Below are 115,343 nucleotides of genomic sequence, written 5' to 3' on the forward strand. Positions count from 1 at the left end.
TATGCTTTTATGTACTTTGTTTTTTTCCTTGTGGTGCCATTTGTTTTAGTGATGTTTACGCTTACTTGTATAAAGTTTTTTAAACCAACCGATACGGAATCTATTTGGGAGGACATAAAATTTAGCCGTCACCCAATGGAACCTAAAGCGGCCTGCTTCATTAATAATTTAAATACCATAGTTAAAGACAAATACAATATTTTATATGGAACCTGTCTCGATAGCATTCTAGATATTGATAAAGCGGAAACGTCAACCGATGTCCATTCCTATCTAAGAGGATGTCATCTGGATTATGTGCTGGTCGATAGTCAATCCTCATCAGTAAAACTAGTGATCACCGATCCTGAGCATAACTCCCCCGAGCAATCTAAATTTATTGATAATTCATTAGCCGAAGTCGGGGTTAAAGTCATTCACCTGGCCAAGAATCAAAAGTGGGATGAAAGTCTTATCAGAAATGGCTTAGCCGCATAGTCGAACTGAGTGCCGTAGCATCGACTGCGGCATCACCTTTTCTATTTTATTATAAATCAGTATCACTCGTTATGTGAGGGCTCATTATGTCCAGAATTGATAGATTTTCCGTCCCATTACTGGTATCCGTGCTAGTGCTGGGATCCTACTCTGCTGTAGTGACTGCAGCGACAGCGGAGTTAAAAATAAACCAGAATAAACAATGCATCATGTGCCACAAGCGCAACGGGAAAATGTTTGGGCTTCATGCTAATGATGCATTGGATCTAACTTGCCAAAATTGCCACGGAGAAAAGACAGGCCATCCTCGAAAAGCATCCGAGCTTATTGGGTTTGGCACTAAATCTGTCGCCAAAAGTGCAGTTCAAACTGCGGTATGTCTTCAATGTCATGATGTAGAAACGCTGAGTCAGGCCGATTGGACCCACGATGTGCATTCCAACAAGGTTAATTGTGCCAGTTGCCATCAGCTACACCCTGAAGTCGACCCTATCATAGGCGTGACAGCGCCTGAACGTAGCGAAATGTGCAGCGGCTGCCATAGTGCCAAATAACCAGGAGGATACCCAATGAAAAACTCAAGAAGACTCTTCCTTAAGAGCGCGTGTGCTGTCGTCGTTGCCGCATCGGGTTATACGATTGCTAAGAGTTCCACTGAGTCTGTGGAAATGGATGGGAAAAAATATGCCTTGGTGCATGATGAAACGAAATGTATTGGTTGTGATGCCTGCTCCATTGCCTGCCGAGAGGTGAATCAGGTTCCCGAGGGGGTCAGTCGTTTGGAGATTGAGCGTGAAGGGCCTTATGGGGAATATCCAGAGCAATATTTTCGTTTTACGCGTAAATCTTGCCAGCAATGTGAAGATGCCCCATGTGTCAAAGTTTGCCCCACCGGGGCCGCTTATAAAGATCCTGAAACGGGCATAGTCAGTGTCAATTCCTGGAAGTGTGTTGGTTGCCAATATTGTATCGCCGCCTGTCCCTATCAGGTGCGCTTTATTAATCCTGTAACCCATGCCGCTGATAAATGTGATTTCTGCAAAGAGACGCGCTTAAAAGAGGGGAGACAGCCCGCATGCGTGTCAGCATGTCCGACCCAGGCACTAACCTTTGGGGATTTGAAAGATCCTGACTCAAATCTTGTCAAAGTACTTAAGACCGCTCCCAATTATCGCAGTAAGACTGAGCTTGGCACTCGGCCTAAAGTTTTCCGTATTGCATCACAAGAAGGGGATATAACGCTATGAGTCCATTCCATTTTGATGGCCTAGTCTGGCATTGGCCAATCGCCATTTATCTGTTTCTGGCTGGAGTATCCGCCGGAGCAATATCCTTTGCCATATTACTCAAACATTTTAAGTTGGGTAAAGACGCGTATAAATCCGGTTTCATTCAGGCCGCTTGTCTCATCGCTCCCCTAGCCGTCTTCGCAGGGCTCGGGATTTTGGTGCTAGATCTTACCAAGCCATTCGATTTTTGGAAGATCTTGGTTTTTTACAATAGTACTTCCGTGATGTCTGTTGGTGTTGCCGTACTTATGATCTATCAACTGATCCTCTTTGCCTGGTTAATCTGTGTATTTAAAGCGCCGGTACTGAATTGGTGTAATGGCCGTTGGCCTCTAGTGATCAGGTTACTGAATACTCTGGTTAAGCATGAGCCAAGCATTACGGGATTTTTAGCCATATTCGCGATTTCTCTGGGGGCTTACACCGGCTTCCTGCTTTCTGCGCTGACCACGTATCCTATGTTGAATAATCCGGTATTGCCCTTGCTATTTTTGATCTCTGGCTTGTCTTCTGGTGCTGCTGGAACCTTGCTCGGTGGTGTGTTGCTTAAAGGAGATCCAGACGGCAAAGAAGTGCATTTCATACACAATATAGAGATCCCGATCATTTTGGTGGAGATGGTGCTGTTGTTTACCTTCTTCATCGGACTCATCCTCTCGGGGGGGCAGAGCAAAATCGCTGCCATGAGAGCCATCGGAGAAGGTTTTTGGGGCTGGGTATTCTGGGGGGGAATAGTCGTGTTGGGTCTAAGTTTACCACTGGCGTTTAATCTCTTCATGAAAGCGTCTTCGAAGCGAAAATTCTCCTATGTCGCTATCACCGCCAGTTGCAGCCTGATTGGAGTATTACTGCTGCGTAATTTTATTCTCTATACCGGACAAATGACTGTCGCTTAACTATCAAATTTGGAGTTCACCATGTTTAAAGCCTTAGTATTATCAATACTACTAAGTTTCTCTGGAGCAGTATTTGCGGGGGGAATTGCTGATTCCCATACCAAAATGTCAGGGTGTGAAGCCTGCCACGAAGATGGGGTCCCCTCGGACGATGGGGCCTTTGAAAATGAGGCTTGTGCCTCTTGCCACGGGCCCTTGAAGGAGTTGGACAGTGATGTTCATAAGAATCATGAAGGCGCCATGTTGTGTAATGACTGTCATCTGGTGCATGAGGAAGCATTGGCTAAGGACTCCTGCAGTCGTTGTCACTAATTCGATCGTGGACAAGTCTGATTAAGTTGAAGCCAGCCACCAATAAGAGCTGACTGACGAACACTGGTCCAAGCAGGCTTGCTTTAGCCATTTATTTTACCGTACGACAAGGATGTACTTGGGCAGGACGCCATTTTATTTGCCTCACTCTTAAACTTTAGAGTCGCACCCAACCTCCAAATGGGTTTGGCCACTCCCTCACGAGGGTGGTCTTTCTTTTTTAGACGTTGCTCTAACTGACCATAATGACCTTGGTCTGGCCTGATTGATCATTCACTAAAGCTCAGCGGCTGCAAGTGTCGATTCTGCACCTTTCCAAGATTTCTATCCTAAACACAGGGACATGCTCCCTATCACTTTTCGATAGCTTTGTTCTGTACTACGCTTTGCTTAGATTAACTCTGTCAGAGTGCCTAAACGCGTATAGTTCGAGATAAACTCTATGACTGCGAAACCACCTGTAGCTTGATATTAAACGTAGTGCCTTTTCCTGGCTGACTGCTAATTTCAATATCACACTGCAAGATCTCCAGTAACTGCCGCACGATGGCCAGTCCTACGCCTAATTGCGGTAATGCGGTTTGTTTTGCCATCATTGCGAGTGGTTTTTGCGTCATTCGCTTTAATGCTGTTAGCTCATGTTTATGCATACCTGAACCATTGTCGCTAACTTGTAGCCAAACTTTATTTGTGGCCAGATCCCGGATGGTTTGGATCTTAATCATTCCCTGTTCTGGGGTGTAGCGTATGGCGTTATCAATTAAGTTGTTGAGGATCCGCAACAATAGTTGTCGATCGGTGCGAACGGTTAAGTTGTGGCTGTCTACAAAGTTCAACATTACTTTTTTGCTGTTTGCTCTAGGCGCAAACGTTAACTGCAGCTCTTCCAGTAAATCGACCAGATGGAGCTCATTCCAATTTGGGGTTACTTGGCCATTTTCTAGCGCCTCTAACTCAAGCATTTGCCCTAAGAGTTGCTGCAGATGTTGGCTGGCATTGGCTGCCACTTCGATTAAGTCGCTGCTACGTTCATGTGGTGGTAATAATAGCCAAGTGTCGATATAACCTTGCAGTGATGTGAGCGGGGTCTTTAAGTCGTGCGACAGGTGCAACATAAACTCATGCCGTTCTTCTTGCTGGCGGTTAATCGCTTGATGTTGCTGACTCAATGCTTCAAGTAAGGTATTTATATGGCTGCTGAGTTTATTGATTTCACTGCTGCCGGTGTATTGCCTTGGTAATACAACGCCAGCGTTTAACTGCTGGCTAGCGACTAAACGCAAGTCGTTTTCTAGGCGGCTGAGTGGGGCGGTAAATAACTTGAGCAGCAACACGAACAGTACCAAAGCGAAACCTATGGCGATTAAAATCGCAGTGGTCCAAAACTGTGGTGCTTGGTGCTCGCTGACAATTGACTGCCAAGCATCAAAGTCTTCTCCACCAATAATGACATAGAGATAACCCGTCTGTTGTCCGTCTGGTGCGAGTAATCTTGCGGCGGAGAAAATCTTATCTTTACTGGAAGATCTCGGATCGGTGCCGAGTAACGGCAAGTTTGCTCCCTGAATAAAATCATCAATGATGTTGGTGTCAATTTGCGATTGCTTAATTTTTTCCTCTTTGGCGTCGTAGGCAATAACCTTGCCTTGGCGATCTAAGGTATAGATCTCAAAGCTCGGCCCCAATAACATAAAGTCGTGAAAGGCTTCTTTTAAGGCTGCGTCAGAGGTGATCCCTTGCGAGAGGAGTGGATTGATATGCGCCATATGTTCAGCAAGATCTCGGTGTAATGATTGCTGAATTTGATTGCGGCTAAAGTCTTGGCTGAATTGTAACCACTGCCACAGTGCGATAAAGAGGATAAAAATAACTAAGGTGGCAGCCAATAATATGCGGCCAAATAAACTCTTCATTGGTTTTTCTCCGTCGCTAGCCGTGATGAACAGCGATTTCCATTTTGATGTTAGGTGATGCCGCTTCGATACTACTAGGCGTTATCATTTTCCGTTTAGGCTAGCCTTTACGATCATCTATGACGACTTTTTACCTCAAGCTAGGCAGTGGCTTGATTGGCTGGTGGGGTAAATTTATAGCCAACCCCCCAAACCGTTTTGACTAAATCGGCGGTGGATGAACTCTGCGCTAATTTGTTACGTAAGCGATTGATATGAGTATTAACGGTATGTTCATAGCCAGAGTAGGAATAACCCCAAACGGCATCTAAAAGCTGCATGCGACTGAAAACCTGCTTAGGGTGCTGAGCAAGATAAAGTAATAGGTCAAACTCTCGAGCTGTGAGTGCTAAGGTTTCATTAAAGGCGATGACTTCGCGGGTACTACAATTAATGGTGATGCCATTGAACTCTAATGAGTCATCTTGATGTTCAATCTGTTTACCTCGCCTCAGTAATGCTTTGACTCGAGCTCTGAGCTCTAACACGCTAAAAGGTTTTACAAGATAATCATCGGCACCGGACTCTAGACCCAATACCACATCAGCTTCTGAGTCTCTCGCTGTTAGTAACATACAGGGGATCTCATTACCGGCTTCACGGATCTGTTGGCAAAGGGTAATGCCATCGCCGTCTGGTAACATTCTGTCCATTAAAATCAGATCGATCTGCTTGGTCGCTATCACTTGGCTAGCTTGCTGCAGAGTGGTGCAATGGGTGACTGTATGATTCATGCTTTTAAGGTTCAGCATGACCAGTTTTGCTAAGTCTTGTTCATCTTCAATCAATAATATTTTCTTGCTTGAAACAGAGGTGAAAGTGGTATTCGATCTGTTCATGACGAGCTCCCAAAGGCGATCCCTTTTAACAAGACCTACCTTTAAGAACTTTTATTTCGATAATTTTTTAATCAATTAAGCATTGGCGACTATTTAGTGCGCGTGATCTTAATCATCATAACGGGATTATCGAAGCGATGAGAAGCTGACAATACCGAATCAGTGAGTCCATCATCAGCACTTATTACACCGGGATGACCATGGACTTTGTCGTTATCATCGCGGGCTGCATTAAAACCTTCACCGCCATCAGCAGGCCCAGGTATTGTCCCTTTTTCTTCAGAGTTAGCCTCAGTGCCAGCATCGTATGCAATGACTCGCAATGTGGTTGTGTCATCAACAGCTAATGTTGAAAGATTAAAACCTGTAGTGCCTGCGAAAGCATCATTAGTGTTAACGAGCATAGTGACGATAGACAGGTCTGCTACGCTTGATTGCTCTAGGCTCATTGTTATTGATTGAGTGGCGCCTGGCACTAAGACTCCGTCGCCGCTAAAGAGCTCATTGACACCCGTTTCGCCTGCGAGTTCACTACTATCACCCGATTCAGCTAGGGTCTCGAGTGCAACACTGGCGGCCATACCAGTACTCCAAAGTCGACTACCGCTCTCTTGAGCCACGACAGCGACCGGAGACATTGGCTGGTTAGCCGTTAAGTTGGTTATCATCACACTGTAGTCTTGCATCACAGGTGCCACGACGGGCGGCTCGACGGGTGCAGATGAATCATTGTCGTTATCAGAGCAGCCCGCTAAGCTCATGGCTGCAACAGCGATGATTGCCGTGGCACTGTATTTAAAGTTCAGTTTAGGATAGTTCATAGTTTGATCTCCTATTTCACGACAACAGTCACTCGAGCTACAGGGTTTAACCAGCGATGAACACGGCTGTCTAAATCACTTGTGCCAGCATTTACGTCAGTATCACCTAACACACCAGGGTGAATATGCACTTTATCATTGCTACTGCTATCCATTACGCCAGTGGCGTTCATGCCGCCATCGCCACCAGGTGCTGCTGGGATCCCAGGCGTTCCTGCTGCTCCGCCACCATTAATGATCTCATCATTGGCTTCGGTACCAGCATCATAGGCATTAAGGGTAAAAGTATAAGTGCCAGCTTCCGTTGGGATCTTCCAAGCATCTAAGCCGACAAATGCATCGTTAGTCGGCAATACCATCGCGGTAATCGATAAGTGCGTCATTTCACCACTATCGAGCATAATGCTTGCAACTTTAGCACTCGGCGCCAGTAGTCCCATCGCAGGGTTGGCTATCGTCACACCGCCAGCACCTGTAACAGCAGCATCTAGATCGCCAATATCACCCCCTTCAGCCATTTTTTGTAGCGCAGGCGTTGCCATCTCACCGGCCTGAAATAGATGGCTATCCATATCATGTGCAGCAATGAGTAACGGGGTAAAATAGTTACCGTGGGTTAGATTTGTCACACTGATCTCAAGCTCTGCAGCGGTTGCAGGCAGGCTCATTAAACTTCCTAGTATGAGGGCTTTGGTTACGTGGTTAACATTCATGGTATATCTCCGTTGTCTGAATAGTTAAAGCATGACGACGGGATATCACCTGAGTATCTCCAAATAATCACAAAAGTATAACAATGGTAAGTAAATCACTGCTTAATCATTTTTTCAGCGTTTTATTGTCATGGATAACGAGACCGTGGCGGAGTTTATTGAAACCCAAGAGATTATTGTTAAGCTCAAGCTAATTGGGGTCAACTACGCCAAGGGCTATGCTATCGGTCGGCCACAGGCTCTAGATTCTTACCAGCCAATTAATGCGCTGCTGCAACGGTCGGCATAGCGATAGTTGCGGTTTAACGCTTTATATGTGAATTTGGGGTTATCGCGATAAATGTGGGTTAAATATGAATAGCTTCAAAGACAAAGTCATTATTGTTACGGGGGCCTCAGAAGGTATTGGGCGTGCCTTAGCCATTGCACTTGCGCCCTTAGGTTGTCAATTAGTGATTAGTGCTCGTAATCAACAGCGATTAGCGTCCTTAGCATCAGAGCTCACAATATTAGGATTGCCGCCTTTGGTGTGTGCAGCCGATTTAGCGCAACCGTCACAGTGCAAAAGTTTAATTGAAGCATGTATAGCGCGTTTTGGGCGTTTAGATATTCTAATCAATAATGCCGGCATGACAATGTGGTCACGCTTTGATGAACTGACAGACTTAAGCGTGTTATCTCAAATAATGCAGGTAAACTACTTGGCCCCAGCCTATCTTAGTCATGCCGCGATCCCCTATCTTAAACAGACTGAAGGTCAGATTGTTGCCGTGGCTTCGATTACTGGAATGACAGGAGTACCCGCTCGTAGCGGTTATGCCGCTTCTAAACATGCGGTGATTGGCTTCTTTGATTCGTTGAGAATTGAGTTAAGCGACGATAATGTTGCGGTGACAGTGATCTGCCCAGATTTTGTTGTGACTCAAACCCATAAAAGAGCTCTAGATGGTCAAGGAAACCCTTTGGGGACCACGCCAATGCAAGAGTCTAAAATCATGACGGCTGACCGATGTGCACAGCTAATGCTACCCGCAATAGCGCAGCGTAAACGATTGTTGATCACCTCATTTAGAGGTCTATAGGACGATTTTTTAAAATAATCGCCCCCGGCCTGATCGACAAAATCACTCGTAATGCCATAGCATCAGGCCGTTAGCGAATCAATTAATCACGGTTACTTATTAAGATGCTTAACGATAGCGGCTGCCGCATCCTCTTTAGTCGTTGCACTTTTGGTTGGTTCAATGGTTATTGCTGGCGTATGGCCAGTCATATTTTCTGCAATATGTAACCAATCAGGATGCCAATAAAATGAGGTGCCCGCTAAGGTATCCCAATTATGGACGCCAGATGTTTCGCCTTGATAGACAAGATCGCCAAGTGAATATTTCATAAGTAACCCCTATTTAGTGATTTGTTTGTTTCAATATTATTTTTTAGAATAAATATAGTGCGCTTTGAGTGTAGAACTTTTTGTTATCTTGATCACAAAAGTGCTATTTTTTAGAGGTTGGCAATCTAACGAGGTAAGGATAAGTATCTGACAACATGGGATAAAAATAAAACTGTCAAAAGTCATAATGTATGACTCGGCGGTTGTTGTTTTTAGGCTATAGGGAAACGTTAGCTATTTTCTCTCGCGATAGTGGCATGGTACTAGAGTGGCATATTCGGTGCTGAAATACCCAGTATCCCAATAACTCAGCTTATACAGCAATGTATATCCACTCCTCTCTAGCGTTAAATAGATATAAAAAAGCCCAGTTTTCACTGGGCTTTTAATTGAGATTAAATGCTTAGCGATTTAGCTTTTACCATTCTCACGAGCGATAGCACGGTAGGCGATATCGGTACGAAAATACACGTCATCCCAATGGATAGCGTCAACCAATTGGTAAGCAGATGCCTGTGCTTCAGTCACTGTATTGCCCAAAGCGGTAGCGCATAGCACACGGCCACCATTGGTCACGACTTTACCATCTTGCATGCTGGTGCCAGCATGAAACACTTTCGCATCGTTATTGCCTAAGTCTAAACCCTCAATCACATCGTGCTTTCGATATGCATCTGGGTAACCGCCAGCGGCTAATACCACGCCGACAGCGGCACGTGAATCAAACTCTGCGGTCACTTGATCTAGCTCGCCACGAGTTGAGGCTAAACACAGTTCTACTAGATCAGATTTAAGACGCATCATGATCGGCTGAGTTTCTGGATCACCAAAGCGGCAGTTGTACTCAAGCACTTTTGCGCTGCCATCGGGTGAAATCATCAAACCAGCATATAGGAAACCAGTGTAAACATTACCTTCAGCGGCCATGCCATCAACCGTTGGGCGAATTACGTGATCAATGGTCCAATCATGTACGGCTTGAGTCACAACAGGGGCGGGGGAGTATGCACCCATACCGCCAGTGTTGGGACCATGATCGCCATTGTCTCGTGCTTTATGGTCTTGGCTGGTGGCCATCGCCAGAATGTTCTTGCCATCAACCATCACGATAAAGCTGGCTTCTTCGCCTTTTAGGAACTCTTCGATAACAACCCGAGAACCCGCTTCACCAAAGAGGTTACCGGCCAGCATATCGTCAATTGCCGCATTCGCTTCAGTTTGGTCAGCGGCAATAATCACGCCTTTACCTGCCGCTAAACCATCAGCCTTAATCACGACCGGGTAACCCGTTGTCGCCGTTAATTCTGTTACATAAGCCTTAGCGGGCGCAATGTCGGTAAAGTTTGAGTAAGCCGCGGTTGGAATATTGTGGCGTGCTAAAAAGTCTTTAGTGAAAGCTTTGGAAGATTCTAGCTGCGCAGCACCTTGAGTTGGGCCAAAAATGGGCAAGCCGGCTTCATTGAAAGCATCTACAAGCCCCAATGCGAGTGGGACTTCAGGGCCTACAATGGTAATAGCCACTTTTTGCTCTGCTGCGAAAGCCACCAATGCAGTGATCTCTTCAACGTTAATCGCCACGTTTTCTAACTTTGGCTCTAAAGAGGTGCCAGCATTACCGGGTGCAACAAAAACAGTTTCAACTTGTGCTGATTGCGCCGCTTTCCATGCCAATGCATGTTCGCGACCGCCTCCACCAATAACTAATACTTTCATTTTTTTATCCTTTATCGCTTCTTCATCAATCCTTGTTTGGCATCAAACATACTCATGTATTGGCATACATTGCGTGTGTTTTCTTTACCCAAGAATCGATGACTTTGCGCTAAACCCTAAAATTAATTTTGTTGGAAACTCTAAATCCTAAAATCTAGGATCTAGAATCTGCTTATAAATTAATGACGGAAGTGACGCATGCCAGTAAACACCATTGCCATGCCGTGCTCATCTGCCGCATTGATAATCTCTTGGTCACGAATAGAGCCACCAGGTTGGATGATACAGCTAATGCCAGCAGCGGCAGCAGCATCAATACCGTCACGGAATGGGAAGAACGCATCAGATGCCATCACTGAGTCTTGAACGACTAGCCCTTCGTCAGCCGCTTTAATACCTGCCACTTTAGCGCTATACACTCGGCTCATTTGGCCTGCGCCAACACCGATTGTCATGCTGTTTTTAGCGTAAACAATCGCGTTTGATTTGACAAACTTAGCCACTTTCCAGCAGAACATAAGATCTTTCATTTCGCTAGCTGTCGGTTGGCGTTTAGAGACGACTTTAACATCATCCAATCCAACCATGCCTTGGTCGCGATCTTGCAGCAATAAGCCACCGTTAACACGTTTGTAATCAAGGCTCTTAGTCTTGCTAGCCCATTGTCCACATTCAAGTACGCGTACGTTAACCTTTGCTGCAACAATGTCGCGTGCTGCTTGGCTAACAGACGGGGCAATGATCACTTCAACAAATTGACGCTCAACAATCGCTGCTGCGGTGGCTGCATCTAACTCGCGGTTAAAGGCGATAATGCCACCAAACGCTGACGTTGGGTCGGTTTGGAATGCACGGTTATAGGCTTCTAACAGGTTTTTACCAATAGCCACACCACAAGGGTTAGCATGTTTCACGATGACACATGCTGGCTCATTAAACTCTTTAACACATTCAAGTGCTGAGTCCGTATCGGCGATATTGTTATAAGACAATGCTTTGCCTTGCAACTGAACGGCAGTTGCAACAGAGGCTTCATCGATATGGATATCAACGTAAAAAGCGGCTGTTTGATGGCTATTTTCGCCATAACGCAGATCTTGCTTTTTAACTAATTGAGTATTGTAAGTGCGTGGGAACTTAGAGTCTTCATGACACTCGTCTTTGCTATGTGCAGGGACCTTAGTGCCGAAGTAGTTAGCGATCATGCCATCATATGCAGCAGTGTGCTCAAACGCCGCAATCGCGAGATCAAAACGTGTTTCCAGCGTAGTACTGCCGTTATTTGCGTTCATTTCTGCAATAACACGGCCGTAGTCGTTAGCGTTAACCACTATGGTAGTATCTTTATGGTTTTTAGCGGTTGAGCGAACCATCGTTGGGCCGCCAATATCGATATTCTCGATAGCGTCCGCAAGGGTGCAACCTTCTTTTGCGACGGTTTCTGCAAATGGATATAAGTTAACAGCAACCAAATCGATAGGGTTGATGTTGTTTTGCTCCATTACAAGCTCGTCTATACCACGGCGTGCCAAAATTCCACCATGCACTTTCGGGTGCAAAGTTTTGACACGGCCATCCATTATTTCTGGGTGGCCAGTATAATCCGATACTTCAATGACTGGCACACCATTATCTGCCAACAGGCGGGCAGTGCCACCAGTAGATAGTAGCTCAACACCTTGAGCATGCAGCGCTTGTGCAAACTCTAAGATTCCGGTTTTATCTGAAACGCTTAACAGCGCGCGACGAATAGGTCTGGCATTATTCATTGTAGGTATAGGGTCCAGTAGTTATTTTAAGGATCTTTCGGAAAACAGAACAGTATTGCGTTTGCGAACGCCTACACTGCTTTCCAAAAGTCCCTCAATTTACTCTCCCGTCACGGCGCGTATATTTTAACGCAGTTTTATCCTTGACGGTGTTTTTTTCTGCGCGATTTCACAATACGGTAAACAGAACAAGCATTGATCCAGTTTTTTGTTCAAGATAGCCTTGACCTTGGATACAACTCCAAGGTTTATACTTTGAACATTGATAAATATCGCATCGGCAATATTTGGCAGTCTATCGCGGTGAGATTAGGAGAGAATGATGTATCGAATTGGTGAGCTGGCACAGTTGTGTGAGGTCAGAACGGATACGTTAAGGTTCTACGAGAAACATGGTCTGTTATCACCTTCATCGAGAACAGATTCGGGTTATCGTATCTATACCCAAGCTGATGCTGAACGCTTACGCTTTATTTTGCGTGCTAAAGCGGTCGGTTTTACACTAGCAGAAATAGCGGAACTGCTGTCGATTGAGTTAGACAAGTCCAATTGGGCCTGTGCTGATGTTAAAGGATTAGTTGACGATAAGCTGGCTAATGTTGAGGCCAAGATTGCCGAACTGAACCATTTTCAACTCTCTTTGCAACGACTATCTCAAGCGTGTTGCGGTGGGCCTGAAAGCGCAGAACATTGCTCCATTTTAGAAGCGTTAGAGTCGAGTACTGAGAACATTCGCTGTGAAAATCATAGCCATACTCACGACGATGCCCAGTTTACTAAAACGTGCCAAGACAAATCAGCGGTTAAGAATTCACAAGAGAAATAGTTATGTTATTAAACAACTTTATCGACCTTTTTTTAGACTCGGCGCCTTGGCTGTTATTGGGCTTAGTGTTGGCGGGCATGCTCAAAATGTTTGTGCCTATGGCTTGGATGCAAAAACAACTTGGCGGCCACGGTTTTAAAACCGTAGTTAAAGCGGCCGTACTGGGTGCGCCTTTACCTTTATGTTCATGTGGTGTTATTCCTGCGGCAGTCGGCTTGCGCCGTAGCGGAGCATCAAAGGCTGCCACTACCTCCTTTTTAGTCTCTACGCCAGAAACTGGGGTTGACTCAGTGACGGTGTCTTACGTGTTGCTCGGCCCATTCATGGCGATTGTTAGGCCAATAGCAGCTGTTATCAGTGCAATTGTGGCAGGCCTATTAGTCGGACGTGACGACGATGACGGCAAACCCGCAGCCGATCAAGCTAAGCAAGCCGAGACATCATCATGCTGTAGTAGTAAGAAAGCGGAACCTAAAGTGGCCACTAGCTCATGCTGTGCAAGTGAAAAGAAAGCACCGCTGAGTATGAAACCGGTTGCAGATAGCAGCGTAATGTCAATGCCAGTCAATGCTGCACCACTGAATTTAAACCAAGCAGCAGGGGCTAAGCAATCAAGTTGCTGTAGCAGTAAAAAAACAGCGCCAATTCAGACTGAAGCTGCCACTTCGTCATGTTGCAGTTCAAAGTCGTCAGACACTACCGCTGAAACTGAAAGCTGCTGCGAGTCGACGAAAGATATCGCTACCGAGTTAAAAGGCACTTCGGTTATTAGTCGTATCGGTAAAGGCTTACATTTTGCGGCGACAGATTTAGTGCGTGATACTACAGTGTGGTTATTGGTCGGTTTATTTTTTGCCGCCTTAGTACAAACTTATGTCCCCGCTGACTTTATGGCAAAATGGGGCGATGGCATTTTAGCGATGTTGGTAATGGTCGTAATTTCTGTCCCTATGTATATCTGCGCGACAGCATCAACGCCTATTGCGGCGGGTTTACTACTGGCTGGCGTTTCACCTGGTGCAGTATTGGTGTTTATGTTGGCGGGCCCTGCGACGAATATAGCCACCTTAGGCGTGGTGACTAAAGAACTAGGCAAGCGCGCGCTATTTGGTTATTTAGGCGGTGTATTGGGCGTGGCATTAGTCTCGGGCATTATCGTCAACTACCTTGTCGAAACCTTTGGTTTTGTGGTTATGCCGCAGATTGGTGAGCAACATAACTTGTTGCCAGCGGCGATTGTCTACACTTCAGGTATTGTGCTTGCCATACTTATGGCTAAAGTCTTTTTAGACATGCTACCTAAAAACTGGTGGCGTCGAGATTGCTGCTCATAGTGTTACCCATCGTATAGGCTTATGCATTAAATTGATGGGTGTATAGATTGGCAGCAGAAAAAAGGCACTCATTGAGTGTCTTTTTTTATATTCATTAAAGCTGTCTGTTGAGACTGTGAGGTGACGAGAGTGCTTAAACTATCGACCATTTAGTCCGCCGCGGTTTGCTGTGGATCAACAAACACTCATCACTATTGAACATAGTAGCAGTCATATTATGTTCATTTTCGATATCAATATTTCATCATCTTCATCCAAACATGGTGCTAAAAACAGCATGTCCCTCGTTCAATGCTGCAAATATCATCTCTTCGACCTAGAGCTGTGCAAATTACGGCAACGGCAATTTGGCCCTATTTCCAGTTAAATCTAAATTAGTCGCTGCCACAGTGACGTTATAGGTGCGCCATATTGTCTCGATATAAATAAATAGCCTTCTGAAAAATTGAATAGCCTTTGTTATTTATAATCGATATCGGCATGTTGCAGGCTTATATTCCCTTGCAAGCCTGATATGGAGGCCTTTTCTAACGGAATTACGTTTTTATCATAGTCTCTATTTATCTTTTTACGTCGACACCTTTAGGGACATATTGTCGTTTTGAGTGGGTTAAATTGTCCTCTCTCGTTATTTGTGAGTTGAAGGGTGTTTAATGCTATACCTCTTGATCTCTGATTGCATTATTAGGCATAAATGCTGAGTTTCTATTATTTTTTGGCATTTAATTCTGTTGGTGTTTTGTTGTGATCTCGATCGTGCGTTAGTAATTGTCGGTATAGGTGACTTTAGGGATAATCCGTTGGCGTTGACGCGTCTTCGTTTAGCGTGCGGCTTAGCAAGACAAGTTAACGACAAAAACCAAACTACAGTGTCGAGATGAGAACCTCGGCCTGGGTAGAAAGAAAACTAATTGTGTGAGGGTAATATGAACAGACGTCAGTTTTTTAAACTGTGCGCGAGTAGTACTGCAACCTCAGCGATCTCTGCACTTGGGCTGTTGCCCAGTAAAGCGTTTGCTGCGGTTCGTGAGTTTAAACTACTAAGAGCGAAAGAGACCCGCAATAACTGTTGTTATTGTTCAGTGGGTTGTGGCTTATTGATGTACAGCCATGGCAGTAACGGCAAAAATGCCGAAAAATCTATTTTCCACATTGAAGGCGATGCGGACCATCCGGTTAACCGCGGCTCACTTTGCCCTAAAGGTGCAGGCCTGGTGGACTATGTGAACAGTCCGAACCGTAACCACTTTCCTGAAGTACGTGAACCAGGTACTAATGAATGGAAACGCATTAGCTGGAATGAGGCATTCGGTCGTATTGCTCGCTTGATGAAAGATGACCGTGATGCAAACTTTATCGAAAAGAACAGCGATGGAACCACGGTAAACCGCTGGTTGAGCACGGGGATGATGACCTCCTCTGCACAGCCAAACGAAGGCGCTTATATTACCCATAAATTTGCCCGTTCTCTTGGCCTCGTTGCCATCGATACTATTGCACGTAACTGACACTCCCCAACGGTAGCAAGTCTTGCTCCAACATTTGGGCGCGGTGCCATGACCAACCACTGGATCGATATTAAGAACTCCAATGTCGTGGTGATCATGGGCGGTAATGCCGCCGAAGCACACCCTGTCGGTTTCGGCTGGGTAACAGAAGCCATGGAACACAATAACGCCAAACTGGTTGTTGTCGACCCTCGTTATAACCGCAGTGCTGCACTGTCGGATTGCTACGCGCCTTTGCGCAGTGGTACAGATATCGCCTTTTTGCTCGGCTTAAGCCGGTACCTGATTGAAACTAAACAAGTTAACTATGACTATGTGAAGGCTTATACCAATGCCTCTTATATCGTCCGTGAAGATTTCGAATTTAATGAAGGTCTGTTCAGTGGTTTCGATGAGAAGAGTCGCACCTATGACAAAGAGACTTGGTACTACGAGCTTGATGAAGACGGTTATGCCAAAGTCGACGAAAGTTTTGAACATCCTCGCTGTGTATGGAACCTGCTGAAACAGCATGTGGAACGCTACGATTTTGACACCGTCAGCAACATCACAGGTACCCCTGTTGAGGATTATGAAAAAGTGTGTGCCATCATCGGCAGCACCTACACCCATGACAAAGCAGCAACCTTCATGTACGCCTTAGGTTGGACTCACCACACTAAGGGCACGCAAAATATCCGTTCTATGGCCATGGTTCAGCTATTACTGGGCAATATTGGCGTACTCGGTGGTGGTGTGAACGCACTTCGTGGTCACTCAAATGTGCAGGGCGCAACGGATATGGGGCTACTGTGTCAGGCACTGCCTGGTTACCTCAAATTACCGAGTGATAAAGATACGAGTTTACACACCTATCTCGAACACCATACGCCAAAACCACTGCGTCCGGGTCAGACCAACTATTGGTCAAACTACCCTAAGTTTTTCATCTCTCAGATGAAGAGTTTCTGGGGCGAGAACGCCACCAAAGAAAACAGTTTCGGTTATGACTGGTTACCGAAGTGGGATCAGCAATATGACTTCACTAAACACATCGACATGATGTACCACGGCGAGGTTAATGGCTATTTTATTCAAGGGGTTAACGCGATTAACTCTATGCCGAACCGTAACAAGACGTTAGCGGCATTTAGCAAGCTGAAGTTCATGGTGGTGATGGATCCACTCGCGACAGAAACATCCGTCTTCTGGAAAAAAGACGACAAGTTTAATGATGTCGATCCAAGCCAGATCCAGACACAGGTTTTCCGTCTGCCGACAACCCTGTTTGCCGAAGAGGAAGGCTGTATTGTCAACTCGGGTCGCTGGATGCAGTGGCACTGGAAAGGCGCGAATGCACCAGGTGAGTCTAAGCCTGATGCTGCGATCTTATCCGGTATCTTGATGAAGCTCCGAGCGCTTTATAAAGAGGAAGGCGGCGTATTGCCTGAGCCGATAAATGCGATTAACTGGGCTGGCTATCACGACTCTCATTTCCCGCATGGGTCGGAAGTGGCAAAAGAGCTCAACGGTATTGATCTTAAAACGGGTAAGCAGCTGGATAGTTTCAGTCAGCTTAAAGATGACGGTAGTACTGCCTGTGGCTGCTGGATCTACTCGGGTTCTTGGACCGAAGAGGGCAACTTGATGGCCCGCCGTGATAACTCGGATCCGTCCGGCAAAGGTATCACTCCGGGTTGGTCATTCGCGTGGCCTTCTAATCGTAGAGTGCTCTACAACCGCGCGTCATGTGACGTTAATGGCAAGCCTTGGGATCCAAAGCGAACCATTGTGGAGTGGAAGCATGATAAATGGCATGGCATCGATGTAGGTGACTTCAATATGAAGCTGACACCACAAGAATCGGCTCATCCGTTTATTATGCAACAAGAAGGTGTTGGACGTTTCTTTGCCCTTAAACACCTGGCTGAAGGACCTTTCCCTGAGCATTATGAGCCCATGGAATCGCCTATTGGCACCAATCCATTGCATCCAAAAGTTGTTAGTAATCCTGCGGTACGTATGCTCGATGGTGTAGCAGAAACCTTAGGTTCGCATAAGGAATATCCGTATGTGTGTACCACATACTGTGTGACTGAACACTTTAACTTCTGGACTGCGCATTGTCGTTTAGCGGCTATCTCGATGCCTGAGACGTTTGTTGAAATTGACGAAGTATTGGCGGCAGCTAAAGGGATTAACAGCGGCGATTGGGTCACCGTGAGTTCTAAACGTGGGGAGTTGCAGACCAAGGCATTAGTGACTAAGCGCCTACAACCGCTCAAGGTTCATGGACAGCTAGTGCACACCGTGGGATTACCGCGTCATGGCGGTTATAACGCGCTAACTCGCAAGAGCAGCAGTTGTAATGTTCTGACCACAGAAGTCGGTGATGCAAATACTCAGGTGCCTGAATTTAAGGCATTCCTGGTAAATGTTACTAAGGTGGAGGCGATCTAATTATGTCTACTCAAGATATTATTTTAAGCTCCGGCACCTCTAGGCTCAGCCCCGCGGCGCAGGTAAGAAAGAAACTGAGCAAGGTGGCCAAGTTATTTGATGCCACCAAGTGTAACGGCTGTAAGGCTTGTCAGGTTTCCTGCTCTGAGTGGAACGATCTGCGGGCACCCATAGGTGAGTTTACTGGTAGCTACCAAAACCCGGCGGACCTTTCCTCCGAGTGCTGGACTCTGATGAAGTTTAACGAGGTTACCGATGAGAAAGACAAGCTACTACGTTGGCAGTTTACTCATACAGCCTGCATGCATTGTGATGATCCAGCTTGCTTGACCGCTTGTTCGACCAAAGATGCCATTGTTCAACATGCCAACGGTATTGTGGACTTTGACTCTGACAAATGTATCGGCTGTGGATATTGCGTAACCGCTTGTCCATTTGATGTCCCTAAGCTCGACTCTGTGGATCAAAAAGCCTACAAATGCACCATGTGTTCTGACCGATTGCAAGTGGGTCAGGAACCCTCATGTGTGAAGTCATGTACCACTGGCGCGCTGAAGTTTGGTACTCGTGAAGACATGCTTTTTATCGCAGATATGCGTATTAAGCAACTTCACGAAAAGGGCTTTACTAAGGCTGGATTGTATAACCCAAAAGGGGTTGGCGGTACCGGTATGATGATGATTTTGCATGATATCGATGACCCACAAAGTTATGGTTTACCCGCTGATCCAAAGACCAGCTTGTCGATCAAACTATGGCAAGACCTAGTCAAACCTTTGGGAGCTGCAGGGATTATCGCCACTGTGGCGGTGGCTTGTCTGCACCGTATCACTGTGGGCCGCAATATCGTCGAAGAAGATGAACCTGCTGCGTTCGATCACTCTCACCCAAGCAAGTCAGATAAGGAGTAACGCTCATGCATAAGCAGAATAAGATTTTGCGCCATAAGTTGTTCGATCGGATCTGCCACTGGTTTGTGGTGGCGGTGGGCTTGGTGACTTTTCTTACCGGCTTTGGTTTCTTTTTCCCATCTTTTCAATGGTTGGGAGCCATTGCAGGTACGCCGCAGATGGCGCGCTTTGTTCATCCTATCGCCGGCTTGATGATGTGTCTGCCGTTGATGTTGATACTCGTGCGTTATTACCACCATAACAAGTGGGAAAAGAACGACCTTAAATGGATGCTAGCTATCAAGGATGTGATGTTTGAAAACGAGGACAAAATCCCCGCTATCGGCCATTACAATCCGGGGCAAAAAGTGCTGTTTCGCACCTTTGTGGTGACCTCTGTCGTGTTGACAGTGACTGGCATCATGATGTGGCAGCCCTACTTTGCGCCTTACTTTGCCTCCGCCGCTATCGAGTGGGCCATCTTGTTGCACGCCATTTGTGCGGTGATCATGTTGATCTTCGTCATCGTGCATTTCTGGATGGCTACCTGGGTAGAAGGGTCGGTTGCAGGCATGTTGTATGGCTCTGTTTCAAGAGCCTGGTGTAAGAAGCACCATCCCAACATGCTTAATGATCCAAAACTAAAGACTATAAAGCAGGAAAAACACTAATTATGAGCACAGCAATACTCGACGCTGAAAAAATCCCGGCCCAGAAATTGGAGATCAAAACCTTGATCCCTGCAGATCCTCAAGCGATCTACCAATTCCGGGCTGCAAGGCTCGCAGAGCTCGCTGAAGAGTCAGGTTTGCCTGATTACTTTCGCTTGCTGAAGCTGTTGGTCAGCGCACAAGCCCGGGTAGCCGGCGTTGCCACACCGACAGATTTATCTGAGCTGAGCTGCTTTGGCCCCAAGCCTGAGTTTGATTTCGAGCAAAGTCAGCCTATGGCACAGGGTCATTTTGAGTGGGGAAACTATTGGCAGTCGGTATTGCTGGAGCTCATAAGTGATCTCTTGCCTAAGCTCTTGTCCAAGCCTTCGTCTGAATCTTCGCCTGAAAGTGCGGCGGATCTAACGGCAGTACTAAAGGCGTTAGCGAGTACTGAACCGGAAACCTTACAGCAATATGCCGAGGCGATGTTACTCGGTCACTTTGCAGAGGTTCCGGCTGAGTACACCCTGTTTATCTGGGCAGCGCTATCAGTCTATTGGTCTCACTGGGCGACGGATGTAGCAACAGCTTTAGCAACAACGGGACAAGGCTATAAAACCCTATGCCCGGTGTGTGGCTGTCATCCGGTGGCGAGTGTTATCAAGGAGAAACCACGCACAGGTTTACGTTATCTACATTGCAGCTTATGTGAAACTGAGTGGCATCAGATCCGTGCCGAGTGCACCTCTTGTGGTGAAGACAAAGGGGTTTTTCTTTGGGCTGAAACAGAAACTAAGGCCGCTGTGCGGATCGAAAGCTGTGACACCTGTAAGGGGTACACCAAGATGTTGTTTACTGACATCAACCCCAAATTCGAGGTCGCAGTGGATGATCTAGCAACGCTACTTATGGATAAATATGTGGTAGAGCAAGGCTATTTGGCCACAACGGTTAATCCGCTATTGCTGGCTCACGAGCAGTAAAGTAAGTCCCGTCAGGGCGGCTGATTCCAGATAACGGAGTCAGTCGCACTGATTTTTATTCCAGTAAGTTCAGTGACAACTGAATAGAAATTTATAGACATTATCAGATGACCTCAGCAATCGACACTACCGCCGCACTTTACCGTTCACTGCCAGCCATGGACAGCCTATTGCTGCATAAGGCCGTGCTAAAACTCAGGCTAGAGTATGGCGATACTTGGGTTAAGAGCCAACTCAACAGCTTGCTTAATCAGGCAAGAGAGCTTATCGCTCAGCAGAGTAAACTCCCGGACTACTGCGGGGCACCTGAGGCGATCATAAAAGAGTTAACCCATAAATTATTAGACGGTCAACGCCACAGTCTACAAGCGGTATGGAACCTGACGGGGACCATATTGCACACCAACCTCGGACGTTCGCAACTGAGTGAAGCGGCAATTTCTGCCGTCACTAAGGTGATGCGTTACCCGACGCCCTTAGAGTTTGAACTGGAGGCTGGCAAGCGTGGTCACCGTGATCAAGCGATAGGCAAGATATTGCAGCAGTTAACCGGTTCTCAGAGTTGCTGTCTGGTGAATAACAACGCCGCAGCCGTACTTTTGATGCTTTCAGGGGTTGCGGCGGGTAAAGAGGTTATTGTCTCACGTGGCGAGCTAGTGGAAATTGGTGGTGCCTTTCGCATCCCTGATATTATGCGTCAAGCTGGTTGCACTTTAATTGAAGTTGGCAGTACTAACCGCACGCATCTACGCGACTACGAAGCGGCGATCACTGAAAACACCGCCGCCATAATGAAAGTTCACACTAGTAACTATCATATCCAAGGTTTTACTGCGGCGGTGGATGAAAAACGCTTGGCCACGCTCTGCCAGCAACACCGGATCCCACTGATCTCAGATCTGGGAAGTGGTGCGCTGACCGATCTGAGTCAGTTTGGCTTAGGCGATGAACCCACGCCGCAAAACATGCTCACTGATGGCGTCAACTTGGTCAGTTTTTCTGGTGATAAATTACTCGGTGGTCCACAGGCTGGGCTCATCGTTGGCGACAAAAAACTCATCGATAAACTGCAGCAACATCCATTAAAACGCGCACTGCGTTGCGACAAGATGACGCTAGCTGCTCTCGAAGCGACTCTATTGCTCTACCGAAACCCTAAGCGGCTCAATGAAGAGTTGCCTATGCTGAGAAAAATGTCTCGTTCACTGGCCGAACTGGAGCAAGTGGGCCAGCAGATGATGGCTGAATTACCTGAATATTTTGCCTCGCACTTCACCTTGGCGATCACCGCAAGCCAAACTCAGGTCGGCAGTGGCTCCCAGCCAGAGACTCTACTGGAATCTTTGGCACTGACCTTCACACCGACGACTAATAGCCAATACCGTATTCATCAGTTAGAGCAAAAGTTTAAGCAGCAAGATAAACCTATCATAGGTCGAATGGCCAATAACCAATATTGGTTGGATCTTCGCGGTGTCGAACAGGAAACTAGCTTAATCAATGCCCTAAGACAGGTTGGACAAAGCTTATGATCATCGTGACTGCGGGTCATGTTGATCACGGCAAGACGAGTCTTATTCAAGCCCTTACGGGGACCGATGCCGATAGACTGCCTGAAGAGAAGAAACGCGGCATGACCATCGAACTCGGTTACGCCTTTATGAAGGTGATTGATGATCAACGTCTGGCTTTTGTTGATGTTCCTGGGCATGAAAAGTTTATCAATACCATGCTGGCGGGGGTGAGTTGTGCTAAGCATGCCTTGCTAATCATCGCTTGCGATGACGGAGTCATGCCTCAAACAACTGAACATTTAGCAATTTTACAGCTGCTGGATCTTGAAAACCTAATCGTGGTGCTGACTAAGCAAGATCGAGTCGATAGCGCAAGAGTTGAAGCCGTTAAGGTGCAAGTGGGTGAACTGCTGGAGCAATACCGAAGGCAGAGCCCTATTTATGTAGTATCGGCGTTGACTGGCGCGGGTATTCCCGCACTCAGTCAGGCAATCAAACAGCTTGCGCTCACTCAGGTCAATGCGCTTAGTCAGCTAAGCCTACAAACCAGCTTTCGCATGGCTATTGATCGGGTTTTTACGGTCAAAGGTGCAGGTCTGGTGGCTACCGGTACAGTGATAAGCGGTCAGGTGAGTGAAGGCCAAAGCCTCTACCTTTCAAAACAGAGTAAGGCTGTTAAAGTCAGAACTCTGCATAGCCAAGGTCAGGTTAGTCGCCTTGCCCACTGTGGCCAGCGTGTCGCAGTTAACTTAACCGGTGTTAATCAACATAGTGGTGCTCAACGTGGTGACTGGCTAACAGCATTAGCCCCAATGGCAGCGCCCAAGGTCATTTGCGGCGTACTCGATAGCTGTCTGCCGTTCAAACATTGGCAAAGCGTGCAAATTCACTTAGCTAATAGCCATACCACGGCGCGCATCGGCTTATTAAAAATACTGCCCAACAATCAGGCATTGATCGAGCTCCAGTGCGAGCAGGCGCTACCTTGTGTGGAACAAGATAGGATCATCGTGCGCGACGCTGCAGCGAAAATCACACTTGGGGCGATGCGAGTACTCGACCTTTCTCCGCTAAAACGAGGCAAGCGTAGTCCTGAACGGCTGAGTTACTTAAGTAAACTTAAAGACTGCACCACAATCACTGCCAGTTTACAGGCGCAAATCGCCGAGCATTGTATAGCAAAGTCAGATTTTATGTGGGCCAATCAGTTGACTGGGCAACACGATGTCTTATTGCATAATAAAGAGGTGGTTGAAGTTGCAGGCTACTTATTATCAGCACAGCTTAATAGCCACATAGAGGCGCAACTATTAGCGCAGATAAGTGACTATCATCACGCATCGCCCGAATTATTGGGACTAACCATCAATCGTTTACAACGCATGACCCATGGCCAATATCCATTGGCCGTTTTGAGCTATATCAGCGATAGCCTCTGCCTGCAAAAACGTCTGCATTGCACTAGGGGCTTATTACACCTGCCACGGCATAACTTAGCGCTATCGGATAATGAGCAGCAACTATGGCTGCTGATAAAGCAGCAGATGCTAATGGCTAGGGGGCCGTTATGGTCATCAGAGCTTGCAGCTGGGCACCACTTGGACTTGAGCATCGTGCGTCAGCTTTGTCGCAAGCTCATTCAATTGGGGTACATTTCTGCAATTATTAAAGATCGTTATGTGCTAACTGAAAACCTTTATTTTTATGCCAATGTTATTCGTGAACAGATCAATATACATGGAGAAATAAAAACCGCTGATTTTAATTCCATCATTAAATTAGGCAGAAAAGTCAGCATTCAACTTTTAGAGTTTTATGATCGCAGTGGATTAACTTGGAGAAAGCAAAAGGATAATTCTAGAGTCATAAAAGATAGCAGTGTTTTTATATTAAGTGATTTGGCGGAAGAACATAGGAGTTGAACCTACCCGGGACTGCTGGCAGCCCCACCTGGATTTGAAATCCAGACGTTTCACCGGAAACGACGTTCTTCCTTAACACTTGCGAGAATAATAGATAATTGTTTGTAATTAAACAATATCAGTAGTTTCTATATTTAATAAATGTGAGTCCAACAATCATTTATCGATATGAATGATGAACAGTGGGACATTATTTACCAGAACAAATGGAAAATTGCTATGACGGAACTTGTGTGTGGGCTCAATAATATTACTGAACAGACTAAAGTGACTTGTTTTCGAAATGATAGAGAGCAATCATTAATAGAAACCGTCGCAAAAGAGGTGAGGGTTGCGTTGATCTATAATGGTATCTCTCATGTAGTAATGATGGCCAGCCCAACTGCATTAAAAGAGTTTGCCATTGGTTTTAGTTTGTCTGAATCCATTATTGATGACATTAAAGATATTCGTTCAATCGACATCGAGACCATAGAAACGGGTATTTTGGTGCATATAGCGATTAGCCCACGCAGCTTTCTACATCTTAAAGCTCATAGGCGTAGCCTTGCGGGTCGAACGGGCTGCGGACTTTGTGGTGTAGAACAGATAGAGCAAACGGTTAAACCGATTGTAAAAGTCACAGGCACTGAAAAGTTTAATTTAAACAGTCTAAAAAAGGCCTTATCTAGTTTACATCAGCATCAAACTGCATTTAATTTGACCGGAGCCACACATGCTGCTGCCATGTTGTCTGCAGAAGGTGATATTATATCTTGCTTCGAAGATGTGGGACGTCATGTCGCGTTAGATAAATTAATTGGTCATATATCTTCTGATAATAAATATCGCCAGTCGGCATTATTATTAACCAGTCGAGCCAGTTTTGAAATGGTACAAAAAGCCGCCATTTCAAACATTAGCATTGTATTTGCAATTTCTTCCGCAACTTCGTTAGCAATAGAGATAGCTCAAAAATCTAATATTACCTTAGTCGGATTCTGTCGTGAAAACAGAGTGACAATATATACCCATCCAGAAAGGTTATATCTGTGTAATGAAACGCTAAGTAATGTTAACAATAATAACTTGGCTGTAATGTAAAATAAGTTTTGGTAATTTAAATATGTGGTTAACGTTTAAAAATAAGTTCTTTATTCAATTTTGGTCTCCTTTTGCTGCAGTGATTGCTGCCGGTATTTTGTCGACCTATTTTTTTGGCCTAACGGGTTCCCTCTGGGCGGTGACCGGCGAGTTTACGCGCTGGGGTGGGCATATAATGCAATGGTTTGGCGCCGAGCCAGAGACATGGCAGTACTTTAAAATTATAGGCCTCGAAGGGACACCATTAGATCGGGTTGGTGGGGTAATGATTATTGGCATGTTCGGCGGGTGTTTAGCCGCGGTATTGTGGGCGAACAACATGAAACTGCGTATGCCAAGCAGTAAAAAGCGTATCGGGCAAGCGCTGATCGGCGGCATGATTGCTGGTTTTGGCGCGCGTTTGGCCATGGGGTGTAATCTGGCGGCGTTCTTCACTGGTATTCCACAGTTTACCTTGCATGCATGGCTATTTGCGTTTGCGGCGGCGGCAGGCACCTATATTGGTGCCAAGATTACTCTATTACCCTTTTTCCGCTCAAGCGCAATCGTTAAACCGGGTGGCTTGAAGAAAGTGATAAAGCCTAATCCTAATCAAGTGCAGAATCGTTTTCGATTAGGTTGGGTGGTGTTTGCTGCGATAGTCGCTGGCTCATTTTATATTATGAGTAGCTCTACCAAGCTGGGTTTCGCGATGTTGATGGGGATTGTGTTTGGTTTGTTAATTGAACGGGCACAGATCTGTTTTACGTCTGCTTTCAGAGATATGTGGATAACAGGTCGTACTCACATGGCGAAAGCGATCATCTTGGGCATGGCTGTCAGTGTTATCGGGATCTATAGCTATGTGCAGCTTGGAATGACACCAAAAACCCTTTGGGCGGGTCCAAATGCGCTGATAGGCGGCTTATTGTTTGGTATCGGGATCGTTATCGCAGGTGGCTGTGAAACGGGCTGGATGTACCGCGCATTGGAAGGGCAAATTCATTTTTGGTGGGTGGGTATTGGCAATATTATTGGTGCGACCATTTTAGCTTATTACTGGGATGTCTTTTCGGCACCGTTGGCAACGAATTGGGATAAGGTGAATTTGCTGGATGTCTTCGGTCCATTAGGTGGGTTAGGCGTGACGTATTTGCTACTGGCGCTCTCTTTCGGATTGATTTTATTGTGGGAAAGGCACTTTTTTAAAAAGCAGCGAAGTTTGAAAAATGAAAACTTCTCACCCGTGGTGTCACAACCTGATGTGGTTATTGCAATGGCAAAAACACTGTAGCTACATACCCGTTATAAACAAATTTACTTTATTATCAGCTCAAGGTGACTTGAGCTGACTTTTGCTGAGGAGCAAAGTATGACCGAGTCTGTTGTGGCCGATTACAATTTAGAAATCTATGGTGAACCTTGCCCTTATCCTGCGGTTGCTACGCTTGAGGCTATGGCGTCATTAAAGCCTGGAGAAGTGTTAGAAGTGCTCACTGATTGCTCGCAATCGATCAATAATATCCCTAGTGATGCACGCAATCATGGCTATGAAGTACTTGATATTAGCCAGCAAGGTGTGATGCTGCGTTTTTTGATAAGACGATAATAGTCACAACGTTGTCATGTTGCTGCGCTTGATAAAGCGGCTGATACAAGGGCATCGACTTTCTTCGGCTTGTGCGTCGTCTAGGTAAAAACTTCTGCCGTAGATAACGGTAGGGCGGAGTGGCGATAGCAATGCTGCAGTCCGGCGAGCAACATCTTGTTGCTCGACGCTATGTTTTTAACTGCTAGTCATAAAGCATTATTATTAAAGGCACTCATTGAGTGCCTTTTTTATGCTAATTTATAAGGTAATAGCTTACAAATTAGCATGGAAAATCTGCAATTATAGACTCTTGCTAGCTTTCAATTATCACATCGTAAGGATACATATGAATAAACTACTCACACTATTGCTACTGACCTTTATGGTTGCAGGTTGCGGTGACAATAAGGTTGTCGATACTGCTTCAGGTTACATTGAAGGTGTTAATTATCGGACACTTGCTACGCCAATTGCGACGGACAGTGAACAAATAGAAGTGATGGAGTTTTTCTGGTACGGCTGCCCGCATTGCGAGTCATTTGAAAAACCATTACACCAATGGCAAAAGGTGATGCCTGAGGGCGTTGAGCTCGTTCAATCTCCGGCGATATGGAATGAACCGATGAAGCTGCACGCGAAGGTGTTTTTCATTGTACAGAATATGCCAAATAATCAGCCGATCCATGCTGCACTATTCGCTGAGATTATGGACTTACGTGAGGTTCGAGATCTTAAGCTTCAAACCGAAGAGTTGGCTGTTTTCCTAAAAGGCTATGGTCTTAGCGAGGCGGATTTTAAGCAACAACTGTCATCGGTTGAAATCAACAAAAAACTGCAGCGCGCAATCGAGCTTATGTCGCAGTCTAAAATTGAAGGTACACCGTCTATTTTGGTTAATGGTCGGTATTTAGTACTCAATGAGTCGGCGAAAACGGTTGAACAGATAATGGATATTACCAGTTTCCTCGTCGAGAAAGAGAAGGTGCGTTTAGCTGCGCAATAGCGCAAAAGCAGTATAAGAGAGGAGAGTGTCGTGCAATCACAGTCAGAAGTAATCATATTCGATGGCGTTTGTAACTTGTGCCACGCTGCGGTTAATTTTGTGATTAAACACGATAGTGCGGAACGCTTTGTGTTTGCACCACTGCAATCGAATACCGCCAAAAGATACTTGTCTAAGCATGGTGTTACTGACGATGCCTTAGATAGCGTGATATTGATTAAGGCTGATCAATGTTTTTTAAGAAGTGATGCCGCGATAGAAATTGCAAAGTCACTTGATGCGCCTTGGCCGCTATTGCGTTTTATCCGTTTTGTGCCTAAAGTGATTCGTGATGGGCTTTATAATGCCGTGGCTAAACGTCGTTACTCATTATTTGGCACCAGAGCCATATGTATTCTGCCAACGGAAGAGATAAAGCAGCGCTTTATTGAGGATTAATCCCCGTTGCTCTAAACAAAAAAGGCACTCAATGAGTGCCTTTCAATTGCGTAAAATGCCGTTGCATGGCATTAGCGCTAATTTATGCTTCTTCTGGTAACTCGGCATTGTGGTAAACGTTCTGTACGTCATCACAATCTTCAAGTGCAGCAAGGAACCTCTCAAACAGCTCTATCTCTTCAGTATCGGTAACTTGAGTCATCGTTTGCGGAACAAATGTAATCTCTTCCATAACAAAGTCAGTATCAGCCGGCAATTCAGCCGCTAATGCCGTTTTAACTTTAAAGAATTCAGTGTGAGGTGCGTAAACGCTGATCATACCGTCTTCAAGTTCAACGTCGGTTACATCAACGTCTGCCATGATCAACATTTCAAGAATGGCGTCTTCGTCTTCACCCGCAAATACAAATACTGCCTGATGATCGAACATGTGGCCGGCAGTGCCTGGACCACCGAGCTTGGCGCCGTTCTTAACGAATGCTTGGCGGACTTGGGTAAAGGTACGCTTACCGTTGTCGGTTAGGCAATCTGCAATGACCATACAGCCACCAGGACCAAAACCTTCGTAACGAGCACTTTCATAGTCCTCACCACCACCACCACGGGCTTTCTCAATCGCACGCTCAATAACATGAGCGGGTACTTGATCTTTTTTAGCCTTGGAAATCATTTGACGTAACGCTAAGTTACCTTCAGGATCGAAACCACCATTTTTGGCACAAACGTAAAGCTCTTTTCCGTATCGAGAATAGATTTTTGTTTTCTGCCCAGCGGTTTTCGCCATGGATTCTTTCTTGTTTTGGTATGCTCTGCCCATCTTGACCTTTCTCACTAAGCTTTAAAAATTGCAAACGATGTTAGCAGCTTTATTTGTACAAATCAGGGGGCAGGCCTTTAAAAATACAAAAATCTGCTAATTAATATCACTTTCGCGCGTGGTTTTAGCTGCAGAGGTGAGGCATTCTTTAAACCTAATTAAAGTAGATGGTGATTAAAATTCACCTGACGGCTGGCTAACACTGCTGCGGTTATGCGCATCGCCTGATCTATCGCAGTATCGCTTTGTCCTAATGTCTTTAAACTCATGGTATGACTTTGAAAACAGGCGTAGCCGCCATTAACCATCGACACCGCAATACATGCATAGTGATAATCGACTTCATTTTCGACGGCAATATCCGTAAAGGGCCTCAATTGAAGCGACTCTAGATTGCCTCCCGCGTGAATATCAACAAACTGCCGGCTAAAGAAGTAAGGGTTAGTCACAGACATGCGGCTAACGGCATACTGCATTTCACGCTTGGCTTCTGCGCTCAGGTCTCCAACGATGAATTGCACTTGCTTAACAACATCCTCGTCTCTACAGGCTAGCGCTGCAGCCCATGCGACCATTTTGATCGCCGAAGAGGGAAGGTGATTCTCGCTAATTAATACCGATTTAAGCAGTAGACGTTGATCTTCTGACTCATCGGGAAATTGAACAAAGGTAGACATAATGAGCTTCCTCAGGTTTGATAAGTCGTGGATTGATTTTAGTGTATTAATAACCAATATGTTGCGTGATTAAGCATCCATAGGCTTTTTTTTCCTTGTGTTCGGACCTAAATTTGCTCTATATAAAGTGCCTCATAACGGCTTCGATGGTATGGGTTACCAGTAATGGTGGCTTACGACCAAAATCATGTACGGCGTACACCGCATTCATCGGGCATTGGTAATCAGGGAGCAACATGGCTAGTAGTCCCTGTTGTTCTGCTTGTTTAAACACAAATTCAGGCAGCAATGAAATACCTAAACCCGCTTTGGCTAGTGCACCAACAGCAGAGGAGTTGTCGGTGAACCTGTTGGCAACAAAGTTGAGTTGTTTCAGTGCTTCCGCCTTTCTAATCTTACCATCAGGTAACGGTTCCACTGAATGAGTGACAGTTGCTTTCTGCCAAGAGTTGGCGATGTAATCTAACGATTGCCACTGCTCAGCATCAATCTTCGTTTGATGCTTGTCGATATAGTCAGGGCTGGCGCATATTACATCTCTGAAATGACCTAGCTGGCGTTGCATTAAGTTGCTGGATGGCAGTTTTCCCACTCTAATCACCAGATCGATATCATCACTGAGTAGATCGATACGCTGATCTGCAACTGTGATGGTTGGGCGAATGAGCGGATTATCATTGCAGAGTTGGCTAATCGCTGGGGCGACGATAGAGTCAATTAATGCATGCGGCGCACTGATCCTGATAGGCCCTGCAAGCATCCCCCCGGTATCGCGAGCTTCACGCCAGGCAACCTGAGATATGTCAGCCATCTGCTTGCAGTGTTGATAGAAGTCAGTTCCCGCCGGCGTCAGTTGTTGCTTACGAGTGGTGCGATGCAGCAATTGCACGCCGATCGCAACTTCGAGGCTTTTCAAATGATGGCTCACAACTGATTTCGATAGCGCTAGATTGTCGGCTGCTGCGCTAATAGAGCCAGCATCAACGATCTGTTTGAATATTGCCATATGGCGTAAATGATCCATAGCCCCTCTATATTGTTCTATTTAATCGAACAGTGATTGCGAGATTGCCTAGGTTATCAATGCAAATGTTAACTGTAAACTAACGCTCTATATTATTTATGTGCAGATCCGGGAGCGAGACTATGTCAGCCACATTATTAAACGCAGTTAAGTTAGCAAGTGAAACGTGGAAAAATGGTTTTAATACTCAAGACGCGCAGCAGTGTGCTGCTCAATACGAGGCTAATGCGACTATGAATGCTAGGCCTTTCGGTGAGTTTGTTGGTAGAGATGCGATTGAAGCATTTTGGCAGAACCTCATCAATGAAGGGTTTAACAGTGTTGAATACATTGAGCCACAATTCAGCGTCGTTGATAACAGCACGGTATTGCTAACCTCAGCTTGGAAAATGAATAAAGCCCATGGGGTTATCCATAAAGAACTGTGGGTGCTACAAGATGATGGTTCAGCAAAATTGTCTGATGATGATTTTGAAGTGTTAGGTTAACGCGATTGAGCATGACTTAAACCCAATCAGTGCTTTACTACTAATGTTTATGCACCCTTATCGGGCTCTATTTTGAGCCCTTTTTTTAGTTAGCAATAAACCTGCATGTTACTCTGGTTCGCCAGGTCGTTGAATATAGTCGGGTACCTCAATGATTAAGTCCCGCCACTTTTCAAACAAGTTTTGATATAGAAATTCAGTAAATACGCGGTATTTTCTCGGTAGATAAACGCGCTGCGGCATGCTCATGGTAACGACGCTTTGCTTCATAGGATAGTCTTGAAGAACGGCGACTAATGAGCCATTCTTTATCGCTTCACTGCCTATCACCATAGGAACAGTTGCAATGCCTAACCCCTCAATTGCGGCTTCACGCACCAAGGTAATGTTATTGGTCTCAAGCCTTGATTTGGGTTCAACGGTTAACCATTTTTCACCATTAAACAGGGACCAGCTGTTATCAACGTATGGTGTTGAAAGTCTAATACATTGATGTTGGTTGAGGTCTTCAGGGATCTGTGGGGTACCATTTTGGCTAAGATATTCAGGGCTTGCCATCAGTACTTTAGGTGTGTTTAGCAGAACATAGGTTTGCAGTGCCTGATTCGGTTTTTCAGTGATCTGAAATAAAATATCAATACCTTCGGCTATCACATCGACTTTACGATTTGTCAGTTCAGCTTCAATAGTGATGTGCGGATAGGCGGTGAGAAATTTTGCCAGTACTCGCCCAAAGTACAGCTGGCCTAATTCGATAGGACAGATAATTTTTAGATGACCTTTAATTGACTCCTGGCTGGCACTTAGCTGATCTTCGGCATTTTGCAGATCGGCGAGAATACCATGCACTCTGTGGTAGTAGTTTGCACCGGCCTCAGTGAGTTTTAGCGCTCTTGTGGTTCTAAATAATAGTTGTACTCCTGCGTCTGCTTCTAACTCTGCAATTTTTCGGCTCACTGTTGCCTTGGTGATCCCTAAGGCTTTAGCGGCTTTGGTGAAGCTGCCTTGCTCAACGACTTGAGCAAACATCTGCACTCTATTTAAATCCATTGGTTTAAACTCATGATTGTTACACCTGTGAAACAGTGGGTAATATTTTAACTATCTAATAAATATGTTGTGACAGTAGTAAAATGTACTTCATTAATCAAGGATCCAATGATTGGGGAGTCATATATGTCCAAAAATAGAATGTTTATCGTAATTCCACTGCTGTTTTTGACGGTATTGGCTGGAGGCTACTACTGGTGGAATCATGTGCGTAATTTTGAATCAACAGATAACGCCTATGTCGACGCTGATATCTCTAATATCAGCGTTAAAGTCCCAGGTTATGTTACGGCCACTTTTGTTACAGACAATCAGCATGTCGAGCAAGGGCAGTTATTGGCACAACTTGAAGATAACCAGTACAAGGCTAAAGTGGCGCAAAATGACGCCATACTTGCAAGTGCAAAGGCTGATCTACAAACCTTAGCGGCGCAAGTGGATCTGCAGCGCGCGCTTATTACCCAAGCTCAAGCGGGGGTTGCAGCTGCTGACGCTGAAAAATTGCGTTCATCGCAGCAGCTTAATCGCGCAACGCAGTTAAAAGTCAAAAACTATAGCTCACAAGATACCGTTGATGAAGCCCAAGCGGGTTTTCAGTCAGCGGAGGCACATTTAGATGAAGCCGCAGCCGCTTTGGTCGCTAAGCAACGAGAGCTTGCCGTTTTTAACTCGCAGCTGATTGAGGCGGACTCTAGTGTCGAGCAAGCTAAAGCTGGATTAGCACTGGCAAAAATTCAGTTGGTAGATACGCAGATAACGGCGCCCTTTAGCGGTGTTATTGGTAAGCGTGGCGCGCTGCAGGGCCAATATGTACAACCAGGACAAGCTATCTATAGTTTAGTGCCAGACAATGCGGTGTGGATTACTGCAAATTTCAAAGAAACACAGATAGCACATATGCTGCCGGGGCAAAGCGTATCAGTGGAGTTGGATGCTTTTTCGGGTGAGTCGTTCATTGGTGTTATCGACAGTCTATCGCCAGCATCAGGGGCTAAGTTCAGCTTATTACCTGCTGAAAATGCGACCGGTAATTTCACTAAAATTGTACAGCGTATTCCGGTGAGAATTCGCCTTGAAGGGGCGTCATCTGCAGATCTACAGCAGGTTAGAATCGTTCCAGGACTGAGTGCATTTGTTAAAGTCGACACATCAAATGAAAGCCTAAGTACTGCCGTGGCCTTAAACAAGGCGAGTCAATAATGCCCACTCTGGAGGCGACTCCTTTGGGCGCAAATACAAATATTGAGCAGGTGGAACGTGGTAGTCGTCGTGCCTGGATAGCGGTGTTTGGCGGGCTTATTGGTGCGTTCATGGCCATTTTGGATATTCAAATTACCAATGCGTCAATGAAGGAGATCCAAGGCGGGTTAGGGGCGACATTAGAGGAAGGTTCATGGATTGCGACAGCCTACCTAGTCGCTGAGATGATCGCAATTCCGCTGTCTGGTTGGCTGAGTAAAGGCCTCGATATTAGACGTTATATGCTGTGGAACAGTGCTATTTTTATTGTCGCTTCTCTACTGTGTTCAATCTCATGGAATTTAGAATCGATGATCGCCTTTAGGGCGATGCAAGGGTTCTTTGGCGGGGCGCTCATTCCAATGGCGTTCAGGTTAATTCTTGAATACCTGCCTGATGATAAGCGGGCTGTGGGGATGGCGTTGTTCGGCGTGACGGCTACTTTTGCTCCTTCAATTGGACCGACTCTCGGAGGTTGGTTAACCGCGCAGTTTAGTTGGCATTATCTTTTTTATATCAATGTGCCACCAGGGCTGGTTGTGATGTCGATGTTGGCCTACGGTTTAGTTAAAAAACCGATAAACTGGCCAGAACTTAAAAATGTCGATGTGAGCAGTATTATCACTATGGCGCTGGGGATGGGATGTTTAGAAGTGGTGCTGGAAGAGGGCAATCGTAAAGATTGGTTGGGCTCTGATTTTATCCGCAATCTAGCCATTATATCAGCGGTCAATATTGTTATATTTGTTTATCTTCAACTTAAAAAAACCAATCCGTTAGTGAATCTAAGATTGCTTGCACAGCGAGATTTTGCGCTGTCGACGGTTGCTTATTTTCTGCTGGGCTTGGCACTGTTTTCATCCATCTATATGGTTCCGCTGTATCTATCACAAATCCAAGATTATAACTCTATGGAGATTGGCGAGGTCTTGATGTGGATGGGATTTCCACAGCTACTGATTTTACCTTTTATGCCGAAATTGATGTTGCGATTTGATAACCGTTACCTTGCAGGGTTTGGCTTCTTCATGTTTGGGGTTAGTTATTATATGAACTGCCACATGACGGCTGATTTTGCTGGCCCACAAATGATAGCCTCTATGGTCGTTAGGGCGATTGGTCAGCCTTTTATTATGGTGCCCATCGGTATGTTGGCGACTGCACATATACGCAAAGATGAAAATGCATCAGCCTCAACGGTGCTTAATGTTATGCGTAATCTTGGTGGCGCGGTTGGAATAGCCTTAGTCGCGACCTTAACTGATAATTTGAGCCGTGGTCATTTAGCCCATATTAAAGAGACGTTACCTGCGGTAAGTTCAATGGCTAATGACTATTTGACAGCATCGGCAAATATGCTGCAAGCAGCAGGCTCCGACCCTATAACAGCAGGTCTGCAGGCATCTGCATTGCTGGGGCAAACAATGGCCAAGCAGGCGTCGATTCAAGCTTACAATGATGTGTTTTTTATCATGTCAGGGTTGCTCATGGTGGCAGTTGTTGCAGTGTTGTCGATACGCAAGCCGGTTGCCGTTGCAGCGCATTAATTTGCCCTCGGTCTATGCATGATTAATGCTTATAACGTCGGGCTAGGTGTCTATTTTATAGTGTTAGCGTTTTATAATCAGAATCAAAGTCGCGGCGCTTCGCCCACACGCGAGCCAAGGGGTAAAGCGCTTGTCCCCCTTGGCGAACCCTCAGCGGCCCGTGAGTAAGCGCGTATTAATTAAATCTGCTCTCCAAAGCGGACCTAAACTATGACCTCCAAATCAAAGGCTAAAATTAGATATTTATCTTCACAATAGCCAACCCTTCTTGCTGAAAATTATCTACCTGTATTTGTTGATTTGAAGTGCTAGACTGCAGCACTGACTCGTTGCTATGGAGAGAGACTTTTGTTGTGGAAATCGCTAGCTTTTTCAGAGCTCACGCTGAATGAATTATATGAGCTACTCAAGTTAAGAGTAGATGTATTTGTGGTGGAACAAAACTGTCCGTATCCGGAGCTGGATAATAAAGACAGGCAAAGCCAGACCCAACATTTACTGGGGGTTGACGAGCAAGGTACGATCCAAGCTTATGCGAGAGTGCTTGCTCCAGGGGTGAGTTATCCTGACGCCAGTATTGGCCGAGTGATCGTGTCGGAGGCAGCAAGAGGTGGTGGGATTGCCCATATCTTAATGCAAAAAGCGATCTCTATTTCGCTGAGAAAATGGCCGAAGCATAATATTCAGTTAGGTGGGCAGGAGCACTTAAAAGGTTTTTATCAAAAGCTGGGATTTGAGCCTGTATCTGAAATGTATTTGGAAGATGGGATCCCACATCTCGATATGTTGTTAACCTTGAAGAGTGAAGGAAAAAAATGTCAGATTACAAAGTGAATACTCAGCAGTTAGTATGTGTGGCGACGTTTACCGCCAAGCCTGGGAAAATAGCTGGGTTAGTTGAAGCTTTGTCAGCGCTTATCGCCGATACTCGCCGTGAGAATGGTTGTATTCGTTATGAGCTTAATCTTAGCCGTGATAATGCCGATAAAGTGACTTTTGTGGAAAAATTTGTCGATGAAGCGGCATTTAATAGTCATTGTGAGAAAGAGGCTATTCAACATTACTTTCATCACATCATGCCTGAGCTGGTTGCATCTCACCATGTTGAGACCTATCACCAAGTTATCGTTTAACTTACTTATGTTTTAAAGGTGCACTAGGTGCACCTTTAAGGTTATAACCGCATTAACGAGTCTGTTTTTACTGCACTTCAATATAGGTTTAACACCTCTCCAAGATCATGGTGTCCAACCCACGATTAGCTCCCCTCTAAGCATGTTACACGGCTAATAAAGGTAGTTTTTTAGCGATAAAAGTGTTCAACTTTATACAGCCATTATTTAATCAGCAAAGGTTTACAGTGCTAAATTATATTGAACCTGTATTTCGTCCACCATCGGAGTGGAAATCATTAATTCTGCAAGTGACCAATGGCTGCAGTTGGAACCAATGCAGTTTTTGCGATATGTACACCGCTAACCAAAAACGCTTTCGGGCGCAAAAAATAGATAAAGTCGAACAAGATATTGTTGCTGTGTCCAGCTCAAAGGCACATATATCTCGGGTGTTTTTAGCCGATGGTGATGCGATGACACTTCCTTTCTCCAGGCTGGAAGAGATTTGTTTGTTGATAAAAAAACATCTCCCCGCAGTGACTCGGATCAGTAGCTATTGTCTGCCTCGAAACATCAATAATAAAACACCGGAGCAGTTACAGCGGTTAAAGGAGCTGGGGTTAAGCTTACTCTATATCGGTTGCGAAAGTGGTGATGACGAAGTTTTGCGACGAATCAAAAAGGGTGAAACATTTGCCTCTTCATTGGCTGCTTTACAGAAGATAAAAGCGGCTGGTATAAAATCGTCGGTAATGATCTTAAATGGATTAGGTGGGGTGTCGCTGTCAGTGCAGCACGCGCAGCAATCTGCCAAATTAATGAATGAAGCACAGCCAGAATTTCTGTCAACGTTAGTGGTGACTTTACCACTAGGAACAGAGCGGATGGATGAGGCGTTTGACGGGCATTTTCAGCTGCCGAATCAATTACAGTTATTTGAAGAGATGCGAGTACTACTCAGTAATTTAGAGCTAAACAAAACAATTTTCCGCTCAGATCATGCCTCCAATTACTTGGTGCTGAAAGGTGTTCTTGGCAAAGATAAGCTAGCGTTATTAAGCCAAGTCGAGGCGGCGGTGAATACACCTGAACGCATTCAATTACGGCAAGAGTGGCAGAGAGGTTTGTAACCGCGGCGCAGCCAATGCTACGCCGATGACAAAGTATGTTAAGGCTGTTGAATATGGATCTCTCTCACTGGGCACGGGATCTCTATTTTGGCCTGTTTTAGCGCCTTTATTAAGCTGGAATTTGTTTGGTACTTATCTTGAAAGTAACTCTCGGTGGCGACCCAATAACGGATGCCAATTTCAATGCCGATGCTATTAAAATCATTTATCCCAACTTGTGCATGTTCGCCATTACTGACATGAGGGCTATCCGTCAGTACTTTCGATAGTATGGCGACGACGGCGTCGGGATCTGATTGATAACTAATATTGAGTTCTGTTTCGACTAATTTATTGGCAAAGGAGTTGTGCAGTACTTCTCCAACAATATGCTTATTAGGAACGTTAATCTGTTCTCCCTCTTCGTTAGTTAACACGGTCATGCCTAAGTGGATATCTTTAACTAAGCCACTAACCCCTTTAACTTCAATGGTGTTTCCTACAATGAAAGGGCGAGTCACAATAATCGTAATACCCGCGGCATAGTTGGCTAGCATGCCTTGTAATGCGAGACCTGCACCTAAGGATGCGGCACCAATGGCGGCGACCATCGGGGTCACGCTAATACCGAGCTTCCCTAGCGCGATAACACCCACCAATAAGATCACTAGAATGCGCACAAAATTGCTGGTGAAATTGCTGAGGGTAACGTCTATGTTATGCTTTTCGAAAAGACGGGTGACAAGATTAGAGGCTTTAGCTGCAATCCATAAGCCGACGAGAAAAATCAGCGCGGCACCTAAGAGACTAAAGCTATATTGCACGATAAACTCAGTGATCATGCCATAGGCATTTTGCAATTGAGCTATCTCTTGATCTAAACCGGGTTCGTTCATTGATTTGTCCTTTAATACAACATTTTCACTTGGCAGCTTACTGAAGTTAAACTGTTTTGTAACTTGCTATTTACGTTGAAGATACTATCTTTGCAACTTTCAAATAGCTATTTTACGATCCGTGAAGACGATCATGGTTTGCAGTGAACGTTCTGTGACATCAACAAGAATAGGTTATTCTCAAGGCTAATTCTAATTAATGAGATCAACAATGAAAGCAATTATTCTGATTCTATGTAGTTTGCTTGTCACGCCAGTATGGGCAAATACGTATGTTGTTGGTGACCCAATGGAAACCTTAAAACTTCAAGACCAATATGAAGCTGACTATGCGATTGATAGCACTATCAAGCACGTTCTATTCAGTCGTAGCATGGATGGTGGCACACTCATTCAAACAGCGTTAGAGGAGCAACCTGAGCTGTATAAAAAGGGTGATTTGGCTTATGTTGCCGATATTAGTGGTATGCCTTCGCTTATTGCCCGCTTTGTTGCGATCCCACAGTTTAAGCAATTTGCTTATCGAGTGGCGCTCGATCGAGACGGTGAGATCACCAAAGCCTTACCTGCTCAGAAAGATCAAGTGACTCTGATTCAAATTAGCGATAACAAAATTACTCAAATAAGCTATTTTGACTCCGCAGAGTCATTGTTAGAGGCGTTAAAATAAACGTATTAAAAAAGGCGCTATAAGCGCCTTTTTTTAGTTTGCTAATGGTTAAGCAGAATGTCCCTTCAAAATATCGTATATCTCCTCTTTTAAATGCAACTTCTTGAGTTTTAGCTCATGCACTTCAGGGGTGAAATCGCTAGCATCGTGTAACTCCAGATTTTTAATCTCTTCATCGAGTTGATTGTGTTTGTTAAACTTTTTCTGGAAATGAGTATCTGAAGTCTTAAGTTGACTGATTAATTCTCTATATTCTGGAAACATGCAGGCTGTCCTTTTTCTGATATATTTTTCTGATATATTTTTCTGGTTCAACTTTAAACTAGCGCGTTTATTTTGAGCAAGTTGTGAGCTAGATCTCGTTCTGTAATTTTGTATTTAGATCTTGAGTTGAAATTTGTTAAGTGATTGTTTTTAATTGTTTTACTGGCTGGTTTTTACGCCGAGAGTTTGCGGGTGGATATCAACTGGCACTCTGTAGTGCAGCTGCTATATTTCTATCACTTCTATAAATATTGTTTTGGTAACTAGATTACGACAATTCATTTACTCTTGGCAGAAAAAGTGTGATCGGGTTAACCTTATCGCGGCCGATACTAGGTTAAAGTCGATTTATTAAGAATTTTATAATCAAAATTGAAAGGGGTTTTCACAATGTCTGATGTATTTCATTTAGGCTTAACCAAAGAAATGTTGGATGGTGCTAGCTTGGCGATTGTGCCTGGTGATCCTGAGCGCGTTAAGCGTATTGCCGAGTTAATGGACAATGCGACATTTCTAGCGAGTCATCGCGAGTACACAAGTTATCTAGCATATATTGACGGTAAGCCAGTTGTTGTATGTTCAACAGGAATTGGCGGGCCTTCAACTTCTATTGCGGTTGAAGAACTTGCTCAGTTGGGCGTTCGTACCTTCTTACGTGTAGGTACTACTGGCGCTATTCAACCACAGGTCAATGTTGGTGATGTTATTGTCACTCAAGCGTCTGTTCGCTTAGATGGTGCAAGTTTACATTTTGCACCTATGGAGTTCCCTGCCGTTGCAAACTTTGAATGTACAACGGCTATGGTTGAAGCATGTCGCGATGCAGGTCTAGAACCTCATATCGGGATCACAGCTTCATCAGATACTTTTTACCCAGGACAAGAGCGTTACGATACGGTTTCAGGCCGCATTACGCGTCAGTTCAAAGGGTCTATGCAAGAGTGGCAAGATCTTGGTGTGCTGAACTACGAAATGGAGTCTTCTACTCTGTTTACTATGTGTGCTTCGCAAGGCTGGCGCGCAGCTTGTGTTGCAGGTGTTATTGTTAACCGTACACAACAAGAGATCCCAGATGAAGTTACAATGAAGAAAACAGAAGTTAGTGCTGTTTCTATCGTTGTTGCAGCAGCGAAAAAACTGCTGGCATAATGGGAAAGTATTCCCTATAAGAGGGGTCTATTAGGGAATAAAAAAGGCGCATAATGCGCCTTTTTTTTATGCCATGAACTGGCGTTAAAGCTTGCTTAGAAGTGGTACTTAGCGATCACAGAGTAAGTGTTCTGATCGATACCATCAACGCCATACTTGTTTTTCCAGTAATCATATTCGATACCGACAAACAGCTTATTCTTCTTATGTTCACCGAGAACAACGGCGCCCAGATCATACTTTAGCTGTGGGTTGAAGTGGAAGTTAGTCTCATATGCATCTTCATCTGTGGCAAACACCCAGTCAAAGAAACCATCAAATACGATATTAGAGTCACCGACGGGGAAGTCCATTCTAAATACTGGGGTTAACTGCCAGCCATCACTAATATTGCCACTACCCGTGGCATGTCTGCGATAAGTATTGAGTTGGAAATAACTAAAGTAGGGAACATTAAGATCCATACCAACACCATATAAAAAGCTCTTTACTGGGCCTTCACCCTCTTCGAAGGTAAATGCAGCAGATAGGTCGGTAATCGGGCCCATTGCCACTTTTTTACCTAGGATCTTGCTCGCACTCAAGCGCGTAGATATCTCGCCATAGGTGGTGCTGTCTTTGCCAGCATTTGAGCCGTTAAAGTAGATAACATCTTGGAAAGCAAACCAGTCACCATACTTCCAGTCACCCGCGGTCTCAAAGGTAAATGTTGTTTGTGACTCAGAGGGTGCTAAATCATAATTATCACCGTAAAGCGCGGTTACACTCGCGTCCCACCAGTTAATCATGCTGTCAGCCATTGCAGTTGGACTCACTAATAGCGCTAGGCATAGCCATTTCTTGTTCATCTTAAAACCTTTTTTTAATGCAGCTAACGCTGCTTATTATGTATGCAATATTTACACTCTATGGTGTATTCAATATATAAGGGCAAAAGCTAAGTTGAAACGCGCGTTATTTAGTCGTTTCAATGGCGAGGAATATAGGCTGAAAGTTAGTAATGTTCAAAGGGTTTGTTACGCTTTCTTGCACTAGATTGTAAATATTTTGCTGTAAAAGCCTATGGTGCTTAAAGTTGTGTTGGGCGATGGTGTAACGCAATCGCGCTGACGTTCCATATTAACATGTTTTTATTCAAGTGTTTACTGTTACACTCAAGCGTTGAAGTTACAAATTATCATCGCCTATACTGAATCTCTCTGTTAATGACGGTGACATATTATGTCGCAATAGAAACAGACAGCTGATATAGTCGATATAAGGACTCTTTCATTTCAGGGGGAAATATGGAGTTATCAAATCCTATTTTGATCTGGGCCTGTATAGGCTTATTTCTGATGTTAGCGGAGATTATTTTACCCGGTGGTATTGTTATTCTCCTAGGTGCAGCGTGTTTAGTGGTTGCTGGAGGATTAGCGACTGGGTTGGTTGAAGGTATTGTTCAAAGTCTTACACTTTGGTTCATTACATCTATGGTGTTTATGCTGCTGTTTAGACAAGTCACGCAAAAGCTTGTGGGTGGCGATGCACATGTCGATAATACAGATGAAGAACTCGATCTCTACAATCAACTTGCTACCGTTAAGCAGACCATTGGGCCAGCACAGAAAACGGGCCGTATTGAATTTCAAGGAAGTGAATGGCCCGCATTGGGAGATGGCAGTGAAATTGTTGCTGGTTCTCAAGTTCGGGTGATCTGTAGAGACAATATCGCGTTAGTCGTCGAACCTCTAGCAGACAAAAATGAAGATTTAGCGAAATAAATTAGTCGTTACACTGTCAATATTAGGGAAGGGATCTATACATGTTTATATTTACACTGTTTGTTTTGTTTGTTTTTTTCATTCTTTATAAGTTGTTACTCATTGTCCCTATGCGCGAAGTCAATGTTATTGAGCGCTTAGGTAAATTCCGTGCTGTATTACAGCCGGGTTTTCATTTTTTAATCCCATTTTTTGACCGCGTTGCTTATAAACATGAGATCCGCGAGCAGGTACTCGATGTACCGCCGCAAAGCTGTATCTCAAAAGATAATACTCAGCTTGAAGTTGATGGTCTGGTCTACCTAAAAGTGATGGACGGTAAGCTTGCTAGCTACGGCATTGAGGATTATCGCCGTGCTGCGGTCAATTTAGCGCAAACCACAATGCGATCTGAAATCGGTAAATTGAGCTTAAGCCAGACATTCTCAGAGCGAGATAGTCTTAACGAATCTATTGTACGCGAAATTGATAAAGCCTCTGACCCTTGGGGGATAAAAGTACTTCGTTATGAAATTAAGAATATCACTCCGTCTCGAAAAGTGATCCATACGCTAGAAAAACAGATGGAGGCTGAGCGTCGTAAGCGCGCTGAAATCACTTTGGCTAACGCCGAAAAGGCCGCGATGATAAACCTATCTCAAGGTGAGCGTCAGGAGGCGATTAATTTCTCAGAAGGTGAAAAACAGCGTCGTATTAACGAAGCAAAAGGCATGGGGCAAGAGATCACTATTATTGCTAAAGCGAAAACAGAAGGGATGGAACTTGTTTCGGCTGCACTAGCACTAGATGGCGGTAATGAAGCGATGAATATGCAGTTGAAAGAACAGTTCATCAACCAAATTGGCAAGGTGTTGCATGAGGCCGATGTCTCAATTGTACCAGCGGAATTGGCTAAGCTAGAAGGGTTTTTCGAGGGTATGGAGCAAGTGACTCATGCCGTGTCTGCCAATTCAGTAAAAGGAGCACGCTAATGATTGCTGGAATTAATACTGATTTGATTGTTATGGCAATTTGGGGACTTATTTTTGCGGTCTTCGTGATTAAGTTATTTCAATCTATTCGATTGGTGCCAACTAAATCAGCTTACATTGTCGAACGCCTCGGCAAATATCATTTGACGCTAGATGCAGGTTTCCATGCATTGGTGCCGTTTGTTGATAAAGTGTCTTACATCCATGACCTTAAAGAAGAAACTATTGATGTTCCACCGCAGGAGTGTTTTTCATGTGATGAGGTCAATGTTGAAGTCGATGGTGTTATCTATATTTCGGTTATCGATCCGGTAAAGGCGAGTTATGGCGTAGTAGATTATCGATTTGCGGCAATTCAGTTGGCACAAACCACGACTCGCTCGGTGATTGGTACGCTTGATCTTGACCGTACATTTGAAGAGCGCGATGTGATTAGCGCCAAAGTGGTTGAGGTGCTTGATCAGGCGGGTGCCATGTGGGGGATCCGTGTTCACCGTTACGAAATTAAAAACATCACTCCGCCTGAAACAGTAAAAAATGCGATGGAGATGCAGGTTAATGCCGAACGTGAGAAGCGTGCACTGCTAGCAAAGAGTGAAGGTGATAAGCAAAGTAAGATTAATCGCTCTGAAGGTGTAAAGGCCGAGACAATTAACCACTCAGAAGGTGAGATGCAGCGCCGGATCAATGAAGCGGAAGGTAAAGGTGAAGAGATCCTAACTATTGCCCGCGCTACAGCCGAATCGATTGAACGCATGGCGGCGGTAATCTCTGCTCCCGGTGGTAAGAATGTGGTGCGGATGCAGCTAGGGGCACAATACCTAAAGCAGATGGATGGGCTTAGCTCTAGTAAGAGTAAGGTTGTTTTACCAGGTAATCTGATGGATTTTGATCACTGGATGAACAGTATAGGCTTAGAGGAGTCGAAGACGGAAAACTAATAATTTTCGTTTATTCAAGCTTTAAGCTATCCACTAAAGATGCTAGTTTCCCCAATGGAATCTAGCATTTTTTTGTCTGATATTTACGCTTAATTGAGTGGGCCAAATGTAGATGGCTAAATATTTAATGCCATGGGGATAGCATGTCACGCCGTAAGTTGAGCTTAGCGTCTATATCTATATCTGTCTTTGCTCGGAGTAAAATGGCGGTCAACACACCTTTAAAATCGGGTAGATTGTATGGCTTTTGAAGATAAGTTTAGGCTAAGTTGCCACGCTGTTATATTACGAGAAGGCCCTCATGAGGCTGAAGTCTTATTGCTAAAGGCAACGTATGGAGCACTGTCATGGGGCTTGCCTGGTGGGGCGTTAGAGCCCGCAGAGACAATTCATCAAGCGCTTATTCGAGAATGTCATGAGGAGCTAGGGTTCACCGTCAACATTAGTTGTTTGACGGGGGTTTATTATCACAGTGCCTATAATTCCCAAGCTTTTCTGTTTAAATGTGAGATGAATGAATTTGATGAAATAAAATTGAGTGATGAACATTCAGAATATGAATTCATGCCCATCTCTTCGCTTTCTGCAGTACAGAGAACGAGAGTAGTTGATTGCATAGAATTTAACGGAATAGTGATTAGCCGTAAGTTTTAATGGGTTTATCTTCTACTCTTTCGATATGGGGTTTAAACTCAATTTGAGCACTCCTTTTATAATGTTCGCCTATCTTCAGTAAATCATCAAACACCACGGGCTTACTGATTAAAAATCCTTGAGCATAATCGCACATCATAAAGCTCAACTCGTCGAGTTGTTCTTGAGTTTCTACACCTTCGGCAATCACTCTGATCCCAAGCGCGTGCGCCATCTCAATAGTCGCAATAATTAACTCTTTGCTAGTGTCATCAGTGTTCATATCTTTGATAAAGCTACGATCAATTTTGAGGATTTGGAATGGATACGTACGCAGATAGCTGAGTGAAGAGTAGCCAGTACCAAAATCATCCATAGAGATACAAAAACCGGCTTTGCTTAGTGCCATTAATGCATCAAGGGTATAAGCATGACCACTTAACAACACCCCTTCAGTGATCTCCAGCTCTAAGTCTTCAGGGCGCATACCTAGCTGGTTTACACTATCAGTAATGATCTGCACCAAGTTTGGATTTCTAAACTGTCTGGGTGACAGATTAATCGCGATCCTGAAATGGTCATTAAAGGTTTTCTGCCATGTTTGCGCTGCCCTCAAGGCGCGATGAAGAATAAACTCTCCCATCGGTTCTATGACCCCCGTTTGTTCGGCAATCGGGATGAATTCGGCGGGAGATACGCTGCCCAGAACCGGGTTGTCCCATCTGAGTAAGGCCTCTGCACCCATGATGCTGCCGTCTCTGATGTCGAGCTGAATTTGGTAATGAACCTGCAGTTCTCCTCGTTCTAGTGCACCGTGGATCTGCTCCTCAATGGCTAATCGACGAGAAACCTCTTTGTTCATCGCATGAGTGAAGTATGAATATGTATTACGACCAATACTCTTGGTATGGTACATCGCAGAATCTGCATTTCTGAGCAGCTCTGATGGCGTTTCGCCATCATTTGGGTAGATAGCAATGCCGATACTGGCAGTCAGAATAAGTTGACGATTAGCGATATAGAAAGGCTTTCGAAAGCCGCCAATCAGATTTTCGGCTAGAGGCTGAGCGTCATCTGCACTGGATAGCCCATCGAGTAAAATAATGAATTCGTCTCCACCTAAACGGCCAACGGTATCTTCTTTTCGTGTTGCTTTCGTCAATCGTTCGGCGGCAGTAATAAGTAATTGATCGCCCGCCTCATGGCCTAATGAATCATTAATTTTTTTGAAATCATCTAAATCAAGAAAAATAACTGCTAGCATCTTTCCGCTGTGTTCCGTTGATTCTACCAATTGCTCTAAACGTCTAAGGGCGAGGAATCGGTTGGGCAGGTCGGTTAACGCGTCATAATGTGCTTGATGGCGAATTAAGGCTTCGGCTTCTAGGCGTTCACTATTGTCATGGAAGGAGATGACCGCACCCATCTTGTCGTTGTTAAACGTCATTGGGTGAGACCAGTATTCGACGGGAAAGCTACTGCCATCGGCTCGCCAAAAGTGGTCTTCTTTTAGGTGGATATCACGATTCTCTTGTTCTGAAATTGAACTCATTATTACTCGCTCATCATCAGGGTTTTGATGAACTAGGCTGCGCATATTGCAGGCTATTAACTGCTCTTCACTGCGATAACCCAGTAGCTTTACGCATTGAGGATTGGCAAATATACAACGACCATTCTCATCGACGCCATAAATAGCCGCAGCGGCTGAATTTAAAATGGCAGAGAGAAGATAATTTTTACTGAGTATGGATTTTTGATTTTCTTCTGCTAGTGCGGAACTCTCTTGTAAGCGGCTAAACATGTGGTTGAGTTCGGCTTCTAACTCTCCTAATTCGCCACGTTCACCCATCTTATTTCGAGTATTCAGATCCCCATTTGACCAACGTTGCACACAACGAGTCAGATGGCGTATTCGTGGAGTGATTGCCGATAACTGAAATAGACTCACGCTGAGTATTGAGATGTTAGCGAGGCTGAATAGCGTCACCGTAAATAAAAGAGTCTGATCTTGTGTTGGCCTAGTGAGAAAGATAAGAACAGCCAAACAGAGTGACATTACGGTGGTGACCAATAAGGCTACCTGCCAAGGTTTTAGTGTGTTTTGTTTCATTGTTAGCATACGCACTTCCTAACTTGAGTTGTAAAAACGGCATTTTGCTTGAAAGATAATCAAGGAGAATGCTGGAGTTTTACCGCCGCTTTTTTAAGAGCTGCTGAATATTGAGGAAATCAACGCGATCACCAAACCAACCTAAAATGCCTTGGAGGGGAGGCTTTTGGGGGGAGGGAGTTAATAAAGTATTTTGAATATCACCAAGCACAACTAAACACCGAATTAAGTGAGTCAGCATGAGCGTGAGGGAAGTATTATTAGCGTTAGCTGCAGAGGTCATTTTAGTCCTTTAAAATATAAGAAATCAGTCCGTGATCACTTGTCTTACTCGGTTAAGTATAGGATCGAATTAGTGAAACAGGAAATAAGCAATTGTTCAATGAAATATCTATATGAAAAACAAGTGTTTTTTACTAGTAAATTTACATTAGTTCGCTAGAATATTGTCTATGATTTGAACATAAGCTATTTAACTGGAGTTGAGCTGAATATGAGTATTGAAAGAATTGAAACCGGTAGTCGCATGAGCCGAATTGTTAAGCATAACGGTACTATTTATCTATGTGGTCAGGTCTGTAAGGATGCTGAGCAAGGGATCACGGAGCAAACCAGCTCAATGTTAGATAAAGTGGATGCATTGTTAGCGCAAGCGGGTAGTGACAAAGAACATATCTTGTCAGCGACCATTTACGTTAAAGACATGCAGTACTTTGCCGAAATGAATGCGGTTTGGGATGCTTGGGTGCCGGCAGGCCAAGCGCCAGCTCGCGCTTGTGTCGCCGCTAAAATGGCACGCGAAGCCTTATTGGTGGAAATATCGATAGTGGCTGCTGAAAGGGCCTAATATCAATTGCATTAAAAGTTTGATCATTCAGCGGGAATTCAAAGCCCTGTAGGTAAGATGGGGGATTGAAGCTAATAGTTATTCTCGGCTCTGGCATCCTCGGTAATTGCTCCATGCATGACTCTCGATAATTGCTCCTACATTATTCTACCTTCGTCCATCCGTGGACTCGTACCTCCTGAATCTGACCGCCAAGGAGGGTGGGAATGTCTTATGTTGTATGAAACAAAATAGACCATTTAGTCGTATATCCAAAGCCCACAACGAAGCTTAAAGGGCTTTGCCATTTGCTTTAAACGTCGGCCGCACTACGTGAGCTACTCAGACTTTCCACTTCTGCTTTGCATTGGCTCAAAAGGGAATAACCATTTCTTCACTAATGCGCCTTGAATTGAAAAGTCTGAGGCGCTCTGAATGGGTCAAATACTTAATGCAATTGGTATAATACTCCCGCGTTGAGATGACCAGGATTAAGTCTGGTTTTATTTACCATCTCGATGACACGTCTAAGCTTTCACTCGTTAATGGGATCGAGGTTCTGTTATACTGCCAGCTTGATTTTTTGGAGGCAATAATGGACGTATCTTCTTTACTCGACGGCCTAAATGACAAGCAGCGTGATGCCGTAGGCGCTCCGCAATCCAGTATGTTAGTTTTGGCTGGCGCCGGTAGCGGTAAAACTCGTGTGTTAACACACAGAATCGCTTGGTTAATGCAGGTTGAACAGCAAAGCCCTTATGCAATTTTAGCGGTGACCTTTACCAACAAGGCAGCCAAGGAGATGCGTGAACGAGTAGAAAAAGTGGCTGGTGGTAATATGAGCCGCATGTGGATTGGTACATTCCACGGGTTAGCCCATCGCCTACTGCGTACACATTATAAAGACGCCAATTTACCGCAGAGTTTCCAAATTTTAGATTCTGACGATCAACTGCGGCTAATCAAACGTATTCTAAAAAGTCTTCACTTGGATGAGAAACAATATCCCCCAAGACAAGCTCAAGGTTATATCAACGGCAAAAAAGATCTGGGACTAAGGCCGGCCCACATCGATGCGGGCGGCTTTCCGATAGAGCAAAACCTACTTAAAATTTATCAGGTTTATCAAGATTCTTGCGATCGTGCTGGTTTGGTAGATTTTGCTGAGATCTTATTACGAGCTCACGAGCTTTGGCTTAACAAACCGCATATTCTTGACCACTATCAAGACCGATTCAAACATATTTTGGTGGATGAGTTTCAAGATACTAACGCCATTCAATATGCATGGATCCGGGTACTCGCGGGGTCAACCGCAAATGTGATGATAGTGGGTGATGATGACCAATCCATTTATGGTTGGCGTGGTGCTCAAGTTGAGAATTTGCATAAGTTTTTAGGCGATTTCCCAGCAGCACAAACTATTCGTCTAGAGCAGAACTATCGCTCTACCGGTAATATCCTTAAAGCGTCCAATGAGCTTATTGCTAACAACCCCGATCGTATGGGTAAAAAGCTGTGGACTGACGATAAAGACGGTGAGCCAATAGGGCTTTATTGTGCCTTTAATGAAATGGACGAAGCGCGGTTTATTGTTGGCCGTATTAGCGACTGGCAAGATGAAGGGGGCAAGTTAGAAGATTGCGCTATTTTATACCGCTCTAACGCCCAATCCCGTGTTCTTGAGGAAGCGTTACTGCATAAAGGGGTCGCTTACCGTATTTATGGCGGCCTACGATTCTTCGATCGCCAAGAGATTAAAGACGCTATGGGGTATCTGCGCCTCATCAATAATAAAAATGATGATGCTGCATTTGAGCGAGTGGTTAACACGCCTGCCCGCGGTATCGGTGGTCGAACATTAGAGATCATGCGCACCACCGCTCGCCAGCAAGAGCTCACCTTGTGGGACACTTGTATGCGCTTACTTGAGGAGAAAGTGCTCAGTGGCCGGGCTGCAAATGCAGTGCGTGGCTTTATGGATTTGATTGTGGCTTTGAGAATCGACACTGAAGATTTGTCATTACACCGACGCACAGATCATGTGATCAAAGAGTCTGGCCTTAAGTTGATGTATGAAACTGAAAAAGGCGAAAAAGCCAGAGCTCGAGTAGAGAACTTAGAGGAGTTAGTGACTGCAGCGCGTAGCTTTGTGATGCCAGAAGAGCTCGAAGATATGGGCGAGCTTAATGCCTTTTTATCTCACGCGGCGCTTGAAGCGGGTGAAGGGCAAGCTGATGAGTTTACCGATGCAGTGCAGTTAATGACATTGCATTCTGCCAAAGGTCTTGAATTCCCAATGGTGTTTATGTCGGGTGTGGAAGAGGGCTTGTTCCCTAGCCAAATGGCGATTGATGAAGGGGATCGACTCGATGAAGAGCGACGCCTCTGTTATGTGGGCATGACCCGTGCAATGCAAAAGCTCTATATTACCTATGCCGAGTCTCGTCGTATTTATGGTCGAGAAAGCTTTGCTAGGCCGTCTCGATTTGTTAAAGAGATCCCTGAGCAATATGTACAAGAGATCCGCATGCGCACACAAGTGTCTGCGCCAGCGATCAGTACTCGCTTTAGTAAGCAAGATGATTCGTTTAACGAGTCAGGGTTTAAAATTGGACAAAACGTCAGTCATCCTAAATTTGGCGCCGGCACGGTGACTAACTACGAAGGTAGCGGTGCTCAAGCTCGAATTCAGGTTAACTTTTTAGACGTTGGCAGTAAGTGGTTAGTGATCGCTTATGCACGCTTAGAAAAAGTGTAATAACGCTATTCCCACTGGATCCTGAATCTTCAGGTAGGATGGGTATGAATTAAAGGCTGAAGACGTTTTAGGAGAGCCTAATAAAATGAATTTTAGGGATAAATTGGATGTCTACATGCGGCTCAGTCGCTTAGATCGTCCTATTGGCACCTTGCTGCTATTGTGGCCCTGCTTAATGGCATTGATGCTTGCTGCAGGCGGGATGCCAGACATAAAAGTTTTGGTTATTTTTGTCATAGGTGTTGTTGTGATGCGCGCTTGTGGTTGTGTGATAAACGATTACGCTGACAGAAACCTCGATGCTCACGTGGAACGGACTCAGTCTCGACCATTAGCAAGTGGCGAGATCAGCAGTAAAGAAGCACTTTTATTGTTTCTGGCGATGGCACTTTTTGCATTTGGCTTGGTGTTGTTATTAAATCCGCTGGTGGTCAAACTTTCTGTCGTCGGTATTATTCTTACCATTCTTTACCCCTTTACCAAACGCTACACCAATATGCCACAGATGTTTTTGGGCACCGTGTGGAGTTGGTCTATTCCGATGGCTTATGCTGCACAAACTGGCACTGTGCCCGTTGAAGCATGGTGGCTATTTGCGGCCAATTGGTGTTGGACGGTAGCCTACGACACCATGTATGCCATGGTTGATCGTGATGACGACTTAAAAGTGGGCATTAAATCGACGGCCATTTTATTCGGACAATATGATCGACAGATCATTGCTGCCTTTCAGGTCGCTGCACTCATCTGCTTTATTATCGCCGGTGTTATCGCCGCTCGAGGTGAAATTTTTAGCTTAGGTATTTTGGCGTTTATTGGTTTTGGGCTTTATCAGCAAAAATTGATTTATGGCCGAGAACGAGCTGCTTGCTTCAAGGCATTTTTAAATAATAACTGGGCTGGACTGACACTTTTTGTCGCACTGGGATTAGATTATTTAGTGTTATAAGTCCACAACGGTTACTCGTGTTGGGTAGCGATACCATCATCAAAATAAACGTCTTCTAATGGAGGCGTTTTTTTATATGCGGCTTTTGTCTTCCTTACAATACATTTCTAAGTAAATGCCATTAGATGGTCACTATTCCTGTCTATACTTACCGATAGTCGATGAACTCTTTAGGACTGATTAGGGTCGTCATAAGTGTTTTTTCAGGATAAAGGCCTATGAAATTGGCTACATCGACGTAATCGTAACAAGCAAAGGGAGTTGTTTGTATGGAGGATAGGTTATGTCATATTGGGTAACGACATTCGATGCTAGCCAGTGGGCTGATTACGAGTTGGCATTACTGATGGTGGCCATTTCAATTTTAGTCATCTGGCTATCGGTATGTTTATTTAAACCTCAGGGGGCTATACGGTGGATTTTTGCGGTCTTGAGCTGCGTAGTGATCAGTGGCTTATGCCTAACCAGTCGCGTGGATGCCTTGCAGTTAAGTTTGTTATTGAACAAAGGCCAAAATATTGAAGTTCTCGATGGCAGCTACCATTATGGACGCTATCATTTTCCGCACAATTCCGCTTATGGCGTCGACTTTAGAGAGATTCATATTGGCGAACGTATACTGAAACTTTACCACTCTGGCTATCTGCAGCATACGCGTTGCTATCGCAATTTTTATAACACTAATGAGTTTGGTGACCAGGCGAAATTACGTTTGTACATACATTGGTATGAACATGATTTTATATATAAAAATGATTTAATTACATTAAAAACACCCTGCATTTTAAGGATTGAAGCGCTTGATGTGGAGGCTGTTTAAAGCCTCTACTTAGAACTCACACCATTTTTTAGATTAAAGAGCCAATAGATCCCCTGTATTGCGCTGGTAGGAAATGCGGTTTCATGGCTGGCGTCGTTGATGATAAGTAGCTTGCTAGTTATCGTCTTGTTTGGCACTTTATTGCTGCTTCTATTCACACTTATGAGGCTATTAGTCCTGTCGAGCAGGGCCTTAAACTGCTGCGCATCACCGACCATGTCAAAATTTGAAAAGCCTCCGTTACCATTATGCTCAAGCTCACCAATGCCAATAAAGACATTAGCCTTAATCTTGCTTAATGCTTCTTGTCGCTGTTGGGTAAGCTTAAAAATCATCTGCTTATGCCACCAAAATGATGGACTACCTAATACGTAGTTGCTAAACATTTCTGGCTGCTCTAGCAGTATATAGGCACCCAATAGCCCACCTAAAGAGTTACCGACATAAGTGCGTTGGCTCGGTTCTGTCCTAAAGTGTTGTTGTATATAAGGCAGTACTTTTTGCTGCAGAAAGGCGACATAGCGATCAGCGCCTCCCGTCTGTTTTTTCCAGCTCTTATCAACGGAAGGGGTGTAATTTCGAACTCGGCTTTTATCACCGCGAAGGCCCTTTTGCCACGATACACCAACTAAAATGGCCTGCTGCATCGCATTTGAGTTCATTGGATATCGCGTTGCACCAGAGATTATCTGAAAAGCATACATGGCATCGGTAATATAGATCACTGGGTAGTGGCTGTGTTGATTCGCGTCTGAGTTGTAGCCTTTTGGCAATTTAATAAAGAGGTCGTAGGCCCTATCTGCATCATCGAGCTGAATCGTTTGAGTACGAGGAATGTTAAAGGGGCTGGCGTCAGTTTGCTGCGCAGCAATAGCGTTGTGACTGTTGGCGATGCAAATAATGACTCCAATGGCACTGAGTACATATCGTGAAAACCATGAAGGGAATAATAAAAATGCCGAAGAGAGAAAAGAGGTTAAAGTGCGAGACATAAATTTCATCCTGGAAAGTAGGTAACTAAATACCTTGTATACGTTGGATAATCAGGTCAGTCAGCATACGCTGAGGCTTAACTATTTAATAGTGACTTAGGTTTAACATTAGCTTTCAATTAATCCGGTTGGTGGAAGGTCATTGCACTATTAAACTCTGAGTTTTACTTGTAGGCTATCATGTTGATTAATTGTAACGAGGAGCCCGTATGCGTCGCAGTGTTAAGTTAAGGCTGAGTTTTTTGCTAACCGCAATCGCTAGCTACGTTTTGGGGTTTAACCTTTTACCCGAGTCGCTGATCAATGACACAGAGATAGCCATATTGGGTGTTATTGCCGCCGTATATTTTGTGCTGCTGCCGATTCTATATTGGGTTTGGATCATTAAGGCAGGTAAGCAAAAAGCGTGGAAACTACTGCTTATCTTCAGTCTTAGTGGCTTAATGGCACGATTGAGTTTTCCTGCTGAAGTGGCCAGCTATTTCGAATTTATCATGTGGTTTAGGTACCCGATTATTGCGGTGTTGTTGCTGATAGAACTCTACTTAATGGCCAGTATCGCTAAGGGATTATGGCAAGCCCGCAATATGAAGGGAGATCCTAGAGTGCATATCGTTGATAAGTATCAAGATGAGGACGACAAGAAGCGCTCGTTAGCACTGGTATTAGCATCAGAGCCGGCAAGTTGGTATTACGCTATTCCTTGGTTTAGTCGTCAGCATGTCTCTAGTGATAACGCCATTGAGCTATTATCTGGCAAGACTTGGATGTGGTTGTTGATGTTGCTGGGAACATTGGCGATGTCGACAGTCTGCTTCATGTTGTTAAGCCTATGGAGTGAATTAGTGGCGATCATCGTCACCAGTATTATTGCTTATAGTGTGGTGTTTGTGACCGCTAACTATAGAGTATCAAAGCATTACTCATTATATGTTCAGCAAGATAAGTTAGTGATCAATAATAGTATGTGGGGCTTTTTAACCGTCAACATTGCCGAGATAGCAGAGCTGGAAGTTGGAACGTGGGACAAGAGCAGTGCGTTGAACAATAATGGCTCAGCAGAAGAGTTACTGTGTTTTGGTCGAGGTGTAAATGCCAATATAAAGCTTCAATTTAGCCAGCCACAGACATACTTTGGTGCACTTGGGCAATTACCTGAAAAAATTGAACAGCTGTACTTAGTCGTAAGCGATCCCGAAGCTTTAGCGCAACAGTTACGGATGAAGGAGAGTGAGCAACAACAGGTGTTGACTGCTGCGGTTTAGCACAACATCGACTAGGTAGCAGCTTGAGATCCTGCCGACCTAGTCACTAAATTAAAGATTTTGATAAAGAGGCTATGTCGATAGAAGACTAGTTTTTTACAAGTGCTTCTAAGTCCGCGGGGCGATAGTAAACCGATTTTAACACCTTGCCTTGGCGGACAATTTTACCCGCCATATCGACGTCTTTGGCGCACTTAGCGATAATGAAATTGCCTTTGGTACTGCCAACGATCTCTACACCTTGCTTAGCGTAAAAAGCGATAGTCTCTGTCAGCTCTTGCTCATTGCGACAGACTTTACTCATGTTGCTTGAATGTACTTCATCCCAACAAGTGATAAAGTCGATTTCACGGTTCTTAGCAACATGTAAAAGCAGGTCAATCACGTAGCTTATTTCAACATGGTCAGATATTTTTTTAGCGCCTAAGTGCACTAGACGCCCCATCAATACATAGACTGAATCGACAATAGCGTCGGCTTGTTCAACGCGGCTATCAGCTTCAGCAAGTTCAGTTAACTCTTCAATTGCCAGCGAAGTGTGCAACGTATCGGCTTTATCATCTAGCGTTGATTCATCTTCAATAGGTAGATCAAATGTGGCACGGAATTGGTGAATATCACCATAAAGATGATCGTAGAGAGGCTGGTCTAAAGCAGATAGTTTCATAAGTAATACCCTTGGCACTAATATTAAAAAATTGCCGTCATAGTAAAGAAATGGACCTGAAAATGAAAGGTTGGTAGTGCTGTTGAACGTACTCAAGCGCATTTTGTTATGTTAGCAGCTTGGATTTACGGGTTAACCCCCACTGCCTGAAAACAAAAATGCCATGATGGTACTTAAAATACCCACTTCAACATCTCTATTGCTTGTCTGTTGGTCATTAATATTGTGCGCCTCTTGATCTTCTCTAGCCTCGCGAGCATTGTCCGCACCACTGATAAAAGGCTCGGCAACGGATTGAGTTTGTTGCACGCTGCAGGCAGTTAATGACGACATGAGCAACATAAGAATAATAAACAGGCTTGAAGGTTTAATGTTTATCATCACTTTAGACCTCTACTTCTAGGTGGCAAAGGATTAGAGGATTAAGCTTATGGATGAGTGTTTGCACGGGGTCTGCACTGATATCCAATGCTTGCCAGCCGTCGGTACTCATTATGTCTAGGGCCGTGATACGAACTGACTGCTTACCTGTATCGCTCGACTTGCTTGTCGATACTTCCCCAGAGATCTTGAAAATGCCTTCGGCAGCGGTAATACGACTAATTTTAAACACTTCCATATGCTGACTCGTCTGTGGCATTAAGCGGAACATCACCATAAAACAATACTAGCGGTAATAAAAGTATTGTTGAACGCGCTCCGTTAAACTATCTATCGTTATCTCTTTACATCGATTTTAAAGTGGCATGACAAGTTTTATTTTTAAGCAGAAAAAAGCCCTTTTGATAATCATCAAAAGGGCAGCGCGATAATTTAGCTTTGCGCTAGAGTATAGCGAGGATATCTACTTAGCGTTTTGCGTATTTACTGATGAGTTTCTCTAGGTAGGGTTGGACATCTTTATCACTCCAGTCGAGGTAGCCACGCAGAAATCCAATAAGGTTACCAGAACCGTCAAATACATAAGTGGCCGGTACAACATCGGCTGGCATGACGTTATCGATGTTCATTTCAGGGTCAAGCCATGTGTGATAGTAACCAAGATCATGACGTGCTAAAAAAGCGGCGACCTTATCGCTTTCTTCATCAATAGAAACCGGCAGTACAACTAAATTGTTATTGATATTTGCCTGTTTAATGGCTTCCATTTGTGGGATCTCCTTTAAGCAGGGAGCGCACCATGTCGCCCATAGACTCATCAGTATCACTTTGCCGTCGAACTGCTTTAAATTAATGGAGCCGCCTTCGGTATCGACAAAACTAACATTAGGGACTTGTCTTGCTGAACTCATCTCTATAAAGCGTGACATGATCATCGGCTTTTCTATCGGCTGCCCCGTGTTGTAAACTTTTTGAGTGGGGAGTGATGCGTGTGCTGGAACAACTAGCGTAAAACTAAGTGCTGCGACAGCTAAGAAAGACGCTATCAACTGCTTAGCATTACAGAGTGGGCGAATAATAAAATTAGTCATGGGGGGAGTCCTGCGTAAGTTTTTGAGGCTTCAATGTTGGCTGCACGAAGAAAAATAGGCCTATTATGGCGAGTAGAACCAAAATTATTGGTATAAACCAGAGTATAAAAGTATGACTGCTAAGTGTTGGCATGTAGCGGATCTTTTCGCCGTAGCGTAGTACCATAAAATCAATAATGGCGGCTTTAGATTGCCCTTCGTCCAACATCAAAAATATCTGTCCTTTAAGCTCACTGGCTATTTTGCTTTGTGAATCAAATAAATTTTGATTCACCGCCATCGGACAGCGTAATTCGCGGGCGATTTGAAAGCCAATGTCCCTTTTTTGTTCATGAGTATAATGTGTCGGTGCTAGAGTATCTTGGGCCGTAGCTGTGACACAAAACAGCAGTAATAATAAAATCAGTACAATAGATAGTACGTTTTGTGTGAGCAGCTTAAAACGGAGTGCGCCATTCATAATGCCATTATGCCAATTCATTGGAGTGCCCCCGGTACTTTAGTGTTAGCGAAGGTATCGGCGCAACGCTCTTGCTTGTCGCCAAGACAATGACAAGCCCGCTAAGCATCATGAATAATGCGCCCAACCATATCCAGCTTACTAACGGTTTGTAACTGATCCTGATGAGGTATTCATTGTCATTGAGCCCGCGCTTATTCGTCAGTTTTTGCCCCATAGAAATATATAAGTCACCTAAGAAGCCGCTATGTATTCCTGCCGCTGACATCTCCATGCCATTGGTTTTAAATGTTTGCCTTTGCGGATAGAGGTAAGTCACAAACTGGTTTTGGTTATCCAGCACTCTTATTTGAGCTTGAATGGCGGTGTAGCTGTTACGTTCAACGGCTTGTGTCTCATCATAAATAAAGCTGTAGCCAGCCAGAGTCTTACCTTGACCAGGCCCCATACGGAGTAGCTCTTCGGACTCAAAGTTAGACACTAACGTCACCCCTAGAATTGATATAGCGACGCCAAGATGAGCAAAACACATCGCGTAAAAGCGCAATGATGAAGAGTCTTTTCCAGTGCCTAACTCATCGTCTTTAAAAGCAATTCTCTGAACTAATGCAAGCCCTGTAGCGCTTATAATCCATAGAGAGGAGAACAAACCGAGTAGAAGCCAAAAACTAAATGTGTCTCTAGTTACCAAGGTGATAATTAGTGCCATTAACATACACACAGCCGCTAATATTAGAGGTGGTCGCATCTTGGCGCTATGCTGCCAGTTTTGCAGTGGTGCCAAGCCCATCAGTAAAAATATAAGCGCAGCAATTGGGATAAAAATACTGTTGAAATAGGGGGCACCTACAGAGATAGTTTGTCCGGATATAACCTCGAAAATGAGGGGGTAGCAAGTTCCCAGTAGCACCGAAATAGCAGCAATGACCAGTAACATATTACCGAATAGTATTAGACCTTCTTTAGACAGTAGTGAAAATGTCATTGGCGCAGCCTTTATTGACGTTCGCTGAGCAAACAATGCCATCGCAGAGCCAGAAAATACAATGAGTAGTATCAGTATTGATACGCCACGGGTGGGATCTGACGCAAAGGCATGCACCGATTGGACCACCCCAGAACGTACTAAGAAGCTTCCGAGTAGGCTTAAAGAAAAGGCCATAATGGCCAAGAAAATACTACAAGAACCTAATATGCCTCGTTTCGCAGTGAGTAATATGGAGTGAACCATTGCAGTTGAAACTAACCACGGGATAAACGAGGCATTCTCTACAGGGTCCCAAAACCACCAACCACCCCAGCCAAGTTCGTTATAGGCCCACCATGAGCCAAATGCATTACCTCCGGTTAAAAAGACCCAAGCCAAAATGGCCCATGGTTGAAGGTAGCGAGCATATTGTTGGCTTAACCCACCAGATAGCAATGCAGCAACGGCACCAGCGAAACAGATAGTTAGCCCAACGTAGCCGAGAAAAAGTAGTGGAGGATGAATTACCAGCCCAATGTCTTGCAGAATGGGGTTGAGATCTCTGCCTTCAATTGGGATACCGGGTAATAGTCGCGTGAAGGGGCTAGAGGTAAACAGTAGAAAAAGACAAAACCCTAATATGAGTAATGCGGCGACTGCTACAAGCTTTTGATGGAAATATTGATCAGTGGCTGGAGCACGATTAATGATAAAAGTTGCCCAAATTGCAATGGCGACGACCCAAAACAACATTGAGCCTTCATGGGAGCCCCACACCGCAGCGACTTTATATAAGGTGGCTAACTGTGTATTCGAGTTATTAGCAACGTAGGCGACAGAAAAATCATTAACTAAGAAGCAATAAGCCAGAGATAGTATTGACGATATCAGCGTTAAACACATCAGTGTTGTTAATGGTTTTGTATAGCTGAGTAAATATTCACTGTTTAGCTTAATACCCATAATCGTTATAAATGATAATATAAACGATAAAGTAGAAGATACAATAAGCAATGTTAAACCTATCTCCGGAATCATGACTTTTCCTATGTTTATAATTAATTCAGAGCAATCAATACAAGAATATTATATCGGTTTTACGATACTTTGGAATTTGAGTTAGGTACTGACGTTACCTATGGCTAATTGTTTCTCACTGTATTTAAAAACAATCTGCGTTTCTTTTTATAAGACTAATTCAGAATGTAGTTTAATAATGGGATGAAGTTCAAAGTCTAATTGGCAATATCCAATTGCTATTATTTTTAATATATAAATGTTGTTTTTGAACTATTTTTAGATCTAAAAATCATAAGTTTTACATCTTAATAATCAATGTAATAAAATCGTATGTATCTGTTAATAAAGAAGTATTTAATTTTTATATTTAATCATAACTAACGCGTTTGTTTATGTGCTCTAGCGCATGTTTTTCCTCGGGTCAATCAGGAGAATAGCGGTTGCTCAGTTGTTTAAGTCGTTCGGTGAACGGTTAGGTTTTGTAAAAAACATTTTAATGTAGGTATAGATGTCGACTGCGATAAATAACTAAACGGTGATGTTATTTCTTCTTTCGATAAATCCAAATTCTAATGTGATGCGTTAAAGATAAGATGAGAGTTTAAAAATAAACTGATAATAAGTAGGAGTGAATGATGAGACGATGGAAGCACAAGGTAGCATTAAGCATGCTGTTTTGTTTTGGTGCCATTGCTAATGTTAATGCCAGTGGTGGTAAATACAACAGCGTACCTGAAATGGGTAAAACAGCTAAAGAAGCTATTGCCAATTACAAAGGTACTGAACGTATTAATGGCGTGAAAACGCTACAAGATTATATTGTTCAAGAAGAAGAATTATTCGATTTCTTGTTCGAAAATCATCCTCTATTTAAATATCAAGAGTCAGGTAACTTAGTGGGTGATTACCACATCAGTGATCGTGGCGAAGAGTATTTAGATACTGGACACAGCCCTGATTACAGCTCAATTGATGGTAAGCCTCGTGCTGTACAGTACCGTTTAGGTGCGAAATCTATTTTGGATTATCCAAACAATTTTGTTGGTCCAGAAAAGTGCGCTGAGTGTCATGCTACTCAATATGAGAAGTGGCAGCGTTCGCGTCATGCCCAATCAGTTCGTTTTCCTGGTGAACACCCAGAAGTGGATAACGATCTGAAAAAACCAATGTATGGCACTAAAGACACCTCTATCTTGGCTGACGGTATTACCCCTGACATGATCTACGCCACTATTGGTACTCCTCGTACTAAATACGGTTACATTGATGCTTGGTTAGTCCGTGGTACTTACCATATCGAAGGCGGTTTGCTGCGCGACGGTACCGGTAAAATGGTTGCTGGTGCTAACCAGTTTTCACGTGGGTGGGCTGAGTGGCTTACCGATGATATGGCTAAAAAAATTAATGCTGTTATTCCTGAATTCCCGACAACGTTAGAAGAGTTTGGTGGTTCAGGATCGCATCAGAAAGGCATGAGCTCATACGGTGCTAAATACCGTAAAGAGATGTTGTTCCAACCTGCAAGTTCATATTGTGAAATTTGTCACTCTTTCAAATTTGATTTCCAAAATCAACAAGAGTTCTTCGATGCCTTAGGTGATCCTAAGAAACTACAAGAACATACCATCAGTAAGGGTATTGCTTGTGAAGAGTGTCATGGCGCTGGCGGTCATTTAGATGGTGGTACGGGTGGCATGCAGTCTAACTGTGAACGTTGTCATCAACGCTTCCAGTACAACCCTGCACTTATGGACACACCGGAAGCACAAGAGAAAGGTGAGTATGCCTTTGGTGTGAAGATGAAGTCTCTTTGTCCATCTTGTGGTACTGAAGGTTCACAAATGTATGGCTCTGCGCATTATGAGAAAGGCATGCGCTGTACTACTTGTCACGATCCACATGAAGTGACTGACGGCACTTGGATGTCTGGCATCACCAAGCCAAAGCTAAAGAAAGACTGTAAGGATTGCCACGAAGCACAAACTTTGATTGCTGAAAATACAGATACTCATAGCAAGCAAACATGTCAAAGCTGTCATATGCCAAATATGGGTAGCTGTGAAAACTTCAAAGCAATGCAGTTCCCTGACCAAGCGGGCTTCGACGCGGTTCGTAAGTCTCACATGTGGAAAATTGATGTTAACCCAACACGTAAAACTTTGAACCCACCTGAAGGCGAGCCTCGTACTCAAGGGCCAAAAGCTGGCAAAGGTTGGACGGTTGCTAAGAACGAAGAAGGTCGCTCATATCTCGATTTGATGTGGTCTTGCGCTCGTACCTCAATTTCTGACCACGATGTGGTAGATAACAAAGGTTGTCACAGCCAGTTCCAATCAGAGCTTGAAACCGGTCTGCATTATGAAGACCAGATGGAGATCTATGGCGAAGTCATGAAGATGCAGACTCCCGTCAAAGAGGTTCACGCCAAAGTTGAGCAAGCACTCGAGCGAATCGATCAGCTACTCGAAGTCACCAAGCTATCAACCGAAGATAAGACACAAGTGCTTATGTTGGCTGAAAAAGCGAAAGAAACTGTTGATCTGATTAAGAAAGATGGTTCTTGGGGTGTACATGGTTTCCGTTATAGCCAGAAACGTCTAGATGCAGCGCTGACTTATGTCACTCAAGCGCAAAACATCCTTGACGGAACAGGTTACGCTGCGAAGTAAGCAGCTTAATCGTTAACTATCTCGGCACCCGAATAAGTCATAAACGGTGTCGAGATATAAGAGGGAAGATTATGAAAAGAGTACTTGGTCAAATGCTAGTAACACTGACTTTACTCCTTAGTTCGGCAAGCTGTATAGCGGGTGGTGGCTCAGAGATGGCCTTAGCTCCGCATTACGAGCACCAACTCAATACCATCACCATGATGGAAGTGGATGGCTTAGTGGGTAAAGAGGGCGTTTACTTTTTTGATGTCAACACGTTGGAGCTGTGGGCTGAGGGATTTATACCAGGTGCTATTTACTTCAATGTTAAAGATTGGAAAACGCTTCTACCCGCAAAAAAAGACACCCAGATGGTGTTCTATTGTGCGAATAGGCTTTGCAATGCGAGTGAAATTGCCGCCAGAGCAGCAATGAAGTTGGGCTACACCGATGTTAGACAAATGCCAGAAGGGATTTATGGCTGGCGCTTATCAAACCGGGTGACTGAAAAACCATAATAGATCAATCCAGTGATGAATGACTACACAGATGGAACTGCTGTAATCAATTTAATGAATGACGACCTTATTAAAAGAGATGATGAACATGAAAACATTTGTAAAAACGTCTTTAGCTGTTGTGACGGGACTTTCGCTATTTATTTCCGCTAACAGCATGGCAAACACAGACCTGACTAGCGACGTACAGAAAGAGTCATATAGTATCGGCGCCTCAATCGGTAAATACCTCTCTAGCCAGATTTTCGCTCAAACAGAGTTGGGTGCAGAGGTTAATGTTGAACTGGTTATTGAGGGTGTCGTGGATGCACTGAAGAATAATCCACAATTCTCAGATGAAGAGATCCTCACCTATTTAAATCAGCGCTCAGTGCAACTCAATAGTGCTAAAGAGGCGGCTGAAGAGCGAATAGCTCAACAAAATATTACAGCCGGAAGTACCTTCCTAGCCAATAACAAAAAGCTGCCCGGCGTCAGTGTGACCGATTCGGGTTTGCAATACGAAGTGATATCAGAGGGTGAAGGACGTAAACCAGGCCCTGAAGATGTGGTCACTGTTCACTATAAAGGCTACTTGGTTGATGGAACTGAATTCGACAATTCCTACGATCGTGATGAACCTAATCGTTTTGCTTTAATGAGTGTCATTGAGGGTTGGCAAGAAGGGATCCCTCTAATGACAGAAGGTTCTACCTACAAGTTTTCAATTCCATCTGAGCTTGCCTATGGTCAAAAGCAGGTCGGTATCATTCCGCCAAGTTCAACGTTGGTGTTTGAAGTTGAACTCGTCAAAGTTGAAGCCCCAGGCGAAAACTCCCACGGTATGGGACTTAGCGGCATGGGAATGGGTGGCATGATGGGAATGGACAAAGCGCACTAGTACGTTAAGTGCCTGAGTCGTTATCTAACTAAATTAGAGAGTCACTATGAGTAGTCTTGCTGTTGGCATTGGTTGTTGTCTGGTTAGTGTCATTGCGTGTGTTTGGGGCCATCACCTTCAAGCTCGTCATCTCCAACGTTCTGATCTAGCGAGCCAAGATATTTTGTCTACTGCTAAAGGAAGAGCCGTAAATGGAGCAGTGCCAACAGTAATTTCTTTAGTGATATTAATTGTACCTCTGGTGCTTTATAGCCAGTTAGGCCGTTTTTCCGAGTGGGATAAAGGAGTAATAGACGACAACATTGATTATCTGATCGCCGCAGATATCAATAAAAATGCACGTAAAGTCAACGAGCAACCTAACAACGAAATTGCATTGTTAACTTTGGCTCAATCTTATGTCGATGGCGGGCTATATGCCCAGTCTGTTGCGACGCTAAATGAACTACTTGCCTTTACTGGTGAGGATGCTCAAACCTTAGGGATGAAAGCGACTGCCATGTACTACCGTGATAGCCGCCAGATGAGCATCGATACCCGTTTAGTTTTGGCTAGAGCGTTAGCCCTTGATGAATTTGAATCCCAAGCGCAATTACTGATCGCGACGGATGCTTATCTCAATCAAGAGTATGCCAAAGCGATTGAACATTGGCAGTTGTTACTCCGTAGCGACAGCCAGAGCTTTAATAGAGCCTCAATTAACAATGCAATTTTAAGAACCGAGCAAAAAATAGCTAATCGTTCAGTGACTGCATCTGAGTAAAGTCACACCAATAGAGAATAGGTCGGCAATATAGCTGGCTAGATGGAGGATGCTGTGAGTGAAAATATAGAGAGACGGAGGTTCCTTAAATGCTTAGGAGCCAGCTCTTTGATAATAGCGCCCTTAGGGTGCAGTTCAGTCAAAGAAGAGTCAGATGCAAACAAACCCCATTACGTGATGGTGTTTGATCAAAATAAATGTACTGGGTGCGGTGAATGTAAGGACGCATGTAATGTCGCAAATAATCTACCCGATGGTAAGTCTCGCATGGTTATGGAGCAGTTATCAGGTGGTGTAGCGGGTGAAATATGTCCTCATTGCGGCAAAACAGAATGTAATTGCGAACGCAAATATGTGCGTGTTTCTTGTCAGCAATGTAAGAACGCTCCTTGTGTCACTGTTTGTCCTACGGGCGCAGCCCATAGAGATGAAAAAACGGGCATTGTGACTATGGATAAAGCCAAATGTGCAGGTTGTAAATACTGTATTGGTGCTTGTCCTTATGATGCGCGTTTTATCAATAAAGAAACCGATGTAGCGGATAACTGTGATTTCTGTTTAAACAGTAAATTGATTAAAGGTGAGCTTCCAGCTTGCGTGCAACAATGCCGTTATGATGCGTTGATTTTTGGTGATGCGAATGACCTTACCTCTTATGTGAGCAAGCTTTTAAGAGTGAAGGACTCCGTGCGGATCAAGCCTGAATTTGGCACTGAACCGAGCTTGAGATACATACCAATTGTTAAGTTAGGGGTATAGCTATGGACGGAACTATTGATTTTACCATCGGCTTATCTGAGGGCATTGCCTGGCCTTGGCCGATTGCGGTTTATCTGTTTTTTGCGGGAATTTCCGGTGGAGCGCTAGCCACTGCGATATTTATTCGTTTCTATAAAAAACAGACGACCAACACGCCTTTCTATAAAGCGGCAGCTGTAATCTCGTTTGTGACCATCAGTTTGGGCATGTTGTGTTTAGTTTTAGACTTAACTAACCCTTTGTTCTTCTGGAGGATCTTGGTTTATTACAACCTTAGTTCTGTGATGTCAATTGGTGTGATTGCTTTAACGGTTTATATCCCATTAACCGCGATTGTTGCATTACTGGCACTAGAAGAGGAGTTGCGCTCAATACCAGCACTGAAAGTGTTATTACCGATCATTGAAAAATTGAAAGGTGTGCGCAAGCCAATTGAAGTGCTGGTGTTGATATTAGCGTTATCAGTGTGTGCCTACACAGGTTTCCTTATCTCAGCCTTGATCCGTTTCCCCATCATAAATACATCGGTGTTGCCGGCGTTATTCATTGCGTCAGGGATATCAGCGGGTGCAGCATCAGCAAAAATGTTGGCAGTGTCATTCTTCAAAGAAGATCTGCATAGCCAAGACATGAAGCTACTCCATGGTGCTGAATGGCCGATTATGTTTGCTGAAGCCATGTTCATTTTTATGATTGTCACCTCGTTAATGACAGGAAACGCAGGCGCACAAAGTGCCTTTGTTGCTTTTCATTCTGGTGAGTGGGCAAACGTGTTTTGGCTCGGGGTTATAGGGATAGGCTTTGCTGGTCCGCTGTTGCTGAACTTTGCCACCAGTAAGTCGTTTAGCCATTCTGCTAAAGCATTTTATGCCTCAGGTGTTTGTGCGGTAACAGGCATGATGTGTTTACGTTTGTTCATTCTGTATGCGGGACAAAACTTTGCGATTTAATAGTCCAAAGTATATGTGACAGAGAGCGAGTAGGTCAGCCCCCAATTGCGCCGCCCCTGCAGGGCTGCAATTGGGTGTTGAACTGAAAGCTAAGTCAGTTAGAAAACAATTATTACTGGAGTTGAGGTCGTCAATGAAAAAGTTATGGGGCTTGCTGTTATTGCCTTTATTATTTGCGTGTAGTCAGGACTCCAGCGACACCGCTGTAGTCGTAGCACAAGCCATTCATGAACATGATCGTTGTCATATGTGTGGCATGATGATCAAGAAATATCCTGGGCCTAAAGGTCAGGTGCATCTAAAAGGACAGCTGATTACTCCTAAATTCTGCTCGACTCGAGACATGTTTAATTTTGCACTACAAAGCGAAAATCAACGTCAAGTGACGGACCTTTTTGTGCATGATATGGCAACAACGAATTGGGAATCGCCCGAAGATAGCGCCTTTATTGATGCTAAAACAGCATGGTATGTCTATGGTGCGAGTAAAAAAGCGGTAATGGGTCCAGCGGTTGCTAGTTTTGGTACTAAAGAAGGCGCGCTCAAATTTTCTCAGGAGTTAGGCGGCATAGTGCTGAGTTATGACCAAATTGATACCCAGTTACTTGCAGGTGAGTAACCTTAATTAGGCTTATTTCAATGTCAAAAATGGCTCATGTTATCGCCCTTATTACGATTATTGCAATCGTTGTGCTTAGCAATGCTGTGATGGCGGCAACATGGATAGTTAATAATAACTCTGAGCTACGTGAGCAGTTACTTAGTGCTAACGCTGGGGATACCATAATACTGCAAGCTGCTAGTTACACCGGTAATTTTGAGATCACTAAAGCGTTAATGTTGAAAGGGTTAGAGGGTGCTGATATTGATGCTCTAGGCCATGGCAGTGCGATAAAAGTCAGTGCCAGCGATGTAGCTATACAAGGTCTCAGCATTCGAAATTGGGGCGCCGATCTGTATGAAAATGATGCCGGTATTTGGATTGCAGAACAAACGGACAAGATAACGATTAACGGTAACCGCTTAGTGGGCGATGGGTTTGGGATCCGCGCCGACGATAGCCGAGAGTTGACTATCCGCCATAATCGAATCTCTGGTAATCCCTTGTTGCACGTTCTTGATAGAGGTGATGGCATTTATCTCAATCGCGTTGAGCAGGCCGTCATTGAATTCAATAAAATCGATCATGTCAGAGATGGCGTCTATATCGAATCGAGTAAAGGCAGTTTAGTTACCAACAACCGCTTTTATGGGCTGCAGTACGGCATTCATTACATGTATAGCGAGCAAGATGAAGCTTACGGTAATGTGAGCGAAAATGTGAACGGTGGTTACGCGATCATGAGCTCAAAATTGGTGTATTTACATCATAACAGGACACAAAATGCCACTGAGTATGGCGTGTTATTAAACATCACCAATGGTGCGCGTATTGAGTTCAATGTATTACGAAATATCCATAATCCTAATGGACAGGAAGCCTTGGGCAATCAAGGCCGAGCCATGTTCATTTACGGCGCCTTAGATAATGAGATCCGTGGGAATGAGTTTGCGATGAGTGATATAGGTATTGCGATGGCAATGGGTGGGGAGAAGAACCGTATTTATGAGAACAACTTTATTAATAACCTTATTCAAGTGAAATATGTGGGCGATGAGTTACTGCAGTGGAGCTTAGCGGGTCGCGGTAACTATTGGAGTGGCTACATGGGCTGGGATCATACTCAAGATGGCATTGGCGCGCAGAGTTATCAACCTAATGATTCAATGGACAAACTTTTTTGGCGTTATCCTGAAGCCAAATTCTTAATGAATAGCCCAGTTGTTTCCCTTCTGCGTTGGGTTGAGTCGCAACTGACCGTATTCACGGTCACTGGCATTAAAGATGATTACCCGCTAATGCAGCCGTTTCCGATCAATCATCCTGTTGAGTCAGATATGTTCGAAAGTGAGTTTGTCTATGAACAGTAATACGAGTCCAACTTATAATATCCCAGTGGTCAACGTTAAACATGTGGGGCTACGCTTTGGTGATGTTGAGGTATTACATGACATTAATTTGGATGTGTATCAAGGGCAAACGTTAGCGTTGCTCGGCCATAATGGCGCCGGTAAATCTAGCCTAATAAAGTTGATTTTAGGCTTAATTCCGCCCACTACAGGTCAGTTAACAGTACAGAGAGGACAAGCGTCACAGCAGCGAGTCAATCTGGGTTATCTGCCAGAAGATGTCAGCTTCTATGACAAGTTAACGGGCTGGGAGGTGCTTAGCTATTTTGCCGCGCTAAAAGGGGTAAAAGCCCCACGGGTTAAGCAACTTATAGCTGAGTTTGAATTAGAATACGCACAGCATCGCCCCTTAAAGACCTACTCAAAAGGAATGAAGCAACGACTTGGCGTGGCTCAGGCTATTTTGTCGCACCCTGATATCTTATTACTGGATGAACCGACCGTTGGCCTTGACCCACAAGCCTCACAGTTTTTGTATCAAAAAATAGCGTCGCTCAAGCAACAGGGCTGCGCAGTGATTGTATGTACTCATGAACTGTCAATTGTTGAGAAGCATCTCGATAGTGCTCTCTTGCTGGCAGGGGGACGTCGAGTCGGCTCTGGAACACTCGATGATCTGCGCCACGCAAGTGGCCTAAAGACCCAGATTAGGCTGCCAAATTTCACTGATAAAGTGCAGGGCGATGGTTTTTTACAGTCTTTTAGTCATGGACAAGCATTATTAGTGGCTAGCAGCGAGCGTAAGACTGTCATTGAATATTTAGTTCGACAGAAGTTTTGTACTGATTTCAGCGTCATCGAGCCAAGTTTAGAGGCTATTTACCATCACTTTATGCAACAACCCCTGAGTCCGTTGCCATCGGATATTGCCGTGGCGGCTACGTCGAAAAAAGGTTGGTTGCAGTCACTACAGTCTTTATTTAGTCCTATCTCAGGTCAGAGTTTATTATGAATAGCATATCGTTAACTTCTCCTATTCTGGTCATTGCTTACAAAGAGCTACGTGATAGTTTACGTAATCGTTGGATCTTATTTATGGGCAGTATATTTATGTTGCTGTCTTTATCCGTCACGTTTGCGGGGAGCGCGGTAACAGGGGAGTTGGCTTTACCTCCACTAGCCAATTTAATGTCGAGTCTATCCACCACTTCGGTGTTTATTATCCCCTTAGCGGCGATTTTGCTCAGTTACGACAGCTTTGTCGGTGAGCAAGAGGCTGGTACATTATTGTTGTTATTGTCATATCCTATAAGTCGTAGCCAAATTCTCATTGGTAAACTGCTGGGCCATAGCGTGGTTATGCTCATTACCACCAGTTGTGCTTTTGGTTCGACGGCAGTGCTATTGCTTGTTTTTGGTAGCCAATACTCAGTGGTCGAAGTGGTGAGTGTTTTTGGGCAATTCATCATTAGCAGTAATTTATTAGCGCTGATTTTTATCTTGTTGGGTTATATCGTTAGTTTGCGTGCTACAGAGAAGGCTAAGGCAGTCGCTGGGCTATTGTTTGTGTGGTTCATTTTGGTGTTAATTTACGATCTGCTGCTACTCACGGTATTGGTATCTGATGTGGTGTTTATGGATAAGCAGGTGCTGAATATCCTGATTGCATTGAACCCAACCGATCTCTATCGAGCGATTAATTTGGTGTCTGTTGATGCGGATAGCACGGGTACTGCGTTTGCAATGATCGGCGAGATCGATTGGGGTATGTCGGTGATGTATTCGTTAATGTTGGCCTGGATCTGTGCTTTGGTTGTTATTTCTCAAAGGATCTTTAGTCGTAAACCGTTATAAAGGGTTTCCTTTATCTAGTCTAAATGTGGCATGATGACGCAAAATTAGAGAGTGCTAAATCTGATTGTTCATAAATACTTTTCATTTTGTGAACAATGACATACCTCAATTAACTATGAACACTTAATTGAGGTTTTTGTCACAATAGCAATTTATTTCTATCACTATAATTTGTGACAATGTGCAGGTTTAATTAGCTCACTCAAATGACTAAATTTTAAGAGGTTAATCTTGCTAAGAGTTACTCCATATCTGGAGCTAGATCAGCAGGCAAAGCAACTGGTCGATCGTGCTAATAATACGACGATCAGCCTGACGTTTTCAGAATCTGCAGTTTTATATCAATTGTTGATTGCCGATAGCGTATGTGGAAAAGAGGCATTACTCGATGCCGGTTGGCCTGATCGTGTTGTTGCCGCTACCTCTTTAACACAATGCATTAGCACGCTGCGGAAAAAACTAGAAGCCTATCCAGAAGTACAACTTAAAACCGTGGCTCGCCGTGGCTATGAGTTATATGTATCGAAGCGATCGCATATTAAAATGCTGGCGGTGAATGATGCTGAATCGATAAAAACAGCGCTTATAGATGTTCCTATGTTGGTCAAAATCGGCGGGATTTTAGTTGTTTTAATACTCATTTTGTGGTGTTGGTATAACAGTGACTATCACAGCACGGTTAAGAACAGCAGTTTGTGGAATGCGGATAAAAAAATAGCATTAAACATCGGCGGCACTAAAGAGATCGTACCGATGTTTTATCAAAGTAATGTTGAGCATCTACATCAGTCAATGTGGCAAAAGCATCTAGCCCCCGAAAGTAACCATTTAACCCATATTGACGACTTCGAAGGCTATGTCGCCACAGATGGGCGTAACTACTCAATGGCGGTCTGTCCCAACGTTATTGATGGTGAATGTACTGGCCATAACTTGATGAACATCACCGCAATTGATCCTAATCCAGCAGGGCTTAATATCAGTCAATTTGCTGAGCTTACTGAGCGGCTTGAGAAAAGGATCCGTTACAACAAGATTATAATTCCTCGCAATGAAAATGAAAATGAACTCGGAGACATTACCGAGCACCACTATCATGCCGATGTCTATTTTCCTGTGGCGGGAGAGCTATTGGTACGTTCTGATCTCAGTCTGTCATTGATCTATGAGGGGGATAATAGCGGGCAATTTTATTCGGCGGCTTGTATTACTGATGAAGACTGCCTAACGACACCGATTAAGTACAAGCTGCGTGGTACGTTTAAGCAATATCAGCAACAGATTAATGGTTTAGATGTTGATGTGTTTCAAGTGAAAGTGAGTCAAAAAGAGTTTATTAAACCTGAAAGTGTTAGTCCGTCAGCAATGTATTTCTATCGAGCGATTAGGAAACACGATATTACCGATGAAGTGTTGTATTTTTATCGAGTGCATACTGATGAGAATAGTGCCGTGTGGATTTCACCGATATTGGGCAGCATTGTCGCTTGGTATAAGTATGATCAGGTAAGGATCTAAACACCAGATCTAAAGAAAAAATCTGCACAAAATAGGGCTCTCAATAATGAATATGAGTGCCCTATTAGTTTTTGATGTGATTTAAACTGGACTCAGATTAATGGGGACTGTTATTTAATAAATGCGAATGCATCACCGTATAAATGGTCTTCTTCAACCCCCATGCTACGGAACACTTCTCGCGCTGCACCGACCATATCAAACCGGCCTGCAATATAGATGTCGTAGCCATTCAAGCTCACAAAGTCAGTTTTTAGTTGCTCTAACAAGTTAGCTTGTTTGCCATTCCAGTCGCTAGGCGCCTCTTCTACCACGGGCACAAAGTGCAACCAAGGGTGTGCATCATGCCACTCACGAGCAATCGATTCATAGTACATCGCATCAATGGTGCGGCAACCCCAATATAGCGTGGTCTCAATCTCTTGTCCGAGTGCTATCTGGTGCTCAACAATACTCTTGATGTAAGAGAATCCAGTACCACCAGCAATCAGTAAACGTGGGCGCAGACTGTCATGGCGTAAATGAGCGTCGCCACCGGGTATTTCAATCTCAATTGTACTGTTATTCGCTAAGCAGTCTTTAAGGCGCTCAACCACTTGCATTGGATAGCTCTCGCTAACCGCAGCACCAATGTGAAGCTCTAAGTGTTGGCTATCAGGCGCTGAAGCGATAGAGAAAGGACGCTTGTCAGTCTCTCCCATCACGACGCAAAGGTATTGGCCAGCTTTAAAATCAAAGGCAACAGCAGACTTTAAAATAACCTGAAATACCGCATCATTAAACGGTGCGACTTTTTCAATTGTACAACTAATGGTGTTCATCTTTAATCCTTGATGAGCCTCTCTTTGGAAGCTTATTCAACATACATTTTGCGTATCGCCTAGGGGCTATACCGCGTTATAGGGTGGGGGCGTCATCTATTCCTAGATCGCTCCATATAGCATCTATTTTTTGTTTGACGGCTTCATCCATCACGATAGGTGTACCCCATTCACGATCGGTTTCACCTTGCCATTTATTGGTTGCATCCATGCCCATTTTGGAACCGAGTCCAGTCACGGGCGAAGCAAAATCGAGATAATCGATAGGCGTATTTTCTATCATTACTGTGTCACGCTTGGGATCCATTCGAGTCGTAATGGCCCAGATCACATCATTCCAATCTCGACAGTTGACGTCTTCGTCGACGACAACAATAAATTTGGTGTACATAAACTGACGTAAGAACGACCATGCACCCATCATCACACGCTTGGCATGACCCGGATATTCCTTACGGATAGAGATCACTGCCATACGGTATGAGCAACCTTCTGGTGGCAGATAGAAGTCGATGATCTCTGGGTATTGTTTGCGCAAAATAGGCACAAAAACTTCATTCAATGCTAGACCTAGCATAGCTGGCTCATCAGGTGGACGGCCGGTGTAGGTGCTGTGGTATATCGCATCTTTTCGATGGGTCATGTGGGTCACAGTAAAGACAGGGAAAGAGTCTGTCTCATTGTAGTAACCGGTATGGTCACCGTATGGACCCTCTTCAGCCATCTCATCAGGATCGATATAGCCTTCGAGAATGATTTCGCTGGTGGCGGGAACTTCTAAATCACAAGTGATAGCTTTACACACTTCAGTGCGCTCACCACGGAGCAATCCCGCAAAGGCATATTCACTCATAGTGTCTGGTACAGGGGTCACGGCTGCTAAAATGGTGACAGGGTCAGCGCCAATAGCCACGACGACGGGGTAGCGCTCACCGGGGTATTTCTCTTTGAAATCTTTAAAGTCCAATGCGCCGCCGCGATGATCAAGCCAGCGCATAATCAGTTTGTTTTTACCGAGTAATTGCTGACGATAGATCCCCAAATTTTGGCGCTTTTGGCGTGGACCTTTAGTAATTGTCAGCCCCCAACTCACCAAGGGAGCAACGTCTCCTGGCCAGCAGTGTTGGACTGGCAGTCGGGTTAGATCAACTTCATCGCCGCTTTTGACCACTTGTTGGCAAGGTGGATTACGCACTGTTTTAGGCGGCATGTTTAAGGCTTGCTTAAACATCGGGATTTTTGCGATCACATCTTTAAAGCCGCGCGGTGGCTCTGGTTCTTTTAGAAACGCGAGTAGTTCACCGACATCTCGAAGTGCGAGAGGATCTTCTTTACCTAAAGCCATAGCGACTCGTTTCGGCGTACCGAACAGATTCACTAGCACTGGCATGTCATTGCCGACAGGGTTTTCGAATAACAGAGCGGGGCCTTTTGAGCGTAGAACGCGATCGGCAATCTCTGTCATTTCCAAATGAGGGTCGACTGGATGACTAATACGCTTAAGCTCACCATTGCTCTCTAGGTGGTCTATAAAACTGCGTAAATCCTTAAAACTCATAGGGGAATTCTCATCGCTATAAAGTGTGATATGGCGCGCACTATAGCATTATTCACGTAGGCGTTAAACGCCTGTTCATCAAAGCCGAGTACGCTAAAGATCCAGTCGTTAGTTATAGGTTGGTTTTAACATTCGACACGACTTTAAATGGCATTGGTGTAAATCGTATTTGGGCGTAAAATAGGTCAATGCTTTATGTTTTGCTAATGTAATATTAGCGTAGGAGTATGGCGATGAAACAACTTTTAGTGAGGTTATTTACGGTAATACTGCTGGTGTCGAATTCTGCATGGGCTGGTAATGCGGTTTCACAGCAGCATTTACGCTTTGTCGCACCGCCACTATGGGCTGTGAGTAACGTTAGTGTGGGCGTAGGCTGGGGCAGTGGTTGGAATTCAAATTTTAATGACCCATGGCGTTGGAATGTTGGTGTATCAAATGGGTGGTATTCGTACCCATATCGTGGCCGCTATTACCGTCCCGGCTGGGGCCACTATGGTTCTCGTTGGGGTTATAATCGTAACCAATATACATCCCCTTATCGTTATCAGCAGCCTGTTTACCGTCAAGCAGAGGCTAAAGTTATATCGCCTCCAGAACGAGTGACAACCAGTGTTAGCTATGCAACGGGCTTAACGCATTTGCCGGAAAATGCCCGTGTGGTACAAAAAGATGGTCACACTGTTTATGAGTGGCAAGGGGTCGAGTACGTGTTTGACTGGAATAGTAAAACCTACAACAAGGTTGATTAACTTAGTTTGGTGTCAAACATGTATTAACAAGGTCGCACATATAAGCGCGACCTCACGCTAATGCAAATCACCAAACCACTTCAGTTATTACATTCTCAGTTTCACCAATAAGGGTCTTGACCACATTATTGTCAGCATCGAGTAATATCAATCTGGGTATACCTGTGTTGGCAAATTGGTTATAGATACTTCTATCGGTATCAGCAACGAGGGCAAAGTTGAGTTCATACTCTTGGGCAAACTTATCGAGCGCCGCGTTATTTTCCTCTCGACCAATACCAATAATATCGACATTAGGGCTCAAATAAATATCTGACGCGGTGAGGTGTTTGATGGTGCGTTGTGAATCATGGCACCAAGTGGCGAATAAAATGAGTAACTTATTATTACGCGACTCGCTCAGGTCAATGCTGTTTCCTTGAGTATCAACAAAATGGGTTACAGGCACTTTGTCACCGGCTTCCACATAGGTTAAGTATTCTGTTTTGTTTTGCTGAGCAGTGGCGTGTTCGATATTGTTTGCGCAGCCTGTTGTCGTCAATATAAACAAGCTGGTTAGGATCAGTGTTAGGGCTCTCATAGGGCATCCATTCATCTGTAAGTCGCCCTAAAGTAACAAAGCCTAACCCATTTGTATAAGGCTTCTTAAAGCTTGTTGTATGCAGCATTAGCAAAGTCGGCTGATAGTGCTTAGAGACCATAGGCAGCTAGCCTGTGAGAAAAGGACGGGGTCCCTTTACTCAATATTATAGCGAATGGAAGAAACGCTCTGGTCTTGGCAGGTAGTAATTATCGTAGTTAGCCGAAAATACCACGGTTTTTGAACGGCCAACGATTTCGGCTCTTGGCACAAAACCAATCATTCTTGAATCCGCACTATGTTCGCGATTATCTCCAAGCACCAAATAATGCCCTTCTGGTACTGTAATGGGGCCAAAACTAGATTGACGTGTAATAACACCTTGCCCCGACATCCCTGCAATTTTTACCTGATGGCTTAAGCCCAAAAGGTGCTCAACCCGAATGTCTGAATTATCCAATTTTGGCTCGGACGCGTCGCTATACTGCAGTACTTCACCATTAATCGATAACACATTGTCGCGCATTACTATTGTGTCAGTGGGAAGGCCTATTACTCGCTTGAGCAATTTCTTGTTACTGGCCTTTGAGTCAAAGATAACGATGTCGCCACGTTGCGGATCAGCAAGCTTGGCAATGGATATATGGGTAAACGGAATACGCAGATCGTAAGCCATTTTATTCACCAGTAGACGATCACCTTCGACGATGGTGGGTTTCATTGAACCTGTGGGGACACTGTTCCAGTCGGCAACTGCGCTTCTGAACACCAGCATTAGTGAAATAAACAAAATAAGTGAGCGGTTCTGTTTTAGTAGCGTTAGAAATCTTCTCATACAATAGTTCCTTTATTGATTTTGGTGCTTATTCTCCTATTTGAGACTATGTCACTCTGCAAAAATTCATATTTCAGCTAGATATAAAGGTAACCAAATATGAATTGCGAGTCTGTAGAGGGTTGTATCGATGATTTTTACGTGCCAATTTGCTGGATAATACAGCAAGAAAACCGCTATATTGCAGAAAATGCATTAAATGGTCTATTTGTTGCCCAGTTGAACAAATAGAGGCTTTACATTCTAACTCGATATCCCTATTATTCACGGCGTTCGGAGAGATGGCAGAGTGGTCGAATGCACCGGTCTTGAAAACCGGCATAGGTTTGTAGCCTATCTAGGGTTCAAATCCCTATCTCTCCGCCACATTAAGATGAAGGGCTACCAGAAATGGTAGCCCTTTTTCGTATGGGAAAAGAAAGATAATGATAGTTAGAGTCAGCTTAGGGTTTGTAGCGCAGTCACGTAGGGTTCAAATCCTTATCTCTCCGCCACATTAAGATGAAGGGCTACCAGAAATGGTAGCCCTTTTTCGTATGCGAAAAGAAAGATAATGATAGTTAGAGCCAGCTTAGGGTTTGTAGCGCAGTCACGTAGGGTTCAAATCCTTATCTCTCCGCCACATTAAGATGAAGGGCTACCAGAAATGGTAGCCCTTTTTCGTATGGGAAAATAAGAATCCTAAGGTTCCTCTTGATTAGAACCAGCTATCTCTCTACCATATTAAGACGAAGCCCTTAGCTGAAATGCTAAGGGCTTTTTGCTTTTCTGCTATTTGTGTTTAAACATGGCCGAATTGAACCCTAAGGGTTCCTATTGTTTAAAGCCAGCTATCTCTGCGCCACATTAAGATAACGCTATTTAATCGCTCTGGTGTAAGGCGATAGCCACTACTTCAATGCAAAATAGATATCGGTAATCAGCTCGTTTTCAGGGACTGCTGGAAACAAGTTCATATATTGGAAGAACAGCGGAAAATCTCTTAATTGCTCTCCACTTGTAGGTAACCAATCGCGGTAGAATTGATAGATTTTTTCATCCATCTGCTGATGCGATCCTAAATGTCTTATTTTGGCAAAGCGGCCGCCGGGAATCATTTTGGCGATCACGCCGTAATCATTGGCCTGTAACTCTTGGGTGAGGGAGCCACAAATGTCAAAGTGAAACTGCTCGGCAGGTACAGTGTTGGGGTCGTTATACGGCACGCCTATCGATTGGCTGCTGGCCACTGGAGAGTCGGTTGTGGCTTTGCGCCACTCAATAAACTTTTGGAGTGAGTCGTTGAGTGTTTGCGGCGCGCCGTGGTGTTCCAATACAGCAACTTGTGTCTCTTCTCTATGGGTTAATTCTATATTCACAGTATCATTCCTCGTTAGGTTCATTTTCTCATATTCGTCACTCCACAGCTGCCAATTCGGTGTGAGTCGAAACTGAGATGGAGTTTGTATAAATGCCTTTTTAAACGCACGAGAGAAGGATTCTGAGTTTTCAAAGCCAGCATCAAGCGCGATATCCGTTATCCGCTCATTAGCATGAAATACTAATCGATATGAGGCTCTTTTAAGACGCATCATCAAGATGTATCTCCCAACGTTGATCCCGGTAAAAACCTGAAACTGTCGATGAAAATGATATTTCGAAAAATGAACCACCTGACTCAACTGTTGCACATTTAGGTCGTCGTCTAAATGCAGGGCAATATAATCGCAAATCGCGACAATTTTGGCTGAATAGTGTTGGCTTGTCTGCTGGCTCATTTCAATCTCTCCTCAAGTGCGAAGCTATTATTACAGTGAACCACAGACGTTACCTGACCGAAATTGCTGACTAGTTTATTAATCGTTAAAATCCGCGTCGCTTCCAGAATGCACCTATTTTGTCACCCTCTTCATTGAGGTGTACTTTAAAGGTTTTCTCGGCAATGACTTTGCCTTTGAGCTCAAGTGTCATGCGCCATTTGCCGACTTTATTGTGTTCTGGTGCCCAGATGGTGTCGCCAATGTAGAACTTCCAGTCATTAGACTTTATGTAAACTTCACCGTCAAAGGGGGGCCGAATATCGCCGTTGGCATCGGGAATGTCGGGATGGTATATGCAGTAGCGTAATACTTGGTTCTTGGCTTTTTTTATCTGCGCGACAAAACCAAACTCAATGTCGACTTCAGCGGGCACGTGTATCGTTGCTTTCGTCAATTTAGGCAAGTCATCACTGTCTTCGTCCCATTGGGTGAAAATACCGCTACGAATGATATTGACATCAGGTTTGAGTTTAGACATGAGTGGCAAGTCTTCATGTAAGAGTTTAAGAGGTAATAAGGATACCCAAAATAGCGCCAACTTTCATGTTACGCAGCTAATAGGATTAAACGTGAATATTTCTGTACAGCATAAAATGCTGTTCGAGTGGACATTTTTAGCAGGCAAGGTAATCTGATGTGGACTTATGTATCGAACATTAGCATTTTTATAATCATCAATTTGATAGCTAGGTAGTGTTGATGCTATGGATTGAAACTGCATAAGCCGCTTACTTACTTCTCAATTCAATTAGGATGAAGTCAACTTTATGAATCTTGCTACTCTATTTTACGTCTACGACCCTATGTGCAGCTGGTGTTGGGGTTATAAACCAACATGGTCACTGTTAGAAAACCAACTAAAACAACAATTCCCAGACCTCGCTATTGAGTATCGTTTAGGCGGGCTAGCAGCCGATACCGACGAGCCGATGCCGCAAGATATGCAGGTCTTTTTACAGCAGACATGGCAGCGTATTTCAGTGCAGTTAGGCACTCAATTTAACTTTGATTTTTGGACTGAGTGTCAGCCAAAAAGAGCCACCTATCCAGCGTGTCGTGCAATATTGTTGGCGCGGGATGCAGGGCTAGAAGCCGAGTTTTATCTTGCGGTGCAGCAGGCGTATTATCTTGAAGCGAAGAACCCTTCAGATGATACAACATTGGTTGATATCGCCAGCAAGTTAGCAATGGATCGTGAGGCTTTTGCTAAAGCGCTCAATAGTGATTTAACCAAAAGTCGATTGCAGCAAGAGATAAGTCAAACAAGACGGTTACCCATTCAGGGCTTTCCCTCTTTGGTGCTGGCGCTAAATGGCGACTTAATATTAATTGAGTTGGATTATAAAAATGCACCAACCAGCTTTAACCAAATTGCACTGCTGATGAAAGAGGCCAAACTCGAAGTCTAGTGGCTAGGGCTACTCTACACAGTTAACGTGGTGCTCATTGTTGACGGTTAAGGCGAGTACTTTCATATATTGGTTGTGGGTAACATAACCGCAGCGGCCGTTAATTTGTTCACCAGAAGACAGCCGGATGCGATAGATATATTCACCATCCACTTGTTCGGTGCTGTGGTGAATACGCATGCTTTTAGACGGATCGATATTATCGAATACCAGATTATTGTTGGGGAGACTGACTTCAACGCGGGTCAGTAGTTGCCCGGACTGGTTGTTGATCTCAACGCTAGGCATAATGAAAAAATAAGCGTGGTAGCCTATAAATAAACACAGTGCGGTAAATAGGGTGAATATAAGGCAACTTCGCATCAATACTCCTAAGTGGACGTTGAGTGATGTAAATCAATTTTTATAAGTATAGAAAACGATTCCATTATTTTTATTTCACGCTTTAATTCGTGTATCACTATTATCCGCGGTTAATGGTGATATCAGAGATATAGCCATGTTCTGTTGCCGTCAGGGCTTGCTTTAACATCAGAGCGGCTTCTTCTGCGCTCATAAAGTGACTGGTATTAAGGGATTTACCACTGGTATCCCAAAATGATGTTGCCATCCCCCCTGGATATACCGCAATCAGTTTCATCGGATGGCTCTTTAACTCTAGTCGAACCGACTCAACTAAACCTCGCACCGCCCATTTTACGGCGCAATAAGTGGACTCTTCAGCCTTAGCCATTTGTGCGGCCGTTGACATCACAATCACCACCGTGACAGGCTTATCTTTATAACGTTTTACGGCCTCGCGCAGGAGCATTATTGCCGAGGTGACATTGTTGCTGATCAAGGCATTTATCGCCGCTGCGGATTGCTCTTCTAAACGACCAAAATAGCCACTCCCCGCACTGTGAATGATGACAGAGGGCGTTTGTGGCAATGAATCAAATAAGCTGATGACAGAGTGCTCATTACTGAGATCGCAGCTGTGAGGGGTGACATTGGCACCCAAGTTTGCCGCGAGAGTGTTTAAACGTTCTGCATTACGACCGCTGATGCAAACTGCGGATTCTTGACTATATAGTGTCGCCAACGCTGCGCCTAAACCTGAGCTTGCACCTGTGATCAATACCATCGCGGTCTATTTCCTTTGATTCTGTCTATACACAACGACCTGAATATGCTCGTTGCAGAGGTGTTGCGCCAGCGTAATTGTAGGCGTATTTAGGTAGAATTACTCTATTACTAGCAGTGGTTGTTCAAAGTCTATTTGCTCACCATCTTCGATTAATATAGCGGTGATGGTGCCACTTTTATCCGCCGCAATACGATTCATCATCGTCATGGCTTCAATGATACAAACAATGTCGCCTTGCTTTACCTGTTGCCCTAGAAAGCATAATGGCTTGTCAGTATTTTTATCCGTCAGATAGAGGGTGCCAACCATGGGTGATAGCAGTTTATGGCTGTCTAAATCATCATAGTGTTTGCTCGCGCCAGTATTGGAACTTGGCTCTGCCGTCGGCGCGGCCACACTGCTTGCGGGGACTAGAAATGTTTGTACGCCAGCTTGAATAGGCAGCGGACTGTGACGGCAAATACGCACCGACTCTTCACCTTCTTTGATCTCTAGTTCGGCAATATCCGACTCTTGAACTAACTCAATCAGCTTTTTTATCTTACGAATATCCATATTGGGCCAGTGACCTTATTTTTGTTTTGATGTGTTCAGCTGAGCGATCGCCGATTGCAGTGCAAATTGATAACCCTGAGCGCCTAAACCGCAAATAACCCCCACGGCTTTATCGGAGAAATAGGAGTGGTGGCGGAAAGGTTCGCGACTATGGACGTTAGATAGATGCACTTCGATGAAGGGGATTGCGACGCCTAAAAGTGCATCGCGCAGCGCAACACTGGTATGGGTGAAAGCCGCGGGATTGATAATGACAAAATCGGCATCGGTATTATGTATCGCCTCAATTAATAGGTGCTCGGCGTTAGATTGAATATGATCTAACAGCACGTTGGCATCAGCAGCTTGCTGTTTTAGGCCATTAACAATGTGCTCAAGGGTATGATGTCCATAATGCCCGGGCTCTCTGCGTCCGAGTAAATTCAGATTAGGACCATTGACGAGTAATATTTTGGCTTGGCTGCTCATAAAAAATCCCCTTGGATAAACCGTATTAAAGTACGCTAGTGATTGATTTAAAATCAATCACTAGGTTGTTGAACTAAAATTAGTGTTCAATGTTCACTTTTATTTTGTCTTAGGGCTTTGGTTGCCCCTTTCTGCTTTTTACTATCAATGCGGCGACGTTGGCTGCCTTTAGTCGGTTTAGTGGCAATTCGCTTTTTTTGTACGACAGCGACACTCGCAACTAAAGCGACAAACTGCTCTAGCGCCGTTTGACGGTTAAAGTCCTGGCTACGACTCTGTTGGCATTTGATAATTATCTTGCCACTTTTTGTGATGCGATGATCGGCTTTAGAGAGCAAACGTGCTTGGTAGAACTCAGGTAAAGATGAGTTCTTAATATCGAAAATCAGCTGCGCTGCAGTAGATACTTTATTGAGGTGTTGACCACCAGCACCACTGGAGCGTATAAATTGCCATTCAATTTCGTTGTCTTGAATAGAAACCGCGTTGGATATTTTAATTAATGCCAAGGAATAATGCCTACTCTAAAAGGTTCATTTCAAGCCCAAGTTGACGATGCTAAGCTTGATGAAGGTCAATGTTAACAGACTTTAAGCTAAAATAAGGGCTTAAGCCGCTTTTCCTTCAATTTTGATTTGCTATCATCAAGCGATTATTGATACGACTTTTTAAACTAAAGTGTAGCGTTATGGAGCCTATATATGCTGTGTAAGATCCCAGATATCGCCAAAGGCGTCATTAGCTTATTTGCCAGTGGTCGATTATCCACTGAAGATTACGCTCAAATATTGCAGCCGATGATTGAAAAATACCGAGATAACAATGGCAAAGTGTGTTTATACGTTGAAGCAGATGTCTTGCTTGAAGGTTGGCAACATGAGTCGTTAGCGGGAAGTGGCAAGGTGCAATTACCCAATTTCGAGGCCTTGGTACTGGTCGGTGGCCCTGACTGGTTTGGTAATGCCGTTAGGTTGCTAGGGCCCTTTATGCAAGGTGAAGTAGCGTGGTACCCGTTAGAGCAAAAACAACAAGCGATCGATTGGATTGCTGCGCGTACCTAGAGTTTATATATGCATAGGTATTGGTATACTAGTCCAAGAATAAATACGGGTGAGTACTTGCTCTCAGTCTATAAAAAGGATTAAAGATGTCTCTGTCAAAATTATCAGCAACATGTTTGGCGTTAGTGTTGGCCATGGGTATGACCGCCTGTGCGCCTGAAGTGGGTAGTGAAGCCTGGTGCCAACAGATGAGTGAGAAACCGTCTGGGGACTGGAGCACTAATGAAGCTACTGATTATGCGAAACATTGTGTATTTAAGTAACGCTATCATCCCGCGGCACTAAATGCGATGAAGTTCACTAAGGGCAATATAAAAAGTTGTGCGAAGTGAACTTTAAGATACTATGTCGGTCATATCTGGCAGACCGCTATGTTTTTTAATTCAATTGATAGGTGAAGTTTGCGTTTATTTGCTCCTCAACATCTTCTAAAGCTAACAGCCGTGCTTATCGCGATTGTTCTCCTGCAATTTGTAGGCGGAAATCTTGGCGCGCACCAGTTACATTTAGGCGATCATGAGCAAGAGAGCGAATGTCACCCACACGTCAAATTTAATGCTGAAGTCAGCACATTAGTGCAATGTATTGATGACTGTACCTGTTCGCTAGAGCAACAAGCTAGCGAACAAGGCTCTGCATTGCATAAACATACTATTGTTAAGACAGAGTCGAAGAGTTTTGATTTGTGTCTTGATTGCCCTTGTCATGGTGGTCATGTCACCGCAATGTCAATTGCGTCGATAACACCTGCCATTCCAGTCGACGATATGTTGCATGCCAGTAATAAGCAATATCTACCACCTGTACCATTGCAAGATTACCGCCCTCCTATAGTTTGATCCCTATCAGCACCAAAATACAAAAATTCTGAGTCACGATGATAGCGCTTTGCTCTCGTCGCTAACCTGCAGTTGTATTTAATCTTTGCTGAATCTTTACCATTTATTTAGTGTGAAAAGTGCCTAGCAGACTACTTTTAGTGAGTCATATCACCACGGGTAATGCATCAAATGGCGCTTCCATACTACTCTTATAAAGATTGATACAGATCGACCAACAACGCTTTAGTTGTAGGTGATTTGTATGATATCTGACGTAATTGTTCTCCAATTAAAGGTGTCTTTGAGCATTCATTTTATGGATCTCTGAGGTAAACCTAAAATAGAGAATATCGTCGGATTGATAGGAATCGCGATGAAAAAAACCATAATCGCTACTCTGTTGCTCGGGTGTTGGGCAAGTGCCGTAACCTCACCAGTAATAGCAGCAGAAGCAGACTTAATGGCCGCAATGCCAGCCTCACAAATCAGCGCATCAAGTCACCAGGCTGGCCAGTTTAGCGACTGGCTGCCTAAAGTGATGCTGAGCTTTAACGCACTGCCAGAAATCCAAGCGCAAAGCGCACGACGTCAGCAGGCTCAATTGAGTGTTCAAGCCGCAGACAAAGCGGTTTATAACCCAGAATTGGGCATGAGCTATCAAAAAAATGACTCTGAAGCATCAGACGATACTTATACGCTCGACATCAGCCAAACCATCGATTGGGGAGACAAGCGTGGTGTTGCAATGCGGATGGCACAACTCGAAAACGAAATATTGCTGTCTGATATTACGCTCGAGCGCAGTCAAATGTTGGCTGAACGTCTGCAAGCGTTAGCGAATCAAGCCCAAGCTAAAAAAGCTCTTCAATTTCAAAAACAGCAGTTCAAACTCGCGAAAGCTCAACTGGATATTGCCCGCCAACGTACAGAAGTGGGCGATTTGTCTAATGTTGAGTTGCAGCTAATGCAACTTGAGGTCGCCAGTAATGCTGCTGTTTACGCCTTAGCTGAGCAAGCGTCAATTGCGGCAGATGGTGCTGTTTTAGGGTTATTTGGAGAGGTGAACTTACCGTTTGCTGACTTCTTAAATACCTTAACTATTCAAGCCAGCAAGGTCGATGTATCTCCTGAACTGCCGGCATTGAAAAGTGCGTATCAGCAAGTATTAGTCGCTAAAGTGGCAGCTAAACAGGCCCAATCCGATAACGCCGCAGACCCCACTATTAGCTTAAGTGCTGAGAGAGAAGGCGATGAAAATAAAGTCGGTGTTGGTGTGTCAATACCGCTGCAGTTTAGAAATAACTACAGCGAAGTGATTGCGGTGGCTAATGAAGGGATCACGATTGCAGAGCAAACTTACCTTGCACAAGAACGTGTATTACTGCAGCAGCAAAAGCAGTTTACTTTAAGCCTACCTAGACTCACTCAGCATTATCAAGATTGGCGTGAGTTGGTACTGACTTCAGGTTTGGCGGCGGCAAAGAGCTTAGCGCAGCAATGGAAAACCGGTGATATTAACACCAGTGATTACTTACAAAGCCAAAGACAGATGAGCAATAGCTATTTGGCTGGACTCGCTTTGGAATCAGCCCTGTATGAAAACTGGCTGACATGGATGGGAGCAAGTGGCCAACTTGAGTATTACCTCAATAGCCAGCTTCCACAAACAGCGCGTACCACGGTTAAGTAAGGGCCTGATTATGGAAAGCAATAGTATGAAAATCACTAATATTAAGACCAATAATATGATGACGGTAGAAAAAATGAATACTTCACTCAACATGTGCGCTAACAAGGGTGTTTTTGGATTAAATGCGATTACCCGCGCAATGAGCTTTGGTTTAATCATGGCGTTAAGCAGTGCGTTTATTATGCCGCTAGTGGCAACGGCAGGTGAAGGGCATGCCCATGAGCAAGAGAGTGTAGAAGAAACTTCAGCTAGCAAGGACGTAAGCACTGGCATTAAAGCAGACGATGGTCACGGCCATGATGCTGTCGGTGAAGCAGAAACAGAAGAAGAGCATGGGCTCGATGCGCTAAAACTTACCACTGAACAGCGTGAATTGGCTGGGATAGAGGTGGTGACGTTAACCGAGCAGAGTTTTAGTTTAGAAGCCGTTGCTACGGCAACATTAGTCGTTGATCGCGACCGCACCGTTACCATTGCACCACAAGTTGATGTGCGCGTCCAAAAGCGCAATGTGGTACCAGGTCAAGAAGTTAAGCAAGGTGATATTTTGCTGACTTTAGGGGGGGTCGCAGTGGCTCAAGCACAGGCTGATTACATTAATGCCGCAGCGGAGTGGAGTCGAGTTAAACGCATGAGTAAAAGTGCAGTAAGTGCCAGTCGTCGCTTACAAGCCCAAGTCGATGCTGAGCTTAAGCGCGCCACACTTGAAGCGATGAAGATGACATCTGAGCAGATAAAGGCATTGGCATCAAGCCCAGAAACCATCGGCAGCTATCAACTGTTAGCGCCGATCAATGGCCGAGTTCAACAGGACTTAGCCATGTTAGGCCAGATTATTCCAGCGGGTACTGCAATAATGCAGCTGACTGATGAGTCGCATTTATGGGTGCAAGCTGAGCTTACACCAGCGCAAGCTGAGAAAGTGAGCATAGGCACTAAAGCGATTGTGAAAGTGGGAGATAAAAGTCTAAACGCCAAGATCATTGGTCGCTCACATGAGCTCGATAGTGTGACGCGTACCGAGCAAATTTTAGTGAGCTTTGAAAATGCGGGCTATGTATTACACGCCGGACAGTTTGCTGAACTTTATTTACCCGATGCGCAACAAGGTGGGGTGATACTGCCTGATGCGGCGTTGACGCGTGGTGGCGATGGCGACTGGCAGGTGTTTATTGAAGATGAAGATGGTTTTGAAGCTCAGGAGGTTGAGGTTATTGAACGTCAACGTGGCATGAACCTAGTGCGTGGTTTAGCGTCAGGTTCTAAAGTCGTGGTTTCTGGAGCGTTCTTTTTAGCTTCTGAGCAAGCGAAGTCTGGCTTCGATATTCACAATCACTAAAGGCGGTCGCTATGTTACAGAAATTAATTGATGCGGCGATCCGCAACCGTTTGATGGTGGTGCTTGCACTCGTCGGCGCGGTAATCGCCAGTGTGGCTATGCTGCCAAATCTAAATTTAGATGCATTTCCTGATGTTACCAATGTACAGGTAACCATCAATACGGCGGCTGAAGGACTTGCTGCTGAAGAAGTTGAGAAGTTAATTAGTTATCCCGTTGAGTCGGCAATGTACGCGCTGCCATCGGTAACCGAAGTGCGTTCTCTATCTCGTACCGGTTTATCGATTGTGACCGTGGTATTTGAGGAAGGCACTGATATCTATTTTGCTCGTCAGCAAGTATTTGAACAGTTGCAAGCCGCCAGAGAGATGATCCCTGATGGGGTTGGGGTACCGGAAATTGGTCCCAACACCTCTGGTTTAGGGCAAATTTACCAATACATTTTGCGTGCAGACCCAGGTTCTGGTATTGACGCGTCGGAACTTAGAAGCTTAAACGATTACCTGGTAAAGCTGATTTTGATGCCCGTTGGCGGCGTCACTGAAGTCTTATCGTTTGGTGGTGAAGTTCGTCAATATCAAGTTCAGATCGATCCCAACAAGATGCGCAGCTACGGCTTATCGATGGCAGAGGTGACGAGCGCATTAGAGAGTAATAACCGTAACGCGGGCGGTTGGTTTATGGACCAAGGCCAAGAACAGCTAGTGGTGCGCGGTTATGGTTTACTTCCAGCGGGCGACGCGGGTTTAAAAGCGATTAAGCAAATCCCACTCACTGAAGTTGGTGGCACACCGGTACGAGTGAGTGATATTGCTAATGTTGGGTACGGCAGCGAAATTCGTGTTGGCGCAGTAACCATGACTCGCCGTGATGAGGCGGGTAATAAACAAGTCTTGGGTGAAGTTGTTGCGGGTGTGGTGCTTAAGCGAATGGGTGCGAACACCAAAGCAACCATTGATGATATTAGTGCGCGTACCGCATTGATAGAGCAGGCACTACCTGATGGCGTATCATTTGAGGTGTTTTACGATCAAGCGGATCTCGTCAACAGAGCAGTAGAGACAGTGCGTGATGCATTGTTAATGGCCTTTGTGTTTATCGTGGTGATCTTAGCGTTATTTTTAGTCAACATTCGCGCCACCATGTTAGTACTGCTCTCTATTCCAGTCTCTATTGGTTTGGCATTACTGGTGATGTCTTACTTTGGTATGTCGGCAAACTTAATGTCACTCGGTGGCTTAGCGGTTGCGATTGGTATGTTGGTCGATGGCTCAGTGGTGATGGTTGAGAATATTTTCAAACACCTTACCCAACCAGACCGACGTCACTTAGCTGATGCGCAAGCACGTGCATCGGGTGAGGATGATCCGCACCATGCCGGTGAAGATGGTCTTGAGCTGGATGAGCGTAGCGGTATCGCGATGCGGATCACGCTGGCAGCTAAAGAAGTGTGCAGTCCAATCTTCTTTGCGACCGCGATTATTATCGTGGTGTTTGCCCCTTTATTCGCCTTAGAAGGTGTCGAAGGTAAGCTATTCCAACCGATGGCGATAAGTATCATTCTCGCCATGATCTCGGCACTCCTTGTCGCGCTCATCGCGGTACCGGCACTAGCGGTGTATCTCTTCAAGCATGGTGTGACACTCAAAGAAAGTGTGGTACTCAAACCTATTGATGCGGTATATCGCAAGTTGTTGACCGCCACAATGGGCAGTCCTAAAGTGGTCGTTATAACTGCTGTGGTGATGTTTGCCATGAGCATGATGCTACTACCAAGATTGGGAACTGAATTTGTACCTGAACTTGAAGAGGGCACGATTAACTTACGTGTGACGCTAGCACCCACTGCCAGTTTAGGGACTTCTCTGGAAGTTGCACCAAAACTGGAAGCTATGTTGCTTGAGTTCCCTGAAGTCGACTATGCCCTAAGCCGTATTGGTGCCCCTGAACTCGGTGGCGATCCGGAGCCGGTGAGCAATATCGAGATCTATATTGGCCTTAAGCCGATAGATCAGTGGGAGCATGCAGAAACACGCTTAGAGCTACAACGTAAAATGGAAGATAAACTCAGTATCTATCCTGGTCTGTTGTTTACTTTTTCCCAACCGATTGCAACCCGTGTAGATGAACTGCTGTCAGGTGTCAAAGCTCAGCTAGCGATTAAGATTTTTGGACCAGACTTGGACGTACTGTCTGAGCGTGGCCAAGCGTTAACCGACCTAGTGGCTAAAATCCCTGGCGCTGTTGATGTTTCTTTGGAGCAAGTAAGCGGTGAAGCACAGCTCGTCGTTCGTCCGAAGCGTGATCTATTAGCGCGTTACGGTATCAGCGTCGATGAAGTCATGAGTCTGGTTAGCCAAGGTATTGGTGGCGTGAGTGCCGGCCAAGTGATTGATGGTAATGCACGTTATGATATTAATGTGCGTTTAGCGAAAGAGTATCGTAGCTCTCCTGATGCCTTGCGTGACTTGCTGTTAACCGGAGTGAGTGGCGCAACGGTTCGTCTAGGAGAGGTTGCTGACGTTGTCATTGAAATGGCACCACCAAACATTCGTCGTGATGACGTGCAGCGCCGCGTAGTGGTGCAAGCTAACGTTGCTGGCCGCGATATGGGCTCAGTGGTTGATGATATCTATGCTGTGGTTCCACAAGCGGAACTTCCACCGGGTTATACCGTTGTGGTGGGTGGGCAATATGAAAACCAACAGCGTGCTCAACAGAAGCTCATGCTGGTAGTGCCTATCTCAATAGCGTTGATAGCACTGTTGCTGTACTTCTCTTTTGGTTCGATTAAGCAAGTGGCGCTCATTATGGCCAACGTACCTTTAGCATTGATTGGTGGTGTTGTTGCGCTTTATGCCAGCGGTACTTACCTTTCCGTACCGAGCTCGATTGGTTTTATTACCTTGTTTGGTGTGGCAGTACTGAATGGTGTCGTGCTGGTGGATTCGATAAATCAGCGTCGAGCTAGTGTTAAATTTGAAACCAATGCGTCACTTTATGACGCGGTATATGAGGGGACAGTGGGTCGTCTACGTCCGGTATTAATGACGGCATTGACCTCGGCGCTAGGATTGATCCCAATCTTAATCTCATCGGGTGTTGGCAGCGAAATTCAGCAACCTTTAGCCATAGTTATTATTGGTGGCTTATTCAGTTCAACTGCACTGACGTTGCTAGTATTACCCACACTTTACCGCTGGTTGTATCAAAACCGTAGCAAGACTAACGATTCAGGTCTAAGTAAGGATTTTGAAACGCTCGACTAGTCATACTTCAAACGCCCTAAGCGGATTTTAGCTGGGGCAAATCTACTTTAAACAAAGATTTTTCTTTGGCAAGGCTGCTGCAGGAGGTTGAAAGTGAGATACACAGCATTAGTCTGCCTGAGTATCTTATTCAGCCTTTATCGTTACGGCTTGCTGGTCGTTACGGCATTGGGCTTATGATTAAGGCGTTGCGGTGTGAAAGAGTCAAAAGCGTTGGCTGTTTACTAGCATTACGGCGAGGTTGCCTAACCTGCTTCATCATTGGCTAATGTGCGACTGGTAAATTTAGTACGCGGAGCAGGATTGCTCCGCTTTTTTTGGCGGTTTAAAGATGGACGCTAAGGTATTTTCTCATTTCAGTTCCCGCACTTCTCCACTTTCCAGTTGTTATTTATCAGCTAATCCTAACGTTTGTTAAGTGTCTTTTTGGCAAGGCAGTAGCACAATAAAAAACCCATCAAGTGATCTAGCGAATAGAGCGTTATGAGTTAAGCTTAGAGCGGTATTCTGCAGTATAAAGGTTTGTTGTACATGGAGGGAAAGGTGCGTAAGTGTTTATATATAGGCCAAGCTAGGCGAATATTACCTTTGCTTAGTATGATGCTGGTTGTGGTTTGTTTTTCCTCGTCAGCTAATCAATGGGAGCAAGCAGATTCTCCTTATGGAGGAAGTGTTGCCGCGATGGGCAGTTATGCTAATGGTTGCTTGGCTGGAGCGGAGGCACTGCCTTTGTCTGGAGAGGGATTCCAAGTTATTCGCACCCAGCGACAGCGCTATTATGGTCATCCGTTACTTATCTCATTTATCACTGACTTTGCCAGTGACTTTCAACAAAATGACCATAGCGATCTATTAATTGCGGATATGTCTATGCCACGCGGAGGTAACTTCAGCCATGGTCATTCAAGCCATCAAATAGGGCTAGATGTGGATATTTGGCTTAAGCTGACTGAGCAACCGTTAACGGTAGCAGAGCGAGAGCAACCACAGCCTTTTGATATCGTTAATACTAAGCAATTCACGCTTGATAATCAGCAATGGCTGCCCGAGCATACTCGCATGCTGAAATTGGCAGCTGAAGACAGCCGCGTAGCGCGTATTTTTGTTAGTCCGGTGATTAAACAACACTTATGCAATATGGAGTTGGCCAATGATAGCTGGCTTAGTAAAGTCCGCCCGTGGTGGGGGCATACTTATCATATGCATGTAAGGCTGCATTGTCCTGAAGGTGATGCTCGCTGCATTAATCAGGCCCCGATACCTAAGGGTAATGGCTGTAATGAACTGAGCTGGTGGAAGCAACAGATGACTCAAACCAAGCCTAAATCCACCTCTAAAAAGTCCGTAAAAACGGCTAAAAAGAAAAAAGAAAAGGTTAAGCCAAAGCAGTGTGCACAGCTACTCGACTATAGTGCAGCTAAATAACCCTTACCTTCAGTATCAATAAAAAAAGCCCTGCATCGACCGATGCAGGGCTTTCGTTTTCAGTACTAATTTTTGAGTACTAGTTTACGAGCTTAGCGCGTAGCCGCCCTTTAGGTGAGACACTTGCTCAAATCCTAGTCGGTGCATCGCTTGCGCTGCAATCATTGAGCGACTGCCGCTGCGACAAACCAATACCCATTGTTCATTTTTATCATCTTGGTGCTCTTGAATAAACTGCACTAAACGCGTTAATGGCACGTTCTGACTCGATTGCTGTGAGTGGTTTAGCGCATATTCATGCGGCTCTCGAATATCAATAATCTTCACGTTATTGTCTTGCCTCATTGCCGCTTTGAGACTCGTCGCGTCATACTCTTTTATCTTCGATTTATGACAGTTGCCAATGATTGCACCACACATGATTTCGGTGCCAACTTCGTCATTTAGGTGCGTATCTAACAAGGCTTTTTGTTGCTGGAAATTAAGTTCAGGAAGTGCTTCGTTTAGTACCGCATTGAGTAAGTTATTGCGACTAACCTCAGCCTTTAGGCTAGTGGTAAATTCATTATTGTAATCATGGCTGGCACAAATCAATGTATTGCAGCTAATGCTATCTCTGATCAACTTCAAGCTATGAAACAGGGCTCGGCTACAGCTGGAGTCAAAATTAGTTCTGCCTAGACTACCCATCAATATGGTATCACCGCAAAAAGCGTATTGTGTTTGCTGAGGCATATTATCCAATGCTAAGGGCGTTGCGCATAACAGTAAACTAATGCTATCGCGAGTGTGGCCGGGAGTCGGTAGCCTGACCAACTGTTTTGAACCAATGCTAATCGTTTGGTATTGCTGACCTAAGTGTTCCGTGGTTTCTTGAGTTTCTGGCCAACCTAATACATCAGATTGTTGCTTTGCTAAATAACGTTCAACCAGAAGCTCACGACCAGATTGGTGATCGGCATGGCCATGAGTATCGATGGCGGCGACTAGAGTCAGCTGCTGACATTGCAGCAAGGTGTCGAGTCTCTGAATCAGCTCTGGCAATGGGTCGATAATTAACGCTTGTTTACTTGATGAGTCGACATAGACCCAAGTGCAACTCGCGCCAGAGCGTAACTGCAATAAGCCATCTAATGGTGTTTTGTCGGAGATATTACTGCTGTCGTCTAATATCATGCAGCTTTGAGTGAGGGCTTTTGAAGCGGTTTTAATGCGCAAGCAAGCAGTGTCGACTTCTGTTTGAGTCATAGCGGGTCCAAAGGACATGCGAATAGCGGCTTCACTTTGCCAAGCAGGTAGCCCCATTGCGTCTAGTACGAAACTTCTGCTGACTTTAGAGCTGCAGGCGGACCCTGAGCTGACGCGAATGTTGGCAGCATCAAAAAGGTCCATGATCTCTTTGCTGCTAAAACCGGGCACGGCAAAGTTAATGGTAGTCGCAACGCTATGGCTAAAGCTGTTGTTAAACACAATCTCAGGAAAGCACTCAACTAAGGTATTAGCCATTTGCTGTCGATAGTGTGTCAGTTGTTCACTTGTTGAAAATGTTGAGTTCTCAGGGCACAGCAACATCTCAAATATAACGTTAAGCGCAGCCATACCTGGCAGGTTTTCAGTGCCTGAACGTAGACCGCCTTCTTGACCTCCGCCGGCAATAAAAGGCGTGAACGGCGCAGTATCTCGAATATAGACGAAACCAATGCCTTTCGGGGCATACAGCTTATGACCACTGAAAGGAGCGTAATCGATGCTGGTGTTCTTGAGATCTAGCTCGGTTTTACCTAATGCCTGAACGCAATCAACCATCCAAAAAATACCCGGGTTGGCGCTGCGAATTGTGTTTTCCAAAGCTGATAGATCTTGAAATACGCCAGTTTCATTATTAACTGCCATAGTGCAAATCATCAGTGCATTGGGTGCCTCGAGTCTAATAAAGTCATGATCAAGTAAGCCAAACTCATCAACTGGAATCGCTTTTACTGCAGCCGCAATCCCCAACACGTCAAGCCAGTGCTTCAATGATTCAGGTACAGCTTTATGCTCAGTGGCACCATAAAGTACCGAGTAGCTTTGATTTGCTGACATATTACTCTTTGCTGCAATCAGCGCCGATAAGATTGATGTTTGGATCCCTTCCGTCGCACCACTGGTAAATATTAGTTTTCCCTCTCCCGTTCCAAGCAGCGTTTTTGCTCTTAGGCGAGTTTGTTCCATTAAGTTTTTCGCTTTTAACCCAGTGATGTGGCTACTACTTGGGTTGCCAAAAAGAGTTTCCATGGCCGATAACGCGGCGGCGGCAGCTTGAGGCAGTACTGGAGTGGTAGCATTTGCATCAAGGTAAATTTGGGTCAGTTCAGGGGTGTTATTCATTGTTTTTAGCTCTTTATTGTTATTGTTTTATCGCCAAATGCTGCTTATAACTTTTGGGAATAACTAATATCTTGACGCTATATTAGCAGGTTGGGAATAATGATCAAGATCACATTCTCTCAGTTGTGGTTGCAATAAAGGTGAGGGCGGAGCGGTGATATAATTAATATTAACAAGGACGGTGTGAATCGCTTTAAGCTCAAGCGATGAATTGAATGCAATTGGTATAAAGAGAAGCATCGTGTGCTAGAAAATATAAAAAAGCGCCGATAAATCAGCGCTTAAATTGAGTTTGTCCCGTGTCTTATTGGGTCTTGGCTTTAACTGTCTCAATAAGCGCATCCCATTGCGGGTATTGAACTAAGCTTTTCGATAAGTCCCCCCAAGGTTGCATTGTTTGTTGTTTAAAATCGATGGAGTCGGCTTTTCCAAGCTTGAGCTCATACAGATAATAAAAGGCCGAGGCGCGGTAATTTGCGGCACAATGGATCAGAATGTTTTTGCCTTTATTGGCGTCCATGATGGCAAAAAACTGCTCCACATTGGCGACAGTAGGCTGCTTCCAGTCTACGTCTATCTGTTGATATTGCATGCCAGCGCTGGTGACTAAACTCGCTTCGTCGTCATGGCCACTAGCATTGCCTTTGGGAATGAGGTTGATCACTAACTCAACACCCGATTGCTGCAATATAGGAAACTCCGCTTTAGTCGGTAGCCCAGATGTGATGATGCTGCCCTGATTAAACTGCACTGCTTTTAAGTCTTGTAACTGCCGTGGTGCAATTTCTGCAACAGCTATTGAGCTAAGCAAACTGGCGAGTAGAAAAATAAATCTCATTATATTGTCCCTTTTTATGTTGCGCTAGATTTTAACTTTGATGACGACCTTTCGAACCTGTTTTGGCGTAGCACTGGTTCCAGGCATATGCATATCTTCTGGAAAAAACAATGCAAACATCCCAGCTTTGAAGGGAATAAAGGCTGCAGCCTCTTTATTGGATAGGTAGTCAAACTCGGCGTAATCGTGCTTAGCAAAATAGGGCTTTGAAGGTGTTTGGTCTGCCAAAGGCAAATAGCCAAACTCCTCTTCACCACTGACAACATATTGCACGTCAATATACTGCTGGTGGACTTCAAAAGGCTCAACTTCTCGAGACTTAGTCTGATAATCATTGACGATAACAAACAGATCTTTGCCTTCAAGCTCGTATGTTCCGACTTCAAGCAGGCTAAAATTGGTTTCACTCAGGTGGGCAAGCGCTTTAGCGATGCGGGGGCTGATGTGGCTGTATAGTGCTCGGTTCGCTAAGGTATCTACAATCATAATGTTCTCATTCATAAGGTCTTTCTAAGCTAAATAATGACTGTTAGCGTAGAATTTTAATAAATAGAAGTTTAGCGTTATCTGCTATTAGGCGATACAGGATTTAACTTCAAAGGTGATAGTGATTCCGATAACAGCATAGCCCACTCATGGGTATGGCTTAATGATCGTTGTATTTTCCATAATACATCCTTGTTGCTTCCATTGAAGATCAAGTTTACGGTATCTAGGATCCAATAAAAAGTTAATTAATTTTAGGGTTTAATGTGTCTTCTTTACGATTTATTGCGGGTCCAAAGGCTTTTAAAACACTTAACGAAAATGGTTTAAAACCAGAGTTGTTTAGCCAGCTATTAGCGGCATCGGGTGGGCCTAAGTGGATTGGTATTGCGGGGCTAGACAAATATTTATTTGGTGAGTTTTTCAAATCACTCGCGCAACCTTTGCATACCTTAGGCGCTTCTTCAGGAGCTTGGCGTCTGGCTTGTTTAGCACAGAATAATCCACTGGCGGCATATCAGCGGTTAGAAGATCTTTATATCGGACAACGTTACGATAGCAAACCAACAGCAGAAGAAGTGTCGACTCAAGTAAAAGGGATCCTCGGGGGCTTGCTAGGCAAGCAAGGGGGAGCTGAAATTGTTTCAAATGAATTTATAAATAGTCATTATATTGCCTGTCGTGGACGTCATTTGAATCGTGTTACAGGTAAAGCGCCACTGGCATTGGGTTTAGCGGTAGCTGCGGCGACCAATCTTGTTAGCCGTAAAAGCTTAGCGTGGCATTTTGAACGTTATGTCTTTGGCGTGCAGCAGTCATTATCTCCTTTTTCTAAGCTCACAGATCTTCCCAGTCAATTTTGTGGTTTATCTGTAGACAATATTCACCAAGTGTTACTGGCAACAGGATCTATCCCTTGGGTGTTAGCGCCAGTCACGGAGATCAAGGGCGCACCGAATGGGCACTATTATGATGGTGGCATTACCGATTATCACTTCGATATTCCATTAACGGCGCCAACAGGGCTCACGCTTTACCCACATTTCTTTCCACGAATGTCACCTGGATGGTTCGATAAATCGTTACCTTGGCGAGATGCAAAACAGAATTACGACAATGCACTGATCCTGGCGCCAACGGATACATATATAAGAAGCCTCCCCCACAGTAAGTTGCCGGATCGTAATGATTTTACTCATTTTGACTCCGATTCAAGAATTCAATATTGGCGTAAAACGGCTGCGATGAGTCAAGTCTTAGCAGATGATTTGGCCGATGTTATCGATAAAAAATCTCTTGCTGGCAGGCTCGAGCGACTGTAAAAACCTGATCTAAGTGCAATAAAGTAACGTATTTACCTGTCTAATTAGTGAACAGTTCAATAAGGTGGCTTTCTGGCTGAAATTTAACCAGCTGCTACACTTTATCTTTACTGATGATCGTCAAAATGATGGTCTGACCTACCTATCGAGGAGGTTGTTATGCGAACAGAAGAGATGGCGTTATTGATGCACGATACCTTGCTGTTACCTGAGGGAAGGGCAGAGATCCGTGTGGTTGATCCGGCTTATCTGAGCATGATAGCCGAAGTGTTGAAATTGCATTACCCATTAGTGTTCGGCATGAGTAAAGCCAATAGTCATCCGCCTTGTTATGAAATGGCGACCCAGTGCGAGATCATTGATTTCAACCAGCTGGATGATGATTCTCTCGGCATCGTTTTACAAGGTAAGCAAAGAGTACGCATTTTGTCTGCTGCTCAGCGTCGAGATGGTGTTTGGATCAGCAGAACATTAGCCTGTAATAATTGGCAGCAAGAGCCAATTTACGGTGAGTTCGAGTTAATTAGTGCCGCTTTAGAGCAGTTTTATGAAGTAAACCCTGATCTCTTTGGCTTGTACGATAATGATGTACATCTCGAAGATGCATCATGGGTCAGTCAGCGCTGGTTAGAGGTGTTACCGCTGTACAATAAAGATAAGTTACGCTTATTGAATCAGCCTAATTGTCATAAAACTATGAATTTTGTGCTTGAGCTGATTAAGTCCCACGCCAATGCCAAATCTTATTAAGCTAAACTGATATTGGTATTAGCTTTGAGATTAGATCTGCCCTTTATGAGCTATTTTTTGTTAAAGTAGCGCTCAGTTTTATGCTATCAGTATTAATTTTATGAGCCATTCCGTACGCGCCGCCCAAGCCTCCTATATCGTTTTACCAGAAACGGTTACCGATAAGCCATCCGTATTAAGTTTTTTAGTCAGCCATTTTAAAGCGATTGATGAGGCCGTTTGGATTGCTCGGATCGAAAGCGGAAAAGTGCATTGGCGCGACGGACAACTCGTTACCTTGGACAGCGTATTTATCCCGCGAGCTCGGGTTTATTATTACCGCGAAGTGCAGCAAGAATCGTTGATCCCATTTGAAGAAGAAATACTGCTACAAAATGAGCAAATTATTATTGCCTTCAAACCGCATTTTTTGGCGGTTAATCCCAGTGGTAATTTTGTTAATGAGTGCTTGGTAAATCGCCTGCGGATAAAGACAGCTAATGAGCAAATTGTTGCTGCCCATCGACTAGACCGAGCGACGGCTGGAGTGATGTTATTGTCTCTCAATGCCAGCACCCGCCATGATTATCATCAACTTTTTAAAAATGGTAATATCACTAAAACCTATCAGGCAGTCGCCGTTTTATCCGCTTCGATACAAAAGCTTATTGAAGCTACCGAGCTAAGCTTGCCGACTCGCTGGACGGTGAAAAATCGATTAGTGAAGGCTGAGCCTAGCTTTATGATGAAAATGGCTGATGGCGAGGCTAATAGTCATTCTGAAATTAGTTTAGTCGCAGTCAACGGTAATTTGGGGCTGTTTGAGCTCACCCCCGTGACAGGCAGAACGCACCAGTTACGGGTGCATATGATGAGTCTGGGTATGCCTATTTTGAATGACAGACTTTATCCTGAATTACTCGATAAAGCGGCCGATGATTTTAACAAACCATTAATGCTGGTTGCTAAAAGACTGGCGTTTGTTGACCCGTTGTCAGCGGAGTCTATCGACATTAGTTGTGATGGACTGCAGCTGTAAGGATGGTTATCTAGCGGTGCCTAGGCGGTAAAAACTCGGTTTCGCTCATATCGGCATGTAATACCGCAATTTTGGTTGGCGCGCCGTTTTTAGCCAGTTCGACTCTGCCTATCCCACTCTTATTCATTAAGCGTTTGCTGCGTGCGCCATTGGGGCGACGACCACGGATCGACATACGTTTACGCTTAGTGAGAAAATTGAGTGGTGAGAAATAGCCGTATAACCAACCATTGAATTTGTCGAAGTAGGGCAGTAGTTTCTCTGGAAATTGATTTTTAATACCACTACAGGTGATCTGGTAAATCGCCGGTCCAGCATCTCTAAATCGAATACTAATATCGTAGCTAAACGAATAATGAACATCACCTGAGAGGATCACAAATTGCTCGGGCGTTTTACGGTGTTGGAAAATACTCAACAGTGTATTAGCGGTGCCTGGATGTGCCATCCAGTTTTCGGCATCCACCAGTAATGACGCGCCGCACCACGTCGCCATTTTTTGTATGGTTTCAATAAGCTTGACTCCATACATAGGGGCTGGCGAAACAATAATCACATTGGGTTGATTAACCAGTTCAGCTTGAAACTCCATTAACGCTTCCCAATCCATCAGGCCAGACGGTTTACCCAGGTTGGACTCGCTACGCCAGCGGCGAGTGCGGGTATCTAGCACGATAAGTTTAGGGCTAGTGTCCAAACTGTAATGCCAGTGCTCAAAGCTAAGCAGGGTATCGATAAGGGCATCTTGGGCAGAACTTGTGGGCGATTTAAAGAGGGCATCCAGTTGTGGTCGAATTTCAGCATCAAATTTGGTTGGCGCATTACCGAGACCTTGAAATAGCGTATAGGCGATAAGTGCGTTGCCTATAATGCGTTTTGAAAAGGGGTGATTATACGCCGCCAGTTCCCACCTTGCGGTTAAATTCCAATCATCGGTAATATCGTGGTCATCGAAAATCATATAGGTCGGTATATGGGCAAATAAGCGACGTACCTGTTGCAGGCCACTTTTAAACGCCAGCAAGTGAGTCCATTCACGCTGCCAACGCAACGTATTTGCGTTGCTTAAGCCACTAACATCTTTGGGGATATCGATCAGTTCCCACAGCTCCGGTGACCAACTCAGCAGATAAAGCGCAATCAGTTCGTTGAGACTGACCAGATGATTTTCTGCAATGGATGAGGTGAAAATAGGGTGGTTGATATACCAACGCTTAATTGCCGTTTTAGCCTTATATTGCGTTTTGGGTAGCAAGTTAATATGGCGTTGATACATGGCTTCAGGCTGATAACTTATCTGTTCACTGCCCGCGAGACTGCAATCATTAAAGCGCTCTTGGGTTAAGCCCAGCAGTGAAATCACTTCACCAATCGCATAGATCATTGGCCCCGCAATATCATCCACATAAACCTGATCGCCACTTAACATTAGCAATGATGGACGCTGTTGCAGTGTGGCTAATTGCGATATCTGGGTGTCGGCGGCAACGAGAGCATCGCCACTATGGTGGTGGGGGTTGCGACATGATCCATGGAGTAAATTATCAATTTGTGGCTTAACGATAAATTCAATGTCGGTACTGTCGTTGTAAGTAAGCCCCTTTACGTCAGCAAATATATTCGCTTTGTCAGCGCAGCTTAGTTGATAAGCCAAAGGGGTGTCGCGAGGTAGGAGTTCGGGTTGTGATACGCATATTAAGTACTGAAAAGCATGCTGGCCAAGTTCAATAATATGAACTTCATCATCTGTGAGTTCGCGTGAAAAACCGGCGTTGGCTATCGTTAAGGTTAACCTTGATAACCGTTCGCGGCTCACGAACCATAACGTAAAATGTTGCTGATCACAGTGACGTAAACTGGGGCCCGCAATGATGAGTGGCAGCGCATTTTCAGACGACATTGAATTGTTCTTTAGTAAAAAGTAATCTTGATTAAGAGTAAACCAGTGCTTAGATGAAGAAAAGCACTTAAGCTAAGCAGCGGCTAATTCAAGGGGGAAAGCGATGGTTAACGTAATGGTAACGGGAGCAACAGGTTTATTGGGACGAGCGGTGGTGCGTGAGTTACAGGCAAATCCTAATAATCAGGTAATTGCTTGTGGTTTTAGCCGTGCTCATGTGGATATGCATAAACTGGATTTAACGCAATCTGCCAGCGTTAAGGTATTTGTTGAAACTCACCGTCCCGATATTATTGTACATTGCGCTGCAGAACGTCGCCCCGATGTATCGGAACAAAATCCTGCTGCGGCGCTCGCTCTAAATGCTGAAGCAACACAGTCGCTAGCCGATGCTGCGAGTCAGTCCGGTGCGTGGTTGCTGTATATTTCGACTGATTATGTATTTGATGGCACTGCGCCCCCTTATATTGAAGATGCACTTACCCATCCAGTTAATTTTTATGGCGACTCAAAACGCCAAGGTGAAATGATTATTACTGACGCCAAGCAAGATTTTGCCATGTTACGTTTGCCGATCCTTTATGGCGAAGTTGAAACGGTGCAAGAGTCTGCGGTGATGGTGTTACTCAATAATCTACTCGATGCTACAGAGCAATATATTGACGATTGGGCGGTGCGCAGCCCGACATCTACTGCAGATGTTGCCACGGCAATAGCGCAAATGGTGGTGCTTAAAGCCTCTGGAGCCACCTTAGCGGGAAATTATCATTTTAGTGCTAGCGACACCATGAGCAAGTATCAGATGCTATTGATCATGGGGGAGTTACTCGGACTGGGTACTCAACATCTTAACCCTGTGATGTCGCCCACAGATAGCGTAAATCGGCCCCATAACTGCACATTAAGTTGTGAGAGACTGGCCAGTTTGTCGATTCAAACCAAGGTACCGTTTAAGGTTGGAATCGGACAGGCATTACAGCAGTCACCAAGTGCGATGGCTATGCTTAAACAAGCAGGTTAACCCTCCCTAATGTGCTAAGAAAATAATAGTGATAGATGATAAATAGACGAATTAGAAAGCTTTTTAATAGTAACTTGGGCGTGACGGATCAATTAGCGTTACTACGATTTGGAGGGTTACTCCTTAAGATCGGACTGACGTTTTTTGCCGCGGACACCTTTGGTCTCTCGCTTAGCAGTCCGGTTTTATATTGGGGCATGTGTTTAGAGACCATGTATTTGGCGTTTACCTTTAGGCTACGTGAGCCTATCAGCCGTATCGAGTCAGGGTTATTTATTGTGTTGCTGCTCGATACCGTATTTTGGATCTCTTGGCTCTATTTTACTGGGGGCGCCACCAATGCGTTTATCTCTTTATTGTTATTACCTATTGCGTTCGCTGCGATAACACTCCCCAAATGGGCGCCATGGACGCTCACGCTAATATCAGCAGTTGCTTATAGTTTGATGATCTTTTCTGTGCCTGAAAGCCAAATGAAACACCATGGCATGGACATGAGCTCGCACTACCTTGGCATGTGGTTCAATTTCCTTATCTCATCATTGGTACTGACCACAAGCGTCGCTTACATCGCACAACGAATGCGTAAAAAAGATGTTGAGCTCAGCTTTATGCGGGAAGCCCAATTGAGGCAAGAGAAGTTATTAGCGCTCGGCACTGCATCAGCCCAGATGGCGCATCAACTTGCGACTCCATTGGCCAGCTTGCGGTTGTTAGTCGATGAGGCCACAGAGGAAGCGCAAGAGCAAGGTAAAAACGACTCGCCTGTTTTATCTGAAATGAATAGTGCCTTGCTGCGCTGTGAGCAAACGTTACATTCGCTGCGCGCTGCAACTGAATCGATCCGTGAGCAGAGGCAAAGCGTACTGACGGCGAATACGCTGCTACAAACCCTGCAGCAACAGGTGTTACTGCTGATGCCGCAAGTGAAGCTCGAACTCACACTCTTTGATGATGAGACCACCGAACAACATGCTTCAACTTCGGTACTGTCTGATGCCAGTCTGCTACCCGCAATGATGTCTTTAGTGGAGAATGCCGCGAGTGCAAGCTTGGCTGAAACCGGAGATACGCGGGTAACCGTCTCTGCTATTATCGCTCCACAAAGCCAGCGTTTATGTATCTCGGTGAGAGATTATGGCATTGGAATTTCAAAAGCGATGCGAGCTCAGGTGGGGCATCAATTAATTGAGAGTGAACAAGGCATGGGCATGGCATTACTGCTAAGCCATGCAAGCTTCGAACGGCTGGGGGGGCGCCTGTTATTGGGCAGTACGGCAAGCGGGGGGACTATTGCCGAAGTGAGCTTTCCGCTGCAATTCGATATCGAATCATCTAAAGGTGAATTATCATGAGCCGCTTGCTGATTATTGAAGATGACCTTGCGCTCGCGGGTGTATTGTGTCGGCGTATGAGCAAACATGGTTTTGAGTGCCAGCAATGCCACAACGCAACGCAAGGGCTATTACTTGCCCGTCAATTTAGGCCAACGCATGTGCTGCTGGATATGAAGCTTGAGCAGGAAAATGGACTTAAACTCATCTCGCCACTGCGGCAGTTATTACCTCAAGTGACCATGGTGTTATTGACGGGCTATGCCAGTATTGCAACAGCAGTTGAGGCTATTCGTCTTGGCGCCGATAATTATCTGGCTAAACCGGTCGATACCCAAACCCTTTTAAGCGCGCTGTCCATCACTGCCGGAGATACAGCGCTCGAACCTTTGACTGAGGAGCCGCTCTCAACAAAAAGGTTGGAATGGGAGCATATACAACAAGTACTTAATGCCAATAAAGGCAATGTATCTGCGACAGCGCGGCAACTGGGTATGCATCGACGCACTCTACAACGAAAACTGCTCAAAAAGCCGACGGTTGATCATCGTTAACCTCTTTTTGTCGTTCCAAATTAATAAAGTATATAAGTAGCAGTACATTAGGATTCAGGAGGTGCTTTCCCAAGCTGTATATTTAACTGAAAAACCGCTAATAATTGAAGCACTATGCTGAAAGTGAGTTAAATGTTGGACAAATACATCGCTATGTCGCTATGCTGAATTGAGATAAGCAGCCAAAAAATAATGATAGCTTATTCTGATCCGGAGTAGCCGATGACCTCAAATGCCGTGTTTAATACTGATACTTTTTTACTAGAAAATCCCAACGATCTTATCTCCCTTGATAAATGGCAAAAAACAGTTAATTTGCTGGCTAAACTTTTTGATGCTCCAGCCGGTTTTCTGGTGCAGTACACCCCAAAAGGTTTTCAAGTTACCATTGCCAGTGCACAAGCGTCTAACCCCTATCCTGCGGGCGTCATTATTGAGCCCGAAGTTAATATCTTTTGTCGCCGAATCGTTGAAACTCGTCAAGAGCTATATGTTAATAATGCCATCATTGATAGCTGTTGGGATAACAACCCTGAAGTGCATAGCGATGGCTTTAGATCCTATTTAGGCGTGCCCGTGTTTTGGCCCTGTGGCGAACCGTTTGGTACTTTCTGTGTTATGGATTATAAAGAGACGAATTATAAAACAACCTACCTTGAGCTTATACGCCACCTTAAAGATATCTTAGAATCAGACCTTTCTTTAATCGGAGGGTATGCAGATATGCAAAAATTGGCGATTACCGATCCACTATCGGGTGTCCATAATCGTCGCGGTTTTAATGTTCTTGCAGAGCAACGTATAAAGTTAGCCCACAGAACCAAAACAACCCTGGGCCTTTTATATTTGGATGTCGATAACTTCAAAGCGATTAATGATCAACATGGGCATGGTATTGGCGATGATGTCATCACCCTTATAGGACGAGTATTGACGCAATCTGTGCGTCAGTCTGACGTGATTGGTCGTATCGGTGGTGATGAATTTGTTGCTTTGGTGATGTTAGATGCAACGGAAGATCTGCAGGCGGTAAAACATAGAATCGCAGCGGCATTTTGCTCACATCATCAAATGGTTAAATTACCCGTATTTACCGTATCAATAGGCATCACGGAGGCAAATAGTGCAAGCACTATTAGTGAGCTGCTCGATGTTGCCGATAAAGACATGCTGCAAAGAAAGCGGCTATTAGCTTAGGGGCTGTTGATCTTTCACGGTTGTTTTTGCCGCAGTTTATTGGCTATTTTGACAAGGCGGAGGCTATGTCGTTTAGTCATTCTCCACAAACTGCCTACAACACCGTAAAAATAGCCAAGAAGCGCGGCCCTTCGGGTTCGTTTCAATACTTTTAGTCTTTTATGGCTAGAATGCGTTACGAGCTTTTCGCTTAGCCAGCTAAGTATCATCACTCAAGCCTTGTACTAAAATCATTAAATTCGAACAAAAACTAAGCTCGAAAGATCAACAGCCCCTAGCTGGAGAATTTTAATTTGAGACAGAAAAAATCCCCGAGACAGAGGATGTCAGCTCGGGGTAAAAGTAAGTGGAGTGGATGGCCACTCACACGTTACGTTAACAGCGAAGAGGTTTAAAAGCGGTACTCGCCGCTCAGCCAAGCATTTAACCCGGTACCAGGCATACGTTCGCCAGCCGCAATATCGCTCCCCATCACGCGGTTATAGCCCGCTAGATGGTCTTGGTAATCAGTATCAAAAAGATTGTCGACACCTGCTTTTAGTAACCAGTTTTCCGCATCATAACCGACTGACAAGTTAACCAAGGCATAACCGGCTGTAGTTTGCTCTAGCTGTGTGTCTGATACTTTGTTCTGCGCCGCAACCGCACGAGTTTCGATGCGGGCAATCCAGTTATTGACGTTGTAATTAATGCCAAGGTTTAGATTAGCGGGGCTGATACGATAAAGATTGTCGCTAATATCACGACGCTCACCACGCACATAACTCGCCACCATATCGGCATTGAAATACTCGTTTAGCTGATAGGTCGCACTCAGGTCCATGCCGTAAAGTTGTGCATCAACATTGGAAAACTGCATTGGGTTGTCATCACCCATCATTGCTGCAGCCATGATGACTGCTGGATCTGTAGCAACAACACCTTGAATATAATCATTAATGCGCTGGAAGAATATCCGTGGGCTCAAGCTGAAGTTATCTGTTTGATAATCGCTGCCGAGTTCGATTTGATAAGCGGTTTCTAAGTCTAGATCAGCTTGGCCAACATAAGTGCGTCCATCAGCAAGCCCGCCAGTTGACTGCATTGGCACCCACAGGTACCGCTGCTGGTAGCTCGCGCTATCTTGTTTACGTGCTAGGCCAACCACCCAACTCAGTTTATCGGTTTGCGAATAGCGTCCATTTATTGCCAAATCAACACCGGTTTGAGACTGTGAACGGTCGCTATTATTAAACTGGGTCATTAACATCTTGATTGCGGGCATGGTGCCTGCCATCGAATGGTTCACTTCATCGGCGTCCGTTTGGTAGTGCTTGATTCTGGCACCGATTTGCCAGTTCCACTGGTTAATATCTTGCTGCCATTGGGCAAACGCACTAAAGCTGTTATCGCTAACGCCATTAAAATTATCAACGTTAAACATTGGCTTAGTTGGATCGGTTATGACGGAATTATGTTCGCTAAGCTGCGCGTCTAAACCGAATACCCAAGCGTCTTGGGCTAATGAAATCAGTGCATCGTAACTTTGGCTCTCAGCATTGTTATACCGTGCATTCATGCTTGGCATCTTCGTACGTTCGCTAAAGTTATCCATTCCATGTTGGGCGTCGCTGTAGGCAATATGCCAGTTCATGTCCCAGCTATTGAGATCATGTTGCCCTTCAATTTTAACTCTATCTGTACGGATAAAGTCGATATCCATTGGCAGGGCCGGTGTTCCAGCATTAGTGGTTTCAAGATGTTGATATCCAATGGCTATAGACTCATCGTGACCGCTACTGTCCGCTAAATTATAGCGGTACTGTCCGCCGACCATGGTTTTGTCATAAGTAGTGGGGGAAATAGCTTTATCATCGCCACTTGTCGTATTCTCATTGCCCTTGAGCATATCTGCGTATACTAAGACGGCGTGTTGTTCACTGCCAAAGTTGCCCTTGCCGCCGATATAGCTACGCTCACCATTGTCTTGGTATTGCCCAGCAACCTTACCACTGACTTCATCAAAGCTTGCTTGCGACTCAATGACTTGAATACTGCCACCAATAGTATTAGTCCCCGCTGATACTGGCGCGATACCGCGTACCATTTCTAGGCGTTCAGTGAGTACCAAACTGGCATAGCTTAACGGCGTATCCATAGCGTTAGGACCCGCACTCGACAGCGTCATGCCGTTGACTTGGGTGTTAACCCTGTCACCGTATAAACCTCGATACTGCGCAATACCGGTTAATGGACCATTACCATTAACGGAGGCGCCCGGCAGGTTGCTAAGTAGGCCACTAATGTCCGTTTGAGGTGTGGCAGATTCAGGTACTACAGCACTATAACTGCCTTGATGATGGCCAGTGACTTCGATAATTTCAAAGCCAGAATCATCGGCAAAGGTCGTTAATGGGAATAAAGCGGAAATAACAGATAAAGAGACTAAAGATAGGGGCAACTTCATAATAATATTGTGTTTTTATTTTGTGTGCTGCGAATAGTGTCAGTGTGTATTTAAATTAGCAAAGCAAAATCGAGCAACTGCGACAGCATGTCGCAGGTGAATTCACTTCAGGTGAGCTACGCGCATGAATATGCTGGTTTAGTCATCCTATAATTTATTCAAGCAAGGTTGCGGAAAATGATTATGAAGGAGAGTTAATTTGTGACCTCGCCAAAGTGCCGTCATAATCAGTGTTAATTTGAAAACCTAAGATTGGAAATGACAGTGTTACATTTACGTTTATTTAGTCTAACGCTTATATTCTCATTATTAAGCCTAGCTTCAGTCGTTGCTTATCACTACATAGGCGTTTATGTCGATAAGGAGGGTATGCTCGTTGAGACATTTTGGCTTATTCCTAGCGCTTGGTTTTGTTTGGCTATTGCACTTGGTTCTGGCGTTTCCTTATTCATTAAAAAAGTTAATGCAACGACTAAAGCATGAGCGATAGGTATTTTTATTTAAGTCGGCAAGGGATATTGCAGTGTAAATTGTTGTGATTTTTGTTTTAAAAAGTCGATAACCGTTCTCACTTTGTGGCTGGGGTAATCGGTTTGTAGGTAAACCAACTGCAATGGAATACGTTCTGCTATTTGATCGGCAAACAGTAATACCAACTTTCCCTGGTGAACCTCTTTGGCGACATCAAACCAACTCTTATAAGCAATGCCTTCTCCGGCGAGTGCCCAGTCCTTTATCACCGCGCCATCATTACAAATCTTACTGCCAGTGACATCAACCTCATACTGTTTTTCTTTGTGGCTAAAACGCCATTTATGCCAAGGTTCTCCACCTCTATTGAGCAGGAGTATTTGGTGATGGCCAAGATCTTTTGGATGAGTAGGGCTGCCATGACGCTGGATATAGGCTGGAGATGCCACTGCCACTCTCGGCATCATCGCCAGCTGTCGGCGCATTAGATTTGAATCTTCTAGCTGACCGTAGCGTAGGGCTAGCTGCACATTATTGGCGATAATATCTGTCATCTGATCGCCAAAAAATAGTGTCAATTTCAATTCAGGCGCTGTTTGCGCAAATTCATCTAGCCATGCTCGAACAATATTACGGCCAAGATCAGACGGCAAAGCGATACGAAGTTCACCTTTAAGCTCACCGCGATTATCGGCGAGTGCATTGCTAGCATTATCTAAAATGGCCAGCGCTTGACGACCGGACTCAATAAAAAGATGACCCTCTTCAGTGAGTGTCATCTGCCGAGTTGAGCGGGCAAATAACAAGCAATCGAGTTTTTTCTCCAGTCGTTGTAGGGCTGCACTGGCTGCAGCTGGGGTCATGCCTAGTTCGCGTCCAGCAGCTGAAACACTCTGTAAGTCGGCAATACGGATAGCGAGTTGAAGATCATTGAGATGATACATATCAAATATTTTTTGAAAATGATTCTAATAATAGCCTAATTATCAAAATAAGTTAATGGGTATAGAGTGCTTAATATCATTTGAACAGTGAGATAACTAATAATGGCAATCACATTTAACCATCTCAACTTACTTGCCTCAGCAGGAAATGAAGCGACCTATTTATTGACTGATGTTTTGGGATTAAAGAATGGTAATCGGCCTAATTTTCCTTTTAAGGGATCATGGTTATATCAAGGTGACCAGGCATTAATCCATATTATTGAGTCAGATACGCAACAGTGCGGTATCGGCCATATCGCTTTTGATACCGATATGAGCTTAGAGACCTTAACTCAAAAGTTGCAGCAAAATGCCACCAGATACAATGTTCGGCAGGTACCCGATAGCAATGTAATACAAGTTTTTGTCCGTGCCGGAGAGGTGATATTTGAATTGATCACCTTAGATACATCAAGTCAGCAGAATTTCGACGTTTTTAACCAACATCAGGAGCTATTATGAGCCTTTTTACCCCGTACCATAAATCGCATTTATCGTTAAGTAATCGTATGGTGATGGCGCCTATGACTCGTTCTAGAACCACTCAGCCAGGTAATATACCCAACGAGATGATGGCCACTTACTATGGGCAGCGTGCATTAACAGGTTTGATTATTAGTGAAGCCACTCAGATCTCAGATGATAGTCAAGGTTACTCGTTCACCCCAGGTGTTTACACTGATGAGCAAGTCGCTGGCTGGCAAAAAGTAACGGCTGCAGTACATCAAGTGGGAGGCCATATATTTAATCAACTTTGGCATGTTGGCCGAGTCTCTCATCCGGTTTTTCAACGAGGTGAAGCGCCAATAGCACCTTCAGCAATCAAACCAACAGATACGCAAGTTTGGATTGTAGATGAAGCTCACCCCGACGGGCAGATGGTCGATTGTCCAACCCCTAGAGAGATGGACCAAGCAGATATTGATCGGGTGGTGGCTGATTTTGCTCAAGCAGCTAAAAATTCGATTGATGCCGGTTTTGATGGCGTTGAGATCCACGGTGGCAATGGTTATCTGATAGACCAGTTTTTACGGACCAATTCCAACCATAGAACCGATGCGTATGGCGGCTCACCCTTAAAGCGTATTCAGTTTCTATTGGATATCATTAGCGCGGTCAGTGCAAAAATAGGTGCTGATAAAGTGGGGGTTAGATTGGCACCGTTTGTCACCTTTAAAGATATGGCTTGTCCCGAAATTGTAGAGACAATTTTATTGGCAGCAGAGTATTTAGGCCAGCAGGGGATTGCTTATGTACATCTTTCTGAAGCTGATTGGGACGATGCGCCGCAGATCCCTGAGAGTTTTCGTATCAAGCTAAGACAAGTGTTCAATGGCACCATTATTGTGGCGGGTCGCTATGATGTTGAACGTGCCAGCGCTGTGATTGAAAAAGGTTACGCTGACCTTGTCGCTTTTGGTCGTTCGTTTATTGCCAATCCAGATCTGCCTTATCGTTTACAACATCAACTGCCTTTGGCTGACTTTGATAAAGGGCCTTTATTCGGCGGTGGAGCGGCGGGTTATATTGATTATCCTGTGTATGCTGATTTTGAAAGGATATAAATTATGGTTTTGGCTAAGTGGATTATGGCTAAAGCCATACAGCATAAAATAGCTGGGCTATGGGGGCTATTTGCCTTACTACTCTATGTCCCTGTTGCTGTGAGCGCGGCAACGGTTATTCAAGATGAGAGTGAAAATGCACCCGCAGTTGAAGCTGCCGCTAAAGCCTATGCGCAATTTTGGAATACGGGTGATGAGAAGTTCGCCAGCATTGCACTCTCACCTCATTTTATTGATCGCACCTTACCCGAAGGTCGGCAGCAAGGGATTGCTGGGGTATTGGAAGCATCAAAAAGCTTTCGACAAGCAGTCCCCGATTTAACCGCGGAGGTTGAGCAGCTATTAATCGTAAAAGATCGTGCAGTGGTTCGCTTGAGATTTAAAGGACATTTCAGTGGTCAGTTTGGTCAACATCAAGGTAAAGGTCAGCCAATTAATTTTGCCGCAGTGGATATATACCGAGTGCAAGATGGTTTGATTACGGACAATTGGCATTTAGAAGACTACAACAGTCTGTTTACTCAAATGGAGTTTTAAGGGGCGCAAGATGAATGAACGTAGACGTTTTTTAGTTGCAGGTAGCGCCATAGCTGTGGGGTTATCTGTTAGCGGAGCAAGCAAAGCAGTCATTCCTAGTTTAGCTTTTTCTGATGCAAAAGATAGTGGCGGTTCTGCAAATCAATATTGGCCTAAAGGCGAGCGTTTGGTCATCTCTATTTCAATGCAATTTGAGGCGGGGGCGCAACCGTTAGATGCCGAAGGGCCTTTTCCACCCATGGCTGAAGGTTTTCAAGACACCATTACGCCTTCTTGGTATGCCTATGGTATGAAAGAAGGGATTCCTCGTTTACTTAGGTTATGGAAAAAACATGACATTAAGATAACATCACATATGGTAGGGCTCGCTGCTGAACGTCATCCGCAACTGGCTAAACAAGTTGCGGATGAAGGACATGAAATTTCGGGGCATGGACAGACGTGGTCTCCTCAGTTCAATATGTCTCCAGCAGAAGAGCGGGCATCCTATGAGGAAAGTGTTGATACCCTGAAGCGGATCACAGGTCAACGACCGCTTGGATTTAATGCTTTTTGGATGCGCCATAGTCCGCAAACCTTAGAAATTTTGCAAGATCTTGGGTTTATCTATCATATTGATGACTTATCGCGTGATGAACCTTCAGTTACACCTGTCAATAATAAACCATTTGCAGTGGTTCCTTATACTTTGAGGAACAATGATATCGGTCGATTTGGTGGTAATACTGCGATGACAGCAGCCGCTTTTTTACAGGAGCTAAAAGATGAGTTTGATGTGCTGTATCAAGAGGGAGATCAGAGAAGGCGCATGATGGCAATCAGTGTACATGATCGTATTGGTGGTACACCGGGATTGGTTAATGCATTGGATAAATTTATTCATTACGCGAAAGGTCACGCTAATGTTGGTTTTATGCGTAAAGATGCCATCGCACAATGGGCGCTTAAGCAAACTGATACCCCGATGAATGAGCCTAGATGATGTATAAATATTTGGCTTAATAATTAGGAATTCTAGGGGTTGTTGATCTTTCATGGTTGTTTTTGCCGCAGTTTATTGGCTATTTTGACAAGGCGGAGGCTATGTCGTTTAGTTATTCTCCACAAATAGCCTACAACACCGTAAAAATAGCCAAGAAGCGCGGCCCTTCGGGTTCGTTTCAATATTTCTATTACTGCGTTACGAGCTTTTCGCTTAGCCAGCTAAGCAGCATCGCTCAAGCCTTGTACTAAAATCATTGAATTCGAACAAAAACCAAGCTCCAAAGATCAACAAGCCCTAGTGACAAAATAACAGCGGTATTGACGATCATCATACCGCTGTTGTTGAGAGGACGACGATATAATGAGTTTTGATTGTGTCGTTTTTCTATTTCTTATTGTCTAAACAAATTGATGTTTTCATTGCCCGTCCTCGGTAATTGCTCCTGCATTATTCTACCTTCGTCCATCCGTGGACTCGTACCTCCTCACTTGATCTCCATGAAGGAAGGCAATAGCATATTTTGTATGGAACCAAATAGACCATTTAGTCGTATATCTAAAGCCCACAACGAAGCTTAAAGGATTTTGCCATTTGCTTTAAACGTCGGCCGCTCTGAATTGGTCAAATACTTAGTGCAATTGGTATTAAAGCTGATGTGCAGGTAGATCGTGGCTTTCATACGCATCGGCAAATAAATGGTTTTGATCGCGATGTTTAGCTTCATCGTCGCGGATTTTTACAATCACATCTCGCAACATGGCATCTAACGGTAACTGATAATAGTCGATGGCAATTTTTGGTGCAGCTAGGTTCTCTACTTCTCCGGCATCAATTTTATTTAGGTATTCGCTGTAGCTTTTACAGGCTTCTTCTTCAAAATAACCCACCACCCGATGGGCAATTTTAGAAGAAAGTACATATATCAAACCATACACCATAATAAAAGCCCCTTGGGCGAGCAGCACTAACACTCGCTCAATCCAGCTAGGTTTGGCAATATCTAAGAATATCATCAGATGCATGCGTTCGTTCTCTGCCTCATCAAGTAGTTCACGGATCCAGCCTTCATCATCTTTCATCCGGCGTAAGGCTTTTAGATGATTAAACATGCCCGCTACCATCCCTGGTACAGCGGCAATGGTTTCTAGAATCACGGCACGTTTCGCGTATTTTTTGCCATAGAATATATTTAACAAAAATTTGAGGCATTGGGTGATTTTATAGGCCACATGTTCCGACAGTTTGGAAGCGGTTTTGTGTTTCAATTCAAAATCTGACATGGGTGAGTTTTCCTGTGTTTAAGTGGCAGTGATCCCAATCTGATTATTTAATAAACCAATGGATTTGTTGGCGAATATCTAATTAACAGATTGCCATCACTACCCTGTTGTATGACTACATTATCTTTAGCTATTTAGTCTGGTAGCGGTTGCAGCCCCTAGAGACGGTACAAGAGATAGGACTAGTAATCGCCTGCAGTTATTTTTTCACCTTCCCCAAGGGTATAAAGCAGGTTCTTTAATAGGCTAGAGGCGCCAAAACGGTAGTGCATGCAGTCAGCCCATTCAGCACCAAACATACTATCAACCATATCTAAGTACTTTTTGGCTTCTTCAGTGGTCTGTACGCCACCAGATGCCTTGAAGCCAACTGTTTTTTCAACGCCCATCTGCTTGATAACCGACAATATAATTTCAGCAGCTTCAAGGGTGGCGTTAACGGGCACTTTACCTGTGGACGTTTTGATGATGTCAGCTCCAGCCCTAATTGAAATCTCAGATGCCTTTTTGATCAACGCAGCAGTTTTCAGCTCACCAGATTCGATAATGACTTTTAACAGAGTGTCACCGCAAACCGCTTTGCATTGCTTAACAAGTTCAAAGCCGACATCTTCATTGCCGGCCATCAGAGCACGGTATGGGAATACGACGTCTACATCATCTGCGCCGTACATGATAGCGGCTCTCGTTTCAGCAACGGCAATCTCGATATCGTCATTGCCGTGAGGGAAGTTAGTGACGGTGACAATCCGAATGTCGGGCGTACCTTGTAGATGCAGTTGTTTTTTGGCAACAGGAATAAAACGTGGATAGATACATATTGCTGCCGTATTACCGACAGTCGTTTTAGCACTCTTACACAGCTCGATGATTGTTTCATCTGTGTCATTGTCGTTTAACGTCGTCAGATCCATTAAGTTAAGTGCACGTAGCGCGGCTGTTTTTAAATTACTCATGGTTATTTCCTGTTGAGTTGTTGCTTATCGAATGTCTAATGCTTGGTGTTTTATTTGTCGCTATGCCGTTAAATGCTTATCTGAACGTTGGTGTCAGATTGATATGCGACCCAAGGCTGGAAGTGATCTTTGGTTCAAAATGAAAGTGAGGCGATTATAGGAACAGACTGCAAACTATAATAGATACAGAAATGGCTCTTTTATCTATAACAGATTAGATATTAGCTGCTATTGTGCTGAGAGCAGGGTATAGAAGGAGTCGTTTCGTTGGCAAAATATGAAAATTTGGTAGAGCAAATTCGTCGTCAAATTCAAAATGGTATTTGGAAGGTGGGTGATAAGCTGCCTTCGTTACGAAAACAGACTGAGATCTCAGGCGTGAGCTTAATGACAGTGCTGCACGCTTATCAGGTACTGGAAAGCCAAGGGTGGATAGTTTCTCATGCTCGATCTGGCTATTTTGTCGCACCTCAAGTCCAATACCTGAGTCCAAAGAAATCGGAAGTGACAATTCATACAACTGAAAATATCGATATTAATGACTTTATTTTTGATGTGTTACAAGCTAATCGGACGCCGCATCTAGTCGATTTTTGCTCTGTTTATCCTGATCCCAAGCTTTATCCTCGCCATCAAGTCAACAAATCTCTGATGACCGCGGCGCGTAACATGCCAACATCGAGCGCACTGGATAATCTGCCTCCTGGAAATGAAGACTTACGCCAACTGATTGCCAAACGATATGCTGCACAAGGGATGAATGTGCATCCTGACGAGATTGTGATCACTGCAGGCGCGCTTGAAGCGTTGAATTTGAGTCTTCAAGCTGTGACTCAAGCCGGTGATTGGGTTGTAGTGGAGTCACCGACCTTTTACGGTGCATTGCAGTCACTGCAAAAGCTGAATTTACGTGCGCTATCTGTCAGAACACATCCTCAAGATGGAATTGATCTTGAGGCACTTGAAAAAGCGCTGCAATCCCACTCGGTAAAAGCATGCTGGTTAATGACAAATCACCAAAACCCGTTGGGTTGTAGCTTGTCTGATGAGAAAAAGCAGGCTTTAATTCAGTTGCTTGCTGATTACAACGTCTACCTGATAGAGGATGATGTATATAGTGAACTGTATTTTGGTGGCAAGAAGCCATTGCCAGCGAAAGCCTTTGATCAGCAGGGGATGACAATGCATTGTTCATCTTTTTCTAAGTGTCTGGTTGCTGGTTTTCGAATTGGTTGGGTGGCCGCAGGACGCATGGCACTGCCGATCCAAAAACTTCAATTGATGAGCACATTATCTGCGAGTACTCCTATCCAACTTGCGCTTGCTAAATATCTATCCAGCTATAATTACGAGAAACATTTACGCCAACTGCGTAGGAAATTAGAGCAACGTAAATTCGCTAACTGGCAGGTGTTACGGACATACTTTCCCGCCAATGTGAGTATCCATTACTCTGAAGGAGGATACTTTTTGTGGGTTGAATTACCAGAGCATCTGAATGCGACAACGCTCTACCAGCGAGCTTTGAAAGAGCGTATCAGTATTGCTCCAGGAAAAATGTTTTCCGCGAGCAAACAGTTTAATCATTGTTTTCGACTTAATTCGTCATTTGAGTGTTCGGATCGGGAAGTTGGTGCGATAAAACGATTAGCCGAACTTATCCAAAATATGCTGGATGAATAAGGTAAGCATCATCACGAAGAAGCGGTGAATAAAGCCGCTAGTTCCTTTTCCTTGTTTAATAACACTATCGCGTTTCACTTGAAAATTGCTTCAAAATGATGGGGAGCCGACTCCCCATTACTTGACTGTTGGTTATCTACTTAGCGACAAGTTTTAGTGAACTATTTCTGACGATGGCGTTAGCTTCATTGTTTCAAATCTGAATACAAATGCCACTGGCGGCGACCCGTCTCAAGTAGTATTCCTGCGGCAAGTCCTGCTGCAGTATTAACGAGCAGGCAAATTGCAGCGGTTGATAAAATCACAAAAATACAAAAAGGCTTACCGTCGATAAAGCGTTTTGACCACGCCAATTGAGTCCCCGCAATCGCCAGTAAACTGCCCAATACCGCCAGTGGAATAAGCGATAACAAGCTGGCAATGCCTTGCCCCCAAAAAGCAGCGATTAATAAACAGCTTGAGCCAAATATAGTCGGGGCCAACCAAGTACGAGCGCCAAAGTGATACTGTACTGCAAGCCCGCCTGCGCCGTGGCACATTGCGGTGGCACCGAACGGCGCTAACAGTAAGTTTGCCCAACCAGAGCTGGTGGCAAAACGCTCTGGTGAAAAATTATCTTTAGCGTCATTTGGGAATTTCTCTTTTGCTATCGCAGAGACTGCTATTACTGCATTGGTGAGCGTTAGCGCCAGTTGTGGCAGTACCAACAAACCAGCGGCAGAGCTCCATTCATCGAGACTTGGCCAGCTCAGTTGCCATGGGGTATAGCTTGAAAGATCAAAACTTGGTGCGGTGCCACTGTTTAGTTGCCATAAAATACCCATCGTAATCACCAATGGCATGGCTAAATAGCGCAGTGGTAAGAATTTGCTGCCAAAAAGCAGTGCAAAGGCAATGAGTCCGATAAGCCAGGTTTGGCTCATCATCTGTCCGCCCATCCAAATCAGTTGAATACCAATCGCTAACTGAATGCCGATACTAATGGCGGGAGATAGTTGCTTTGCCATCCATTTAATGGCGCCGCTATAAGCGAGAACCAGTAAAATAACGCCCATCATCATGCCGCTAGCCTGTAACATTCCAGGTGTTAAGCCTTGAGCTATCACCAGTGCTGTGATGACTTTCATCGGCTGTATTGGAATGGGGCGACGATAGAAGAATGCAGTAAATAAGGCGAACAAACCAAAACCCATAAAGATCCCTTGCGGGGAAAAATGGTTTAAGGCGATAAGGCCGAGGACTAAGGGTAGAAAGGTACCTAAATCGGCGAAGGCGCCGCTAAACTCTC

At 44.5% G+C, this 115,343-nt stretch carries 113 protein-coding genes, 2 tRNA genes and 1 pseudogene (1 of these 116 running past the window's edge); 72 read left to right on the forward strand and 44 right to left on the reverse strand.

From position 1 onward, the window contains the following. From CXF86_RS12535 to CXF86_RS12555, 5 genes are all read left to right on the forward strand, one after another. Positions 1 to 477: DUF2726 domain-containing protein (locus CXF86_RS12535; protein WP_102039140.1), on the forward strand; the 477-nt coding region annotated here is incomplete at its 5' end. 86 nt (positions 478 to 563) lie between these two features. Beyond that, a complete protein-coding gene (locus tag CXF86_RS12540) occupies positions 564 to 1,031 on the forward strand; it encodes a cytochrome c3 family protein (RefSeq protein ID WP_102039141.1) in 468 nt (155 codons plus the stop codon). A gap of 15 nt (positions 1,032 to 1,046) precedes the next feature. Beyond that, complete coding sequence (locus tag CXF86_RS12545; protein WP_101090373.1) at positions 1,047 to 1,724, forward strand: 4Fe-4S dicluster domain-containing protein; 678 nt, start codon at positions 1,047 to 1,049, stop codon at positions 1,722 to 1,724. Then, the gene (gene nrfD / locus CXF86_RS12550) at positions 1,721 to 2,662 is read left to right on the forward strand and encodes a cytochrome c nitrite reductase subunit NrfD (RefSeq protein WP_101090372.1); all 942 of its coding nucleotides are present in this window, start codon (positions 1,721 to 1,723) and stop codon (positions 2,660 to 2,662) included. Before CXF86_RS12545 ends, nrfD (CXF86_RS12550) begins: the two co-directional genes overlap by 4 nt. A 21-nt stretch (positions 2,663 to 2,683) precedes the next feature. Beyond that, on the forward strand, positions 2,684 to 2,974 hold the full coding sequence (locus CXF86_RS12555) for a cytochrome c3 family protein (RefSeq protein WP_101090371.1): 291 nt from the start codon (positions 2,684 to 2,686) through the stop codon (positions 2,972 to 2,974). Between the two features lie 440 nt (positions 2,975 to 3,414). Here the strand turns inward: CXF86_RS12555 and CXF86_RS12560 are convergent, their stop codons facing one another. From CXF86_RS12560 to CXF86_RS12575, 4 genes are all read right to left on the reverse strand, one after another. Beyond that, entirely contained in the window at positions 3,415 to 4,887 is a 1,473-nt protein-coding gene (locus CXF86_RS12560; RefSeq protein WP_101090370.1) for a sensor histidine kinase, read from the reverse strand. A 140-nt stretch (positions 4,888 to 5,027) separates the two neighbouring features. Beyond that, positions 5,028 to 5,765: a response regulator transcription factor gene (locus CXF86_RS12565; protein WP_102039142.1), complete on the reverse strand. Its 738-nt coding sequence runs from the start codon at positions 5,763 to 5,765 to the stop codon at positions 5,028 to 5,030. A gap of 89 nt (positions 5,766 to 5,854) precedes the next feature. Continuing rightward, positions 5,855 to 6,586: a spondin domain-containing protein gene (locus CXF86_RS12570; RefSeq protein ID WP_101090368.1), complete on the reverse strand. Its 732-nt coding sequence runs from the start codon at positions 6,584 to 6,586 to the stop codon at positions 5,855 to 5,857. 11 nt (positions 6,587 to 6,597) lie between these two features. After that, on the reverse strand, positions 6,598 to 7,299 hold the full coding sequence (locus CXF86_RS12575; protein ID WP_101090367.1) for a spondin domain-containing protein: 702 nt from the start codon (positions 7,297 to 7,299) through the stop codon (positions 6,598 to 6,600). A 130-nt stretch (positions 7,300 to 7,429) separates the two neighbouring features. On the opposite strand from CXF86_RS12575, the gene CXF86_RS22590 reads away from it, so the two are divergent. Together CXF86_RS22590 and CXF86_RS12580 are read left to right on the forward strand one after the other, a co-directional pair. Next, a complete protein-coding gene (locus CXF86_RS22590; protein WP_145991688.1) occupies positions 7,430 to 7,588 on the forward strand; it encodes an EAL domain-containing protein in 159 nt (52 codons plus the stop codon). A 64-nt stretch (positions 7,589 to 7,652) separates the two neighbouring features. After that, positions 7,653 to 8,455, forward strand: a pseudogene (locus CXF86_RS12580) (SDR family oxidoreductase). Between the two features lie 18 nt (positions 8,456 to 8,473). Here the strand turns inward: CXF86_RS12580 and CXF86_RS12585 are convergent. From CXF86_RS12585 to purH, 3 genes are all read right to left on the reverse strand, one after another. Continuing rightward, positions 8,474 to 8,692 carry a hypothetical protein gene (locus CXF86_RS12585; RefSeq protein ID WP_101090365.1) on the reverse strand — a complete coding sequence of 73 codons (219 nt, stop codon included), beginning with the start codon at positions 8,690 to 8,692 and terminating at the stop codon, positions 8,474 to 8,476. Between the two features lie 411 nt (positions 8,693 to 9,103). Beyond that, on the reverse strand, positions 9,104 to 10,405 hold the full coding sequence (purD, locus tag CXF86_RS12590; RefSeq protein ID WP_101090363.1) for a phosphoribosylamine--glycine ligase: 1,302 nt from the start codon (positions 10,403 to 10,405) through the stop codon (positions 9,104 to 9,106). 179 nt (positions 10,406 to 10,584) lie between these two features. Next, positions 10,585 to 12,174 (reverse strand): bifunctional phosphoribosylaminoimidazolecarboxamide formyltransferase/IMP cyclohydrolase, encoded by a 1,590-nt coding sequence (purH, locus tag CXF86_RS12595; RefSeq protein ID WP_102039143.1) that lies wholly within the window; start codon positions 12,172 to 12,174, stop codon positions 10,585 to 10,587. Positions 12,175 to 12,496: 322 nt separating this feature from the next. Here purH and zntR point away from each other — a divergent pair, with 322 nt between their 5' ends. From zntR to selB, 8 genes are all read left to right on the forward strand, one after another. Then, positions 12,497 to 13,000 carry a Zn(2+)-responsive transcriptional regulator gene (gene zntR / locus CXF86_RS12600; protein ID WP_101090361.1) on the forward strand — a complete coding sequence of 168 codons (504 nt, stop codon included), beginning with the start codon at positions 12,497 to 12,499 and terminating at the stop codon, positions 12,998 to 13,000. A gap of 2 nt (positions 13,001 to 13,002) precedes the next feature. Then, positions 13,003 to 14,334 carry an SO_0444 family Cu/Zn efflux transporter gene (locus tag CXF86_RS12605; protein WP_101090360.1) on the forward strand — a complete coding sequence of 444 codons (1,332 nt, stop codon included), beginning with the start codon at positions 13,003 to 13,005 and terminating at the stop codon, positions 14,332 to 14,334. Between the two features lie 926 nt (positions 14,335 to 15,260). Next, a complete protein-coding gene (gene fdnG, locus CXF86_RS12615; protein WP_145991689.1) occupies positions 15,261 to 18,281 on the forward strand; it encodes a formate dehydrogenase-N subunit alpha in 3,021 nt (1,006 codons plus the stop codon). A gap of 2 nt (positions 18,282 to 18,283) precedes the next feature. Continuing rightward, positions 18,284 to 19,192: a formate dehydrogenase subunit beta gene (fdxH, locus tag CXF86_RS12620; protein WP_101090358.1), complete on the forward strand. Its 909-nt coding sequence runs from the start codon at positions 18,284 to 18,286 to the stop codon at positions 19,190 to 19,192. Between the two features lie 5 nt (positions 19,193 to 19,197). After that, entirely contained in the window at positions 19,198 to 19,842 is a 645-nt protein-coding gene (locus CXF86_RS12625) for a formate dehydrogenase subunit gamma (RefSeq protein ID WP_101090357.1), read from the forward strand. A gap of 2 nt (positions 19,843 to 19,844) precedes the next feature. Further along, positions 19,845 to 20,807, forward strand: a complete 963-nt coding sequence (gene fdhE, locus CXF86_RS12630) for a formate dehydrogenase accessory protein FdhE (RefSeq protein ID WP_102039145.1) — start codon at positions 19,845 to 19,847, stop codon at positions 20,805 to 20,807. Positions 20,808 to 20,914: 107 nt separating this feature from the next. Continuing rightward, complete coding sequence (gene selA / locus CXF86_RS12635) at positions 20,915 to 22,339, forward strand: L-seryl-tRNA(Sec) selenium transferase (protein WP_101090355.1); 1,425 nt, start codon at positions 20,915 to 20,917, stop codon at positions 22,337 to 22,339. Beyond that, on the forward strand, positions 22,336 to 24,243 hold the full coding sequence (selB, locus tag CXF86_RS12640) for a selenocysteine-specific translation elongation factor (protein WP_102039146.1): 1,908 nt from the start codon (positions 22,336 to 22,338) through the stop codon (positions 24,241 to 24,243). The genes selA and selB overlap by 4 nt, the downstream gene beginning before the upstream one ends. On the opposite strand, the gene CXF86_RS22755 is transcribed toward selB, so the two are convergent. Next, positions 24,221 to 24,315, reverse strand: a tRNA-Sec gene (locus CXF86_RS22755). The genes selB and CXF86_RS22755 overlap by 23 nt on opposite strands. A gap of 147 nt (positions 24,316 to 24,462) precedes the next feature. Between CXF86_RS22755 and fdhD the strand changes: the two genes are divergently transcribed. The 5 genes from fdhD (at position 24,463) to CXF86_RS12665 (ending at position 28,337) form a co-directional block, all read left to right on the forward strand. Further along, the gene (gene fdhD, locus CXF86_RS12645; RefSeq protein ID WP_102039147.1) at positions 24,463 to 25,326 is read left to right on the forward strand and encodes a formate dehydrogenase accessory sulfurtransferase FdhD; all 864 of its coding nucleotides are present in this window, start codon (positions 24,463 to 24,465) and stop codon (positions 25,324 to 25,326) included. A 22-nt stretch (positions 25,327 to 25,348) separates the two neighbouring features. Beyond that, a complete protein-coding gene (gene yedE, locus CXF86_RS12650; protein WP_102039148.1) occupies positions 25,349 to 26,599 on the forward strand; it encodes a selenium metabolism membrane protein YedE/FdhT in 1,251 nt (416 codons plus the stop codon). A 78-nt stretch (positions 26,600 to 26,677) separates the two neighbouring features. Further along, on the forward strand, positions 26,678 to 26,914 hold the full coding sequence (gene yedF / locus CXF86_RS12655) for a sulfurtransferase-like selenium metabolism protein YedF (protein ID WP_101090351.1): 237 nt from the start codon (positions 26,678 to 26,680) through the stop codon (positions 26,912 to 26,914). 328 nt (positions 26,915 to 27,242) lie between these two features. Beyond that, on the forward strand, positions 27,243 to 27,899 hold the full coding sequence (locus CXF86_RS12660) for a thiol:disulfide interchange protein DsbA/DsbL (RefSeq protein WP_102039149.1): 657 nt from the start codon (positions 27,243 to 27,245) through the stop codon (positions 27,897 to 27,899). Positions 27,900 to 27,929: 30 nt separating this feature from the next. Next, entirely contained in the window at positions 27,930 to 28,337 is a 408-nt protein-coding gene (locus CXF86_RS12665) for a thiol-disulfide oxidoreductase DCC family protein (RefSeq protein ID WP_101090349.1), read from the forward strand. An 82-nt stretch (positions 28,338 to 28,419) separates the two neighbouring features. Here the strand turns inward: CXF86_RS12665 and CXF86_RS12670 are convergent, their stop codons facing one another. The 3 genes from CXF86_RS12670 to CXF86_RS12680 form a co-directional block, all read right to left on the reverse strand. Beyond that, positions 28,420 to 29,154, reverse strand: a complete 735-nt coding sequence (locus CXF86_RS12670; RefSeq protein ID WP_101090348.1) for a YebC/PmpR family DNA-binding transcriptional regulator — start codon at positions 29,152 to 29,154, stop codon at positions 28,420 to 28,422. A gap of 158 nt (positions 29,155 to 29,312) precedes the next feature. Beyond that, positions 29,313 to 29,831, reverse strand: coding sequence for a hypothetical protein (locus CXF86_RS12675; protein ID WP_101090347.1), 519 nt, complete (start codon positions 29,829 to 29,831; stop codon positions 29,313 to 29,315). A 118-nt stretch (positions 29,832 to 29,949) separates the two neighbouring features. Further along, positions 29,950 to 30,855 carry a LysR family transcriptional regulator gene (locus CXF86_RS12680; RefSeq protein ID WP_101090346.1) on the reverse strand — a complete coding sequence of 302 codons (906 nt, stop codon included), beginning with the start codon at positions 30,853 to 30,855 and terminating at the stop codon, positions 29,950 to 29,952. A 122-nt stretch (positions 30,856 to 30,977) separates the two neighbouring features. Between CXF86_RS12680 and CXF86_RS12685 the strand changes: the two genes are divergently transcribed. Continuing rightward, on the forward strand, positions 30,978 to 31,343 hold the full coding sequence (locus CXF86_RS12685; protein WP_101090345.1) for a nuclear transport factor 2 family protein: 366 nt from the start codon (positions 30,978 to 30,980) through the stop codon (positions 31,341 to 31,343). A 108-nt stretch (positions 31,344 to 31,451) separates the two neighbouring features. Here the strand turns inward: CXF86_RS12685 and CXF86_RS12690 are convergent, their stop codons facing one another. Continuing rightward, complete coding sequence (locus CXF86_RS12690; protein WP_101090344.1) at positions 31,452 to 32,393, reverse strand: LysR family transcriptional regulator; 942 nt, start codon at positions 32,391 to 32,393, stop codon at positions 31,452 to 31,454. A gap of 126 nt (positions 32,394 to 32,519) precedes the next feature. Between CXF86_RS12690 and CXF86_RS12695 the strand changes: the two genes are divergently transcribed. The 5 genes from CXF86_RS12695 to CXF86_RS12715 all read left to right on the forward strand — a co-directional run bounded on the left by CXF86_RS12695 (position 32,520) and on the right by CXF86_RS12715 (position 37,424). Continuing rightward, on the forward strand, positions 32,520 to 33,593 hold the full coding sequence (locus tag CXF86_RS12695) for an HlyD family secretion protein (protein WP_101090343.1): 1,074 nt from the start codon (positions 32,520 to 32,522) through the stop codon (positions 33,591 to 33,593). Continuing rightward, positions 33,593 to 35,179 (forward strand): DHA2 family efflux MFS transporter permease subunit, encoded by a 1,587-nt coding sequence (locus CXF86_RS12700; protein WP_101090342.1) that lies wholly within the window; start codon positions 33,593 to 33,595, stop codon positions 35,177 to 35,179. Before CXF86_RS12695 ends, CXF86_RS12700 begins: the two co-directional genes overlap by 1 nt. A gap of 348 nt (positions 35,180 to 35,527) precedes the next feature. Beyond that, complete coding sequence (locus CXF86_RS12705) at positions 35,528 to 36,013, forward strand: GNAT family N-acetyltransferase (protein WP_101090341.1); 486 nt, start codon at positions 35,528 to 35,530, stop codon at positions 36,011 to 36,013. Beyond that, positions 35,995 to 36,312, forward strand: a complete 318-nt coding sequence (locus tag CXF86_RS12710) for a putative quinol monooxygenase (protein WP_102039150.1) — start codon at positions 35,995 to 35,997, stop codon at positions 36,310 to 36,312. Before CXF86_RS12705 ends, CXF86_RS12710 begins: the two co-directional genes overlap by 19 nt. A gap of 227 nt (positions 36,313 to 36,539) precedes the next feature. After that, entirely contained in the window at positions 36,540 to 37,424 is an 885-nt protein-coding gene (locus tag CXF86_RS12715; RefSeq protein WP_101090383.1) for a radical SAM protein, read from the forward strand. A gap of 38 nt (positions 37,425 to 37,462) precedes the next feature. Here CXF86_RS12715 and CXF86_RS12720 read toward each other — a convergent pair whose 3' ends face one another. Next, positions 37,463 to 38,299, reverse strand: coding sequence for a mechanosensitive ion channel family protein (locus tag CXF86_RS12720; RefSeq protein WP_101090339.1), 837 nt, complete (start codon positions 38,297 to 38,299; stop codon positions 37,463 to 37,465). Positions 38,300 to 38,510: 211 nt separating this feature from the next. Between CXF86_RS12720 and CXF86_RS12725 the strand changes: the two genes are divergently transcribed. After that, positions 38,511 to 38,969 (forward strand): hypothetical protein, encoded by a 459-nt coding sequence (locus tag CXF86_RS12725; RefSeq protein WP_101090338.1) that lies wholly within the window; start codon positions 38,511 to 38,513, stop codon positions 38,967 to 38,969. Between the two features lie 48 nt (positions 38,970 to 39,017). Here CXF86_RS12725 and CXF86_RS12730 read toward each other — a convergent pair whose 3' ends face one another. Further along, positions 39,018 to 39,233: an HP1242/YdcH family protein gene (locus CXF86_RS12730; RefSeq protein WP_101090337.1), complete on the reverse strand. Its 216-nt coding sequence runs from the start codon at positions 39,231 to 39,233 to the stop codon at positions 39,018 to 39,020. A 390-nt stretch (positions 39,234 to 39,623) separates the two neighbouring features. Between CXF86_RS12730 and udp the strand changes: the two genes are divergently transcribed. Continuing rightward, positions 39,624 to 40,382 carry a uridine phosphorylase gene (udp, locus tag CXF86_RS12735; protein ID WP_101090336.1) on the forward strand — a complete coding sequence of 253 codons (759 nt, stop codon included), beginning with the start codon at positions 39,624 to 39,626 and terminating at the stop codon, positions 40,380 to 40,382. Between the two features lie 95 nt (positions 40,383 to 40,477). Here the strand turns inward: udp and CXF86_RS12740 are convergent, their stop codons facing one another. Continuing rightward, positions 40,478 to 41,230, reverse strand: a complete 753-nt coding sequence (locus CXF86_RS12740; protein WP_102039151.1) for an outer membrane protein OmpK — start codon at positions 41,228 to 41,230, stop codon at positions 40,478 to 40,480. Between the two features lie 438 nt (positions 41,231 to 41,668). On the opposite strand from CXF86_RS12740, the gene CXF86_RS12745 reads away from it, so the two are divergent. The 4 genes from CXF86_RS12745 to CXF86_RS12760 all read left to right on the forward strand — a co-directional run bounded on the left by CXF86_RS12745 (position 41,669) and on the right by CXF86_RS12760 (position 44,711). Continuing rightward, positions 41,669 to 42,145, forward strand: a complete 477-nt coding sequence (locus tag CXF86_RS12745; protein ID WP_101090334.1) for an NfeD family protein — start codon at positions 41,669 to 41,671, stop codon at positions 42,143 to 42,145. Positions 42,146 to 42,186: 41 nt separating this feature from the next. Next, complete coding sequence (locus CXF86_RS12750) at positions 42,187 to 43,116, forward strand: SPFH domain-containing protein (protein WP_101090333.1); 930 nt, start codon at positions 42,187 to 42,189, stop codon at positions 43,114 to 43,116. After that, on the forward strand, positions 43,116 to 44,057 hold the full coding sequence (locus CXF86_RS12755) for an SPFH domain-containing protein (protein WP_101090332.1): 942 nt from the start codon (positions 43,116 to 43,118) through the stop codon (positions 44,055 to 44,057). Before CXF86_RS12750 ends, CXF86_RS12755 begins: the two co-directional genes overlap by 1 nt. Positions 44,058 to 44,297: 240 nt before the next feature. Further along, positions 44,298 to 44,711, forward strand: a complete 414-nt coding sequence (locus CXF86_RS12760) for an NUDIX hydrolase (RefSeq protein ID WP_102039152.1) — start codon at positions 44,298 to 44,300, stop codon at positions 44,709 to 44,711. On the opposite strand, the gene CXF86_RS12765 is transcribed toward CXF86_RS12760, so the two are convergent. Together CXF86_RS12765 and CXF86_RS12770 are read right to left on the reverse strand one after the other, a co-directional pair. Continuing rightward, complete coding sequence (locus CXF86_RS12765) at positions 44,695 to 46,812, reverse strand: putative bifunctional diguanylate cyclase/phosphodiesterase (protein WP_257985343.1); 2,118 nt, start codon at positions 46,810 to 46,812, stop codon at positions 44,695 to 44,697. The two genes, CXF86_RS12760 and CXF86_RS12765, sit on opposite strands and share 17 nt — an antisense overlap. 70 nt (positions 46,813 to 46,882) lie before the next feature. Next, positions 46,883 to 47,086, reverse strand: a complete 204-nt coding sequence (locus tag CXF86_RS12770) for a hypothetical protein (RefSeq protein ID WP_101090330.1) — start codon at positions 47,084 to 47,086, stop codon at positions 46,883 to 46,885. Positions 47,087 to 47,296: 210 nt separating this feature from the next. Here CXF86_RS12770 and CXF86_RS12775 point away from each other — a divergent pair, with 210 nt between their 5' ends. The 4 genes from CXF86_RS12775 to CXF86_RS12790 all read left to right on the forward strand — a co-directional run bounded on the left by CXF86_RS12775 (position 47,297) and on the right by CXF86_RS12790 (position 52,159). Further along, positions 47,297 to 47,650 (forward strand): RidA family protein, encoded by a 354-nt coding sequence (locus tag CXF86_RS12775; protein ID WP_101090329.1) that lies wholly within the window; start codon positions 47,297 to 47,299, stop codon positions 47,648 to 47,650. 574 nt (positions 47,651 to 48,224) lie between these two features. Beyond that, positions 48,225 to 50,390: a DNA helicase II gene (gene uvrD / locus CXF86_RS12780; protein ID WP_101090328.1), complete on the forward strand. Its 2,166-nt coding sequence runs from the start codon at positions 48,225 to 48,227 to the stop codon at positions 50,388 to 50,390. A gap of 85 nt (positions 50,391 to 50,475) precedes the next feature. Beyond that, the gene (ubiA, locus tag CXF86_RS12785) at positions 50,476 to 51,339 is read left to right on the forward strand and encodes a 4-hydroxybenzoate octaprenyltransferase (RefSeq protein WP_101090327.1); all 864 of its coding nucleotides are present in this window, start codon (positions 50,476 to 50,478) and stop codon (positions 51,337 to 51,339) included. 283 nt (positions 51,340 to 51,622) lie between these two features. Continuing rightward, complete coding sequence (locus tag CXF86_RS12790; RefSeq protein ID WP_101090326.1) at positions 51,623 to 52,159, forward strand: hypothetical protein; 537 nt, start codon at positions 51,623 to 51,625, stop codon at positions 52,157 to 52,159. A 5-nt stretch (positions 52,160 to 52,164) separates the two neighbouring features. On the opposite strand, the gene CXF86_RS12795 is transcribed toward CXF86_RS12790, so the two are convergent. Continuing rightward, the gene (locus CXF86_RS12795) at positions 52,165 to 53,151 is read right to left on the reverse strand and encodes an alpha/beta hydrolase (RefSeq protein ID WP_102039153.1); all 987 of its coding nucleotides are present in this window, start codon (positions 53,149 to 53,151) and stop codon (positions 52,165 to 52,167) included. A 209-nt stretch (positions 53,152 to 53,360) separates the two neighbouring features. Between CXF86_RS12795 and CXF86_RS12800 the strand changes: the two genes are divergently transcribed. Further along, positions 53,361 to 54,416, forward strand: a complete 1,056-nt coding sequence (locus CXF86_RS12800) for a hypothetical protein (protein WP_102039154.1) — start codon at positions 53,361 to 53,363, stop codon at positions 54,414 to 54,416. Between the two features lie 88 nt (positions 54,417 to 54,504). Here CXF86_RS12800 and CXF86_RS12805 read toward each other — a convergent pair whose 3' ends face one another. The 6 genes from CXF86_RS12805 to CXF86_RS12830 form a co-directional block, all read right to left on the reverse strand. After that, entirely contained in the window at positions 54,505 to 55,083 is a 579-nt protein-coding gene (locus CXF86_RS12805) for a nucleoside triphosphate pyrophosphohydrolase family protein (protein WP_101090323.1), read from the reverse strand. A 132-nt stretch (positions 55,084 to 55,215) separates the two neighbouring features. Beyond that, positions 55,216 to 55,464 carry a hypothetical protein gene (locus CXF86_RS12810; protein WP_145992387.1) on the reverse strand — a complete coding sequence of 83 codons (249 nt, stop codon included), beginning with the start codon at positions 55,462 to 55,464 and terminating at the stop codon, positions 55,216 to 55,218. Positions 55,465 to 55,468: 4 nt separating this feature from the next. Then, positions 55,469 to 55,702, reverse strand: a complete 234-nt coding sequence (locus CXF86_RS12815; RefSeq protein WP_145991691.1) for a hypothetical protein — start codon at positions 55,700 to 55,702, stop codon at positions 55,469 to 55,471. Positions 55,703 to 55,931: 229 nt separating this feature from the next. Then, entirely contained in the window at positions 55,932 to 56,555 is a 624-nt protein-coding gene (locus CXF86_RS12820) for a TlpA family protein disulfide reductase (RefSeq protein ID WP_102039155.1), read from the reverse strand. Beyond that, the gene (locus CXF86_RS12825; protein ID WP_257982788.1) at positions 56,548 to 57,036 is read right to left on the reverse strand and encodes a cytochrome c-type biogenesis protein; all 489 of its coding nucleotides are present in this window, start codon (positions 57,034 to 57,036) and stop codon (positions 56,548 to 56,550) included. Before CXF86_RS12825 ends, CXF86_RS12820 begins: the two co-directional genes overlap by 8 nt. Then, positions 57,023 to 59,020, reverse strand: coding sequence for a heme lyase CcmF/NrfE family subunit (locus CXF86_RS12830; protein ID WP_101090319.1), 1,998 nt, complete (start codon positions 59,018 to 59,020; stop codon positions 57,023 to 57,025). The genes CXF86_RS12825 and CXF86_RS12830 overlap by 14 nt, the downstream gene beginning before the upstream one ends. A 617-nt stretch (positions 59,021 to 59,637) precedes the next feature. Between CXF86_RS12830 and CXF86_RS12835 the strand changes: the two genes are divergently transcribed. From CXF86_RS12835 to CXF86_RS12885, 11 genes are all read left to right on the forward strand, one after another. Then, on the forward strand, positions 59,638 to 61,671 hold the full coding sequence (locus CXF86_RS12835) for a cytochrome c3 family protein (RefSeq protein WP_101090318.1): 2,034 nt from the start codon (positions 59,638 to 59,640) through the stop codon (positions 61,669 to 61,671). 71 nt (positions 61,672 to 61,742) lie between these two features. Further along, complete coding sequence (locus tag CXF86_RS12840; protein ID WP_102039156.1) at positions 61,743 to 62,171, forward strand: rhodanese-like domain-containing protein; 429 nt, start codon at positions 61,743 to 61,745, stop codon at positions 62,169 to 62,171. Between the two features lie 88 nt (positions 62,172 to 62,259). Then, the gene (locus CXF86_RS12845) at positions 62,260 to 63,051 is read left to right on the forward strand and encodes an FKBP-type peptidyl-prolyl cis-trans isomerase (protein ID WP_101090380.1); all 792 of its coding nucleotides are present in this window, start codon (positions 62,260 to 62,262) and stop codon (positions 63,049 to 63,051) included. 46 nt (positions 63,052 to 63,097) lie between these two features. Continuing rightward, positions 63,098 to 63,814 (forward strand): nitrite reductase, encoded by a 717-nt coding sequence (locus CXF86_RS12850; RefSeq protein ID WP_102039157.1) that lies wholly within the window; start codon positions 63,098 to 63,100, stop codon positions 63,812 to 63,814. Positions 63,815 to 63,868: 54 nt separating this feature from the next. After that, positions 63,869 to 64,573, forward strand: a complete 705-nt coding sequence (locus CXF86_RS12855) for a 4Fe-4S dicluster domain-containing protein (protein ID WP_102039186.1) — start codon at positions 63,869 to 63,871, stop codon at positions 64,571 to 64,573. A 2-nt stretch (positions 64,574 to 64,575) separates the two neighbouring features. Continuing rightward, complete coding sequence (nrfD, locus tag CXF86_RS12860) at positions 64,576 to 65,523, forward strand: NrfD/PsrC family molybdoenzyme membrane anchor subunit (protein WP_102039158.1); 948 nt, start codon at positions 64,576 to 64,578, stop codon at positions 65,521 to 65,523. Positions 65,524 to 65,656: 133 nt separating this feature from the next. Next, complete coding sequence (locus CXF86_RS12865; protein ID WP_102039159.1) at positions 65,657 to 66,142, forward strand: nitrous oxide reductase accessory protein NosL; 486 nt, start codon at positions 65,657 to 65,659, stop codon at positions 66,140 to 66,142. Between the two features lie 20 nt (positions 66,143 to 66,162). Then, positions 66,163 to 67,494 (forward strand): nitrous oxide reductase family maturation protein NosD, encoded by a 1,332-nt coding sequence (gene nosD, locus CXF86_RS12870; RefSeq protein ID WP_102039160.1) that lies wholly within the window; start codon positions 66,163 to 66,165, stop codon positions 67,492 to 67,494. After that, positions 67,484 to 68,485, forward strand: coding sequence for an ABC transporter ATP-binding protein (locus CXF86_RS12875; RefSeq protein WP_102039161.1), 1,002 nt, complete (start codon positions 67,484 to 67,486; stop codon positions 68,483 to 68,485). The genes nosD and CXF86_RS12875 overlap by 11 nt, the downstream gene beginning before the upstream one ends. Next, on the forward strand, positions 68,482 to 69,327 hold the full coding sequence (locus tag CXF86_RS12880; protein WP_102039162.1) for an ABC transporter permease: 846 nt from the start codon (positions 68,482 to 68,484) through the stop codon (positions 69,325 to 69,327). The genes CXF86_RS12875 and CXF86_RS12880 overlap by 4 nt, the downstream gene beginning before the upstream one ends. 231 nt (positions 69,328 to 69,558) lie before the next feature. Next, complete coding sequence (locus CXF86_RS12885; RefSeq protein WP_101090310.1) at positions 69,559 to 70,845, forward strand: winged helix-turn-helix domain-containing protein; 1,287 nt, start codon at positions 69,559 to 69,561, stop codon at positions 70,843 to 70,845. A gap of 110 nt (positions 70,846 to 70,955) precedes the next feature. Here the strand turns inward: CXF86_RS12885 and fre are convergent, their stop codons facing one another. Together fre and ubiD are read right to left on the reverse strand one after the other, a co-directional pair. Further along, the gene (gene fre / locus CXF86_RS12890) at positions 70,956 to 71,666 is read right to left on the reverse strand and encodes an NAD(P)H-flavin reductase (protein ID WP_101090309.1); all 711 of its coding nucleotides are present in this window, start codon (positions 71,664 to 71,666) and stop codon (positions 70,956 to 70,958) included. A 76-nt stretch (positions 71,667 to 71,742) separates the two neighbouring features. Continuing rightward, positions 71,743 to 73,224 carry a 4-hydroxy-3-polyprenylbenzoate decarboxylase gene (gene ubiD, locus CXF86_RS12895; protein ID WP_101090308.1) on the reverse strand — a complete coding sequence of 494 codons (1,482 nt, stop codon included), beginning with the start codon at positions 73,222 to 73,224 and terminating at the stop codon, positions 71,743 to 71,745. Positions 73,225 to 73,457: 233 nt separating this feature from the next. Between ubiD and CXF86_RS12900 the strand changes: the two genes are divergently transcribed. Continuing rightward, entirely contained in the window at positions 73,458 to 73,976 is a 519-nt protein-coding gene (locus tag CXF86_RS12900; protein WP_102039163.1) for a hypothetical protein, read from the forward strand. 67 nt (positions 73,977 to 74,043) lie between these two features. Here CXF86_RS12900 and CXF86_RS12905 read toward each other — a convergent pair whose 3' ends face one another. Together CXF86_RS12905 and lepB are read right to left on the reverse strand one after the other, a co-directional pair. Next, entirely contained in the window at positions 74,044 to 74,556 is a 513-nt protein-coding gene (locus CXF86_RS12905) for a TlpA family protein disulfide reductase (RefSeq protein ID WP_102039164.1), read from the reverse strand. 166 nt (positions 74,557 to 74,722) lie between these two features. Next, positions 74,723 to 75,391 (reverse strand): signal peptidase I, encoded by a 669-nt coding sequence (gene lepB / locus CXF86_RS12910; RefSeq protein WP_102039165.1) that lies wholly within the window; start codon positions 75,389 to 75,391, stop codon positions 74,723 to 74,725. A 99-nt stretch (positions 75,392 to 75,490) separates the two neighbouring features. On the opposite strand from lepB, the gene CXF86_RS23075 reads away from it, so the two are divergent. Together CXF86_RS23075 and CXF86_RS12915 are read left to right on the forward strand one after the other, a co-directional pair. Further along, positions 75,491 to 75,622 (forward strand): hypothetical protein, encoded by a 132-nt coding sequence (locus tag CXF86_RS23075; protein WP_257982779.1) that lies wholly within the window; start codon positions 75,491 to 75,493, stop codon positions 75,620 to 75,622. 44 nt (positions 75,623 to 75,666) lie between these two features. Beyond that, positions 75,667 to 75,757: transfer RNA gene (locus CXF86_RS12915), tRNA-Ser, on the forward strand. A 524-nt stretch (positions 75,758 to 76,281) separates the two neighbouring features. Here the strand turns inward: CXF86_RS12915 and CXF86_RS12920 are convergent. Beyond that, a complete protein-coding gene (locus CXF86_RS12920; protein ID WP_101090304.1) occupies positions 76,282 to 77,148 on the reverse strand; it encodes an AraC family transcriptional regulator in 867 nt (288 codons plus the stop codon). A gap of 85 nt (positions 77,149 to 77,233) precedes the next feature. Continuing rightward, positions 77,234 to 77,668, reverse strand: coding sequence for a DUF3859 domain-containing protein (locus CXF86_RS12925; RefSeq protein ID WP_101090303.1), 435 nt, complete (start codon positions 77,666 to 77,668; stop codon positions 77,234 to 77,236). Between the two features lie 289 nt (positions 77,669 to 77,957). On the opposite strand from CXF86_RS12925, the gene CXF86_RS12930 reads away from it, so the two are divergent. Further along, entirely contained in the window at positions 77,958 to 78,599 is a 642-nt protein-coding gene (locus tag CXF86_RS12930) for a DsbA family protein (RefSeq protein ID WP_101090302.1), read from the forward strand. A gap of 9 nt (positions 78,600 to 78,608) precedes the next feature. Here the strand turns inward: CXF86_RS12930 and CXF86_RS12935 are convergent, their stop codons facing one another. The 5 genes from CXF86_RS12935 to arfB form a co-directional block, all read right to left on the reverse strand. After that, positions 78,609 to 78,962 (reverse strand): hypothetical protein, encoded by a 354-nt coding sequence (locus tag CXF86_RS12935; protein WP_102039166.1) that lies wholly within the window; start codon positions 78,960 to 78,962, stop codon positions 78,609 to 78,611. A 100-nt stretch (positions 78,963 to 79,062) separates the two neighbouring features. Continuing rightward, complete coding sequence (locus CXF86_RS12940) at positions 79,063 to 79,725, reverse strand: SDR family NAD(P)-dependent oxidoreductase (RefSeq protein ID WP_101090300.1); 663 nt, start codon at positions 79,723 to 79,725, stop codon at positions 79,063 to 79,065. 99 nt (positions 79,726 to 79,824) lie between these two features. Next, on the reverse strand, positions 79,825 to 80,283 hold the full coding sequence (accB, locus tag CXF86_RS12945; RefSeq protein ID WP_101090299.1) for an acetyl-CoA carboxylase biotin carboxyl carrier protein: 459 nt from the start codon (positions 80,281 to 80,283) through the stop codon (positions 79,825 to 79,827). Positions 80,284 to 80,298: 15 nt separating this feature from the next. Continuing rightward, complete coding sequence (gene aroQ, locus CXF86_RS12950) at positions 80,299 to 80,751, reverse strand: type II 3-dehydroquinate dehydratase (protein WP_102039167.1); 453 nt, start codon at positions 80,749 to 80,751, stop codon at positions 80,299 to 80,301. Between the two features lie 86 nt (positions 80,752 to 80,837). After that, entirely contained in the window at positions 80,838 to 81,260 is a 423-nt protein-coding gene (gene arfB, locus CXF86_RS12955) for an alternative ribosome rescue aminoacyl-tRNA hydrolase ArfB (protein WP_101090297.1), read from the reverse strand. 192 nt (positions 81,261 to 81,452) lie between these two features. Here arfB and CXF86_RS12960 point away from each other — a divergent pair, with 192 nt between their 5' ends. The 7 genes from CXF86_RS12960 (at position 81,453) to mepA (ending at position 90,356) form a co-directional block, all read left to right on the forward strand. Then, positions 81,453 to 81,812 carry a SpoIIAA family protein gene (locus tag CXF86_RS12960; RefSeq protein ID WP_101090296.1) on the forward strand — a complete coding sequence of 120 codons (360 nt, stop codon included), beginning with the start codon at positions 81,453 to 81,455 and terminating at the stop codon, positions 81,810 to 81,812. Between the two features lie 86 nt (positions 81,813 to 81,898). Next, positions 81,899 to 82,075 carry a DUF3012 domain-containing protein gene (locus CXF86_RS12965; RefSeq protein ID WP_101090295.1) on the forward strand — a complete coding sequence of 59 codons (177 nt, stop codon included), beginning with the start codon at positions 81,899 to 81,901 and terminating at the stop codon, positions 82,073 to 82,075. A 138-nt stretch (positions 82,076 to 82,213) separates the two neighbouring features. Continuing rightward, entirely contained in the window at positions 82,214 to 82,651 is a 438-nt protein-coding gene (locus tag CXF86_RS12970; RefSeq protein WP_101090294.1) for a hypothetical protein, read from the forward strand. Between the two features lie 355 nt (positions 82,652 to 83,006). Continuing rightward, a complete protein-coding gene (locus tag CXF86_RS12975) occupies positions 83,007 to 84,323 on the forward strand; it encodes a TolC family protein (protein WP_102039168.1) in 1,317 nt (438 codons plus the stop codon). Between the two features lie 25 nt (positions 84,324 to 84,348). After that, on the forward strand, positions 84,349 to 85,662 hold the full coding sequence (locus CXF86_RS12980; RefSeq protein ID WP_374702337.1) for an efflux RND transporter periplasmic adaptor subunit: 1,314 nt from the start codon (positions 84,349 to 84,351) through the stop codon (positions 85,660 to 85,662). Between the two features lie 11 nt (positions 85,663 to 85,673). Continuing rightward, positions 85,674 to 88,931: an efflux RND transporter permease subunit gene (locus CXF86_RS12985; protein ID WP_101090292.1), complete on the forward strand. Its 3,258-nt coding sequence runs from the start codon at positions 85,674 to 85,676 to the stop codon at positions 88,929 to 88,931. Positions 88,932 to 89,474: 543 nt separating this feature from the next. Beyond that, positions 89,475 to 90,356, forward strand: a complete 882-nt coding sequence (gene mepA, locus CXF86_RS12990) for a penicillin-insensitive murein endopeptidase (protein WP_257985345.1) — start codon at positions 89,475 to 89,477, stop codon at positions 90,354 to 90,356. An 84-nt stretch (positions 90,357 to 90,440) separates the two neighbouring features. On the opposite strand, the gene CXF86_RS12995 is transcribed toward mepA, so the two are convergent. The 3 genes from CXF86_RS12995 to CXF86_RS13005 all read right to left on the reverse strand — a co-directional run bounded on the left by CXF86_RS12995 (position 90,441) and on the right by CXF86_RS13005 (position 94,050). Continuing rightward, entirely contained in the window at positions 90,441 to 92,726 is a 2,286-nt protein-coding gene (locus tag CXF86_RS12995) for an aminotransferase class V-fold PLP-dependent enzyme (protein ID WP_102039170.1), read from the reverse strand. A gap of 304 nt (positions 92,727 to 93,030) precedes the next feature. Next, positions 93,031 to 93,564: a protein tyrosine phosphatase family protein gene (locus tag CXF86_RS13000; RefSeq protein ID WP_102039171.1), complete on the reverse strand. Its 534-nt coding sequence runs from the start codon at positions 93,562 to 93,564 to the stop codon at positions 93,031 to 93,033. A gap of 24 nt (positions 93,565 to 93,588) precedes the next feature. Further along, positions 93,589 to 94,050 (reverse strand): NanQ anomerase/TabA/YiaL family protein, encoded by a 462-nt coding sequence (locus CXF86_RS13005; RefSeq protein ID WP_101090288.1) that lies wholly within the window; start codon positions 94,048 to 94,050, stop codon positions 93,589 to 93,591. Positions 94,051 to 94,316: 266 nt separating this feature from the next. On the opposite strand from CXF86_RS13005, the gene CXF86_RS13010 reads away from it, so the two are divergent. From CXF86_RS13010 to CXF86_RS13020, 3 genes are all read left to right on the forward strand, one after another. Then, entirely contained in the window at positions 94,317 to 95,372 is a 1,056-nt protein-coding gene (locus CXF86_RS13010) for an alpha/beta hydrolase (RefSeq protein WP_101090287.1), read from the forward strand. Between the two features lie 159 nt (positions 95,373 to 95,531). Next, on the forward strand, positions 95,532 to 96,122 hold the full coding sequence (locus tag CXF86_RS13015; protein WP_101090286.1) for an LON peptidase substrate-binding domain-containing protein: 591 nt from the start codon (positions 95,532 to 95,534) through the stop codon (positions 96,120 to 96,122). A 100-nt stretch (positions 96,123 to 96,222) separates the two neighbouring features. Then, positions 96,223 to 97,140, forward strand: a complete 918-nt coding sequence (locus CXF86_RS13020; protein ID WP_101090285.1) for a pseudouridine synthase — start codon at positions 96,223 to 96,225, stop codon at positions 97,138 to 97,140. 10 nt (positions 97,141 to 97,150) lie between these two features. Here CXF86_RS13020 and CXF86_RS13025 read toward each other — a convergent pair whose 3' ends face one another. Further along, positions 97,151 to 99,040, reverse strand: coding sequence for an alkaline phosphatase D family protein (locus tag CXF86_RS13025; protein WP_102039172.1), 1,890 nt, complete (start codon positions 99,038 to 99,040; stop codon positions 97,151 to 97,153). A 103-nt stretch (positions 99,041 to 99,143) separates the two neighbouring features. Between CXF86_RS13025 and CXF86_RS13030 the strand changes: the two genes are divergently transcribed. The 4 genes from CXF86_RS13030 (at position 99,144) to CXF86_RS13045 (ending at position 103,146) form a co-directional block, all read left to right on the forward strand. Continuing rightward, on the forward strand, positions 99,144 to 100,061 hold the full coding sequence (locus tag CXF86_RS13030) for a dTDP-4-dehydrorhamnose reductase family protein (protein ID WP_101090283.1): 918 nt from the start codon (positions 99,144 to 99,146) through the stop codon (positions 100,059 to 100,061). 50 nt (positions 100,062 to 100,111) lie between these two features. Then, entirely contained in the window at positions 100,112 to 101,416 is a 1,305-nt protein-coding gene (locus CXF86_RS13035; RefSeq protein ID WP_102039188.1) for a sensor histidine kinase, read from the forward strand. Further along, on the forward strand, positions 101,413 to 101,949 hold the full coding sequence (locus CXF86_RS13040) for a response regulator transcription factor (RefSeq protein ID WP_102039173.1): 537 nt from the start codon (positions 101,413 to 101,415) through the stop codon (positions 101,947 to 101,949). Before CXF86_RS13035 ends, CXF86_RS13040 begins: the two co-directional genes overlap by 4 nt. Before the next feature lie 222 nt (positions 101,950 to 102,171). Further along, positions 102,172 to 103,146, forward strand: coding sequence for a sensor domain-containing diguanylate cyclase (locus CXF86_RS13045; protein WP_102039174.1), 975 nt, complete (start codon positions 102,172 to 102,174; stop codon positions 103,144 to 103,146). 391 nt (positions 103,147 to 103,537) lie between these two features. Here the strand turns inward: CXF86_RS13045 and CXF86_RS13050 are convergent, their stop codons facing one another. After that, positions 103,538 to 105,592, reverse strand: coding sequence for a TonB-dependent receptor plug domain-containing protein (locus CXF86_RS13050; RefSeq protein WP_102039175.1), 2,055 nt, complete (start codon positions 105,590 to 105,592; stop codon positions 103,538 to 103,540). A gap of 258 nt (positions 105,593 to 105,850) precedes the next feature. Here CXF86_RS13050 and CXF86_RS13055 point away from each other — a divergent pair, with 258 nt between their 5' ends. Continuing rightward, positions 105,851 to 106,075, forward strand: coding sequence for a DUF3955 domain-containing protein (locus CXF86_RS13055; protein WP_101090279.1), 225 nt, complete (start codon positions 105,851 to 105,853; stop codon positions 106,073 to 106,075). A gap of 17 nt (positions 106,076 to 106,092) precedes the next feature. Here the strand turns inward: CXF86_RS13055 and CXF86_RS13060 are convergent, their stop codons facing one another. Further along, the gene (locus CXF86_RS13060; protein WP_101090278.1) at positions 106,093 to 107,007 is read right to left on the reverse strand and encodes a LysR family transcriptional regulator; all 915 of its coding nucleotides are present in this window, start codon (positions 107,005 to 107,007) and stop codon (positions 106,093 to 106,095) included. Positions 107,008 to 107,109: 102 nt separating this feature from the next. Between CXF86_RS13060 and CXF86_RS13065 the strand changes: the two genes are divergently transcribed. The 4 genes from CXF86_RS13065 to CXF86_RS13080 are packed head-to-tail and all read left to right on the forward strand — an operon-like array spanning position 107,110 to position 110,133. Further along, complete coding sequence (locus tag CXF86_RS13065) at positions 107,110 to 107,511, forward strand: VOC family protein (protein ID WP_101090277.1); 402 nt, start codon at positions 107,110 to 107,112, stop codon at positions 107,509 to 107,511. Next, positions 107,508 to 108,614, forward strand: coding sequence for an alkene reductase (locus CXF86_RS13070; protein WP_101090276.1), 1,107 nt, complete (start codon positions 107,508 to 107,510; stop codon positions 108,612 to 108,614). The genes CXF86_RS13065 and CXF86_RS13070 overlap by 4 nt, the downstream gene beginning before the upstream one ends. A 3-nt stretch (positions 108,615 to 108,617) precedes the next feature. Beyond that, positions 108,618 to 109,151 carry an ester cyclase gene (locus CXF86_RS13075; protein ID WP_232775025.1) on the forward strand — a complete coding sequence of 178 codons (534 nt, stop codon included), beginning with the start codon at positions 108,618 to 108,620 and terminating at the stop codon, positions 109,149 to 109,151. Positions 109,152 to 109,161: 10 nt separating this feature from the next. Beyond that, entirely contained in the window at positions 109,162 to 110,133 is a 972-nt protein-coding gene (locus CXF86_RS13080) for a polysaccharide deacetylase family protein (protein WP_101090275.1), read from the forward strand. A 647-nt stretch (positions 110,134 to 110,780) separates the two neighbouring features. Here the strand turns inward: CXF86_RS13080 and CXF86_RS13085 are convergent. Both CXF86_RS13085 and deoC read right to left on the reverse strand, forming a co-directional pair. Next, positions 110,781 to 111,416: an alternative oxidase gene (locus tag CXF86_RS13085; protein ID WP_102039176.1), complete on the reverse strand. Its 636-nt coding sequence runs from the start codon at positions 111,414 to 111,416 to the stop codon at positions 110,781 to 110,783. A 182-nt stretch (positions 111,417 to 111,598) separates the two neighbouring features. Then, positions 111,599 to 112,372 (reverse strand): deoxyribose-phosphate aldolase, encoded by a 774-nt coding sequence (gene deoC, locus CXF86_RS13090; protein WP_101090273.1) that lies wholly within the window; start codon positions 112,370 to 112,372, stop codon positions 111,599 to 111,601. Between the two features lie 267 nt (positions 112,373 to 112,639). Between deoC and CXF86_RS13095 the strand changes: the two genes are divergently transcribed. Then, positions 112,640 to 114,055 carry an aminotransferase-like domain-containing protein gene (locus CXF86_RS13095; RefSeq protein WP_102039177.1) on the forward strand — a complete coding sequence of 472 codons (1,416 nt, stop codon included), beginning with the start codon at positions 112,640 to 112,642 and terminating at the stop codon, positions 114,053 to 114,055. A gap of 185 nt (positions 114,056 to 114,240) precedes the next feature. Here CXF86_RS13095 and CXF86_RS13100 read toward each other — a convergent pair whose 3' ends face one another. Beyond that, a protein-coding gene (locus tag CXF86_RS13100) for a putative sulfate/molybdate transporter (RefSeq protein WP_101090271.1) crosses the window boundary here: on the reverse strand, positions 114,241 to 115,343 show its 3' portion. It continues 46 nt past the right edge of the window; the window shows 1,103 of its 1,149 coding nt (coding positions 47-1,149); its start codon lies beyond the right edge, outside the window; its stop codon occupies positions 114,241 to 114,243.

The sequence above is a fragment of the Shewanella sp. GutCb genome (genome assembly GCF_002836135.1).
Lineage (GTDB): Bacteria > Pseudomonadota > Gammaproteobacteria > Enterobacterales > Shewanellaceae > Shewanella.

Coding starts and splice junctions, on each gene's coding strand:
- CXF86_RS12540 (WP_102039141.1), top strand. CDS start 564: ATGTCCAGAATTGATAGATTTTCCGTCCCATTACTGGTATCCGTGCTA.
- CXF86_RS12545 (WP_101090373.1), top strand. CDS start 1,047: ATGAAAAACTCAAGAAGACTCTTCCTTAAGAGCGCGTGTGCTGTCGTC.
- nrfD (WP_101090372.1), top strand. CDS start 1,721: ATGAGTCCATTCCATTTTGATGGCCTAGTCTGGCATTGGCCAATCGCC.
- CXF86_RS12555 (WP_101090371.1), top strand. CDS start 2,684: ATGTTTAAAGCCTTAGTATTATCAATACTACTAAGTTTCTCTGGAGCA.
- CXF86_RS12560 (WP_101090370.1), bottom strand. CDS start 4,887: ATGAAGAGTTTATTTGGCCGCATATTATTGGCTGCCACCTTAGTTATT.
- CXF86_RS12565 (WP_102039142.1), bottom strand. CDS start 5,765: ATGAACAGATCGAATACCACTTTCACCTCTGTTTCAAGCAAGAAAATA.
- CXF86_RS12570 (WP_101090368.1), bottom strand. CDS start 6,586: ATGAACTATCCTAAACTGAACTTTAAATACAGTGCCACGGCAATCATC.
- CXF86_RS12575 (WP_101090367.1), bottom strand. CDS start 7,299: ATGAATGTTAACCACGTAACCAAAGCCCTCATACTAGGAAGTTTAATG.
- CXF86_RS22590 (WP_145991688.1), top strand. CDS start 7,430: ATGGATAACGAGACCGTGGCGGAGTTTATTGAAACCCAAGAGATTATT.
- CXF86_RS12585 (WP_101090365.1), bottom strand. CDS start 8,692: ATGAAATATTCACTTGGCGATCTTGTCTATCAAGGCGAAACATCTGGC.
- purD (WP_101090363.1), bottom strand. CDS start 10,405: ATGAAAGTATTAGTTATTGGTGGAGGCGGTCGCGAACATGCATTGGCA.
- purH (WP_102039143.1), bottom strand. CDS start 12,174: ATGAATAATGCCAGACCTATTCGTCGCGCGCTGTTAAGCGTTTCAGAT.
- zntR (WP_101090361.1), top strand. CDS start 12,497: ATGTATCGAATTGGTGAGCTGGCACAGTTGTGTGAGGTCAGAACGGAT.
- CXF86_RS12605 (WP_101090360.1), top strand. CDS start 13,003: ATGTTATTAAACAACTTTATCGACCTTTTTTTAGACTCGGCGCCTTGG.
- fdxH (WP_101090358.1), top strand. CDS start 18,284: ATGTCTACTCAAGATATTATTTTAAGCTCCGGCACCTCTAGGCTCAGC.
- CXF86_RS12625 (WP_101090357.1), top strand. CDS start 19,198: ATGCATAAGCAGAATAAGATTTTGCGCCATAAGTTGTTCGATCGGATC.
- fdhE (WP_102039145.1), top strand. CDS start 19,845: ATGAGCACAGCAATACTCGACGCTGAAAAAATCCCGGCCCAGAAATTG.
- selA (WP_101090355.1), top strand. CDS start 20,915: ATGACCTCAGCAATCGACACTACCGCCGCACTTTACCGTTCACTGCCA.
- selB (WP_102039146.1), top strand. CDS start 22,336: ATGATCATCGTGACTGCGGGTCATGTTGATCACGGCAAGACGAGTCTT.
- fdhD (WP_102039147.1), top strand. CDS start 24,463: ATGACGGAACTTGTGTGTGGGCTCAATAATATTACTGAACAGACTAAA.
- yedE (WP_102039148.1), top strand. CDS start 25,349: ATGTGGTTAACGTTTAAAAATAAGTTCTTTATTCAATTTTGGTCTCCT.
- yedF (WP_101090351.1), top strand. CDS start 26,678: ATGACCGAGTCTGTTGTGGCCGATTACAATTTAGAAATCTATGGTGAA.
- CXF86_RS12660 (WP_102039149.1), top strand. CDS start 27,243: ATGAATAAACTACTCACACTATTGCTACTGACCTTTATGGTTGCAGGT.
- CXF86_RS12670 (WP_101090348.1), bottom strand. CDS start 29,154: ATGGGCAGAGCATACCAAAACAAGAAAGAATCCATGGCGAAAACCGCT.
- CXF86_RS12675 (WP_101090347.1), bottom strand. CDS start 29,831: ATGTCTACCTTTGTTCAATTTCCCGATGAGTCAGAAGATCAACGTCTA.
- CXF86_RS12680 (WP_101090346.1), bottom strand. CDS start 30,855: ATGGATCATTTACGCCATATGGCAATATTCAAACAGATCGTTGATGCT.
- CXF86_RS12685 (WP_101090345.1), top strand. CDS start 30,978: ATGTCAGCCACATTATTAAACGCAGTTAAGTTAGCAAGTGAAACGTGG.
- CXF86_RS12690 (WP_101090344.1), bottom strand. CDS start 32,393: ATGGATTTAAATAGAGTGCAGATGTTTGCTCAAGTCGTTGAGCAAGGC.
- CXF86_RS12695 (WP_101090343.1), top strand. CDS start 32,520: ATGTCCAAAAATAGAATGTTTATCGTAATTCCACTGCTGTTTTTGACG.
- CXF86_RS12700 (WP_101090342.1), top strand. CDS start 33,593: ATGCCCACTCTGGAGGCGACTCCTTTGGGCGCAAATACAAATATTGAG.
- CXF86_RS12710 (WP_102039150.1), top strand. CDS start 35,995: ATGTCAGATTACAAAGTGAATACTCAGCAGTTAGTATGTGTGGCGACG.
- CXF86_RS12720 (WP_101090339.1), bottom strand. CDS start 38,299: ATGAACGAACCCGGTTTAGATCAAGAGATAGCTCAATTGCAAAATGCC.
- CXF86_RS12725 (WP_101090338.1), top strand. CDS start 38,511: ATGAAAGCAATTATTCTGATTCTATGTAGTTTGCTTGTCACGCCAGTA.
- CXF86_RS12730 (WP_101090337.1), bottom strand. CDS start 39,233: ATGTTTCCAGAATATAGAGAATTAATCAGTCAACTTAAGACTTCAGAT.
- udp (WP_101090336.1), top strand. CDS start 39,624: ATGTCTGATGTATTTCATTTAGGCTTAACCAAAGAAATGTTGGATGGT.
- CXF86_RS12740 (WP_102039151.1), bottom strand. CDS start 41,230: ATGAACAAGAAATGGCTATGCCTAGCGCTATTAGTGAGTCCAACTGCA.
- CXF86_RS12745 (WP_101090334.1), top strand. CDS start 41,669: ATGGAGTTATCAAATCCTATTTTGATCTGGGCCTGTATAGGCTTATTT.
- CXF86_RS12750 (WP_101090333.1), top strand. CDS start 42,187: ATGTTTATATTTACACTGTTTGTTTTGTTTGTTTTTTTCATTCTTTAT.
- CXF86_RS12755 (WP_101090332.1), top strand. CDS start 43,116: ATGATTGCTGGAATTAATACTGATTTGATTGTTATGGCAATTTGGGGA.
- CXF86_RS12760 (WP_102039152.1), top strand. CDS start 44,298: ATGGCTTTTGAAGATAAGTTTAGGCTAAGTTGCCACGCTGTTATATTA.
- CXF86_RS12765 (WP_257985343.1), bottom strand. CDS start 46,812: ATGCTAACAATGAAACAAAACACACTAAAACCTTGGCAGGTAGCCTTA.
- CXF86_RS12770 (WP_101090330.1), bottom strand. CDS start 47,086: ATGACCTCTGCAGCTAACGCTAATAATACTTCCCTCACGCTCATGCTG.
- CXF86_RS12775 (WP_101090329.1), top strand. CDS start 47,297: ATGAGTATTGAAAGAATTGAAACCGGTAGTCGCATGAGCCGAATTGTT.
- uvrD (WP_101090328.1), top strand. CDS start 48,225: ATGGACGTATCTTCTTTACTCGACGGCCTAAATGACAAGCAGCGTGAT.
- ubiA (WP_101090327.1), top strand. CDS start 50,476: ATGAATTTTAGGGATAAATTGGATGTCTACATGCGGCTCAGTCGCTTA.
- CXF86_RS12790 (WP_101090326.1), top strand. CDS start 51,623: ATGTCATATTGGGTAACGACATTCGATGCTAGCCAGTGGGCTGATTAC.
- CXF86_RS12795 (WP_102039153.1), bottom strand. CDS start 53,151: ATGTCTCGCACTTTAACCTCTTTTCTCTCTTCGGCATTTTTATTATTC.
- CXF86_RS12800 (WP_102039154.1), top strand. CDS start 53,361: ATGCGTCGCAGTGTTAAGTTAAGGCTGAGTTTTTTGCTAACCGCAATC.
- CXF86_RS12805 (WP_101090323.1), bottom strand. CDS start 55,083: ATGAAACTATCTGCTTTAGACCAGCCTCTCTACGATCATCTTTATGGT.
- CXF86_RS12810 (WP_145992387.1), bottom strand. CDS start 55,464: ATGATAAACATTAAACCTTCAAGCCTGTTTATTATTCTTATGTTGCTC.
- CXF86_RS12815 (WP_145991691.1), bottom strand. CDS start 55,702: ATGGAAGTGTTTAAAATTAGTCGTATTACCGCTGCCGAAGGCATTTTC.
- CXF86_RS12820 (WP_102039155.1), bottom strand. CDS start 56,555: ATGACTAATTTTATTATTCGCCCACTCTGTAATGCTAAGCAGTTGATA.
- CXF86_RS12825 (WP_257982788.1), bottom strand. CDS start 57,036: ATGAATTGGCATAATGGCATTATGAATGGCGCACTCCGTTTTAAGCTG.
- CXF86_RS12830 (WP_101090319.1), bottom strand. CDS start 59,020: ATGATTCCGGAGATAGGTTTAACATTGCTTATTGTATCTTCTACTTTA.
- CXF86_RS12835 (WP_101090318.1), top strand. CDS start 59,638: ATGAGACGATGGAAGCACAAGGTAGCATTAAGCATGCTGTTTTGTTTT.
- CXF86_RS12840 (WP_102039156.1), top strand. CDS start 61,743: ATGAAAAGAGTACTTGGTCAAATGCTAGTAACACTGACTTTACTCCTT.
- CXF86_RS12845 (WP_101090380.1), top strand. CDS start 62,260: ATGAAAACATTTGTAAAAACGTCTTTAGCTGTTGTGACGGGACTTTCG.
- CXF86_RS12850 (WP_102039157.1), top strand. CDS start 63,098: ATGAGTAGTCTTGCTGTTGGCATTGGTTGTTGTCTGGTTAGTGTCATT.
- nrfD (WP_102039158.1), top strand. CDS start 64,576: ATGGACGGAACTATTGATTTTACCATCGGCTTATCTGAGGGCATTGCC.
- CXF86_RS12865 (WP_102039159.1), top strand. CDS start 65,657: ATGAAAAAGTTATGGGGCTTGCTGTTATTGCCTTTATTATTTGCGTGT.
- nosD (WP_102039160.1), top strand. CDS start 66,163: ATGTCAAAAATGGCTCATGTTATCGCCCTTATTACGATTATTGCAATC.
- CXF86_RS12875 (WP_102039161.1), top strand. CDS start 67,484: ATGAACAGTAATACGAGTCCAACTTATAATATCCCAGTGGTCAACGTT.
- CXF86_RS12880 (WP_102039162.1), top strand. CDS start 68,482: ATGAATAGCATATCGTTAACTTCTCCTATTCTGGTCATTGCTTACAAA.
- fre (WP_101090309.1), bottom strand. CDS start 71,666: ATGAACACCATTAGTTGTACAATTGAAAAAGTCGCACCGTTTAATGAT.
- ubiD (WP_101090308.1), bottom strand. CDS start 73,224: ATGAGTTTTAAGGATTTACGCAGTTTTATAGACCACCTAGAGAGCAAT.
- CXF86_RS12900 (WP_102039163.1), top strand. CDS start 73,458: ATGAAACAACTTTTAGTGAGGTTATTTACGGTAATACTGCTGGTGTCG.
- CXF86_RS12905 (WP_102039164.1), bottom strand. CDS start 74,556: ATGAGAGCCCTAACACTGATCCTAACCAGCTTGTTTATATTGACGACA.
- lepB (WP_102039165.1), bottom strand. CDS start 75,391: ATGAGAAGATTTCTAACGCTACTAAAACAGAACCGCTCACTTATTTTG.
- CXF86_RS23075 (WP_257982779.1), top strand. CDS start 75,491: ATGAATTGCGAGTCTGTAGAGGGTTGTATCGATGATTTTTACGTGCCA.
- CXF86_RS12920 (WP_101090304.1), bottom strand. CDS start 77,148: ATGAGCCAGCAGACAAGCCAACACTATTCAGCCAAAATTGTCGCGATT.
- CXF86_RS12925 (WP_101090303.1), bottom strand. CDS start 77,668: ATGTCTAAACTCAAACCTGATGTCAATATCATTCGTAGCGGTATTTTC.
- CXF86_RS12930 (WP_101090302.1), top strand. CDS start 77,958: ATGAATCTTGCTACTCTATTTTACGTCTACGACCCTATGTGCAGCTGG.
- CXF86_RS12935 (WP_102039166.1), bottom strand. CDS start 78,962: ATGCGAAGTTGCCTTATATTCACCCTATTTACCGCACTGTGTTTATTT.
- CXF86_RS12940 (WP_101090300.1), bottom strand. CDS start 79,725: ATGGTATTGATCACAGGTGCAAGCTCAGGTTTAGGCGCAGCGTTGGCG.
- accB (WP_101090299.1), bottom strand. CDS start 80,283: ATGGATATTCGTAAGATAAAAAAGCTGATTGAGTTAGTTCAAGAGTCG.
- aroQ (WP_102039167.1), bottom strand. CDS start 80,751: ATGAGCAGCCAAGCCAAAATATTACTCGTCAATGGTCCTAATCTGAAT.
- CXF86_RS12960 (WP_101090296.1), top strand. CDS start 81,453: ATGCTGTGTAAGATCCCAGATATCGCCAAAGGCGTCATTAGCTTATTT.
- CXF86_RS12965 (WP_101090295.1), top strand. CDS start 81,899: ATGTCTCTGTCAAAATTATCAGCAACATGTTTGGCGTTAGTGTTGGCC.
- CXF86_RS12975 (WP_102039168.1), top strand. CDS start 83,007: ATGAAAAAAACCATAATCGCTACTCTGTTGCTCGGGTGTTGGGCAAGT.
- CXF86_RS12980 (WP_374702337.1), top strand. CDS start 84,349: ATGAAAATCACTAATATTAAGACCAATAATATGATGACGGTAGAAAAA.
- CXF86_RS12985 (WP_101090292.1), top strand. CDS start 85,674: ATGTTACAGAAATTAATTGATGCGGCGATCCGCAACCGTTTGATGGTG.
- CXF86_RS12995 (WP_102039170.1), bottom strand. CDS start 92,726: ATGAATAACACCCCTGAACTGACCCAAATTTACCTTGATGCAAATGCT.
- CXF86_RS13000 (WP_102039171.1), bottom strand. CDS start 93,564: ATGAGATTTATTTTTCTACTCGCCAGTTTGCTTAGCTCAATAGCTGTT.
- CXF86_RS13005 (WP_101090288.1), bottom strand. CDS start 94,050: ATGATTGTAGATACCTTAGCGAACCGAGCACTATACAGCCACATCAGC.
- CXF86_RS13015 (WP_101090286.1), top strand. CDS start 95,532: ATGCGAACAGAAGAGATGGCGTTATTGATGCACGATACCTTGCTGTTA.
- CXF86_RS13020 (WP_101090285.1), top strand. CDS start 96,223: ATGAGCCATTCCGTACGCGCCGCCCAAGCCTCCTATATCGTTTTACCA.
- CXF86_RS13025 (WP_102039172.1), bottom strand. CDS start 99,040: ATGTCGTCTGAAAATGCGCTGCCACTCATCATTGCGGGCCCCAGTTTA.
- CXF86_RS13030 (WP_101090283.1), top strand. CDS start 99,144: ATGGTTAACGTAATGGTAACGGGAGCAACAGGTTTATTGGGACGAGCG.
- CXF86_RS13040 (WP_102039173.1), top strand. CDS start 101,413: ATGAGCCGCTTGCTGATTATTGAAGATGACCTTGCGCTCGCGGGTGTA.
- CXF86_RS13045 (WP_102039174.1), top strand. CDS start 102,172: ATGACCTCAAATGCCGTGTTTAATACTGATACTTTTTTACTAGAAAAT.
- CXF86_RS13050 (WP_102039175.1), bottom strand. CDS start 105,592: ATGAAGTTGCCCCTATCTTTAGTCTCTTTATCTGTTATTTCCGCTTTA.
- CXF86_RS13055 (WP_101090279.1), top strand. CDS start 105,851: ATGACAGTGTTACATTTACGTTTATTTAGTCTAACGCTTATATTCTCA.
- CXF86_RS13060 (WP_101090278.1), bottom strand. CDS start 107,007: ATGTATCATCTCAATGATCTTCAACTCGCTATCCGTATTGCCGACTTA.
- CXF86_RS13065 (WP_101090277.1), top strand. CDS start 107,110: ATGGCAATCACATTTAACCATCTCAACTTACTTGCCTCAGCAGGAAAT.
- CXF86_RS13070 (WP_101090276.1), top strand. CDS start 107,508: ATGAGCCTTTTTACCCCGTACCATAAATCGCATTTATCGTTAAGTAAT.
- CXF86_RS13075 (WP_232775025.1), top strand. CDS start 108,618: ATGGTTTTGGCTAAGTGGATTATGGCTAAAGCCATACAGCATAAAATA.
- CXF86_RS13080 (WP_101090275.1), top strand. CDS start 109,162: ATGAATGAACGTAGACGTTTTTTAGTTGCAGGTAGCGCCATAGCTGTG.
- CXF86_RS13085 (WP_102039176.1), bottom strand. CDS start 111,416: ATGTCAGATTTTGAATTGAAACACAAAACCGCTTCCAAACTGTCGGAA.
- deoC (WP_101090273.1), bottom strand. CDS start 112,372: ATGAGTAATTTAAAAACAGCCGCGCTACGTGCACTTAACTTAATGGAT.